The following is a 110,709-nucleotide window of genomic DNA, read 5'->3' on the forward strand; positions in this document are numbered from 1 at the left end:
GTCGGAGCCGGGGACCAGCGGCAGGCCGAGTGCGCCGGCGGTGCGCTTCGCCTCGACCTTGTCGCCCATGATGCGGATATGTTCGGGCTTCGGTCCGACGAAGGCGAGGTTATGCGCCTCCACGATTTCCGCGAACTGGGCGTTTTCCGACAGGAAGCCATAGCCGGGATGGATCGCGTCCGCGCCGGAGATTTCGGCGGCGGAGATGATCGCGGCGATGTTGAGATAGCTGTCCTTGGCGGCGGGCGGCCCAATGCAGATCGCTTCGTCGGCAAGGCGCACATGCATGGCGTCGGCGTCGGCGGTCGAGTGGACCGCCACCGTCTTGATCCCCATTTCATGGCAGGCGCGGTGGATGCGGAGCGCGATTTCGCCCCGGTTCGCGATCAGCAGCTTTTCGATGGCCATGGGCGCGCCTTATTCGATGACGATCAGCGGCTGGTCATATTCGACCGGCTGGCCGTTATCGACCAATATGGCCTTGACCGTGCCGGCATTGGGCGCGGTTATGGCGTTCATCACCTTCATCGCCTCGACGATCAGCACGGTGTCGCCCGCCTTCACGGTCGAACCGACGGCGGCATAGGGTGCGGCGCCCGGCTCGGCCGCCAGATAGGCGGTGCCGACGATGGGCGAGCGGATCGCGTTGGCGGAAATGGCGGGCGCGGCAGCTTCGGCCGGGGCAGCGGCAGCGACCGGGGCAGGCGCAGCGACCGGCGCTGCGGCAACGGGCGCGGGTGCATAGGCCACGGCGGCACCGCCGACCTTGCGCGCGACGCGGATCTTGCGATCGCCGTCCTCGACTTCGATTTCCGTCAGGTTGGTGTCATCGAGAAGGGCGGCGAGATCGCGCACCAATTGTACGTCCACTTGCATTGCGCCCTTTTCAGCCTTGTCGTTCATGTCATGTCCCTGGACGGTAATTGCGTTTCTGACGCTCGCGCCTATGCGCATTTCAGGCGAAGCGCAACTTTTGAGCGATGAGCTACAGTTCGAGCGCCGCTTCCAGCGCCAGCATGTAGGACATCGCGCCGAAGCCCGCGATGGTTCCCTTCGCCGCCATGCCGACATAGCTTTTGTGGCGGAAAGGCTCGCGCGTATGCGGGTTGGACAGGTGGATTTCGATCACCGGCACGGCGACGCCCTTGATCGCATCGTGCAGTGCGACGGAGGTGTGGGTGAGGGCGCCGGGATTGATCAGGATCGCATGGGCGCCTTCGACATGGGCTTCCTGAATCCAGTCGACCAGATGTCCTTCATGGTTGGACTGGCGGAAATCGATCTCGACATGGGCGCGATTGGCGGCGTCCTCCATGCGTTCGGCAATGTCGTCCAGCGTGTCATAGCCGTAGATTTCCGGTTCGCGGGTGCCCAGCATGTTGAGGTTGGGACCGTTCAGGACATAGATTTTGCGCGTTTCGGCCATGACGGTCCCCCTTATGGTTGCGAGCGGAGCATGGACGCCCCTATATGCGCGCTGATCTTTAGCCCTTCGTGTCGCGCCAAGTCGAGACACCTTGTTTGACAGGACAGAGCATTGAGCGTCGACGGAACCGTTTCCATCCATATCAACGGCGAGCACCGCCGCGTGCGCGCCGGGCTGACGCTGGCGGAGCTGGCGAGCGAGCTGGGCTTCGTGCCGGAAAAGGTCGCGGTGGAGCGCAATCTGGAGGTGGTGCCGCGCTCGACCCTGGCCGATGTGTGCGTCGAGGACGGCGATGAGCTGGAGATCGTGCATTTCGTGGGCGGCGGCGACTGGACGGCGGATGACGACGGCTGGACCGTCGCGGGCCAGACCTTCCGTTCGCGCCTGATCGTCGGCACCGGCAAGTACAAGGATTTCGAGCAGAATGCGGCGGCGGTCGCGGCGTCAGGGGCGGAGATCGTCACCGTCGCGGTACGGCGCGTCAACGTGTCGGACCCCAAGGCGCCGATGCTGACCGACTTCATCGACCCGAAGAAGATCACCTACCTGCCCAATACGGCGGGCTGTTATACGGGTGAGGAGGCGATCCGCACGCTGCGCCTGGCGCGCGAGGCGGGCGGCTGGGACCTCGTCAAGCTGGAAGTGCTGGGCGAGGCGCGGACGCTCTATCCCGACATGGTGGAGACGCTGCGGGCGACGGAGATCCTGGCCAAGGAAGGCTTCAAGCCGATGGTCTATTGCGTCGACGATCCGATCGCGGCGAAGCGGTTGGAGGATGCGGGCGCGGTGGCGATCATGCCGCTGGGCGCGCCGATCGGGTCGGGACTGGGCATCCAGAATCGCGTGACCATCCGCCTGATCGTCGAGGGCACGAAATTGCCCGTGCTGGTCGATGCGGGCGTGGGGACGGCGTCGGAGGCGGCGCAGGCGATGGAGCTGGGTTGCACGGGCGTGCTCATGAACACGGCGATTGCCGAGGCGAAGGACCCGGTGCTGATGGCCGCCGCGATGAAGGCGGGGGTGGAGGCGGGACGCATGGCCTATCGCGCCGGGCGCATGGGCAAGCGCATGTATGCCGATCCGTCGAGCCCGCTGGCTGGTTTGATCTGATTTTTCCAAGTCGACATGCTCCTGCCTGCGCGGGAGTCATGTTGCATTCGCTCGCCTGGGTCGCGACTTTCGCTGTCGCAGCAAATTGACCGCTTGACGGCTTCCTCCTATTCCTTGGGCGGATTCCCCGACAGGAGGACTAGCGATGGCAAACAAGCTCTATCCCGATGCTGCGAGCGCGTTGGAGGGCCTTCTCTTCGACGGGATGCAGTTGTGCGCGGGCGGTTTCGGGCTGTGCGGCATCCCTGAGCGGCTGATCGACGCGATCCGGGATTCGGGGGTCAGGGATCTGACCATCGCCTCCAACAATGCCGGGATTGACGGCGAAGGCTTGGGCAAGCTGCTGCGCACACGGCAGGTGAAGAAGATGATCTCCTCCTATGTCGGGGAGAATAAGGAGTTCGAGCGGCAATATCTGGCGGGCGAGCTGGAGGTGGAATTCTGTCCGCAGGGGACGCTGGCGGAGCGGTGCCGGGCGGGCGGCGCCGGGATTCCGGGCTTCTATACCAGGACGGGCGTCGGGACCGCCGTGGCCGAGGGCAAGGAGGTCAAGAGCTTCGACGGGCAGGATTATATATTGGAGCGCGGGATTTTCGCCGATGTGGCGATCATCAAGGGCTGGAAGGCCGATGAGAGCGGCAATCTGATTTTCCGCAAGACGGCGCGCAACTTCAACCAGCCCATGGCGACGGCGGCGAAGGTCTGCGTCGCGGAAGTCGAGCAAGTGGTGCCGACCGGAAGCCTCGATCCCGATGCCATCCACCTGCCCGGCATCTACGTCAAGCGCATGATCGTCGGCGCACCCTATGACAAGAAAATCGAATTCCGCACCGTTCGCCAGAGGGAGGCGGTTTGACGTGACATGCCCTCTCCTGACCCCTTCTGCATACGCAAGGGGAAGTGTCGGCTTGGCGGTTTTCGTGATGTTGGCAGGCTGTTCGGCTGAACGGCCCGCCGCGGTTCCGGTCGCGCCGGAGGCGCCTCCTGCCGGGATGCAATATCTTTACGGGTCGGGGGAGGCTTCGGCGCTTTCGATCCAGGCCTATCGGGCATTGCTGGCGAATGTCGCAGCGAAGGTGAAGGCGCGTCCGATGGACAGCGTCGTGCTGGCCCAGGAGACGAGTCTCGACGGTCCGCGCTTCGAACCTTGCGGGACAAAGCCCTTCGCCGCCGTCTTCGATGTCGATGAGACGGTGATGCTGAACATCGGCTATGAATATCATGCCGCGCGGACGGGGCGGGGTTTCGACGCGGCAGCCTGGGACGCGTGGGAAAAGACCGGCGAGGACGCGGTCGCGCCGGTTCCAGGCGCGGATCGGATGGTGCGGGCGTTGCGGGAGATGGGCGTGACGGTGGTCTTCAACACCAACCGCGCCGCTGCGAATGCCGGGCCGACCATCCGCGCCATCAAGGCGGCCGGGCTGGGCGAGGCGGTGCATGGGGAAACGCTGTTCCTGAGCGGCGATGACGCCATGGGTTCGCGCAAGGATGGCCGCCGGGCGGCGATCGCCGCGAAATATTGCGTCGTTGCCATGGGCGGCGACCAGCTTGGCGACTTTTCCGACCTGTTCAATGGCGGGCAGTCGGTGACGGCGCGGCGTGCCGCGACGATGCAACCGGCGATTGCGCAAATGTGGGGCAATGGCTGGTTCGTCCTGCCCAATCCGGTTTATGGAAGCGGTCTCAAGGGCGGCTTCGATGAGGTTTTTCCTGCGGACAAAAGGTGGACCGCGCCCGCCAATGGGGAGAATTGATATGCCCTGGACACGCGATGAGATGGCCGCGCGCGCGGCGAAGGAATTGCAGGACGGTTTCTATGTGAACCTGGGCATCGGCATACCGACGCTGGTGGCCAATCATATTCCGGCAGGTGTGGAGGTGACGCTCCAGTCGGAGAATGGCATGCTGGGCATCGGCCCTTTCCCCTATGAGGGGGAGGAGGATGCCGACCTTATCAACGCGGGCAAGCAGACGATCAGCGAATTGCCGCAGTCGGTCTATTTCTCCAGTGCCGACAGCTTCGCGATGATCCGGGGCGGGCATATCGACCTGACCGTTCTGGGCGCGATGGAAGTATCGGAAAATGGCGACATCGCCAACTGGATGATCCCCGGCAAGATGATCAAGGGCATGGGCGGCGCGATGGACCTGGTCGCGGGCGTCAAGAAGATCATCGTCGTGATGGAGCACACGTCCAAGGACGGCAGCCCCAAGTTCATCCCGGCCTGCACCCTGCCGCTGACCGGCAAGAATGTGGTCGACATGATCGTCACCGACCTTGCCGTCTTCCAGCGGCCCGACCATGACAGCCCGTTCAAGCTCATCGAACTCGCTCCGGGCGTGACGGCGGAGGAAGTCGCCGCTAAGACCAGTGCGCATTATCTGGCTTAAGGACGTGCGATGAGCCTCGACGGCACTTATGACGAGGGCAATGTCTTTGCCCTGATCCTTCAGGGGAAAATCCCTTCGACCAAGCTCTATGAGGACGAGCATACATATGCCTTCCTCGACATCCAGCCGCAGTCCAAGGGGCACAGCCTGGTCATTTCCAAATGGTCGAAGGCGCGCAACATCCTGGAGGCCGAGGATGAGGTGCTGGCGCAACTCATGGCGACGGTGAAGAAGGTCGCCAATGCCACGCGCAAGGCGCTGGACCCCGACGGCATCCATGTCGCGCAGTTCAACGGCGCGCCCGCCGGGCAGACCGTGTTCCACCTGCATTTCCATATCGTGCCGCGCTGGGAGGGACAGCCGCGCGGCTTCGTCGCCCATGCGCAGGGCGATTTCGCTGACCCTGCGGCCTTGCAGGCGCTGGCCGAAGAGATTCGCGCCCAGTTCTGATGCGGCCAATCCCGATGAAAGCGCTCTGACATGGCGCTCAAGCCCTTCAAGGCTCCCGGTGCGCGGCTGGCGCTGCGTTCGAAGCGGGAAAGCCGGCGCTTTGCCGGTGGCAAACGACCGGCGGAGGTCATCCTCGACATTTCGCGGCTGCTCTCGCGCAGCTTCCATGCCGCGCCGACCGGGATCGACCGGGTCGAGTTCACCTATGCCCGCGAATTGCTGGAACGGATGCCGGATCGGCTGGCCTTCGCCGCCGTGCATCCGGCGGGCGGCTATTATGGGCGGCTGAAGGATGCGGCCGTGCGCCAGTTCCTGGCCTTCACGGCGGCGCGCTGGCGCAACAAGGGGCCGGTGGATGAAAAGGAGAGCAAGGCGGCGGTGATCCGCCATCTGATCGCCTTGCGTCCTCGTCCGGTGCCGGTGGCGGAAGGGCCGCGCATCTATTTGCAGGTGTCGCCCCATCATCTGGACGATGCCGATCAGGTCAGCGCGATCCTGCGGGCCGAGGGCGCGCGTTTCGTCACGCTGGTGCATGACGTGATCCCGCTCACCCACCCCGAATTCGCCCGGCCTCAGGGGGCGGAGGAGCATTTGAAGCGGGTGCGGACGATCGACCGCTATGCCGACGGCATCATCGGCAACAGCCAGGCGACGATCGACGCGCTGGCGCCACATCTGACGCGCGGCCTGAACGGACGCGTGATCCGGGTGGCGCATTTCGGCGCCGATGCGCCGGACATGGTGGTGGAGGGCGGTCATGACGTGCCCGACCGACCCTATTTCGTCTATATCTCCACCATCGAGCCGCGGAAGAATCATCTGCTGCTGCTGAATGTCTGGCGGCGGCTGGTCGAAAGGCTGGGCGACCGGACGCCGGTGCTGGTGCTGATCGGGCGGCGCGGCTGGGAGAATGAGAATGTCGTCGACATGCTGGAGCGTGCCGAAATCCTGCGCGGCCATGTGATCGAGGCGGGCAGCGTGCCCGATAATCAGATGAACGCTCTGGTCGCGGGGGCGCGGGCGATGCTGATGCCATCCTTCGAGGAGGGCTATGGCATGCCGGTGATCGAGACTTTATCGGCAGGCGTGCCGGTGATTTGCAGCGATATCGTCGCGCATCGGGAGGTCGGCGGCGATGCGCCGGACTATCTTGATCCGTTGGATGGCCTCGGCTGGTTGCGCGCCATCGAGGCCTACAGCAGGCCGGATTCGCCGGAGCGGGCCGCGCAACTGGCGCGGATCGCGGCCTGGCGGGCGCCGACATGGGAAGCCTATTTCGACATCATAGGCGACATGCTGGAGGAATTGACGGCTTCGGCATTCGCTTGACGTCTTTTCGTTGGGTGCGCAGAAGCGTTTGTATGGATTGCGTTTTTTGGATGGTCGACGCCTCGCTCCCTGCGCGGCGGGCCTGACGGGGGCAGGAACGGCTTTGACGAATGCGCAACCTTTTCTGCGTTCTCCACCCTTTCCGGGGGTGAGGCCCGCGGCGGCAGCGATCAGCGCCTGGCGGCCGGAGGGCGAGGCGGTGGTGCCCGTACCCGACGCGCTGCTCGAAGCCGTGGCGCAGGCGCGCGTCGGCGGTACTTTCTGGGGGCATCGTCCGGATCATATCCAATTGGTCGTGCGGGAAGGCATGGCGGTTCCACAGGGGGTTCTGGATGGCCTGTCGCCGCCGGAGATCGGCGTCGTGCGCGGTAGCGAGCGGGGCTGCGTTGCCGGAACCGTCCTGCCCGATCCCACCGATCTGTGGACGGTGATCGCGGGCGCGTGGTCGGTTCATGCCACGCCGGACGATGAACTGGCGATCATCGCCGGGCTGCTCGGCGTGCCGGTCTTTGGACCGGACGGGCAAAGGATTGCGTCGGAACGATTGCGGGAGGCCGCCCGTGCGGCGATCGGCGCCGCCCGCTATCGCGACTGTTTCCATGGGGCCGAGGCCGACGCGGCGCAGGCCGTCGCCCAGCTCGCCGACTGGCGGCGGCATCTGGACGGCAATCGCGGCCTGGCGGCGGCCAGCGGCATGGCCTTCTGGAAGCGCGAGGCGATCCGCCATTTCCTCTGGGACGGGACAAGTTCGCCCCCTTTCCTGCCGCCGGAGAGGGGTTTGCGGCGGGCGAGGAAGCGGGGCGGCGCGCTGGCGGTCTGGCCTTCGCGCGTGCCCGCCGATATTCTGGCCCAGGGCGGCGGCATCATCGCCCGCGTCGAGGACGGTTTCCTGAGGTCCAGGGGGCTGGGCGCTGCGCTGCATCCGCCGGGGTCGGTGGTGGTCGACCGGTCGGGCATTTATTATGACGCGCGTTCCCCCAGCGACATGGAGACGTTGCTCGCGACCCATGTCTTTTCTCCCGAGCTGGAGGCGCGGGCTGCGCGGCTGCGCGCGGCGATCCGGGCCTCGGCCGTCACGAAATACGGCCAGGACGCCGGGCGTATGATCGACCTGCCCCAGGGCCGCCGGACGGTGCTGGCCGTGGGCCAGGTGGAGGATGATCTGTCGGTCGAATATGGCGGTGCCGGGGTGGCGGGCAATCTTGACCTGCTGAAGCGGGTGCGCGCCGCCGAACCCGATGCCTGGATCGTCTATCGTCCGCATCCCGACGTGCAGGCGGGTTTGCGCAAGGGGCATCTGAGCGATGCCGTGGTGCTGGCCCATGCCGATGGCATCGACACCGGATCGCCGCTCATGGCGCTGGTGCAGGCGGTGGACGAGGTGCATGTGCTCTCGTCACTGACCGGGTTCGAGGCGCTGATGCGCGACCGGCCGGTGACGGTGCATGGCATGCCCTTCTATGCCGGATGGGGGCTGACCAGGGATCTGGCGGAACCCAATGAGCGGCGGGGCCGTCAACTCAGCCTGGATCAGCTTGTGGCCGGGGCGTTGATTCTCTATCCACGCTATCTGGACCCGGTTACGCGCCTGCCTTGCGGACCTGAAATCATGGTGGAGCGTTTGGCAAGCGGGGCGCCGTCGCCGGTGTCATGGTTGATCCGACTGCGGACCTTACAGGGGAAGTTGCAGAGATTTATGACTTTGTCCGCCGAGTATCTTCATGGTTGACGCGCAGTCCAAGACCTTCCTTTTCCTTCAGGGACCGCACGGCCCCTATTTCGCGATGCTGGCCGATGCGCTGAGGGCGCGGGGGCACCGGGCGCTGCGCATCAACATCAACGGCGGCGACAAGGTCGACTGGCCGGGCGAGGGGGCGACCGACTATCGCGGGACCTTCCGCAACTGGCCGATCTTCTTCGACGATCATATCGTCAACCATGGCGTCACCGACCTGATCCTCTACGGCGACTGCCGCCCCTATCATGCGTCCGCCCACAAGATGGCGCGCTTGCGCGGCCTGCGCGTCCATGTGGTGGAGGAAGGCTATATCCGCCCGGATTTCCTGACGTTGCAGGAAGACGGGGTGAACGGCAATTCCACCCTGCCGCTGGACCCCGAATGGTATCTGGAACAGGCGAAGGAATTGCCGCCCGAGGAGAATGGGCGGGAACCGCAAATCCCCTCCACCTTCCGCCGGCGCGCCTTCAACACCGGGCGCAACGGCATGGCGTCGGCGCTGATGCGGCCGGCCTTTCCCTTCTACAAGACGCACCGGCCCAACAGCTTCCTGTGGGAGACGGTGGGCTGGTTCAAGAAGCTGAACCTGCGCCAAGCCGAGCGCCGCAAGTCCCGCGCGGAATGGGAACAGGTCGCGGACCGGCCCTATTTCACTTTGCCGCTTCAGCTCGATTCCGATTATCAGATCCGCGTCCATTCGCCGTTCGGCACGATGCGGGCGGCGCTGCGTTTCGTGATCAAGAGCTTTGCCTCGCACGCCCCGGCCAACACCGCGCTGGTGGTGAAGCGGCATCCGCTCGATCCGGGGCTGGTCGCCTGGGGGCGGCTGACACGGCGGCTGGCGGCGCATTATGGTGTGGGTGACCGGGTCTTCTACCTTGCGGATTGGGACATTGCCGAGCTGGTCGGCAAGTCGTTGGGGGTGGTGACGGTCAACAGCACCGTGGGTACGCTGGCGCTCAATGCGGGCAAGCCCGTCGTCGTGCTGGGCCATGCGGTCTACAAGGTGCCGGGCGTGGTGCACAAAAGGTCGCTCGACGAATTCTGGCCGGCGCCGGGGGCGCCGGACATGGCGCTTTATTCGGCCTTCCGCCGGGTACTTATCGACCGCTGCCTGATCCGGGGCGGGCTGCTCAGCGAAGAGGGGCTGGCGATGCTGGTCGAAAATGCGGTCGAGCGGTTGACGCGCAGACCGCCCGCCCGGGCGCCGCTCCGGCGCGAGGCGGTGGTCCATGACCTCCATTCCGTGCGAACCGCCGCGCGCTGAGGGTGCGGTCGATCCTTTCCGAATTTCTGGAAGACAATCTTTCGGTTCTGGCATCGGGCGCCAGCGCGCGGGTCTATCGCGCGGCCGAACGCCATGTCGTCAAGATCTTCCACGCCGCCGTGTCGGAGGAGATGATCGACCGCGAATTCGCCGCGGCGACGCTGGCGGCGGATTGCGGGATCGCGGTCGCGCGGCCGGTCGAGCAACTGCGGCTGCGGGCCGGGCGGGCGATCCTCTATCCGGAGATCGAGGGGCCGACGATGATGCGGCGGATGCGCATGCGTCCCTTGCGCAGCGGCGCATTGTTGCGCGACATGGCGGCATTCCACCGGCGGATTCACGACTGTCCGGCGCCGGGGCTGCGATCGCTGCGGGAGGTGTTGCGGACGGATATCCTCCATGGTCCCGCCGATCCGGCCGTCCAGCAGGCGGCGCTCGGCCTGCTGGACGGCTTGTCCGACGGTGACCGGCTGCTGCATGGCGATTTCCATATCCGCAACATCCTGATGGCGCGGATCGGGCCGGTCGCCATCGACTGGTCGAAGGCTGCGCGGGGGCCAGCCACGCCGGACATCATGCGGACCGAGATGCTGATGCGCTTTGGCGAGGGGCCGCAGGACTGGCTGACCAACCGGGCGCGGGACTGGGCGGCGCGCCAATATGTGGAGCATTATCGCCGCATCATGCCCGGCCATTTCGTCCAGGTGGCGGAGTGGCGGGCGGTGGTGGCGCTGGCCTGGCTGCGTGCGCGGGCGCCCGTGCGGCGGAAGGCCTTCCTTGCCTATCTCGATGGTGCGCTGGCGAAGGTGGGCCTGCCGCTCATAATGGGATGATCCGGTCGGCCAGCCGCTCGACCTCCGCGCGGTCGTGGCTGACATAGAGGATCGGCATGGCAAGGTCGTGCTTCATCCGTTCGATGACAGAGAGGATGTCCTCGCGCCGCGACGGATCGAGCGAGGAGAGCGGTTCGTCCATCAGCAGGAAATTCGGGCCCGACAGCAACGCCCGGCCGATCGCCACGCGCTGCGCCTCGCCACCGGACAGCGTCGCGGGCCAGCGGTCGAGCAGATGGCCGATGCCGAGGAATTCGAGCACGGACTCGAACGGCATGGGCGGTTCGCCATGGCGGCCGTAGAGCAGGTTGGCGCGGACGCGCATATGTGGAAACAGGCGTCCGTCCTGGAAGATATAGCCTGCGCGGCGGCGCTCCGGGGGCAGGTCGATGCCCGCTTCGCTGTCGAACAGCGTCTCGCCCGCGACGGCGATCCGGCCCCGGTCGGGAGTGATTATGCCCGCCACCATGTTGAGGATGCTGGTCTTGCCCGCGCCCGACGGAGCGTAGAGCGCGACCAGGCCCGCGTCGCTGCGGCATTGGAGCATGATCCGGCGATCGCCGATGCGATGGTCCAGATCGATGTCAAAGGACATGGTTGGTGCGGCCCCCTGCGGCGCGGCGGGCCAGCATTTCCGATGCCACCAGCGCGGCCAGCGACAGGATGACCGACAAGATGGCAAGCCGCGTCACGGCGGTTTCGGCGCCTGGCATCTGCAACGCGGAATAGATGGCGATCGGCAGGGTGCGGGTTTCGCCCGGTACGTCGGAAACGAAGGTGATGGTCGCGCCGAATTCCCCGATCGAGCGGGCGAAGCCCAACACCAGGCCCGCCAATAGGCCGGGCAGCGCCAGCGGCAGGGAAATGGTGAGGAAGACGCGCCAGCGCCCGGCGCCGAGAGTGCGGGCGGCGAGTTCCAGCCTGTGATCGATGCCCTCGATCGACAGCCGCATGGCACGCACCATCAGCGGCATCGCCATGATCGCGGCGGCCAGCGCGGCGCCGGTCCAGCGGAACATGAGGCTGATCCCCAATGTCCGCTCGAGCAACCCGCCAATCGGCCCGTTGGCGCCGAAGAGCAGCAGCAGCAGCCAACCGGTGACGACCGGCGGCACCACCAGCGGCAGGTGCACCAGCGCATCGATCAGCAGCTTGCCGGGGAAGCGGGCGCGGGCCAGCAGCCAGGCGAGGGCGAAGGCGACGGGCAGCATCAGACCGACCGCGACCAGGCTGACCCGAAGCGACAACAGGATGATACCCCATTCTTCGGAGGACAGGATCATGGCCCTTCTTTCGGACAGGATGAAGGAAAAGACCAGCCTTCGTGATGAGCGTTGCATTGCGCCGACGCACAGGGCAAAGCCACGACCTTCCGATAGTGAGCCGCTCCACATGAAAGAATTGATCGCCTTCGACCTCGACGGCACCCTGGCCGAGAGCAAGCAGCCCCTGGGCGAAGCGATGGGCCAAGCGTTGGCCGGCCTGTTGCATGTCGCGCATGTCGCGGTGATTTCGGGGGGCGACTGGCCGCAATTCGACAAGCAGGTGGCGAGCCGCCTGCCGGAACGGGCGGACCGTTCGCGACTGTGGCTGATGCCGACCACGGGGACGAAGCTTTACACCCATCGCGACGGGCAATGGGCGCCGGTCTATGCCGAACTGTTCGACGATGCGCAGAAGCAGGCGATCTTCACGGCGTTCGACGCCTCGCTGGAAGCGACCGGCTTCGTGCCCGAAGAGGTGTGGGGCGAGCGGATCGAGGACCGGGGAAGCCAGATCACCTTTTCCGCCCTTGGCCAGCAGGCGCCGATCCACGCCAAGGAGGTCTGGGACCCCGACTTCGCCAAGCGCAGGGTGATCCAGGCCGATTTACGCCAACGCCTGCCGGGCCTGTCGATCAACATGGGCGGGGCGACCTCCATCGACATCACGCGCGAGGGGGTGGACAAGGCCTATGGCCTCAAAAAACTGCGCGATGCGAGTGGAATCGCGCTGGAGGCGATGCTGTTCATCGGCGATGCGATCTTTCCCGGCGGCAATGACTATCCGGCAAAGGAGCTGGGGCTGGACACGGTGCGGGTGCGCGATCCGCAGGAAACGCTGTCGGTGATCGACGCCATCATCGCCTGTCAGAAGTAATGGGAGGCCTCAGGGCCGGCTGAAACCGTAGCGGGCGAGAATGTTCTGCCCGGCATGGGACAGCAGGAAGCGGCGGAAGCCTTCCGCGTCGGGATTCGGGCTCTTGGCGAGTCGCGCGACGGGATAGCGGATCGGTTCGTGGCTGCCGGGTGGAAAGCTTCCCGCCACCACCACATCCTTCGACGCCCGGGCATCGGTCGCATAGACGATGCCCAGCCGCGCCTCGCCGCGTTCCACCAGCGCCAGGGCCGAACGGACATTGTCGCCCAGCGCCAGCCGGTTCGCGACCGAGGGCCAGATGCCGAGCGCGGTCAGCGCCGCCTTGCCATATTTCCCCGCGGGCACGCTGTCGGGATTGGCCATGGCGAGGCGCGACGTGCCCAGCATGCGGGCAAGCGGCATGGCGCGGCCGACGTGCAGCCGCACCGGCATCCGCGCGGGCGCGATCAGCACCAGCCGGTTGCCCGCGAGATCGGCGCGGGTGCCGCGCTGAATGAACCCGGCCTTTTCCACATCGTCCATCCAATCCTCGTCGGCGGAGACGAACAGGTCGGCCGGGGCGCCGCTCCTGATCTGGCGGGCGAGAGCGGAGGAGGCGGCAAAGGACAGCACCGGGCGGGCATGGTGCTGCGCCGCCCAGGCGTCTGCGGCGGCGTTCATCGCCTCCTGCATGCTGGCGGCGGCGAGGACGAGCAGCCCGCGCTGCTGCGCCATGGCGGGCGATGTCGATATATGAAGGAATATAGCGAACAGCGCGAGGGCACGGAGAATCACTTTCGGCATCCGTCCTTCTTGCCAGTTCGCCGGCCCTTTGTCTTGGGTCGCCGTCGCGCAGCCGGGTTCGCATTTTTTTGGGCCCGTCTGCTGTTTCCAGCCGACGCGAAAATGCTCTAAGCCGAAGCCATGATTTTCTGCCCGACCCTGCCGGCGGCCTGATCGCATCGTGCCGGTCATTCGTTCGCTTTGCGGCCAGTGCGGCCTGGGATGCGGTATCCGCGCCGTGACCGGCGAGGGGCGGCAGGTCACGGTCGAGGGCGATCCGGTGCATCCGGCCAATGGCGGATTGTTGTGCGAGAAAAGCGCGGCGCTAAGCGACCTGCTGCCGCTGGACGACCGGCTGTTGCGGCCGATGGTCGACGGCCGGGCGGCCGGGTGGGAGCGGGCGCTGGGCCAGGCCGCCCGCCGGCTGGGCGAGGTCATTGCCCGTCATGGACCAGGCAGTGTGGCGATGCATGTGCCGGGCACGCTGCTGACCGAGGATTATTATGTCGCCAACAAGCTGATGAAGGGTTTCATCGGTTCCGCCCATATCGACGCGCCCTGGAGTGAGGCCGGCGGCGTGGCGGCAGCGCATCGCGCGGCCTTGGGCGAGGATGTGATGCCCGCCGCCGGCGAGGATGTGGGGCGGGCGGAGTTGCTGTTGCTGGTGGGCGGCGCGACCCTTCGCCGCCATCCGCTGTTGCGGGACCGGATCGAAGCGGCGCGGGCCGATCAGGGGACCCGGCTGATCCTGATCGCACGGGGGGATGAGGGGCAGGAGATTGAGGCCGATCTGCGGCTGACCGTCGCACCCGGCAGCGAGGCGGCGCTGCTTTCGTCCCTGCTGCTGCATTGCCATGATCGTGGCGGTCTGGATGAGGGCTTTCTGGCGCGTCATGTCCTGGTGCCGCCCGCCTTCTGGGCCGGGTTGCGGAAGGGGCATGACCTTTGGTCGGTGGCCCGCATCTGCGGCCTTGAGCCGGGTGAGGTGCGGGGCTTTTACGATGCGGTCGCGGGCGCGTCGCGGCTCGTGACGCTGTTCAGCCCATCGGGCGAGGGCGCGGAGGCGCGGCGCCTGTCGGCCGCCGTGCTCAATCTTCATCTGGCGACCGGGCGGATCGGCAAGCCGGGCGCGGCGCCCTTTGCCGTGACCAGCGCGGCCAACGGCATGGGCGGGCGCGAAGTGGGTTGCCGTGCGGGCGAACTGGCGGCGCATCGGGATTTCTCGCCTCAGGCTCTGGCGCAGGTTGGGCGTTTCTGGGGCGCGACGGCCATGGCGGAACGGGCGGGGCTGTGCGGCGCCGAACTGGCCGGCGCGGTCGAGGAAGGGGGGATCAAGGCGCTGCTGATGCTGGGCGGCTTGCCTGCGGCGGGGCATCCGATCCGGAGGCTGCTGGACCGGGTGCCGTTGCTTGTGCTGACGACGCCCTGGGTCGATCCGGAATTGGCGGGGCTGCGCATGATCGCGCTGCCCTCGCCTGTATGGGTGGAGAAGGACGGGACGCTGACCGGAGCGGACCGGCTGATCAGCCGGCAGCGGCGGCTCTTTCCCTTGCCCGGCGAGGCGAAGCCCGATTGGTGGATCGTTACCCAGATCGCCCGCGCCATGGGTTGGCACGATGCCTTTCATTATGAGCGTCCGGCCGAAATCTATCGCGAGCATGCGCGGCTGACCGCCTATCGCAATGAGGGCGAGCGGCTGCTGAACCTCAAGCGGCATGCGCCGATCTCCAACCCGGCCTATGACGAGCTGACGCCATGGCGCTGGGGAGAGGTGCCGTTCGACGAGGGGCGTTTCCCGGCGTCCGACGGGAAGGCGCGGCTGGTGCCGGCTTGGGATCAGTCAGGCTGACCCGCGATCGTGCGGAGATGTTCCAGCAGCGCGTCGCCATTGGCGGCCCAGGTGAAGCGCAACGCGGTTTCGCGCACGGCTTCGCGCTCGGGAGGGTTGTAGAGAATCGCGTTGATGGCGGCGGCGATCGCGTCGGGTTCCCGCGCGACGATCTGGCCCGCTTCGGGGCGGTCGAGCAGTTCGCGCGCGCCGCCGACATCGCTGATGACGATCGGCGTGCCGCAGGCCAGCGCCTCGACCCAGGCATTGGCAAGGCCTTCAGAGGAGGAGGGCAGTGCCATGACGTCGGCGGCGGCGTAGATGCGCGGCAGCCGGTCGTGCGGCACGGAGCCGAGAAAGCCGATGCGCCGGTCGACGCCCAGTTCCTGCGCCAGATTTTCCAGGGACCGGCGATATTGCCCTTGCCCCGCGAACAGCAGCGTCACGCCATGCAGTTGCGGCAGCGCTTGCACCAGCAGTTCCTGCCCCTTGCGCGGGATCAGCGCGCCGACGCACAGCACCACCGGTCCTTCGAAACCCAGCGCTTCCTTCGCGGCGGCGCGGTCGATGATCTCGAAGCGGTCGAGGTCGACGCCGGTATAATGGACGCGGATCTTGTCGGCATCGATGCCCATGCGCGTCATCGACCGGCGCATCGCGTCCGAGACGGCGAGCAGCCCGGCGGCATCCTCGGCGGCGCGTTTCACCATCTTGCGGGTGCCCTTGCGCGTGCCCCAATAATGGATGTCCGCGCCGCGCGCCTTGACCGAATAGGGTATGCCGAGCGCGCGGGACAGGCGCTGCGCCACCGGGCCGTCGGGGAAGAAGAAGCTGGCGTCGATCACGTCGAAGGGCTGCTGGGCGTGCAGATGCCTGACCAGCGGCAGGATCGCGCGGGTCATGCCGTGGACGTTCAGCCGTCCGCCGAATTTGGGGATGATCCGGAAAGTGGGGCGATAGACCGTCAGGTCCTTCCACCGTTCCTTGGCGGGCAGCGCGGCGAGCGCGGCATAGCGTTTCGACCGGGAGAGGGGCCAGGGCGGGAGGCCGAGCGGCGCGACGACCGTGACCTTGACGCCGTCTCGGCTCGCCAGTTCCCGCGCCTGGCGTTCGACGAAGACGCCGAAATTGGGACGGCTCATGTCCGGAAACAGGGTCGAGAGCGTCAGGACGTTCAGCGTCATGGCATCCTTCCTACCATTACCATGGTTGAGACCGGGTTAAGGACGAAGTGCCGCCTTGGCTACAGCCGTCTTACCAGTTGAACCGCGACGGCGCCCCAAGGTGGGTCAGTGATCACCTGCTGGCGGGAACCGCTGCCGAGCGGCAATATCTGGAGCCGGTCGTCCTCCCGCCCGATCAGCCGTCCGAACAGGAATCGCCCGGCATGGCGCGGCAACAGCAGGTCGCGGTTGAGGACGCTGGCGAATTCGTCCGGCAGGATGCGGCGGCACCAGATTTCATCACCGCTCCGGTAATCGCCGATGCTGCCGGACACTTGCACGCCGATCATCGCATCGGCGGGCGCCGGCGGGGGAAGCGAGAGCGGACGGGTCGGCGCGCGGGCGCCGTCCGGGCCGAGCAGGGCGGCGACTGGCACCACGCTTTGCCCCGGCAGGGCGACCAGTTCGGAAGAGGACACACCCAGCGCCGTGGCTATGCGGTTCAGCCAGTTGACCGATACGGTTCGGGTGCCGGTTTCCAATCGGCCGATGGTCTGGGCGGTGGTCGGAGGATCGCACAGCGCACCGACTTGCTCCAGCGTCAATCCCTTTGCCTTGCGCACTTCCCGGATGCGGGTGATCATAATGGGTCCTATTTTACCTATTTGGTTTTTATTCTTTCCTACAAAGGCGTCTGCATGGCAAGCCCCCTTGCATCCGATTCCAGCGAGGAGACAGGCCGTGGCGGCGCATCATGTCGAGCAGATCATCGAAGACCCGTTTGGCCAGGCGCGCAAGGTGGCCGTTAATATCGGGGAATCGCCGCTCGCCTGGCTGCATGCGCGGGGGCATTTGAGCGAGCGCCATTATGTCGCAGGCGACATGCTGCGCGCGGATTGGGAAAAGGTCGGGCTAGGGCCGCGTGTCACGATGCGCTGGGATGCGGCGCCACCGCAGGGGCGTACCGGGCGCAGGGTCGAGCCGACAGTGGCGCAACTGTCCGCGCGGGAGCGGTTCGACGGCGCGATCCGGGCGGCGGGGCCGGGGCTGGCGGATGTGCTCTGGCGGGTGGCTTGCGCGGGCGAGGGCCTGGGGGCGGCGGAAAAGGCGCTCGGTTGGCCAAGCAGGGCTGGCAAGCTGGTGCTGACGCTGGCGCTGGATCGGGTGGCTGGGTGGTATCGGGTGAGGTGATGTTGGCCAATAGGAGATATTCCCTCCCGCAGGCGGGAGGGGGAATGACTGGAAACCACCCTCAGCCGACCATCCCCGATCCCAGCAGCAACAGCAGTTTCACGTCGATGGCAAAGCCCTCGGCGCGCCAGGCGGCGATCTGTTCCGCAATGCCGGCAAGCGCTACGCGGTGGACCCGGATATCCTCGCCGTCGACGCCGCCGCCTTCGCCGGTCTTGACCAGATCATGGGCGCGAAAGAGCGTGAAGCTTTCCGATACCATGCCCGGCGAACTGAAAAATTCGCCCAGCACCTCCATCCGGCCGGGGCGATAGCCGGTTTCCTCCTCCAGCTCGCGGGTCGCAGCGAGCATGGCTTCCTCGCCCTCGTCATGGTCACCGACCAGTCCCGCCGGCAATTCGATGCAGCGGCGGCCGAGCGGCACGCGATATTGGTCGACCAGCAGCACATGGCGCCCGTCCGCGGCCTCTTCCACGGCCAGGATGACAGCGGCCTTGATGCCCCTCGCCCGGCCGACATATTCCCATTTGCCCCGCCGCTTGGCGGTGATGAAGCGGCCCTCCCACATGATCTCTTCGGGGGAGGCCATATCCTGTTCACTCATAACTCGATCAACCTGTCGGGCAGTTCATTGGGATTGTCGCCGGTTGCCGGGAAATGGCGGGCCAGCACCAAACCGACCTGCCGCACCGCTTCCGCCATGCCGTGGGCGGCGTCGCCGTCTCGCACGCCGTCGATCAGCGCGGCCATGGCATCGCCCCAGATTTCCGGCGCGACCTTTTCATTGATGGCGGCATCCGCGACCAGTTCCGCGCGATGTTCGTCCAGCGACAGGTAGATGAGAACGCCGGTCCGCCCGCGCGTGCGGCCCTGGGCCACGGCGCGGAACAGGGTGATGGCGCGGCGGCGCACGCGGCGGGCCTTGGTGGCCCTGGGGGTCAAGGCCAGGCGCAGCGGCATCCACGCCAGCGCATAGCGGACGATCAGGAATTTGACGATCAGCAGGCCCAGCAGGACCGTCAGCAGCTTCCAGTCCTCGATCTCATGTTCCCAGCTTTGCAGCAGCCAGGAGCAGAGCGCGCGGAACTGTTGCGGGAAGGCGGCAGCCACCGAGAGGGCGAGGAACACCACGCCGATCGCCCAATGCAGCCCGGCGTCATGATAGGAGTCCGATCGGCGGGCGACGATGGTGACGATCTCGCCATCCGTGGCCTTTTCCGCTTGCGCGACCGCGGCGGTCACGCGGTCGTGGTCGGCTTCGTTCAAATGCAGGTGCATCACCAATCCCCCGAAGCGCCGCCGCCGCCGAAGCTGCCGCCGCCGCCCGAAAAGCCACCGCCATCGCCGCCACCCCAGCCACCGCCGCCCCAGCCCGATCCGCCGCCGCCCCAGCCGGAATCGCCCGGTCCCCAGAGGATCACCGGGCCCGATCCGCCCCGGTAACGCCGTCCCTTGCCGCGGCTGGAAAACATGGAGATGACGATGATCGCGACGACGATCAACCAGAAGACGACCATGAAGCCGCCGCCATCGTCGGATGCGTTGCGCGCATTGGCCGCCGCCTGCGCCGCCAGGGCCTTCGCCTCTTCGGGCGGGAGGGTCAGCAGCTTGCCGATCGCGTCCACGCCCGCATCGATGCCGCCGGGCATGTCGCCGGCCTTGAAATGCGGGGTGATGTCGTTGCGGATGATCTGGGACGACAGCGCATCGGTCATGATGCCTTCCAGGCCGTAGCCGGCCTCGATCCGCACCTTGCGTTCGTTGGGCGCGACGATCAGCAGCGCGCCGTTGTTCTTTTCCTTGTCGCCGATCCCCCAGGCGCGGCCGAGCTGATAGCCGTAATCGGAAATATCATAGCCCTGGAGGTCGGGCAGCGTGGCGACCACCAGTTGCCGGCCGCTCTGTCGTTCCAGCGCGGCGAGCTTGTCGGTCAGCGCCTGTTCCTGTTGCGGGGAGAGCAGGGCGGCGTCATCCACCACCCGCCCGGTCAGCTTGGGAAAGGTCTGGGCCCCTGCTGCCGGAATGGACAGCAGCAGCGCGAGGATCAGGAACAGGCGGCGAAGCATGTCCCGCTCAGTTGCCGAAGTCGACCTTCGGCGCTTCTTCCGCGCCGGGCGTGGTGGCCTGGAACGGGGTCATCGGCTTGGCGCCATGGATGATCTTGGCGCCGATCGCATCGGGGAAGGTGCGGATGCGGGTATTATAGGCGCGCACCGCCTCATTATAGTCGCGGATGGCGACGGCGATGCGGTTTTCCGTCCCCTCGAGCTGCGATTGCAGGTCGAGGAAATTCTGGTTGGTCTTGAGGTCCGGATAGGCCTCCACCGAGGCGAGCAGGCGGCCGAGTCCCTGCGACAGTTGCGCCTGGGCCTGCTGGAACTGCTGCACCTTGGCGGGATCGGAGAGGTCATTGGCGCTGACCTGTATCGAGGTCGCCTTGGCGCGGGCCTCCGTCACCTTGACCAGCGTGTCCTGCTCCTGCTTGCCGGCGGCCTTCACCGTGGCGACGAGATTACCGATCAGGTTGGAACGGCGCTGATATTGGGCCTGGACGTCGGCCCATTTGGCCTTCGCGACCTCCTCGGCGGCGGGGACGCTGTTGATGCCGCAGGCGGTGAGCGCGAAGGCGCCCAGCAACGGCAGCAGGAAAAGACGCAGGTGGCGCAGGATCGTCATGGAACATCCTCGACATTGTTTCGTGTGTGGAAATAGGCGGTTGTCGAACCCTTCGCAACGGCCCATGCTCTGTTTATCAAAGTCCAACAAGGGGTTTACCATGGGACTGATCACCGAATTCAAGACGTTCATCAACCGCGGCAACGTCATGGACCTGGCCGTCGGCGTGATCATCGGCGGCGCCTTCGCCACCATCACCAAGTCGCTGACCGACGACCTGATCATGCCGGTCGTCGGCTATCTGTTCGGCGGTGCGGATTTTTCCGGTTATTTCATCCGGCTGGGGGACCTGCCCGCCGGGTTCAAGGGCAATCCGGAAAGCTATGCGGACCTGAAGGCGGCCGGCGTCGCCATGTTCGGCTGGGGCGAATTCCTGACCGTGTTCGTCAATTTCCTGATTCTCGCCTTCGTCATCTTCCTGCTGGTCAAGGCGGTGAACAAGCTGATGCCCAAGCCCGAAGACGGCCCGGCCGTCACGCCGGAAGAGGTCGTCCTGCTCCGCGAAATCCGGGACAGCCTGAAAAAATAAGTCGTTTCTGCGACGGAAGGAGCTTGCGGCGGGAACCATCCTGCGCGCGACCGGTTGATCGCCGTCAGGGTTCCGGACAGCCGGTCCCGCGCCGAACGACGTCAGCCCAAAGGGGTGCAACAGGAGAAAACGCCGTGAAAACCTTCGTATCAGTCCTTGGCCTTGCCAGCCTGATCGCGCTTGCCGCATGCGATTCCAAGCAGGAGAACAAGGTCGAGAACGCATATGAGAATCAGGCGGACGCCATCGACAACCAGGCGGACAATATGGAAGCGCTGGCTGACAATCTGAGCGGCAATGCCGAAAATGCGGCAGAAAATGCCGCCGATGCGCTGGAGAACAAGGCCGACGCCACCCGCGAGGCAGGCGAAAAGGCAGGCGAGGCGGTCGAGAAGACTGAAAAGCGCTAAAATTCGAAGGCTTCCACCTGAGCCGCAAGAGGGTGTCGCGACAAGTGGTCGCGGCGCCCTTTTTTGTCGGCATTCCACCTCTTTAACGGGGATTTAACCACGCTTGCTCCATGGTCCGCACCCTATCCATGAGGCGCGGGAATGGACGAGTTACTTCAGGAATTCATATCCGAAACGCAGGAAACGCTGGAGGCGCTGGCCGGAGAGGTCGTGGCCTGGGAAGCGGACCCGGCGGACCGCGACCGGCTGGATGCCATTTTCCGCTTCTTCCATACGGTGAAGGGAAGCTGCGGTTTTCTCAATCTTCCGCGTTTCGAGCGGCTGAGCCATGCTGCCGAGGATGTGCTGGCCGAGATTCGTGCCGACAGGCGTAGCGCCGATCCCGCCACCGTCAGTGCCGTGCTGGGCATCATGGACCGCATCGCCGAACTGGCGGAGGCGGTCTCCCTGGGCACCGCGCTGCCGCACGAGAATGACGATTATCTGATCGCCGCGCTGAGCGAGAAGGAAGAGGATGAGTCCGTCCTGCCGGAAGCGGAAAGCGCGCCCGTCGCCGTCGCCCGCCAGCAGGGCAATGGACAAGCCGCGCCGCGCACCATCCGCCTGCCGCTGTCGCTGATCGACCAGTTGATGAACGGCGTGTCGGACATGGTGCTGGCCCGCAACGAACTGTCCCGCAAGCTGCGCGAGCGGACCGGCGATCCGGAACTGGAAAGCGCCTTCGAGCGGCTGTCGACCTGCGTCGCGGACATGCGCGACGCCATTTCCAAGACGCGGATGCAGCGCGTCGACCGGCTGTTCACGGCGATCCCGCGCATGGTCCGCGATCTGGGCCGGGAACTGGGGAAGCGCATCGACCTGCTCCTGGAGGGCGGCGATGTCGAGATGGACCGCGAGATGGTCGAGATGGTGGTCGATCCGTTGACCCATATCGTCCGCAACAGCATCGATCATGGTATCGAGACGCCGGAAAAGCGCCGCGCGCTGGGCAAGTCCGAGGCCGGCAGGCTGAAGCTGGAGGCGCGCCAGTCGGGCAACCAGATCGTCATCGAGATTTCCGACGACGGGCAGGGCATCGATACCGGACGGCTGGTCGGCAAGGCGATCGCGGCGGGGAGGCTGACGCCGGAATCGGCCGCGCGCATGAGCGAGGCGGAAAAGCTGGACCTGATCTTCCATCCCGGCCTGTCGACGGCCGATCAGGTCACGGCCATTTCCGGGCGCGGCGTCGGCATGGACGTGGTCCGCGCCAATGTGGAGCGGATCGGCGGGGTCATATCGCTCGACAACCGGCCGGGGCGCGGCCTCACCATCATGCTGCGCGTGCCGCTGACGCTGACCATCATTCCGGGGTTGATCGTGCGGGCGGGCGGGCTGCATTTCGCCATTCCGCGGGCCGCTGTGGTCGAAATCCTGCACGACAATAATGAGACGTTGCACATCGCGGAAGTGGGCGGTGCCAAGATCGCCACCATCCGGTCGATCCGCCATTCGATGATCGACCTGGAAGATGTGCTGGGCATGGAAAAGCCGGCGCAGACCGGGCCGCGCGCCGTCATGGTGGTGCGATCGGCGACCGGCGTTCCCTTTGCGATGGGCGTGTCCGCGGTCGACAATCATGAGGAACTGGTGATCCGCCCGGCCTCGCCGCTGGTGATGGCGACGGGGGTTTATGCGGGCATGACGCTGCCCGACAATGGCAAGCCGATGCTGCTGCTGGACGCGGCGGGCCTCGCCAATGCGGCGCGCCTGCCCAACATCCTCGACGACCGTGCCGCGCGCGAGGCCGAAGAGGCGGTGGACGTGCAGGGCGTGGAGATGGTGCCGGCGCTGCGATTCGAGGAATATTCGGGCGAACGGCGCCTGCTCAAGCTGTCGCTGATCGAGCGGGTGGAGGATGTCGATGCGCACCTGTTCGGGCGCTCCGGCGGCCGTGCCTATGTGCGGCTGGACGACCGGCTGGTGCCGGTGGCGAACGGGCATCACAGCTTTGTTGGTGAGAAGGTCGCCGCGCTGCGCCTGCGCGACGGCACGCGGGATGCCTGCTATCCGGTCGCGGCGGTGCTCGACATCGTGGACATGCCCGCCGTGCCGGACATGATCGCGATGCATGGCACGCTGAGCGGCGTGGTGGTGATCGACGGCGAGCATCTGGAGGTCGTCAATCCCTTCGCCCTGTTCGCCGCATTGCCCGATGAACCGATCCGGGAAAAGGGGCGTGGCCGCTGCCTGCTGGCGGACAGCGAGGATGGCTGGACACGCGAGATCTTGGCGCCGCTGCTGCGGCAGGCGGGGCATGAGGTGGTGCTGGGCCTGCCCGCCGATGCGCCGGTCGATCCGCAGGATGTGGTGCTGTTCAGTGGCGCCGATCTGTCGCAGGCAAGCGAATTGCTGGGGTGCCGCGTGGTGCATCTGCGCGCCTCGCCGCGGCCCAGCAGCCCGCAGGACGGCAGCATCTACCGCTATGACCAGGATGCGCTGATGGCGGCCCTGGCCGGATCGCGCGGGTAAAAGGGGGAAGGCGCATGAACAAGCTCTATCTGCTCGCCCTGCTGGCCGGCACGCGGGTCGCCATCGAAACCAGCGAGGTCGAGGCGGTGGTGAAGCTCACCGACATTTCCCCGGTGCCGGGGATGGGCGCGCATGTCGCGGGCCTGTCCGCGCTGCGCAGCCGGGTGCTGACGGTGATCGATGTCGCCGCACTGATCCGGGGAGAGCCGACGCCCTCCGATCGGCGGGGCTTTGCCGTCATCGCCGACATTGCGGGCCACAGCTATGGTCTGATGGTCGATGCGGTCTACGACATCTGTCAGGTCTCCGAGGGGGAATTGCCGCTGCGCGGCCAGCTCGATCCGGCCTGGCTGCCCCATGCGCGCGGACTGGTCGAGCATGAGGGGCAACCCCATCTGCTCGTGTCGCTGGCCGGCTTCATCGAGGCTGGCGCGTTGGCGCACGCAGCATGATCAATTTTTCGGACGTTTACCAATTGCTTGGCTTTGCCATTTAAGTCTCGTCCAAACGGGAAGCAAAACAAGGGACGCTTTATGAAAAACTGCCTGGTCGTCGATGATTCGAAAGTCATAAGAAAGGTGGCGCGCCACATATTGGAATCGTTGGACCTGTCGGTCAGCGAAGCGGTCGACGGCCGCGATGCCCTGACCCAGTGCGAAGCATCCGCGCCCGACGTCGTGCTGCTCGACTGGAACATGCCGGTGATGAGCGGGATGGAATTCCTCCAGGCCCTGCCCGGCGCCGGACTGGCGGCGCGGCCCAAGATCATCTTCTGCACCACCGAAAACGGCATCAGCCATATCAAGGCCGCCGTCGAGGCGGGCGCGGACGAATATGTGATGAAGCCGTTCGATCGTGAAACGCTGGAAAGCAAGTTGGCCATCGTGGGAGTGATCTGAAGTTTCCGACACCGCCTTTCCCGGCTGGTCGCAGGCAAGCCGGCCGCCGGGAAATGCCTCGTCTGCCGATGAACTGACCGCTCCTTTTCCTCCTTTTCTTTTCCTTCAGGAAAGTTGTCCCTTCAATGACCGTCCACGTGCCGATCATGGCCAGAAACCGGAGCGACGACAGGGTGGTACGCACCCTGATCGTCGACGATTCGGTCGTGGTCCGGACAGTGATCGAGCGGATATTGAATGCGGACCGGGGCTTTTGTGTCACGCACAAGACCAATAGCGCCGAACAGGCCCTATATTATCTGAACGAGCATGAAGTCGATCTGGTGCTGCTCGACATAGAGTTGCCGGGTCAGAGCGGCCTGACGGCGCTGCCTGCGATCCTGCGGACGCAGCCCCACGCCAAGGTCGTGATCCTGTCGGGCAATTGCGAGGAGGGCAGCGCCGCCGCCATAGAAGCGCTGGCGCTGGGGGCGAGCGACATTTTCGCCAAGCCGGGCAGCGGCAGTTTCGGCGAACATTTCCCCCAGTCGCTGATCGAGCGCCTGTCACGCCTGTTCAGCGGTGGGCAGCCGCCGGTTCTCGCCCGTCCTGCCGCGCCGGTCGAGGCGGGGCAGGTGGCGCAGCCGCTCGCCTGTCTGGGCATCGGCGCGTCGACCGGTGGCATCCATGCGCTGGGGCAACTGTTCGCCGGGCTGGCGGAACCGCTGGGCGTGCCGATCCTGCTGACCCAACATCTGCCCGCCAGCTTCACTTATTATTTCGCCCAGCAATTGGGGCGTATGACCAGCCTGAAGGTCAAGGTGCCCGAGCAGGGGGAACTGTTGTCCCCCGACATCGTCTATGTCGCGCCGGGCGATGCCAATCTCCAGTTGCGGCGGGGCTTGCACGGACGGGTGTCCGTCATGCTCGATCCACAGCGCACCCCGACGGGCAATCTGCCCGGCGTCGACCCGATGTTCTCCAGCATGGCGCAGGCCTATGGCGCGGGGGCGGCGGGGATCGTGCTGACCGGAATGGGCCGCGACGGCACGATCGGCGCGCGCGACATCGTCGCGGCGGGCGGCTGGATCGTCGCGCAGGATGAGGCGAGCAGCGTGGTCTGGGGAATGCCCGGATCGATCGCGGGCGAGGGCCTGAACTGCGCGCTGTTGGAACCGCATGCGATCATGGATTTCGTGGCACGGCGAGGAAAGAACAGAAACTGATGGCAATGACTCCCTCGTCCGGCACTCCCTCGTCCGGCTCCGGTGCATCCGCTTCGGGCGCCTCTTCGCGCAGCGCCGCGCGAATCCTGTCCGGCCTGCTGGAGGCGCGTACCGGCCAGATATTGTCGGAAAACCGTGCCTGGCGAATGGAAACGGCGTTGAAGCCGGTGCTGCGCACCCATGGGCTGGCGGATATGGATGCCCTGGCCGCCCGGCTGCTGATCCGCAAGGACCCCGCGCTGGAAAATGCCGTGGTCAATGCGCTGCTGAACAATGAGAGCAGCTTTTTCCGCGATCTCCAGATTTTCGACATGATCCATCGCCAGATCCTGCCGCAGATCCATGCGCAGCGGTCGGACCGGACCCTGCGCATCTGGAGCGCGGGCTGTTCGACCGGGCAGGAAGCCTATTCGATCGCGATCCAGATCTCCAACGCCATGGCGCGCTGGCGCGGCTGGCGCATAGAGATTTTGGCCACCGACATTTCCACCGCCGCGATCGACCAGGCAAAGGCGGGCATCTTCACCCAGATGGACGTGCAGCGCGGGCTGGCGGTAGGCGACCTCATCAAATGGTTCGAACCTTCGGGCGACGATTGGTGCGCCAATCCCGCGCTGCGGCAGATGATCGATTTCCGCACCGACAATCTGTTCGATGCCCGGGCACCGATGGGCGAATATGATCTGCTGCTCTGCCGCAACGTGCTGCTCTATTTCACGCCGGAGCGCCGCCAGGACGTGTTCCGTCTGCTGGCGCGGCACAGCCATGCGCGATCTGTCCTGTTGCTGGGCGCGGGCGAAACGGTGATCGGCCATAGCGAGGATTTCGTACCCCATCCCGAATTTCGCGGTGGCTATGGGCGCCGGATCGAGGCGTCTTCGCTGGCGCAGGCCTCGGTTCATCGGGCGCTCTGATCCGCCTCGTCATTTGCCCATCATGATTTTTGCGGGGCCGCCCGCTTGATTGGCCGGCCGCTGTCGGCCATGGTCGGTCCATGGTAATGGCGGCGGATGATGGACAAGTGACGGGCCCTTCGCGATGACCGACTTTCCGATGATCGACACGCCGTCGCCCAATTTCGACGAGCGCAGCCTGCCCGTATCGATGCTGGTGTTGCACTATACCGGGATGGTCGACGCGGCGACCGCGATCAACTGGCTGGTCAGCCCGGAATCCAAGGTGTCCGCCCATTATGTCGTGACCGAGGACGGGCAGGTCATCCGCATGGTGGACGAGGACAAGCGCGCCTGGCATGCCGGGCGGGCGCATTGGCGGGGCATCGACGACGTCAATTCCGCCAGTATCGGCATAGAGATCGTCAATCCGGGGCATGAATGGGGCTATCGGCCCTTCCCGGACACGCAGATGGGCTCGCTGATCCCGCTCATCCACCAGATCGTCCAGCGTCACAAGATCACCCGCGGCAATATCGTCGGGCATAGCGACGTCGCCCCGGCCCGCAAGCAGGACCCCGGCGAGCTTTTCCCCTGGGGACAGTTGGCGCGGCTGCGGCTGGCCCTGCCGCGCCCGACCAAGAACCTCATGGACCCGCATTGGAGCGATGGCGGCTTCATGCTGGCGCTGGAGCGTTTCGGTTATGACATTGCCGAGCCGCAGGCGGCGGTGGTGGCGTTCCAGCGGCGCTTCCGGCCCGAACTGATCGACGGGATCATCGACGGCGAGTGCCGGGCGATCCTGCTGGCGTTGCTGCTGCCCAAGCCCCAGGGTGGGGACTAAGCGGCGCGATGATGGAACGGGGATGACGAGCGCGCCCGACCCGTGTATAGGCGCCCTTGCCAGAGGGCCGGGCGGCCGCGGCGTGGAGGGGTACTTCCACGGCGAGGAAAGTCCGGGCTCCACGAAATGACGGTGCCGGCTAACGGCCGGCTGGAGTGATCCAAGGGACAGTGCAACAGAAAGCAGGTCGCTACAGCTTCGGCTCAGCGAAATTGAAAGGGTGCGGTAAGAGCGCACCGCGTCTCCGGCAACGGAAGGCGGCACGGTAAACCCCACCGGGAGCAAGACCGAATAGGGGCGGCGCGCAGCTTGACTGCTAGGCTAAGTTTCGGCTGAGACCGCCCGGGTTGGTTGCTTGAGGGACGGAGCAATCCGTCCCCTAGAGGAATGGTCGCCACCCTTCGCAAGGAGGGGACAGAACCCGGCTTACAGGCCCTCTGGCATTGGAGCATCTGAAGGGATGGCGGTTTTGGTCGTGCGGGCATGAGCCCTTCGTCACCTTGGACTTGATCGGGGGAACGAGGGAGGGGGGGAACGGCTGGGATCCCTCCAAATCCGCCTTCCCACCTGACCTTTTTCCGCAACGCCATTCCGCCGTCGGACAGGTAAGCTTCTTTCAATAACTCCTTGTTACGCAGGGATCATGGCATCCCTGCGGACCAACCTGACCGAATGGCGCGCGCGGCGCGGCGACCTTGTCGCTGCGCTCGGTCTGGCCGAGGGCGGGGTGGAGGTCGACGTCTCCTGGATTTCCGGGACCTTCGTCCATATCGCCCGGCTGTGGCCGCTGATATTGCTGGGGAAACTCTGCATCACCGCCTTGCTGCACGTGCCCTTTTACGAAGCGGACAATGTCGGTCATGCGCTGGCGCTGTCGGCCATGCTGCTGGTGGACGGTGTCGCGATCGTCGCGCCGCGCGGCGCCGCGTTCCAGCGGTTGCGCCCGCATCACCAGAAATGGCTGATGCTGCCGATGGTGATGCTGTCGGGTCTGACCTTCAGTGTGATGCTGGGTTCGTCGCTCCTTACGGATGCGCCGTCGCGCAATCTGGTGGCGGAAATGGCGGTCGCGCTGATGGCGGTGTCGATCTTCGGCGACCGGCGGCTGCTGGGGGTGGGCTATTTCACCGGACTGCTGGTCGCGGCGATCGTCCATCGGGCGGATTTCACCCAGATAGGCCTGTTGATCAGTTGCATCGCGGTGATGATGGTCGCCGCCCTGCGCCAGGCGAATGCCGACATGAACCGCGCCATCCTCTTCCATCAGCGCGATCTGCGGGCGCAGCGATCCGACCGGTTGCTGCATGAATATGAGCAGTCAGGTCGCGGCTGGTTCTGGGAAACCGATCGCCACGGCTGCATCGCCTATATTTCCGACACGCTGGCGCGCACGCTGGACAGGACCAGCGAGGCGCTGATCGGCCGCCCGATCACGGAGATCATCCGGCCCGGCGACCGGCAGGACGGCGATGGCGAGCGCACGCTGGGCTTTCACCTTTCCGCCCGCACCGGCTTTGCCGAAATTCCGGTCCGTGCCGCCATGGCGAAGGACGAGCGATGGTGGTCGATTTCCGGCCAGCCTGTGTTCAACGAATATGGCCAGTTTCACGGCTTCCGCGGCAGCGGCACGGACCTGACCGAAATGCGCCGCAGCCAGGCCGAGGTGAACCGGCTGGCCCAATTTGATTCGCTGACCGGCCTCGCCAACCGCGTGCAGATGATGCGTTCGCTGGAGCAGGCGGTGGCGGGCAAGGGCGGCCGGCCCCGCGACTGCACGTTGATGATGCTCGACCTCGACCGGTTCAAGACGGTCAACGACACGCTCGGCCACCCCGCCGGCGACGCGCTGCTGCGGCAGGTCAGCCAGCGCATCCAGCGCGTCGTTGGGGACAAGGGGCTGGTCGGCCGCCAGGGCGGCGACGAATTCAAGATCCTGCTGCCCGGCCGCCCGGACAAGGTCACGCTCGATCATCTGGCGCGGGCGATCATCACCGATGTCTCCCAACCCTATACGGTGGAGGGGACGGCGGTCGTCATCGGTGTATCGGTCGGCATTTCCTTCTGCCCGCAGGATGGTGTCACCGCGGAGGAACTGATCCGCAATGCCGACCTCGCGCTCTATGCGGCGAAAGGCGATGGACGCGGCGTCTACCGCTTCTACTCGCCCGAAATGCATGCCGAGGCGGAGGACCGCCGCCAGCTGGAGGAGGATCTGCGCCGGGCCCTGGTCGAGGACGGACTGCACCTCGTCTATCAACCCGTGGTGTCGTCCAAGACTGAACGGATCACCGGCTATGAAGCGCTGCTGCGCTGGCAGCATCCGGTACGTGGCGCGATCTCGCCCACCCAGTTCGTGCCGATCGCGGAGGATAGCGGCCTGATCGGCCCGATCGGCGAATGGGTGCTGCGCACCGCCTGCCGCGATGCGGCGCAATGGGCCGACGATGTGCGGGTGGCGATCAATGTCTCGCCGATCCAGTTCGCCAATCCGGGCCTGCCCTCCGTCGTCATGAATGCACTGGCCGGATCGGGCCTGGCGCCCCAGCGGCTGGAACTGGAAATCACCGAAAGCGTGTTCCTGACCGACGGCGACGGCACGGATTCGATGTTCAGCCGCCTGAAGGGCCTGGGCGTCCGGCTGGCGCTGGACGATTTCGGCACCGGCTATTCCTCGCTCGGCTATCTGAAGAAGGCGCCGTTCGACAAGATCAAGATCGACCAGAGCTTCGTGCGCGGCGCCGCGATCAAGGGCAGCCGCAACAGCGCCATCATCAAGGCGATCGTCAGCCTGGCCGAAGCGCTGGGTATGGACACCACGGCGGAGGGGGCGGAAACGCAGGACGAGCTCGCCCTGATCCGCCAGCTCGGGTGCAGCCACATCCAGGGCTATGTTTATGGTCGGCCGGTTCCCGCGCAGGAGGTGCTGGTCCAGCAGCATCGCCATGGCGGGCACATCGCGCCGCAGGGTTTCCAGTCGAGCCGGCCCGAACGCAAGACCATGTTCCGCACCGTGACCGTGCATCATGACGGGCATGTCCATACCGGGCGCATCCGCAACATTTCCGCCACCGGCGCGCAGTTGGAGGGGGTGTGGGCTGTTCCAGAAGGCACGCTGTTCGCGATCGAACTGAGCGAAAACCAGATCGTCAACGCCGTTGCGCGCTGGTCGAAGGAAGACCGGATGGGTGTGGAATTCACCCATTCGATCAACCTGTCCGCCTTGCGCGCGGCACCCCGGTCGCTGGCGTCCTGAGGGGGGACGGAGCCAGCGGGTGATACCACCTGCTTCGAAAAAGCTCTACCGCCCGAACTTCTTCTGCACCTTGCCGTAGCGCAGCTTCCGCGTCCCCGGCTTTCCTTCGGTCGCGCGGCCCCTCGGCGCCGCCACCTGCTGATCGGCGGGCAGGCCCAGTTCCTCCGCCTCCAGCTTGCGGATTTCGTCGCGGATGCGTCCGGCTTCCTCGAACTCCAGGTCCGCCGCCGCCGCGCGCATCTTCTTTTCCAGATCCTCGATATAGGCGCGCAGATTGTGGCCCACGAGATGCGGCCGGTCCTCCAGCCCCGTCTCGACCGTCACCTGATCCTTGGACGCGACATGGGCGATGATGTCGCTGATATTCTTCTTCACCGTCTGCGGCGTGATGCCATGTTCGGCATTATATTCCATCTGCTTCTCGCGCCGACGGGACGTCTCATTGAGCGCCCGCTCCATCGACCCGGTGATCCGGTCGGCATAGAGGATCACCCGCCCCTCGACATTGCGCGCCGCACGCCCGATCGTCTGGATCAGCGAGGTTTCGGAGCGCAGGAACCCTTCCTTGTCCGCGTCCAATATCGCCACCAGCCCGCATTCGGGAATATCCAGACCCTCGCGCAGCAGGTTGATGCCGATCAGCACGTCATAGACGCCCAGCCGCAAATCCCGGATCAGTTCGATCCGCTCCAGCGTCTCGACATCCGAGTGCATGTAGCGGACCTTGATCCCCGCCTCATGCATGAATTCGGTCAGGTCCTCTGCCATCCGCTTGGTCAGCGTGGTGACGAGCGTGCGATAGCCCTGCGCGGCGACCTTGCGGCATTCGTTGATCAGGTCGTCGACCTGATCCTCGACCGGCTTGATCTCGACCGGCGGGTCGATGAGGCCGGTCGGCCTAATGACCTGTTCGGAGAAGGTGCCGCCAGTCTGGTTCATCTCCCACGGCCCCGGCGTCGCGGACACGCTCACCGTCTGCGGCCGCATCGCGTCCCACTCGTTGAAGCGCAGCGGCCGGTTGTCGATGCAGCTCGGCAGGCGGAAGCCATATTCGGCCAGCGTGATCTTGCGCCGATGGTCGCCCCGCGCCATCGCCCCGATCTGCGGCACGGTCTGGTGGCTCTCGTCCACGAACAGCAGCGCATTTTCTGGCAGATATTCGAACAGCGTCGGCGGCGGCTCGCCCGGCAGGCGTCCGGTCAGGAAGCGCGAATAATTCTCGATCCCCGCGCAGGAGCCGGTCGCCGCGATCATCTCCAGATCGAAGTTCGTCCGTTGCTCCAGCCGCTGCGCCTCCAGCAGCTTGCCCTCGCCGGTCAGTTCCTTCAGCCGCTCCGCCAGCTCGAAGCGGATCGCCTCCATCGCCTGCTTGAGCGTCGGCCCCGGCGTGACGTGGTGCGAATTGGGAAAGACCTTCACATAATCGAGGCTCGCGATCTTCTTGCCCGTCAGGGGATCGAACTCGACAATCTCCTCAATTTCATTGCCGAAGAAGCTGACCCGCCACGCCGTATCCTCATAGTGGGAGGGGAAAATCTCCAGATTATCCCCCTTCACCCGGAAATTGCCGCGCGCAAAGGCCGCATCGTTGCGCTTGTACTGGAGCGCCACCAGCTTGCGGATGATCTCGCGCTGGTCCTCGATCTGCCCCTTCTTCATCGCGAAGGTCATGGCCGAATAGGTCTCGACCGACCCGATGCCGTAAAGACAGGACACCGACGCCACGATCAGCACATCGTCCCGCTCCATCAGGGCGCGGGTGGCCGAATGGCGCATCCGGTCGATCGCCTCGTTTACGCTGGACTCCTTCTCGATATAGGTGTCCGACCGCGCCACATAGGCTTCGGGCTGATAATAATCATAGTAACTGACGAAATATTCGACCGCATTTTCGGGGAAGAAACTTTTGAACTCCCCATAAAGCTGCGCGGCGAGAATCTTGTTCGGCGCCAGCACCAGCGCGGGCCGCTGCAACGCCTCGATCACCTTCGCCATGGTGAAGGTCTTGCCGGAGCCGGTCACGCCCAGCAGCACCTGATCCTTCTCGCCCGTCAGCGCGGTTTCCACCAGTTCGGCAATGGCGGTCGGCTGGTCGCCCGACGGCTCATAATCGGAAACCAGCTTGAACGCCCGCCCGCCCTCGCTCTTTTCGGGGCGCGCGGGGCGGTGGGGGACGAAGCCTTCGCCGGTCTCCGGCTCGTCCAGCGTGGTGCGGATTTGAATTGTCATCGCGCCTTGATATGGTCCCGGCCCAAGCGGGGTGCAACAGGGAGGATGATCCATGCGCAAAACTGTACTGGGCCTGATGGGGGCGACGGCCCTGCTGGCGGCCTGCGGCGAAAAACCGTCCGGCGAGCCCCAGACCAAGGAAGAGGTGAAACAGGAGGTCCAGAAGGTCCAGCTCAAGCCGGGCCAGTGGGAGGGCACTTATGAGCTGGAAGACATCGACATGCCGAACATGCCCGGCGGCGGCGCCCAGATGAAAGAGCAGATGAAGAAGATGATGAGCCGCACCTCGATCAAATATTGCGTCTCGCCCGAAGAAGCGGCCAACCCCAGCGGCAAGATGTTCTCCGGCCAGGAGAATAAGGATTGCACGTACAAGGGCTTCGACGCCAGCGGCGGCTCCGTGAAGGGGGAAATCAGCTGCAAGTCGCAGGGCGGCACGATGAACGCCGTCATGTCCGGCGATTACGCGCCAGAAAGCTATGCAATGCACATGGACATGAAGATGACCGGCGCGCCCAACGGCATGAACATGAGCATGAAGGCCAAGACCAGCGGCAAGTGGATCGGCACGACCTGCGCGGCGAAATGAACCAGGCCCCGGCGTGCTGGCTCTGCGGCCGCGCGCTGGGGCATCGCGTCGAATGGCATCATCCGATGCCCAAAAGCAAAGGCGGGCGGGACAGGGTGCCCGTCCACCCGATCTGCCATCGCGCCATCCACGCGCACCTTGGCAATGCGGAGCTCGCCCGCGCCTATGGCGATGCCGATGCCTTGCGCGCCCATCCCGAACTGGCCCGCTTCCTGGCCTGGGTCGCCAGCAAGCCGCCCGACTTCCACGCGCCCACCTATAAGAAGCGATAGAGTATTTTGCAGTCGGCCAGCATGGCCGACGGCTCGCAAAATGCGGGAAACAGGCTCCAGCAAATTCCTCTTGCGCTTTGCGCGACTTGGCGCGAGCCTCACGCCGTTCCGCCCAAGCATTTTGAAGTCGGCAGGTACGGCCGATGGCTCGCAAAATGCGTGAACCAGCGAGAACAGGGGAGAGGATATGCAGAAAGTTGCACTGGCGGCATGGCCGCTTTTGCTCGCTCTTGGCTTGGCCGGCTGCGGTAGCAAGCCGGAACCCGCACCTGAAACCACCGAAGCACCGGTCCTGATGAAGGCCGGCGAATGGACGCTGACGCGCAAGACCACGGGCTACAATACGCCCACCGTCACCCCGGCCGAATATCAGGCCGCCCTGAAGCAGACGAGCGAGGACAAGGCCTGCATCGCCGTCGATGCCGCTGGCGTGCCCGACGCCAATGCGCTTGCGGGAGCGGAGGGCAAGGCCTGCACCTACAAGGACAAGCTGGTCCGCAAGGGCCGGTTGATCGCGACGCTCGCCTGCACGTCGGGCAAGGGCACGTCGGAAATCGTGCTGGAGGGCAATTTCACCGCCGATACGCTGACCCTGGGCAGCACCATGACCCGGACGGAGGGCGGCAGCCCCGTGCTGCGTACGACCCATGACGTCACCGGCAAGCGCACGGGGGAATGTTCGAAGGCCTAAGTCGCGGATTCGCGACGGAAGATCGAAAATGCGCTGGGCTGCGATTCATGCGATGGTCCCGAACGGCATCCATCTCTTGGGAAGGGGAGTCGTTCCATGCTGTTCCATCTGTCGATCGCAGCCCGCAATCCCCGCCATGTCGCGCAGGTCCTGGCCGAATTCTGGCGGGGGGAGGCCTTTCCCTTTCCGCCGGTCGCACAGGGAAGCTGGATCGCCGTGGCTGGGGACGAGCGCGGCACGGCGATAGAAGTCTATCCGCTGGGCACAGTGCTGCGCGAGGCGGAGGGCGACGCCGACAGCTTCGGCGAGGCTACGCAGCAGAACGGCTATACCGCCACCCACGCCGCCCTTGCCACCCCGCTCAGCCAGGCGGAGGTGATGGCGATCGCGTCGCGCGAAGGCTGGCCCGCCAAATATCGCAAGCGGGGCGGCACCTTCGGCGTCATCGAACTTTGGATCGAGGGCCGGCAGATGGTCGAACTGCTGACGGAGGAGATGCAGGCCGAATATCTGGCCTCCGCGACGATCGACAATTTCCGCGCCATGATGAGGGGGATGAGCGGCGACGGATAAAGGCCTCCAATCCTTCCCATTGGCGCGCGACGGAAGATTATCATGTCCGAAATGGATGGCTTCCCCTGTTTTAAGGTCTTGGAACGCCTATCTGCCTGAGCCGACGGGGCTGGGGGCATATATGCGATTTGCGATGGCAGGTTCGGCGGCATGGGGCATGCTGATGCTGGTCGGCTGTGCGCCCCGGCAGGATGATCCGTCCAATCCGCCACGGCTGGGCCAATGGCATGACCGCACAATCCTGACCGGCGTGCGTCTCAACGACCGCGCGCTCAAGGATGAGGAAATCCCGTCTGAACTGCGCGGGGTGATCGATGGCTTCAACAAGGAAAAGAGTGTCTGCGGCGAACCGCGCCTGCGTGAGAAGTCGGAGATTCAGGCCATGCTCGATGAAAAATTCGACGACTGCGCCATGGAGACGTTCGATGCCGATGGATCCACCCTTTCAGCGCTTGCCAGATGCAGGCCGCACGACACGGGACAGGATATTCAGATGACCGTCCGCGTGGATGGCCGTACTGGTGCGGAACATTTGTTGCTCGATGTGGATGGGATCGCACGCCTAACCGAAAAGACCGGCGGCAATTATGTCGTCGTCGTTTCCGGCCGCCGCGAAATCACGCGCATCGGCGACTGCTGACGCTTATTCCAGCGCCGCGATCGCCCGCCGGTCGCAATGCTTGGTGCCACGCGGCACAGGCGCATAGCCCGGCACCAGGATCGACTGCCCGGCCCTGAGCGGTGCGAAGCGCTTCCGCTCTATCCCTTCGCAGCGCAGGGCAAGCTCCAGCATCCTGGGCGGCGTCCCCCATTTCTCGTAGGACAGGCGGAACGTTCCCCAATGGATGGGGATCGCGGTCGAGGCCCTGAGTTTCTCGAATACCTGCACAGCCTGTTCCGGCCCGATATGCGCGTCCGACTGCATCTGCCCGGGATAGAAGCGGAAGGCGCCGATCGGGATCATCGCCAGCCTGATCGGCCCCAGCCGCGCCGCTTCTTCCGGCCAGGCCATGTCGCCAGCCCCGGTATCGCCCACGAAGAAGATGTTGCCCGCCCGCGTCTCGACGACGAAACTGGACCATAAAGCCCGGCTGCGGTCCGTGTTCCAGCGGCTGCTCCAATGATGGCTGCGCAGCACATGGACGCGATAATCGGGACAATGTTCGTAATTTTCGCACTGGATCACCGTGTCATCGCCCAGGCCGCGAAGCGCCGCGCCGCTCACCGACTGGCCCCAGTCCAGCGCGGTCGACGGGATGCCGTTGGCCTTCAGGATCGCGTCATTGCCCAGGCTGGTGACGATCTTCGGCCGGTCCCGCTCCCACAGCCTTTTCAGCGTGGGAATGTCCATATGGTCATAATGATTGTGGCTGACCAGGATGAGGTCGATTTTTGGCAGATCGTCAAAGCGCACCCCCGGCTGTGCCACCCGCTTCGGCCCCAGCGGCGGGAAGGGGCCGGCATGGTCCGACCAGATCGGATCGGTCAGGATATTGAGGCCCGCCGCCTGTACCAGCACCGTCGCATGGCCCACCCATGTCGCCACCATGCCCCTGGGCGCGGCGAAGGCGGGCGGGCGCGAGGGCTTGACCGCGACAGCGTCGGGCCATGCGGGTCGGTCGTCCTGCCCCGTCAGCCAGCGCGCGACGAAGCCGCGGGGGTTGCTCCCCGGCGGCACCGGCAATCCGATCTCCCCATCGGGATTGAAGAAACGGGCACCATCATAATGGCGGCTGACCGGCCCCCGATAATAGATCTGGTCGAGAAAGAGCGGAACGATGGTCACCGCCAGACACAGCGTGACGACCGCAAACAGCAGCGTGATGCCCAGACCCTTGGCGATTTGCCCGACGATGCGGCCCATGCCGTCTCCCGCAATGATGACCGGAAGCGACATAGCGCGGATCGGAGCGCGGGCAAGAGCGGACACTTTCATGGCACGTCACCCCGGGCTTGACCTGGGGTCCCGCTTTTCTTCTGAGCGCCCACCCTGACAATGCGGGGAGCCTTTGGGTCAAGCCCACCAGGGTGACGAGGGTGACGAGGGTGACGAGCGTAACGAGGGTGGCGATGTCGGCAACAGGCCATCCATGGCCACCGGCCTCACCCCTGATCCTGATAGGCCATTTGCAGAATCCCCCAATGCCTGCCCCGCACATGGATGGAGGCGATCACCTGCTTGAGCAGGATGACATTTCCCTCCGCGGTCAGGCGACGATAGGCCTTGAGGCAGAAGGGCTGGGTGATCTTGCTCTGCTCGCGCGTATCGGGAAAATCGAAGATCACGCCTTCGCGCGAATATTCCATGTTCCAATTATCGTCGCCGGGCCGCTGGGGCAACGACCGCTCCGGCATGGCGACCGCGCCGAAACTGTTGCGATCGGTGAAGGTCATGCCGAACAGGCCCCTGAACGCGCGCGCCCTTTCCTGCTGCACCCTGGCCGCGGGGATCAGCACCGGCTGGACGGGATGGCTATATTGCGTCGGATGGGTGCCGGGAATGGGCGCATAATATTCGCTGAACAGCACGCTTTCGGTCAGCCGCCCATCGGCGAGCGCCTGCTCCAATTCCCCGCTCACCGCCTTCGCCGCGTTCAGGCAGAAGTCGATATAGGGGGAATCGGGAATCTCGACGCCGCTCTCCGCCACCAATTGCAGCAACTGGTTGGTGTCGTCGCTGGCGATGGTGATCCGCCCGGACAGCCTGTGCAGCCCGCCCGCATTGTCGGTCGAGGTGCTGGCCAGCGCCTCCAGCCCGCTGCGGATTTCGCCCGCCGATCCGACCATGGAGGCGATGCGCTGCGCCACCGCGTCGCTGTTGCTGGACAGATCCTCCATCAGATTGCCCAGCCGTTCGACCAGTTGCTCGATATTCTTGGTGTCGGACAGGGCCGTGCGCGCGGTTTCGGCGCCATGGACGATCCCTTCCAGCATCTTGCCCGCCTCGCCGGTCAACGCGCCGATCGACTGGTCGATGGTCTGGGTTGCCGTCGCTGTTTCCTGCGCCAGCTTCTTGACCTCCGCCGCCACCACGGCAAAGCCGCGTCCGGCATCGCCGGCCCGTGCCGCTTCGATAGTGGCGTTGAGGGCCAGCAAATTGGTCTGGCTGGCAATGCCGCTGATCACGCTGGTCACATGGGCCACGGTCTTGAGCGCATTGCGGAAACCGTCCAGCCGTTCATGCAGGCTGCTCACCCGCTCGATCAGGTCGACGAAATTGGCGTTGGCGTCCGATAGCTGCCGTCCGGAATCATCGATGATGCCCCGCGCCGCGATCGCCTTTTCCCGCGCGTCCTGCCCGGCCAGCGACACGCTTTCCCCGTCGCGCGACAGTTGCGCCGCCGCGCCGCCGATGGTCTCGATGGTGCGGGCCTGATGGGTGACGCGGTCCGCCAGTTCGCTGATGTCCGCCTGCAGGTCGAGCGTGCGGATGCCCAGGTCGCCAGACAGCTTGGCCACCTTCATCACCGCCTGTTCGACGTTCCGGTTTCTTGCCTGATTTTCCACGGTTTCAGGGGCTATCGGACGATGGTAAAATATCCGTTAGCGATGCGGCGGGCCGTTGCTCGCCCGCTATAATGAGCCCATCAGTGCCAGCACCACGCCGCCCGCCACCAATATCAGTCCCACGACCTCGCTGCGCCGCATCCGTTCGCCCAGGTAGAAATGGCCGAAACCCAGGGTGAAGGCGACCTCGATCTGCCCGACGATCCGCACCAGCGCGACCGGCGCCGTGGCAAAGCCAGTGAACCAGCAGGCCGATCCCAGGGAGGAGAGCAGCCCGACCTGCCCCGACACCCGCCAGTTGCGAAACACCCTCCCCATCTGCCCCGGTTCGCGCAGCAGCAGGAAACCGCCCTGCATCGCCGTCTGCATCGCCACCGTCACGGCGAGTACGATCAGCGCGGCGAGGACCGGGTCGTTCCCACCGACCTCCTGTGTTGCACGGCGGATGCCGATCGCGGTCAGAGCGAAGAAAAAGCCCGACGCGATGCCGGTCAGCGCCGCCGGCTGGCCAAGGGCCCTGGCAAAATCCATCGGTCCCATGCGCTTGCCGCCCGTGGACAGCAGCATGACCCCCATGACGCCGCAACCGATGCCTGCCCAGGCGAGCGGATGCAACCGCTCCCCCATCAGCAGGAAGGACAGGATCGCGCCTTGCACCGCCTCGGTCTTGGCATAGGCGGTGCCGACCACGAAATTGCGATAGGCAAAGGCCATGATCAGCAAATTGGTGGCAATGATCTGCGCCAGCCCCCCGCCCAGACAGAAGAGCAGGAACAAAGGATCGGGAGAGGGCAGGGGCGTGGCGAACAGCATCCGGTATCCGCCCAGCAGCAACATGGTGAAGGGCAGGCCGTAAAGATAGCGCACCAGGCCCGCGGCATTGACCGACAGCTCCTTGCTCACCCGTCGCTGGATGGCGGTCCGCCAGGCCTGCAACCCGCCAGCCATCAATGTCGCGGGCAACCAGATCGGAAAGCTCATCATGCGAGCGCGCTAGTGTGGTGGATTTGAAATACGCCTCATCATAGCGGCCAGGTGGGGAGCGTATTTCAAATCCATAAACCACACTAGAATCATATATTTGCTAGTGACCCTGACGAAGCTGAAGTTCGTTCAGCGCTGGCCCAACAATGTGACGAACTTCAGATTCGGGTCACTAGAGCATTTCGCAGAAAACAAAAGGATGGAATCCCGCCCTCAATGTTGCTGTACTGCAACAGTCGGACATAATTATACACTCGTCCGGCGAAGGCTGCTCCTCGTCACCAAGCCGCCACAATCCGGCTCTAGCGGCCGATCCGGTTCCGCCAGCAGGCCGATTGCGGCCGTCTCGGTGGAAGACGCACCAGATATTTGGGGGAAGTCATCTTGGCCAAATTCCATTTCGGGCGGTCCGCCCTGCTGCTGTCCACGGCTCTGGGCGCGCTCGCGTCGACCGGCGCAGCCCATGCACAGGATGCCGCCGCCGGCGGCGCGCTGGACGAGATCGTCGTCACCGCGGAACGCCGCTCGGAAAATCTCCAGAATGTCCCGGTATCGGTGGGTGTGGTGCAGGGGGATGCGCTGCGCAACCTGACCTCCGGCGGCGGCGACATTCTCGAACTCGCCGCCCGCGTGCCCGGCCTCTATGCCGAAACCACCACTGGCCGCATCTTCCCGCGCTTCTACATTCGCGGGCTCGGCAATATCGACTTCTATCTCGGCGCCTCGCAGCCGGTGTCGATCATCCAGGACGATGTCGTCCTTGAACATGTCGTGCTGAAGTCGAACCCGGTCTTCGACGTCAACCAGGTGGAGGTGCTGCGCGGCCCGCAGGGTTCGCTGTTCGGCCGCAACACCACGGCCGGCATCATCAAGTTCGACACGATCCGCCCGACGATGGACTGGCAGGGCCGCGCATCGGCCAGCTACGGCAGCTACAACACCGTGACCTTCGACGGCGGCATCGGCGGTCCGATCGTCGCCGACAAGCTCGCCTTCCGCGTCTCGGCACTCTACCAGCATCGCGACGACTGGGTCGACAATGTCTATAGCGGCGCCAGCGCCGACGGCACCGTCTCGCCCAAGAAGGACGCCATGGGCGGCTTCAACGAAAAGGACGTCCGCGTCCAGTTGCTGATGACGCCCAACGACACGCTGTCGATGCTCACCAGCTTCCACTATCGCGACTATGACGGCACCTCGACCATCTTCCATCGCGGTGCGCTGGTGAAGGGGTCGAACAGCGTTTCCGCCGAGCCGCGCACCAGGATCGCCCTCGACGAGGCGCACAACAATCCTCAGGCCTACAAGACCTATGGCGCGTCGGAAAACATCGCGCTGGACTTCGGCCCGGTCACGCTGACCTCGATCACCGCCTATGAGACGACGAAGGGTTACAGCCGGGGCGACACCGATGGCGGCGCGGCGGCCAATTTCCCGGTCGGCGGCGTTCCCAACGGCTTCGGCCAGAGCCAGGGCAATGTCCGCGACCTCGACCAGCTGACGCAGGAGGTCCGCCTGGCCAGCAACGGCAACAGCGCCTTCAAATGGCAGGTCGGCGGCATGGTTTTCGACAGCCGCGACGTGACCGATTTCTACCAGCGCGCCTATTTCCTGACCACCGCTGCGCATAATCCCAACAACTGGGTGCGCCTGCGCAACGTCAACACGAGCTGGGCATTCTTCGGCCAGGCAAGCTATGAGATCGTGCCCGGCCTGACGCTGACGGCGGGCGGACGCTATACGGAAGACAAGAAGTCCACCCGTCTCGTCCGCGCCACCGCCAATGCTGCGGGCCTCTCCACCTATGGGGGCCGCCGCTACGTGAAGCTGAAGGGCGACGAGCCGAGCTGGGACGTCAGCCTGCTCTACGCGCTCAGCCCCGAGGTCAGCCTCTATGTCCGTGTCGCGCGCGGTTTCCGCGGCCCGACCATCCAGGGCCGCTCGGCGGTGTTCAACAGCGACTTCACCACGGCGGATTCGGAAACGATCATGTCCTATGAAGGCGGCATCAAGACCAGCCTGCTGGACAACCGGGTCCGCTTCAACCTGACCGGCTTCGCCTGGAAGGTGAAGGACATCCAGCTCAACGGCAATGACATCAACGGCAACGGCGTCCTGTTCAACGCGAAGGCGGCGAAGGCCTATGGCCTGGAAGCCGATCTGGAAGCGCGTCCGTTCGAGAACCTGACCCTGTCGGCGGGCCTCAGCCTGCTGCACACGGAAATCGATGACGCCAATGCCGAAGCGCAGGTCTGCGCCCTCAACGGCGCGGTGGTCTGCACGGTCGAGAATTCGCTGCGCACCGTGTCGACGGCCTTCGGTCCGGTCTATCTGGCGAAGATCGACGGCAACCCGCTGCCCAACGCACCGAAATACACGGCCAATATTGCGGCCCGCTACGACCTTCCGCTCGGCAATGGCGGCAAGGCCTTCATCGCGACCGACTGGAACATCCAGGGTTATACCAATTTCGTCCTCTACAAGACCAAGGAGTTCTACTCGAAGGGCGATTTCGAAGGCGGGCTGAAGATCGGCTACACCGCGCCGGGCGGCCGATATGAGATCGCGGCCTTCGCCCGCAACATCACGAACGAGAAGAACCTCAAGGGCGTGATCGAAAATTATATGGCGGCGGTCTTCAACGAACCCCGCATCATCGGCGTGTCGCTGAGCGGCAAGCTGGAGACCCGCAAAAACCGGGTAATTTCTGGCGAAGCGGGCTGGTTTGATGACGTCGAGGCTTCGGGGCGCAAGAACGGCATCGTTCGGAGCGATTTCCACGATGCCTGGCGTTGTTTTCGCCGGTTTGGCTGGCTTGCAGACAGAGTCAGCCCCTGCATTCCCGGCGTTCGTGGAAGATCAGGCGGTTGAAGTTGTAGGCCAGGTTGCAAAGGGTCAGTTTTGCCTCAGCGCGGGCCAGGCCGATGGTGCGGATGTGTAAATAGGCGTCGAACCGGGACCCCATATCGGCGTCGAAGAGGGACCCCCTTTGGTGATGTCGGGCGGTTGTCCCGGTAGTCCATAGGAGGGACCCACGGCCGACGCCGCGCGCCTCCCCAAGCGCTGGCGGTGGCGGCCGTGGGAGGTTCCTGTGGACCCACCGGGTCAACCGCCGGGTGGGGGGTCCGGGGGGAGGGTTTTAGCTGCGGTTCCTGAGCCGCCAGCTATCGTTGCCGGTCTCGACGATGTCGCAGTGATGGGTGATGCGGTCGAGCAGCGCGGCCGTCATCTTCGGGTCGCCGAACACGGTTGGCCATTCGCCGAACGCCAGGTTGGTGGTGATGATCACCGAGGTGCGCTCGTAGAGCTTGCTAACAAGGTGGAACAGCAGTTGGCCGCCGGAGCGTGCGAACGGCAGATAGCCGAGCTCATCGAGCACGACGAGGTCGAGACGCGAGAGCTGGGCCGCGAGTGCGCCGGCCTTGCCGAGACGGCTCTCCTCCTCGAGCCGGTTCACCAGATCGACGGTGTTGAAGTAGCGGCCGCGGGCACCGGCACGCACCACGCTGGCGGTGATGGCAACCGCAAGATGGGTCTTGCCGGTCCCGGTGCCGCCGACCAGGACGATGTTGCGCTGGCCGGGCAGGAACGCGCCAGCATGGAGCGAGCGCACCAGCTCCTCGTTGATGGGCGTGCCTTCGAACACGAACGCGTCGAGGTCCTTCACCACCGGCAGCTTGGCCGCACTCATGCGATAGCGGATCGATGCCGCGTGGCGGTGAGCTGCCTCGGCACGCAGCAGATCGGTCAGGATCTCCATGGCGGTGCGCTTGCGCTGCACGCCGGTGGTGACCGCCTCATCGAACGCGCTGGCCATGCCCTTAAGACCGAGGCCGCTCATCGCGGCGATCATCTCATGCCGCTGCACGGGCGCCTCGCAGCAGGTCGTAGCGGGCGCAGTCGGCGGTCGGTGGGTGGCTGAGCGCGAGTGCGTCGGACGTGGTGATCGTCCTCGGCCGGGGCGGCTCACGCCGCCGCGCCAGGATGTTGAGGATCACATCGTCGCTGGCAGCGCCGGCAGCAAGCGCTTCGCGGATCGCAGCCTCGACCGCCTCAAGGCCGTCGGTGAGCACGGCGGACAACACGCGCACGAAGCGCCGGTCGGCTTCATCGCCAGTCCCGAGCTTGCGCCTGAGCCGTGCAAGCGCTGGCGGCAACTCCCAGCCCTGGAACGGTGCCCCGTTCCTGAGTGCGCCCGGCTTCTTGGCCAGCACTGGCAGGTAGTGCCAAGGATCGAGGATCATCCGATCCCGGCCGAAGAAGCGGGGATGCTCGGCCACGACCTCGTCGTCCAGGCGGACCACGATCCGGTCGGCGTAAGCGCGCACCTGCACCGCCCGCCGTGCCGCCTTGGCCATGACCGAGTAGCGGTTGCGGTCGAAGTTTATGAGGCAGGTGCCGGTCACCGCGTGCGGCGTCTCGTGGAAGCCGTCGAACGGCGCCAACATCGCCTGGAGCGCCGGACGTTCGGCGTCCCATGCCTGGGCGATGGTCAGCTCCTTCTGATCGGGGTGCTGGTGCAGCGCCGCCCACCGGCGGCACTCCGCCTCCAGCCACCCGTTCAGCTCCTCCAAGCTGGCGAAGCGTAGCCGGGGCTGGAAGAACCGCCCGCGCATCGTCTGCACCTGATGCTCAACCTGGCCCTTCTCCCAACCTGCTGCCGGCGAGCAGGCGGTGGGCTCGACCATGTAGTGGTCGGCCATGATCAGGAAGCGCCGGTTGAAGACCCGCTCCTTGCCAGTGAACACGGTCGTCACCGCGGTCTTCATGTTGTCGTAGATCCCGCGCGTCGGCACGCCGCCGAAGAACGCGAACGCCCGCGCATGGGCATCGAACACCATCTCCTGCGTCTCACGGGGATAGGCTCTCACGTACACAGCCCGCGACGCGCACAGCCGCATATGTGCGACCTTCACGCGCATCGGCTTGCCGGCGATCTCCACATCCTCGTGGCTCCAGTCGAACTGGTATGCCTCGCCGGGCCGGAACATCAGCGGGATGAACGCCGCAGCGCCGTCACCTGCATCCTTGCGCCGCTCGTCCAGCCAGCGCTTCGCATAACGCCGGACAGCATCGTAGGAGACCGTCAAACGCTCTCCTGAGCTTGTCGGTAGGCCCTCGCGCACCAGCAGATCGTGGATCCGCGTCATCCGCAGCCGTTCGCGCCGGGGCCGCACCTCGTTCTCGGCCAGCAGAGCGTCCAAGCGCTCCTGGAAAGGGCCGATCCGGGGAAGTGGCTGCACCGAGCGCCGATACGCGAAGCCCGCCTCAGGAGCGCGGATCGCCTTCCTCACCACTTTGCGCGACAACCGCAGATCCCGCGCGATCGCCTTGATCGACTTGCCATCGGCGTGCTCGCGCCGGATCCTTACTACCGTCTCCAAAATCAACATCCCGATCCCGCCGTCTGGTCATCACCAAACGGACGCACCTAAACCATCGAGATGGGGGTCCCTTTTAGACGCCGATCACCCCCATAACGGGGTCCTTCTTGCACGCCGATCCACAGTGCGGATGAACAGGTTGAACCGGTTCTTCTGATGCGCGAAGACATGCTCGACATGTGCACGGATCGAGGATTTGGCGGCATTGGCCCGTGCGGTTGCCTTCGACATCGGCTTGCCCATGGGTTTGCGGCGATGAATGCGGGACGTGAGCATCTGATCCGACAACCACTTCTCGTTGCGCCTGGATCGATAGGCACTGTCAGCCCATACCTCGGAACTGGTATTGTCCGTGCTGACGACCTGTCGGAGAAGACGCCCGTCCGCCGCTGACGCCGAAGTCACCGCCATGCCTCGGATGAAGCCGAAGCGTCGGTCGATGCTGATGTGAGATTTATAGCCGAAGACCGGCAGGGCGATCATGGGGAGCGGCGTCCCATCCGCCCGATACCGAACTTTCCCGCCGACCTTGAGGGTCCAGCGGGCGTCGGTATCTTTCTGTGCTGCCTTGTTCGGCTCGTCCGGCCAGATATCTCTGGCGCTCTTGCCCGACTTGATCGCTTCACGTTCGCCCTCGGTGTTCCGCTGTCTTGGTGCAGGCACCAGCGAGGCGTCCACGATCTGCCCGGACATTGGAATGTAGCCCTTCTTCTGGAGTTGCCAGTCAAAGGCCTTCATCACCCGCTTGAGCGTTCCCGTCTCGGTCAGGCGATTGCGAAAATGCCGGATCGTGTTCTCATCCGGCGTGCGATCCCCAAGCGACAGTCCCAGAAACCGTAGCCAACTCAGCCGATCGCGGATCATGAACTCCATCCGGGCGTCTGATAGATTATGCTGCGCCTGCAGGATCAGGGCCTTGAACATCATCACCGGATCGAAGGGTGGGCGTCCGCCTTTGGCTCCATCGCCATAACCAAGTCCTTCGACCAGCCACGCCCGGAAATACTCGAAATCCACCGTCTCCTGCAAAACCTCAAGCGGATCGCCCTCCTTGCTCAATGCCTCAAGGTGATCGCTCAAACTGAACAGGGACTTGGGATCCATAGCTGGCCTCCGTGATCGCGCGCCCTCAGTGAATCATTATAGCCGTCCAAACGCTACCGGTTTTTGCGGGTCTCCAGCTGTAAGGTTGGCGGGGGGGCGTCCCAACGGGCGCGCTCCCTACCGCATTCGTTCCGGCGCGGTAGAAAGGACTTTGCGGTAAAAAAGAAAAAGCGCGCTGCTCGGTTTTTGGCAGCGCGCTTTTCATGGTCCCGTCCGGTGTCGCGAAAGGGGCTTACGCCCCTTCGAGCAGATGCTCCTTCCTGATCTTCTCCTGCCACACCAGCGGGGCGAGGCGGTGGACATTCTGGCCTTCGCTGTCGACCGCGACGGTCACGGGCATGTCCTGCACCGTGAATTCGTAGATCGCTTCCATGCCCAGATCCTCGAAGCCCACGACCTTGGCTTCCTTGATCGCGCGCGCCACCAGATAGGCCGCGCCACCGACTGCCATGAGGTAAGCGCTCTTATGCTTGGCGATCGAGTCCGTCGCCGCCGGACCGCGCTCGGCCTTGCCGACGCAGGCGGCCAGGCCCTGTTCCAGCATCATGTCCATGAACTTGTCCATGCGGGTCGCGGTCGTCGGACCGGCCGGGCCGACCACCTCGTCGCGCACCGGATCGACCGGGCCGACATAATAGATGACGCGGCCCTTGAAATCGACCGGCAGTTCCTCGCCGCGGGCCAGCATGTCCTGGATGCGCTTGTGCGCGGCGTCGCGGCCGGTCAGCATCTTGCCATTGAGCAGCAGCCGGTCGCCATGCTTCCAGCTCTGCACCACTTGCGGAGTCAGCGTGTCGAGGTCGACGCGGATCGCTTCCTTGCTCGGCTTCCAGTCGACCTGCGGCCATTCGCTGATCTTCGGCGCTTCCAGATAGGCCGGACCTGACCCGTCAAGCGTGAAATGCGCGTGCCGTGTCGCCGCGCAGTTCGGGATCATCGCCACTGGCTTGCCCGCCGCATGGCAGGGATAGTCGTAGATCTTGACGTCGAGGATGGTCGAAAGCCCGCCCAGGCCCTGCGCGCCGATGCCGAGCGCATTGACCTTGTCGAAAATCTCGATCCGCAGGCGTTCAATATCGTTCTGCGGCCCGCGCGCCTTCAGCTCGCCCATGTCGATAGGCTCCATCAGCGATTCCTTGGCCAGCGCCACGGCCTTTTCCGCCGTGCCGCCGATGCCGATGCCCAGCATGCCGGGCGGGCACCAGCCCGCGCCCATTTGCGGGATCATCTCCAGCACCCAGTCGACGATGGAATCGCTGGGGTTCATCATCTTGAACTTGGTCTTGTTCTCCGACCCGCCGCCCTTGGCCGCGACGTCCACGATCACCTTGTCGCCCGGCACCAGTTCGACGTTCAGCACGCAGGGCGTGTTGTCCTTCGTATTGACGCGGCTGAACGCCGGGTCCTTCAGGATCGATGCGCGCAGGCGGTTTTCCGGGTTCAGATAGGCCTTGCGCACGCCCTCGTCGATCACGTCCTGCATGGATCGGCTGTTGTCGTCCAGGCGGCAGTCCATGCCCCATTTGACGAAGACGTTGACGATGCCGGTGTCCTGGCAGATCGGGCGATGCCCTTCGGCGCACATGCGGCTGTTGGTCAGGATCTGGGCGATGGCGTCCTTGGCCGCCGGATTGGCTTCGGCGTCATAGGCTTTGCCCAGCGCGCGGATATAATCCATCGGATGATAGTAACTGATGAACTGGAGCGCGTCGGCGACGCTCTCGATCAGATCGGCGGTCTTGATGACGGTCATCTACCCTGGTCCCTAGTCTAGTCTAAGGCCCGCCCTGCACGGCGGGTCCATGCAGGCGCGGCTATAGGCCTTTGGCCGCCTGAGTCCAGATGGTCGGCTCAACCATGGGCGTAGGGGAAGAGATGCCACCACGGCTCCTTCTCCTTGAGCACCCGCGCAAAGCTCTCCCGCGCCTCCAGCCGGTCGAGATAGGCGCCCAGCCCCGGAAAATCCTCGCGCAGCGGCACGATCCGGTCCGCGTAGAAGAGCGCAGGCGCCGCCGCGCAGTCCGCCAGCGTGAACTCCTCCCCCGCCGCCCAGCGTCGCCCGGCCATCCGCGCCTCCAGCAGCGCATAGGCCCTGCCCAGCAGCAACTTCGCCTGTTCGACCGCGTGGGGATCGCCCGCCACGCCTTCGGGCCGGATGCGGTCCCCGACGCAGGTCTGCACCGGCGTCATCACATAATTGTCGAACAGCCGGTCCATAAGCCGCACCTCCAGCGCGACATCGGCATCCGCCGGGATCGCGCGGAATGGCCCCGGACAATGCCGGCCCAGATATTCGACGATCACGCTGGTTTCCGCCACCACCCTGTCGCCATCGCGCAGCACCGGGAATTTGCCCAGCGGCCAGAGCGCCAGCCATTCCTCCGCGACCTCGGGCGCCTCCAGCATCTTCGGCACGAAGGCGGTGCCGTTTTCATACAGGGCGATCAGCACCTTCCAGCAATAGGATGAAAGCGGATGATAATAGAGAATCATATCGTCGGTCCTTTGGGTGGCGTTTCGGCACCCGCTCTTGTCCCACCACCCACATGGCGTCATTGTCCGGTCACATCCGGCCTGGGATGAATCGGTTGTTCCCCATAAATAGGTGGCAAGCCAAATTTATTTTCTGATCCAAATTGTTCCCCTTGCCTTTTCCGCACCTCAGGAAAGTCCGTGCGTCGCTGCGATGCGACGTGCCGAGCTGTCGATGAAATGAGTCGCAGCGTCGACGAACCGAGTCCCGGAACTGTCATTTACCCCCTTGCAAGCAAATGAAGCTGTGGCACTATCCCTTGTATCAGGTTAACGGGGGTTACCCTACAGATTGTGATCGCGCCGACCGGGCTGATTCCCGGGAGGGGGGTGTTTTTGCCCTTGTGATCCCGTCTGCCAGCCCCATCTCCGTGCCTGACCGGGACGAAAATGCGAGTTTCTTTCGGCCCGGCCGGCGGCGGCTTGACCGAATCGAACGGAACGAGAACATTCGGGGAGCTGGTCATGGATTTTCGAGACAGCGAACAGGTGAGTGCAAGCGACGTGGCAACCGTGATTGACGAAGTGGTCGAAACCGTGGCGGAAAAGAAGAAGGCCCCGACCCAGGTCGAGAAGGCACCCCAGGCGGATGCCGTGTCCGGTGTTGCGCCGATTTCCTCGTCCAGCGTGCTGGACCGCCGCTTCCATGTCACGACCGATGCCAGCCGCGACGCGCTGCTGACCGATTTCGGCAAGGACACGCTCCAGGACCGCTATCTGCTGCCCGGCGAAAGCTATCAGGACCTGTTCGCCCGCGTCGCCGCCGCCTATGCCGACGATGCCGATCATGCCCAGCGCGTCTATGACTATATTTCGCGCCTCTGGTTCATGCCCGCCACGCCGGTCCTGTCGAACGGCGGCACCGGTCGGGGCCTTCCCATCAGTTGCTATCTCAACAGCGTCGACGACAGCCTGGAAGGCATCGTCAACACCTGGAACGAGAATGTCTGGCTCGCCTCGCGCGGCGGCGGCATCGGCACCTATTGGGGCAATGTGCGCGGCATTGGCGAACCGGTCGGTTTGAACGGCAAGACCAGCGGCATCATCCCCTTCGTCCGCGTGATGGACTCGCTCACCCTCGCGATCAGCCAGGGCAGCCTGCGCCGCGGCTCGGCCGCCTGCTATCTCGACATCTCCCACCCGGAGATCGAGGAGTTTCTGGAAATCCGCAAGACGTCGGGCGACTTCAACCGCAAGGCGCTGAACCTGCACCATGGCGTCCTCCTCACCGACGAGTTCATGGAGGCGATGCGCGACGGCAAGGAATTTGCCCTGCGCAGCCCCAAGGACGGCTCGGTACGCGGCAGCGTCAACGCCCGCGCCCTGTTCCAGAAGCTGGTCGAGGTCCGCCTCGCCACCGGCGAGCCTTACATCGTCTTCAACGACACCGTGAACCGCACGATGCCCAAGCATCACCGCGATCTCGGGCTCAAGGTGTCGACCTCCAACCTCTGTTCCGAGATCACTTTGCCGACGGGTCGCGACCATCTCGGCAATGACCGCACGGCCGTCTGCTGTCTCTCGTCGCTCAATCTCGAAACATGGGATGAGTGGAAGGACGACAAGCAGTTTGTCGAGGATGTCATGCGTTTCCTCGACAATGTGCTGCAGGACTATATCGACCGCGCGCCGCCGGAAATGGCGCGGGCGAAATATAGTGCGAGCCGTGAACGGTCGGTGGGCCTGGGGGTCATGGGGTTCCACTCCTTCCTCCAGGCCCGCGGACTCCCCTTCGAAGGCGCGATGGCCAAGTCGTGGAACCTGCGCATCTTCAAGCATATCCGCGCCAAGGTGGACGAGGCCTCGATGCTGCTCGCTAATGAACGCGGTGCCTGCCCCGATGCCGAGGATATGGGCGTGATGGAGCGCTTCTCCTGCAAGATGGCGATCGCGCCCACCGCGTCGATCAGCATCATCTGCGGCGGCGCCTCGGCGTGCATCGAACCGATCCCGGCGAACATCTACACCCACAAGACGCTGTCCGGCAGCTTCGCGGTCAAGAACCCCTATCTGGAAAAGCTGTTGGTCGAGAAAGCCAAGGACAGCACCGCCGTCTGGAACTCGATCCTCGAAAAGGGCGGCAGCGTCCAGCATCTCGACTTCCTGACCCAGGAAGAAAAGGACACGTTCAAGACCAGCTTCGAGATCGACCAGCGCTGGCTGCTCGAACTGGCTGCCGACCGCACGCCCTATATCGACCAGGCCCAGTCGCTGAACCTGTTCATCCCGGCCGACGTGGAAAAATGGGACCTGCTCATGCTCCACTATCGGGCGTGGGAACTGGGCATCAAGTCGCTCTATTATCTCCGCTCGAAATCGGTCCAGCGCGCCGGCTTCGCAGGCGGCGTGGAGGCTGACAACACGATCGACGCCCCGAAATTCGAAATCGGCGAGACCACCGACTATGACGAGTGCCTCGCCTGCCAGTGAAGCCACCAATCCCTCTCCTTCCAGGAGAGGGAGGGAGCCGCGCAGCGGCGGAAGGGTGAGGATGATGCGCAACTATCGCGATCTTCCTTCGGGCTCGGTAGGCCGAGCCAAAACTCTCCGCCGCAACGCTACGGAGTCGGAAAAGCGCCTCTGGAACGCCCTTCGCGAAAAGCTCCCCGGAGTGAAATTCCGCCGTCAGGTTCCGCACGGCCCCTATGTAGCGGATTTCCTGAACTTCGCAGGCAAGCTCATCATCGAGGTCGACGGCGCCACCCACGCGGAACGCACCGAACAGGACGCCACCCGCACCCGCTATTTCGAAGCGCAAGGCTATCAGACCCTACGTTTCTGGAACCATGAAGTGATGGACAATCTCGAAGGCGTCCTCACCACCATTTCCCTCTCCCTGCGGGAGAGGGAAGGAGGCGCGAAGCGCCGGGAGGGTGAGGGCGACGAAGCTGTCCAGAAAACACCCTCACCCTCCCACGCCTGACGGCGCGGGCCCCTCCCTCTCCCGGCGGGAGAGGGGTATAAGAGAATATTCGGAGTAACCACCATGCCTCTTCTTCAAGCCAGCAAGGTCTACAAGCCCTTCGAATATCCCTGGGCCTATGAATTCTGGAAGCGCCAGCAGCAGCTCCATTGGCTGCCGGAGGAAGTGCCGCTGGGCGAGGATTGCCGCGACTGGGCGCAGAAGCTCAGCGACCATGAACGCAACCTCCTGACCCAGATTTTCCGCTTCTTCACCCAGGCCGACGTGGAGGTGCAGGACTGCTACCACGAAAAATATGGCCGCGTGTTCAAGCCGACCGAAATCAAGATGATGCTGACCGCCTTCAGCAACATGGAAACGGTCCATATCGCCGCCTACTCGCACCTGCTCGACACCATCGGCATGCCCGAGAGCGAATATAGCGCCTTCATGCAATATAAGGAGATGAAGGACAAACACGACTATCTCCAGCAATTCGGCGTGGACACGGACGAGGACATCGCCAAGACGCTGGCCATGTTCGGCGGCTTCACCGAGGGGCTCCAGCTCTTTGCCTCCTTCGCCATGCTGATGAACTTCCCGCGCTTCAACAAGATGAAGGGCATGGGCCAGATCGTGAGCTGGTCGGTCCGCGACGAGACGCTGCACTGCGAAGGCATCATCCGCCTGTTCCACGCCTTCGTGAAGGAACGCGACTGCCTGACCCCGTCCGTCAAGGACGACATCATGGACATGTGCCAGAAGACGGTCCGGATCGAGGACGCCTTCGTCGATCTCGTCTTCGAAATGGGTCCGGTGCCGGGCATGACGCCCAAGGACATCAAGAAATATGTCCGCTACATCGCCGACTGGCGCCTGGGACAGTTGGGCCTGAAGCCGATCTACATGATCGACGAGCATCCGCTGCCCTGGCTGACCCCGCTGCTGAACGGCGTGGAGCACGCCAACTTCTTCGAAACCCGCGCCACGGAATATTCGAAGGCGGCGACCCGCGGCCAGTGGAACGATGTGTGGGATGCGTTCGACCGCCGCTCCAAGCTCAAGGGCACCCCCGCCGCCAACGCCGACGAAACCGCCGACCCGGACATGTTCAAGGCAGCGGGCATCGCGGCGGAGTAAAAATGGCAGGTATTCACGTCGATACATGTCCCTATTGCTTCACGAAAAATGTTGCTTTCGTCGCAAGGCAAAGTTTCGTCACTAAGGCTCATGAAAAACGAGCCTTTTTCTTGTGCGGTTGCTGTGGCGAAGGCGTCATTTGGGAATATGTTTCGCCACCGGGTACTGCAGCTTCGCCTACTGATGCCAATGGCGACCTTTCGCGAGCGCATATTCTGGTAGGTAGGCGGTGGCCGGAAATGGCGACTGGTGAAGCACCGGAAAGCACGCCGGATAATGTCGCTCATTTCTTCAAGCAGGCGACTGACAGCCTGCACAACGGAAGCTTCGATGCTGCGGGCATGATGTTCCGAAAATCACTGGAGAGCGCGACCAAGGCAATTGATCCGCAAGCGTCCCATCTCACTCTTTTCAAAAGGCTCCAAAAGCTCGTCGAAAACCATCTGATTACGCCCGCCTTGGGTGAATGGGCCAATGAGATAAGATTGGGGGGCAATGAAGCGGCACATGATGATGAGATATTCTCTCGGGAAGATGCTCAGGCATTAAGGGACTTCACCGAAAATTTTCTGCGCTATGCTTTCACTCTGCCCGCAGCAGTAGCGCGGCGAGCAGCGCCGGTAGAGCATGGCTGATGCCCAAGGTCTTCGACTGGAACGGCTATCGCTTCCACTTCTATTCCAACGAAGGCGATCCGCGTGAGCCGGTGCACATCCATGTGCGAAAGGGCCGGGACAATGCGAAATTCTGGCTCTGGCCCGATGTGACGGTGGCAGAGAGTCGAGGTTTCTCCGCCCACGTGCTTACGCAGCTTTCCCATGTTATAGAGGAAAAACGCGAAGAGATAGAAAGCGCCTGGAATGACTTCTTCTCCTGAACCTCTTGCCGTCCGCTTCGATGCAGACAGTTTCTGGGTGGACCTTGACGATGGTCGCACGCTCGGTATCCCGCTCGCCTGGTTTCCTCGCCTGCTCCATGCGACGCCTGAACAGCGCGTGCAGGTCGAACTGAGCCGCGCCGGTCTCCATTGGGAAGGGATCGATGAGGATATTTCCATCGCCGGCCTGCTTGCGGGCCGTGGCGACCAGACCCGTTCGCGCAAGGCGGCGGCCTAAACAGCACACCCATGTTCGGCGTCCGCCTCTCCTCCCTCTTCACCAGCCGCTGGATGGCGCTACTTTGGGCGGTGCTGGTGCTCCTGACGGCGATCCAGTTCGTCGGCGCCTCGGACGACAGTGCAGCGCAGGCAGGGCAGGGCGCCCCGACCGACACCCTCACCGATCAGCAGAAGGCCGCGATCAACAGCGTCCTCTGACCGCCCGCCGCTCCGCCGATGGTGTCACCTATGTCACCCCGATCCCACAGCGCAGCCTGACCGCCGCATGAACGCCTCGTTTTGTTCCGTTCATGCAACGTTTAGGCGCCTTGGGTTGTTGTGCTTCGAGAAGACATTGCCAAGGGAGCCAAAGATGAAGTTCACCCTGAAAGCCGCCATCGCCGCCCTGTCGCTTGGCGCCGTCGCCTTGAGCGCAGCCCCTGCCGCCGCCGATCCGCCGCCCTGGGCGGGGCACGGCAAGCATGGCAATCCCGGCCATGGCCGCGACGACTGGAAACATGGCGGCAAGCATGACCGCGGCTACAACCGTCCCGGCCGCGTCATCTACAGCTATGACTGGAACCGCCCCGATCCGCGCTACGGCCGTTACTATCGCCCCGACCGCTATTATCGCGGCGGCTATGAACCGATCCGCGTCACCCGTGGCACGCGCATCTATCGCGGCTATGACGACCGCTATTATTGCCGCCGCTCGGACGGGACCACCGGCCTCATCGTCGGCGCGGCGCTGGGCGGCCTGATCGGCAGCCAGATCGATCGCGGCCGCTCCAACACCGCGGGCATATTGATCGGCGGCGGCGCAGGCGCGCTGCTCGGCCGGGAAATCGACCGCGGCAGCCTCAACTGCCGTTGAACGAAAAGCGGGGAAGGGGGGCACCCCTTCCCCATTTCCTAACACCAGGGCCGCCGCGCCCCATCCCATTCCCGCGCAAGCCCCTCGGCGACCAGCGCCTCGCCCAGCGATTGACCGCCCCGCGTCACCACCCGCAGAGCGCGCCCGTAACGATCCGTATCCCGATCCCCGCTCTCCAGCGAAAAAGGCCCGGCGTTCAACATTTCCTGCAAGCGCTGCGTTGCCCGCGCGCCCAGCGCGGCCTCCTCCGGACAGCGTGGCGGATGCGTCTCCGGCGCGTCTATGTCCATCACCCGCACCCGCTCCCCGCGAAACCAGAAAGTGTCGCCATCGACCACGCAGTTGGTTCCGCCGCCCGTGTGGCAAAATCCGAACTGGGCCGACAAGCTGTCGCCGGACACCGGCATCACCGCCTCCCGGCGGCTCTGGAGGCGCTGCATCAGATCGGGCCCGAACCATCCCATTCCCGCCCCGATCAGCACCCCGGCGACCACCAGCACCGCAAAGGAAGGCGCGTTCGTCCTCCGCCGCTTCAGCCGCACCACCCCCGACCGCCGCGCTTCACGACGCCATGCCGTCTCGCTGCGCTTCCTGTCCGCCCCATTTGTCCCCGATCGCCGCTTCATGACGCGGCCTTAACGAAACTTGCCCGCCCCGTCTCGCGCCAAAGCCGTCATTTTGACCCGGATCAATGACAGTCCGCTCCCATCGGCCACCCTGGAACCGCCAGCAGGAGCCAGCCATGACCACCCCTTACACCCGCATCGGCGGCGAACCGACCATCGCCGCCATCGCCAACTGTTTCTACGATCTGATCGAGCAGGACCCGGCCTATGCCGATCTGCGTGCCATCCACGCCGCGGATTTGAGTGCCGTGCGCCACGGCCTTGCCCGCTTCCTGACCGGCTGGGCGGGTGGCCCCCGCGACTGGTTCGAACGCGGCCAGTGCATCATGACGCTGCACCGCGCTTTCCCGATCACGCCCGCTCTGGCGGATCAGTGGTCCGCCGCCATGACCCGCGCCATCGACGCCCAGCCCGGCCTCGATCCCGACCTCGCATCGGCCCTGGCCAAGGCGCTCGATCACATGGCCCATGCCATGATCAACCTGTCGCTGGACCAGGACGCCGCCTAGATCGGCTGCTCCAAGTCTTTTGTTTAACGCGATTTCTTAACCGTCCGATGATGCCATCTGACTGGAAATCGCCCTAATCCTCATCCTCGGTCGGGCCGAGGCTGTCCTCCTCATCGTCCATCTGCGGCTCGCCGGCAAAGGCGTCGGTGTCGATCCGCCCCGAACGGTTCATCTCCTCCATCTTCTCGACCAGGTCGGGCGTGTCGTCGGGGATGATCTGCGCCGGATTGGGGCGGCCGCCCCGCTCGCTGTCCTCCGCCCGGTCGGTCGAGCGCAGCCGGGCATCCTCGGCCACATCCTGCGCCTGTGACCCGGCATCGGCCTGTTCGCTATTCTCCTCGTCCATATCGGGCAGGCGGTTCTTGTCGGGCTGATCCATGGCATGTCTCCTTCTGCCTGGAAACGGCCCAGCCGTCCGCCTGTTCCTCCGGCCGTGCCGCGCGCGCAAAAGCCTCTGGACAGCATCCTGCCGACCGGGCAAGAGCCGCCTCGATCCTTTTCGCTCCTTCTGCTCAAGGAACTTCCATGCCCCGCCAGCTTATTTCCTCCGGCTCGCCTTTCGAGGCGCAGGTCGGCTATTCGCGCGCCGTCGTCCAGGGCGACTGGTGCTTCGTCGCCGGCACCACCGGCACCGACCCTGAAACCAAGGCGATGCCCGAATCCGTGGTCGACCAGGGCAGGAATGCGCTGAAGGTCATCGGCAAGGCGCTGGAGGAGGCCGGCTTCTCCTTCGCCGACGTGGTCCGCGTGACCTATTATATCAGCGACCCGGCCTATTGGGACGTTCTGGGCGAAGCGACCGCGCCGGTCTTCGGGGAAATCCGCCCTGCCGCCACCTGCGTCGTCGCCGGCCTCATCAAGCCGGAGATGAAGATCGAGATCGAAGTCACCGCGTTCAAGGGATGACAGCCATGCTCACCATGTACGGCATCAAGAATTGCGACACGATCAAGAAGGCGCGCAATTTCCTCGACAATAGCGGCAAGTCCTACAGCTTCCACGATTACAAGGTGTCGGGCGTCGATGAAACCGCCCTGCGCGGCTGGGTCGAGGAACATGGGTGGGAAACCATCCTCAACCGCTCCGGCACGACCTTCAAGGCACTGGATGCCGGGGACAAGGCCCATATCGACGCGGACAAGGCGGTGCTGCTGATGATGAGCAATCCCTCGATGATCAAGCGCCCGATCCTGGACCTGGGCGGCCGCACCATCGTCGGCTTCAAGGCGACCACCTACGAGGACGCTCTGGAGGGCGTGAAGGCATGATATCGGGGAGGATGTTCCGAAGCTTCGCCATCCTCCTCCTCAGCTTCGTGACGGTGGTGCCCCTGATGGCCGAACCCTTCATCATCGCCCATCGCGGCGCCAGCGGCGAGCGGCCCGAACATACGCTCGCCGCCTATGAACGGGCGATCGACCAGGGCGCCGACTATATCGAGCCCGATCTGGTGCTGACCCGGGACGGCGTGCTCGTCGCCCGGCATGAAAATGAGATAAGCGGCACCACCGATGTCGCGGATCACCCCGAATTCGCCGCCCGCAGGACGACCAAGACCATCGACGGCCAGTCCATCACCGGCTGGTTCACGGAGGATTTCACCCTGGCCGAGCTGCGCACCCTGCGCGCCCGCGAGCGCCTGGCCGAACTTCGCCCCGCCAACAGCCGCTTCAACGATCTCTACCCGATCCCGACCTTCGAGGAGATATTGAAGCTGGTCCGCGCCAAGGAGGCGGAAACCGGCCGCCGCATCGGCCTTTATCCCGAAACCAAGCATCCCAGCTATTTCGCCGGCATCGGCTTGCCGCATCAGGCGCCGCTCCTCGCGCTGCTCAGCCGATATGGCTATCAGACGGAGGCCGATCCGGTCTTCATCCAATCCTTCGAGGTCGGCAATCTGAAGGCCCTGCGCGCCGCGTCCCGCCTGCGCCTGATCCAGCTTGTCGAGGGCGAGGGCGGCCCCGCCGACGCGCCGGGCACCACCTATGCCGACATGATGACGACGCAGGGGCTGAAGCAGATCGCGGATTATGCCGACGGCATCGGCCCCGCCACCGCGATGGTACTCGCGCCCGAAGGCCCGACGGGGCTGGTCGGGCGCGCCCATGATGCGGGACTGCAAGTCCATGTCTGGACGCTGCGCATGGAAAACAGCTTCCTGCCCACCGCCTTCCAGCGCCCCGACGATCCGCAGGGGAGGGGGGACTTTGCCGGCTATGTCCGGGCGGTCGCCGGCACGGGCGTCGACGCCCTGTTCAGCGATTTTCCGAAACAGGCGCGCCAGGCGTTGAATCCCGCGCCCTGATGACTTGTCAAATCTTCGGCGGGAGCGAATAACAGCCTTATGCTTTCGCAGAAGACCCGTTACGCCATCCGTGCCCTCCAGCATCTCGCAGACCGCTACCGGCAAGGCCCGGTGCCCCTGAACGAGATCGCCACGCGCCAGAATATTCCGTCCAAATTCCTGACGGTGATCCTGTCGGAACTGGCGCGGGAGGGGCTGGTGGCGACGCAGCGGGGACGCGACGGCGGCTATTGGCTGGCGCTGGCCCCGGTCGACATCAGCTATGGCGACATCGTCCGGCTGACCCGCGGCTCGCTCGCGCTCACGCCCTGCGCCAGCCGTTTCGCGCATGAGACCTGCACCAACTGCCTGCCCGAATCGGAATGCCGGTTGCATAGGGTGATGCTCCGCGTGCGCGACGAAACGGCCAAGGTTCTGGACGGCATCAGCCTCGCCGAACCCTTCGCGACCGAGGAATTGGGGTAAGGGGGCGGCCTTTTGGCCATCAATTGCCCCTGAGCGCGCCGTGTTCCTGCGAAGGCAGGAACGCAGTCCTGCCCTTGGCGGATCATCGCACCGTTTGAACTAGAGCATCGTGCGCAAAAGTGGGAACCGGTTTTGCGCTTAAAGCGATGCGACAACAAAAGCTGAGAGCGCGCGACTTGCGTACGATTTAACGCAGCGCGCTCCAGAGCGGATTTCGATCTGATTGAATCAGACCGGCCGCTCCAAGTCTTTTATTTGCCGCGATTTCTTAACCGTCAGATGATGCCATCCGACTGGAAATCGCTCTAGGCTCTCGCGAGCCACTCGTCTCGTTCGAGCGCCTTCGCAGGAATATGGTATGCCTGATGCAACTACCGCGACCAGAACGTCCGCTCGCCACCCGATCCCCCTTCAACCCAATCGCAAAACGGCCTGCGCCTCCCCCAAAGCCTTGCACCCGGCCCACAGCTTCGCCACATCAACGGCATGACGACTCCGCCTCTCAAAGCCGCCCTGATCCCCGTCACCCCGCTCCAGCAGAATTGCACGCTCTTCTGGTGCACGGCGACCAATCGCGGCGCTTTCGTCGATCCGGGCGGCGACCTGCCGGTGCTGAAGAAGGCGGCGGAACAGCATGGCGTCACCATCGAGAAGATCCTCGTCACCCACGGCCATATCGACCATTGCGGCCAGGCGGGCATCCTGGCCCGCGATCTTGGCGTGCCCATCGAAGGTCCGCATGAGGACGATCGCTTCTGGATCGACCGGCTGGGCGAAGACGGCGCCAAATATGGCATCAATGGCGAGAGCTTCGAACCCGACCGCTGGCTCAAGGATGGCGACCGGGTGACGGTCGGCAATCTGACGCTCGATGTCTATCATTGCCCCGGCCATACGCCGGGCCATGTCGTGTTCCATCACGCCCCCAGCAAGCTTGCCATCGTCGGCGACGTGCTGTTCCAGGGGTCGATCGGTCGCACCGACTTCCCCAGGGGCAATCATCAGCATCTGATCGACGCGATCACCGGCAAGCTCTGGCCGCTGGGCGGCGACACGGCCTTCGTCCCCGGCCACGGCCCGATGAGCAACTTCGCCCATGAACGCCGCACCAATCCCTTCGTCGGGGATGCCGCGCTGGCCTGATCCTACCGAATCATCGCCATGGCCGGCGGCGCCGGAACCTCCCGCGTCGCCCCATAAGCGAGGACGAGCGCCGCCACCGCCATGCCGACCATCACGATCCAGGTCAGCATCGCCCCGCCCCCGCGCCAGGCCGTCGGCTTTTCCGCATCCATCCCGAACGCATGGGCGATTCGCGCCAGCACCAGCACCAGCGCCGCCCCCCAGAGCCAGATCGACGCGCCGACCGCCAATTCCACCAACCCGAAGAGAATCAGCGTCACCGGCACATATTCGATGAAATTGGCATGGGCCCGCATCCGCTTGGCCAGCAATGCGCTGCCACCGTCGCCATGCAGCACCTTATCCGCCATCCGGATTCGCGCGCAGCGAATCCCCAGCCACATGTTGAGCAGCGCGCAGGCCGCGGCCAGAGTCAGCGTGATCGGCAGCAACATCGGATTTCCCCCACATTATCGTGACGCCGGCACAATAAGGCGACAGGATGCCGGGGCAAGAAGGACTTGCGCCATGTCCAAAAAACGCTATAGGCGCAGGGCTTCGCGATCATCCGGGCCGCATGGGTCTGCGGCGCCGTTGGCGTCAGCATCCATGTGGAACTGGTCAGTCGCACTAACAGATCAATTTATGGAATAAGGTGCCGACATGGCTGTCCCCAAGAGGAAAACGTCCCCGTCCCGCCGTGGCATGCGTCGCAGCCATGACTCGCTGCGCGTCGAGGCCTATCAGGAATGCTCGAACTGCGGCGAACTGAAGCGTCCGCACAACCTGTGTGATGCCTGTGGCCACTATAACGGCCGCGAAGTCGTCGCCGTCGGGGCCTGACGCTCAAGAATTTCTCCTGAAAAGGGTGCGTTAACTTGTCCAGCCAACCGCGAATCGCAATCGACGCGATGGGCGGGGATGAAGGCGTACGCGTGATGATGGCGGGCGTAGCGCTCGCCCGTCGCCGTCATGACGGGTTGCGCTTCACCCTTTTCGGAGACGAGGCGCGGATCAAGTCCGCGCTCGACCATCACCCCAATCTGCGCGCCGCGTCGGAAATCGTCCACGCGCCCGATGTCGTGGATTCGGGTGACAAGCCCAGCGTCGCCATCCGCAAGAAGACCAGTTCCATGAGCATGGCGATCGCGGCGGTGAAGGCTGGGACATGCGGCGCTGCGGTCTCTTCCGGCAATACCGGCGCGCTGATGGCGATGGCGAAGCTGGCGCTGCGCACCATGAAGGGCGTCGACCGCCCGGCGCTGGCCGCCATGTTGCCGACCCTGGGCGACAATGACGTGGTCATGCTCGACCTGGGCGCCAATACCGAATGCGACGCGCGCAACCTGGTGCAGTTCGCGGTGATGGGCGCGGCCTATGCCCGCATCGCCCTCGACCTGGAACGCCCCCGCGTCCGCCTGATGAACATCGGCACGGAAGAGATGAAGGGGACGGAGGAAATCCGCGACGCCGCCGCGATCCTGCGCGCCGCGACCAGCCTGCCGCTCTCCTTCGAAGGCTTCACCGAAGGCGACAAGATCGGCCGGGGCGACGTCGACGTCATCGTATCGGACGGCTTTTCCGGCAATGTGGCGCTCAAGACGGCGGAGGGCACGGCCCGCTTCGTCACCGACCTTTTGCGTACCGCCTTCACCAGCTCGATCCGCTCGAAGCTCGGTTTCCTGATCTCCAAGCCGGCGATGCATCTGCTGCGCCATCATCTCGACCCCAACAATCATAATGGCGCCGTCTTCCTTGGCCTCAACGGCGTGGTCGTGAAGAGCCATGGCAGCGCCAATGACAAGGGGGTCGCCAATGCCGTCCATGTTGCCGCCCGGCTGCTGGAGGAAGACATCACCCGGCGCATCGCCGCCGACATGCATGGGATCGAGGGGCTGACCGCTCCCGCATCCAGGATGGAGCTGCCCGCAAAGTGATCCGCCGATCCGTTCTCCTGGGCACGGGCTCCGCTCTGCCCGTTCGCGCCGTCAGCAACGCCGAATTGGCGCAGACCGTGGACACGAGCGACGAATGGATCGTCGAGCGCACCGGTATCCGCAACCGCTATCTGGCGGGAGAGGGCGAAACCACCGCGACGCTCGCCACCGACGCGGCCAAAGCGGCGCTGGAAGCGGCCGGCCTGTCCGCGCAGGACATCGACCTGATCGTGCTGGCGACCGCCACGCCCGACCAGACCTTCCCGGCCACCGCCACCATCGTTCAGGCCGCGCTCGGCATCGACGATTGCGTCGCCTTCGACGTGGCGGCGGTCTGTTCCGGCTTCCTCTATGCCGTCACCGTGGCCGACAGCATGATCCGCTCGGGCGCGGCGCGGAACGCCATCGTGATCGGTTCGGAAACCTTCAGCCGCATCCTCGACTGGGAAGACCGCACCACCTGCGTCCTCTTCGGGGACGGCGCGGGCGCGGTCGTGCTGGGTGCGGAGGAGAGCGAAGACGGCCAGCGCGGCATCCTCGCCTCGAAGCTCCATGCCGACGGCCGTCACAACCAGTTGCTCTATGTCGACGGCGGCCCCTCGACCACCCAGACGGTCGGCAAGCTGCGCATGAAGGGGCAGGAGGTCTTCCGCCATGCCGTCACCAACCTCGCTTCGGTGTTGACCGAGGTGATGGCCGCCGCCGACATGAGCCCGGCGGACATCGACTGGCTGGTCCCGCACCAGGCCAATGCCCGCATCCTCGACGCGACCGCGCGCAAGCTCAAACTGGCGCCGGAAAAGGTGGTGATGACGGTCGATCGTCATGCGAACACGTCCGCCGCTTCGGTTCCCCTGGCGCTCGATCTTGCGATGCGCGACGGGCGTGTCCAGCCGGGCGACCTGCTCGTCCTGGAGGCGATGGGCGGCGGCTTCACCTGGGGCGCCTGCGTTCTGCGGGTCTGACGCCTCGCGCGGAAAAGCGGCCACCGCCTTTGCCCCTGGAACGCGGCGGATTGCAAAAGACCGGCTCGTGCGTTGGGACTTTGGCCGTCGCCTCGTTTTTGCACCAGACTTCCTCCCGCGGCTTCGCGAAAAGCGTTAAGGTGGGAGGGCGTAGAGGATGATGGCGCCGGAGAATGGGAAGCTGAATGCTGCCCATTTTGGCATGCCATGCCCAAAATCCCCCTTTGGGACCCTATCTCCCCCATTTTTCACGATTTTTTAAGGCTTTTGACGGCTCCTGATCTTGCCGAATCACGCAGAATCGCGCACATTATCGAATGATCACCCGCATTTAGGCTCGACGGGTATCAGGTGGGGAAGTGCTATGAGCGGTACAGGAACTCTGACCCGCGCGGATCTCGCGGAGAGTGTCAACCGTCATATTGGCCTGTCGCGGGCTGAAGCGGCAACGATAATCGAATCCATATTGGAACATATGTCCTCCGCGCTCGAACGCGGGGAAAATGTGAAGATCTCCAGCTTCGGCACCTTCGTCCTGCGCGACAAGACGCAGCGCATGGGCCGCAACCCGAAAACGGGGGTCGAAGTGCCGATCGAACCGCGCCGGGTCCTGACCTTCCGCGCCAGCCAGACCATGCGGGATCGCGTCGCCCATATGTAAGGGGGGCTCAGGAAGGCTCCCTCAAAATTGCCATTTCCCCGGAGGTTGACCTTGGCGCCGCTAAAGGTGCAACATCGGTGCCATGGAAAAGGCTGAGGGTGCATTTCTGACGATCAGTGAGCTGGCAGGCGAACTGGGTCTTCCGCAGCATATCCTGCGCTATTGGGAGACGCGCTTCACGCAGCTCCGGCCGCTTCAGCGATCGGGCAACCGGCGCTATTATCGGCCGGCCGATGTGGTGCTGGTGCGCCGCATCAACCATCTGCTGAATGTCGAGGGCTTCACGGTGCGGGGCGCGCAGAAAGCGCTGGCGGACGGCGTGGCCACCCCGCTGGCGATGGAACCCGCGCCCGCTTCGGCCGTCAATGGCGAAGCGGTCCCCGGTGCCGATCTGCTCCCCCGGCTGGAAGCCATCCGCGCGACGCTGGCGAGGGCGATCGGCGAATAGCGGCACCTGTTCGCAATCGAGGGTCAGGTCACCGGCGCTGCGTAGATCAGGTCGCGAAACGGCACGTCGCCCACCATGAAGACGGTTTCACCCGTTTCCGCGAAGCCGTGCCGCGCATAGAAACGCTGCGCCCGTTCGTTGCCCTGATAGACGGCGAGCAGCAGCCGTTTCGCTCCACGCCGCCGTGCTTCCTCCCTCACCAGCGCCAGCAACGCAGCGCCGTTGCCCCCGCCCTGCCAACCGGAAAGCAGGTAGATGCGCTTGAGCTCCAGATCGTCCGGCCCCGTCTCGACCGGCAACTTGGGCGGTGTCAGCAGTGCATAGCCGACCGGCGCGCCTAGCGGGGTCTCGCCGATCAGGATCGTCTGCGCGGGATCGGCCAAAGCCTCAGCATAAAAGGCTTCGCCATGCGCGTCCCGGACATGGGCGATCAGCGCGTCGCCAGGATGGTCGAAGGCGAAGCTGGCGAGGAACGTCGCCCCGCCCAACAGCGAAAGCGCCGCCGCATCGCGTGCCTCCGCCCGCCGCCAGAGGATCGGCGTCACGTCCCGCTCAGCGTGACCCCGGCCCCAGCGCCGGGTCCAGGTCGCGTGGCCGGGTGAAGCTGGCAAGGGTGGCGATATTGGGCTTCGCCTCGCTCCAATGGGCGATCGGCAGGTCCATGACCGCGATCGAGGCGGTCGGGAATTTCACCTCCACATCCTCGCGCAAGGGGCTGGCCCCGTCGTCGGGCACGAGGTCGAGGATCAATTCCTCCAGCCCCGGATTATGCCCCGACATCAGCACGCTGTCGGCGCTGTCGGGCAGGTCCCGGATGACGTCGAACAGGGTGGGGGTGGAGGCGAGATAGATGCGGCGGTCCCAATGCGGATCGACCGTATCGCCATAGCTGGTGAAGAAGCTGTTCAGCGTTTCCACCACCCGCACCGCGGGGGAAGCGACCACCATGTCGAACCGGATGCCCTGTGCCCTGGCGAACTCGCCCATCACCAGCGCGGCCTTTTCGCCCCGGCGATTGAGCGGCCGGTCGAAGTCCCGCGCAACCGGATCGTCCCAGTCGGACTTGGCGTGACGGAACAGGATCAACCGCTTCATTTTTGCTCCAGGTCGGGGGTGCGGGATTCGAATTGCTGATGCCCTAACGCGGCATCGCCGCCAAGGCCAGCGCGGGAATGGCCGCTCACCGATATGATGGCTTCATCCAGCGTCAGGCGGCGGATCGGCGTGCCCGGCGGAAAGGCGCTGAGCAACCGGCTGGGCATGGCGGATGACAGGATGACGAAGCTGCCCCGGTCCTCCGCCCGCCGGATCAGCCGCCCGAAGGCCTGCGCCATCCGCGCCCGGATCAACCGGTCGTCATAGGCCGATCCTCCGCCCGCCAGCTTGCGCGCCGCATGCAGAACCGTGGGCTTGGACCAGGGCACGCCCTCCATCACCACCAGCCGCAGCGAATGGCCCGGCACGTCCACCCCGTCGCGCAGCGCATCGGTCCCCAGCAGCGAGGCGCGGGGATCGTCGCGGAAAATGTCGATCAGCGTCCCCGTATCCATCGGGTCCACATGCTGGGCGTAGAGCGGCAGTCCCGCCCGCGCCAGCCGGTCGGCGATCCGCGCATGCACCGCGCGCAGCCGCCGGATCGCGGTGAACAGGCCCAATGTTCCCCCGCCCGCCGCCTCGATCAGCCGCGCATAGGCGCCCGACAGCGCCGCAATATCGCCGCGCTTGATGTCGGTCACGATCAGCACTTCCGACCGCTCCGGATAGTCGAAGGGGCTGCTCGCCTCGAATTGCTCCGCGCCGCGCGGCAGATGCGTGGCGCCGCTCCGGCTCGCCGCATTCTCCCAATCGCCCCCCCCTTTGAGCGTGGCGGAGGTGATCAGCACGCCCTGCGCCGGTTTCAGCACCGCCTGCGCCAGCGGCCGCGTCGGGTCCAGCCAGTGGCGGTGGATGCCGATGTCGAACTCCCGCCCCTCGATCCGCTCGACCGCCAGCCAGTCGACATAATCCGCATCGGCAGGCCCGCCGATCCGTGCCAGCAGCGCCAGCCAGGCCGTCACCAGATCGCGCCGCCAGCCGAGCGAGGCGATCGCCCCCTCGACCCGCGCCCGTGCCGCGCCGTCCAGCCAGTCGGGCGCTTCCTCGATCACCGCCTCCATCCGCTTGCCCAGATGGGTGAGGGGGCGCAGCAGATTGTCCAAGGCCCGGGCCGCCTCCTGCGCCGCCTCGACCAGCGCGCCGTCCGGCTCGGCCAGTTCGGTCTCCAGCCCATAGCCCGCATCGGCCTCGCCCGTATCGGCCGCCCGCGCATAGACCGTCCCTCGCACCGCCGCGAGCAATTGCTCGACCGGCCCGAAGGGCTCGTCCGCGACGATCCGCTTCAACCATTCGTCGGCGGGCAGCGCTCGCGCCGCCTCCGCCGCCGCCCTGATCGCCTCGCCGCCCTGCTCGTCATAGCTGGCAAGGTCCGACAACCGCGCTGCCAGCCCCCGCCGTCGCCCTCTCGCATTGCCCTCCGGCCCCATCACCCAGCGGCGCAACTCGATCGCTTCCTGCCCGGACAGCGCGACGGAAAAGGTCGAATCCGCCGCATCGAACAAATGATGGCCCTCGTCGAACACGATGCGCTGGGGCGCCTGCCCCGTCTCGCGCCCCCGCGCCGCATTGATCATCACCAACGCATGATTGGCGATCACGATGTCGGCATCCGCCGAAGCCCGCGCCGACCGCTCGATGAAGCATTTCCGATAATGGGGGCAGCCCGCATAGATGCACTCGCCGCGCCGGTCGGTCAGTGCGGTCGAGCCATTGCGCCGGAACAGGGTCGGCAGCCATCCGGGCAGGTCGCCGCCGATCATGTCGCCATCCTTGGTGAAGGCCGCCCAGCGCGCCACCAGTTGCGCCAATATCGCGGCGCGCCCGGCAAAGCCCCCTTGCAGCGCATCCTCCAGATTGAGCAGGCAGAGGTAATTTTCCCGCCCCTTGCGCACCACCACGCGCTTCGCCGCCACGGCGGGATCGGGGAACAACCGCAAACTTTCCCGGTCCAACTGCCGCTGCAACGCTTTGGTATAGGTGGAAATCCACACCGTCCCCTGCGCTTCCCCGGCCCAGAGGGAAGCGGGCGCCAGATAGCCCAGCGTCTTGCCGATCCCGGTTCCGGCCTCCGCCAGCAGCATATTGGGCTGATCGCGATGCGCCTTCGGGCGGAACACCTCCGCCGCCGCCGCCGCATAGGCGCGCTGCCCCGGCCGGGCCTCGGCCCCCGTGCCGGTCAACTGCTCCAGCCGCGCCACCACCGCATCGGATTGCAGCGATACGGATCGCGGGGCGGGGCGGGGCGGGTTCTCCTCCCATTCCGGCAGCTTGGAAAAGAGCCAGCGCTCAGCTTCCTTCGGTTTGGCGATGCGCCCGGCCACCAGCGGCGCCCAGGGCCAGCGCAGCCGGTGCAGCGATTGCGCCGCCGTCCAGCCGCCCTCGCGCTCAGCCCATGAGGGCGAATCCAGCATTGCCAGCAGTGCCCCGGTCGCTGCCTGCAACAGTGCGGGAATGTCCGCCTCGCTGGCCGGACGCGGCAGGTTCAGCGCTTCGGCCAGCCCCTTGGGCGTGGGCACCAGAAAGCGCGCCGGATGGATGAAGGCCCACAGTTCCAGCAGGTCGAGGCCATTCAGATCGGGATAGCCCAGCCGCTGCCCGGTCAGCGGGGCATTCAGCAGCAGCGTCGGCGTTTCGGCCGTCCGCGCGATCGCCGTGCCCTTGGCCACCGCCTGCGTATCGCCGCCTTCCCGGAGCCAGATGCCGCCATGGCTGGCGTGAAGGGCGGGCAGGGCGGAAGGATCGATCACCCGTTTCGCTTAGGCGAACGGGAACAAAAAGGGAAACCTGAAATCAGGCGGTTCAGCCGAACCGGCGTCCGAATCCACCGGCGGGACGCATGCCCGGAATGCGCGGCTGGAAGGCCGTCGGGGTCAGCCTTGCCGCCCGCGCGATCTCCAGCCGGTCGAACAACGGCCCGTCGGTCAGTTCATAGGGGAAGCGGATGCCCATGCGGTCTTCCTCGGTCCACTGCACCGTGGCGAAGACGACATGGCCTTCATAATCGATCTGGCACTGGCTGCGCGCGGGCAGGCCGCAGCCCGCAATCTGGGCGCCGCCTTCGCTCAGATCGATGATCGTTCCTTCCAGGCTATCGAGCACCGTCGTCACGATGACGGGAATCTCGACGGCAATTCTCTGGCGGCTCCTTGGCTGCATAGACCCTCCTGAGCCCCCTAAGCTCGCGATAAATATGACTCATCAGGGTTAATCAAAGTTAAACGGGGGATGTCGTAAAGCCGCCGTTTGTCTCCACTTTGACACTGAAAATCGTTCCCTTTCGTCCGGACCGGAGGTAGGGGGGGCCCATCATGACCGTGTCCGACATCATCCGCACCGCCGCACAGGCGTCCAAGGCCTGGCCCTATGAGGAAGCCCGCAAGCTCCTGAAGCGCTATCAGAACGGCGCGCCTGAAAAGGGCTATGTCCTGTTCGAGACCGGCTATGGCCCCTCGGGCCTGCCGCATATCGGCACCTTCAACGAGGTATTGCGTACCACCATGGTCCGCAACGCCTATCATGCGCTGTCGGACATCCCGACCCGCCTGATCGCCTTCAGCGACGATATGGACGGCCTGCGCAAGGTGCCGGACAATGTGCCCAACCAGGCGATGCTGACCCAGCATCTGGGCAAGCCGTTGACCCAGGTGCCCGATCCCTTCGAAAAGTTCGAAAGCTTCGCGCATCACAACAATGCGATGCTGCGGGAATTTCTCGACCGCTTCGGCTTCGACTATGAATTCGTCTCAGCCACGGAGCGCTACAAATCGGGCGCCTTCGACGACGCGCTGAAGAATGTCCTGCGCCATTATCAGGACATCATGGACATCATGCTGCCGACGCTGCGCAAGGAACGGCAGGCGACCTATTCGCCGGTCCTGCCGATCAGCCCCAGGAGCGGCATCGTGCTTCAGGTGCCGGTCGAGGTGCTGGACGCCGAAACCGGCCTCGTCCGCTTCGAGGATGAGGGCGAGGTGATCGAACAGTCGATCTTGTCGGGCGGCGCCAAGCTGCAATGGAAGGTCGACTGGGCGATGCGCTGGGTCGCGCTCGGCGTCGACTATGAGATGGCGGGCAAGGACCTGATCGATTCCGTCACGCAAAGCTCGAAAATCTGCCGCGCGCTGGGCGCCCGCCCGCCCGAGGGCTTCAATTACGAGATGTTCCTCGACGAAAAGGGCGAGAAGATCTCCAAGTCCAAGGGCAACGGCCTCAGCCTGGAGCAATGGCTGACCTATGGCCCGCAGGAGAGCCTGGCCTTCTACGCCTATCGCGAGCCGAAAAAGGCGAAGCAGCTCCACATGGGCGTCATCCCCCGCGCGGTGGACGAATATTGGCAGTTCCGCGGCAATTATCCGAAGCAGGCGGTCGAACAGCAGCTCGGCAACCCGGTCCATCATATCCATGACGGCAAGCTGCCGGTTGGCGAACTGCCCGTGACCTTCGGCCTTTTGCTGAACCTGGTCGGCGTGATGGGCGATGCCAGCCGCGAACAGGTCTGGGGCTATCTCCAAAATTATGTCGCGGACGCCAATGCGGGGACCTATCCGGAACTCGACGCGCTGATCGGCCATGCGCTCGCCTATCACCGCGATTTCGTCGCCCCGACGCTCAAGCGCCGCGCGCCGGAACCGAACGAAGCCGCCGCGCTTCGGAAACTGGACGAGGAACTCGCCGCGCTGCCCGATCATGCCTCGGCGGAGGATATCCAGAACATCGTCTACGCCATCGGCAAGGACGAGACCTATGGCTTCGCCGAACTGCGCGACTGGTTCAGGGCGCTCTACCAGACGCTGCTGGGCGCCGATCAGGGGCCGCGCATGGGCAGCTTCATCGCGCTTTACGGCATCGAGAACAGCCGCCGCCTGATTGCCGAGGCGCTTGCCTCCTGAGGGCGGGCAACGGAACATTCAGCCGGGATAAACGTTACGGTTGATGGTCCACCCCCTTTCGGACTGATGGTGCGGTTCCCGCGCCATCGGCCGCGCCTGCCCGGAAACGAGCGGCGCGGCCAAGGGGCCTTCCCTGTGGATCAGAAGCGCCATAGCGCAAAAGGAAACGGCCCCCGAGCTATCCGGGGGCCGTTTCGTTATTGGGGAAGCAGCGGCTTACCAGAAGAAACCGCGATGCACTTCCACGACCCGGCCGGTCCTCACATTGACCAGCAGCACGTCGTTATAGTGCCTCACCCACTGCTGGTTGGCACCCGCACGGGGCAGGCGATAGCGATAGGGGTCCGAGATATAATAGCGCGAATTATAATAGTTCGGGCGCAGGCGCGATCCGACTTCCCAGCGATTGTAGCGGAAGGGCGCCCGCCAGTTGCCGCCGCGATAGACGTCGCGATGCGACTTGCGGTAATCGCGCCAATCCTCGCGCAATTCCTGCCGTGCGTCGCGTACATCCCGGCGTTCCTCGCGGACGTCATGCCGGTTGCCGTACCGCTGGGCGTCGCGCAGTTCGCGCTGTTCCTGCCGCAGGTCGCGGGCGCTATCACGCACTTCCGCGCGGGATTGCGCCATGGCGGCACCCGGAATGACGGTGGCGGCCATAAGGCCCAGAATGATCAACTTGCGCATAAGTCTTCTCCCGATGCTTGGTGGCTGAAAGCCGGTGGGGAGAGGGAAACCTTTCCCCTGTCCCGCCGGTTCCGCCGACCACGAAGACGGATATGCACCCCGGCGCCTGAACGGTCCGGGAATGAAACAGTCAGGAATCAGTCATTTATGTCGCATTGTGTATCAGCGTCCCGCCACCTCAGGGCGTCCATGGCCGTTCGCGAAACCATTTGGTGACGACATATTTGATGCCCCGTTCCACCGGACGCGCGGCGTGCAGGCTGAAGTGGTTGGGCGATCCGTCCCGCTCCATATTGTTCCACATCAGCAGCATGCCCTCGACCGGCGGCACCATGAATTCGCAATGGGGGAAATGCGTCTCGCCGCCCGCCTCCACGGGGGAGAGGTAGATCATCGCCGTCCAGCTCCGCTGTCCCCCGGTCTTCATCATCGCCGGCCAGTAATTGGCCGTCACCGGGAAATAATCGCAATGCGCCTTATATTCCTGCCCCGGCTGGTAGCGCTGTCCCTGCAACGTCTCGCCATGCGCGCTCGTCAGTCCCATCAGCGCGCAGATCCGATCGCTGACCGTGCTCACCAGCGGGTCCCAGGGGCTGAGATTGCAGCTCGCGCTCGTGCGGTAATCGGCATTGGCGCTGCCGGAAAACAGGCTGGAAGGCTGCGCGCCCGCATCGATCCGTTCCCGCAGCCCGGCGCATTCCTCCGCGCTCAGAAATTCCTGCCGCCCATGGATTTCGAGATGCGGCGTATCGATCCGGCTGACCATCGGATTGCGGTCCAGCCGCGCCCGCACCATCTCCCCGATCCGTGCCCTGACGGCCGAGGCGACGCCGCCATCGTCAACAAACTCGCTCATGCCGCCCTCCTGCCACCACGCGGTCGCTCCACGCAAATGAAAAGGGCCCGGAGTGCAACACTCCGAGCCCAGTTATGGGTGGTCGCATCGTCAACGCAAAAAACCGGTTCCCACTTTTTGCACGATGCTTCCGGGTCCTGAAGGCCAGTTCAGGAGCGCATCTCTTCCGGGCTTACCAGAAGAAATCGTAGATCACGTCGACCACATAGCCGTCGCGAATATCGACCAGCAGCGCATCGTCATAATAGCGGACCCAGCGCAGCGAGCCGTAAGCGGGCGGCAAGCGGTAGGAATAGGGATCGTCGATCCAGTAGCTGTTCGAATAGAGCAGGCTGTTCAGGAAGATCCCGATCGAATAGCGCGAATAGCCATAGCTCCACCCGCGCGGCGCATAATAGCGTCCCATGCGGTAACGGTCGCCGTAACGCGAGCGGTAGCTCGACCAGTCGTAGCGCCGGTCGTTGCGCCAGCCGCTGTCCCAGCGCCGCTGCCCTTCCCAACGGGTGCGGTCATCGAAACGGCGCCCGCCGTTCCAGTTGTTGCCGCTCCAGCCACCGCGCCGGTCATTATTGTCCCAGCGCCGGTCGTCGCGTCGATCCCGCCCGTCCCGATCCCGCGCATCATTGCCGCGCCAGCGATCATTGTCGCGGCGGTCGTCGCCCCGGCGGTCCTGCCACCCGGCGCGATTGTCGTCGCGCCGATCGTTCCAGTTGCGGTCGTTCCTGTCGCCGCCGCGCGTGCTGGTCTCGAACCGCTGCTCGCCGCGATTCCAGCGCGTCACGGTCGCCGGGCCGCGTTGTTCGCCGCGCCATTGCGGCTGGGCCTGAGTCTGGGGCTGGGGCTGAGGCTGAGGCTGGGCCTGAGTCTGCGCCGGAGCCGCGGGCCGGTCATTGCCGCGCTGTTGCCAGCGTGCATCGCCGCCGCCCTGCCACTGCCGTTGCATCTGGCCCCGGCCCTGATCGCCGCCGCCGCGCTGGCCGCCGTCGGGCCGTCCCGACCGCTCGCCACCCCGGCCGCGCCAGCCGCCATTGTCGTTTTGCTGGGCATAGGCAGGGGCGATGCCGCCAAGCATCGTCGCCGCCATCAAGCCCGCCAGCATCATTTTCCTCAACATGCCGTTCGCCTTCGTTTTCATGGGGCTGGATGCCCCTCATATGTCGCTTTTAAGACTCGGGCCATGTCATGTTGCTGAACTTGTCAGTCAGCGATTTGAAAGAATCCGGCCGACACATGAAAGGAACTGCCCATTAATGGCGGACGGAGGAGAAAAGCTGATCTAGATCAGAGCGTCGATCTATCATTGGATATACGGATGAGGCGTGAAGAAAATGCACCACGCCGGCCACGCCCGACAGGCGCTACGTCAAGCGACGATGGACAGCCATCGGCAGGTCGACGATCTGTTCTCCGGTTTTTCCCTGGACGATCGGGACGACTATGCCGCTTTCCTGAAGGCCCATGCCCGCGCGCTTGCCCCGCTGGAGGCATTGGCGCAGCCGCCGTTGCACCGCCTGCCGATGCTGGCGCGGGACCTTGCGGCGCTGGGCGAATCCCTCCCCGCGCCGCTGGCGAGGCCCCCTTCCGCTGGCGAGGCCTGGCGCTGGGGCGCACGCTATACGCTGGAGGGATCGCGCCTGGGCGGCGCGATGCTGGCGCGGCAGGTGGGTGACGGGCTGCCGCATGCCTATCTGTCCGCGATCCATGACAAGGGCGGCTGGACCGCCTTTCAGCAGGCATTGGATGCCGCGGCCGATCCGGGCGGCGCAGCGTGGATCGACGAGGCGATTCGGGGCGCGCAAGCCGCCTTCGGCCTTTTTGCCTGTGCCGCCCGCGTCGAAGCGGGCGCTGCCCGTGGCTGACGGAAGCGTGGATTTCTCGGTCGATCTCGACAATTGCGAGCGGGAGCCGATCCATGTGCTGGGCACCGTCCAGCCCTTCGGCTTCCTCATCGCGCTGACCGCCGACTGGCTGGTGTCGCGCGTCTCGGCCAACAGCGCCGATTTTACCGGCCTATCCCCCGACCAGATGCTGGGCCAGCCGATCGGCGCGATTTTCCGCCATGAAGCGATCCACAGCCTGCGCAACCGCATCACCCTGCTGCGCGGTCCCGATGCGGTCGAACGCATCTTCTCGCTCATCCTGATCGAGGGCGTCCAGCCCTTCGACGTTGCGGTGCATTTCTCCGGATCGCTGGTGGTGATCGAGGCCGAACCGGCCTGCCATGACGAGATGGAGGCAAGCAGCATGGTCCGCTCCATGGTCGCCCGCCTCGGCCAGACGGAGGGGATGACGGCCTTCCTGCGGGACGGCGCGCGGCAGGTGCGGGCCTTGACCGGTTTCGATCGGGTGATGGTCTACCGCTTTGCCGAGGGCGGCGATGGGGAGGTGGTGGCCGAGGCGCTCCGTCCCGGTATCGACAGCTTTTTCGGCCTGCATTATCCGGCCTCCGACATCCCGGCCCAGGCGCGCGCGCTCTATCTGCGCAACATCTTCCGGGTGATCGCCGATGTGCAGGCAAAGCCGGTTCCCGTCGTGCCGCAACTCGACCCTTCCGGCGCCGCGCTCGACATGTCGCTGTGCCTTACCCGCGCCGTGTCGCCGATCCACATCGAATATCTGAACAATATGGGGGTGGGGGCTTCGCTCTCCATCTCGATCGTCGTCGAGGGGCGGCTCTGGGGCCTGTTCGCCTGCCATCATTATGCGCCGCGCCTGCCCAGCTTCGCGCAGCGCAGCGCCGCCGAACTGTTCGGCCAGATCTTCTCGATGATGCTTGAAAATCGCGAGCGGAGCGAAACCGCCGCCTATGAGGGCAAGGCGCGGCAGGTGGCCGACCGGCTGATGTCGGCGGTGGCGCAGGACCATGACCTGCTGTCCAACGCGCGCTGGCTGGGCGACGTGATCTTCGACACAATTCCCGCCGACGGCGTCGGGGTCTATATCGACGGCCAGATGAGCTTTTCCGGCCTTACGCCCGACGAGCCGAGCTTCGCCGCGATCGTCGCCATGCTGAACCGGGCGGCCGCCAGCCAGGTCTTCACCACCGACCGGCTGGTGGGCCTGCTGCCCGAAGCCTCCGCCTATGCCGATCGCGCGGCGGGATTGCTCGCCATACCGCTCTCGCGCCGCCCGCGCGATTATGTGGTGCTGTTCCGGGCCGAGCAGCTTCGTTCGGTGCGTTGGGCGGGCAACCAGGAAAAGCATGTCGAATATGGTCCCAACGGCCCGCGCCTCACCCCGCGCAAGAGTTTCGAGGAGTGGTCGGAACTGGTGCGCGGTACCGCCTTGCCCTTCGCCGCCGCCGAACGGCGCGTGGCCGAGGCGCTGCGCACGGCCCTGCTCGAAGTCGTGCTGCGCCTGTCCGATTCCGCGCATGAGGAACGGCAGAAGGCGCATGAAAAGCAGGAATTGCTGATCGCGGAACTCAACCATCGCGTCCGCAACATCCTCTCGCTGATCCGGGGCCTGCTCTCCCAGACCCGCGACAATGCCCAGTCGGTCGACCAGTTCATCGACACGCTGGAAAGCCGCGTCCACGCGCTGGCCCGCGCTCATGACCAGATCACCGCCGACCGCTGGGCGCCCGCGCGCCTCTATGACCTGATCGAGGTGGAGGCGGCCGCCTATCTGGCCGAGCGTCGCGACCGGGTAAGGCTGAGCGGTCCCAATGTGTTGCTGACGCCCGCGGCCTTCACGGTCATGGCCCTGGTGATCCACGAGCTTCTGACCAATGCCGCCAAATATGGCGCGCTGTCGGACAATGGCAGCGTGGCGATCGACTGGGCGGTGGACGACGACGGCAGCCTGCTGCTCCACTGGTGCGAGAATGGCGGCCCGGCAGTGGTCGCGCCGACGCGCCGGGGCTTCGGATCGACCGTCATCGAACGCTCCATCCCCTATGATCTGGGTGGCCGGGCGGAAGTGCATTATCGCCTCTCGGGGCTGGAGGCGCATTTCTGCATTCCCTCGCCCCACGTCGCCTCCGTCCTGCCCGACGTGACCGGGACGGCGCGCCCCCGGCCCGTGCCCGCACCCACGCCGACGCTGCTCAAGGGCCGCAACGTCCTGCTGGTGGAGGATAATATGATCATCGCCATGGATGGCGAGGACGCGCTGCGCGACCTGGGCGCGGAAGTGATCACCGCCGCCAGCATCGGCCGCGCGCGGGAGGCGATCGCGATCCACGATGTCGACCTTGCCGTGCTGGACTTCAACCTCGGCAATGAAACCAGCCTGCCGGTCGCGGACCTGCTGGCGGAAAAGGGCGTCGCCTTCCTCTTCGCCACCGGCTATGGCGACGGCCTCGACCTGCCGGAACGGCATGCGGACGTGACGCTGCTCAAGAAACCCTATTCCGGTGCCACCCTGGCCCAGGCGATCGCCCCGGTGCTGGACGCGGCAGGGGCCTGAGGGTTTGGGCCCCAGGGTTCGCGGATCGGGGTTTCCTCTCGCATCATCCCGGCCTGATCCGGGACCCTTCTGGTCCTTGGGCCTTTGACGCGTCGGGCCTGCGAAACAATCCGTTTCCACCCGCCCGCTTGAACCCCGATCCGATTGCCCCGATCTAACCGGGCATGAGACAACCGACCCTCTTCATCCCCCATGGCGGCGGCCCATGCTTCTTCATGGACCCCAGCGATCCCGACCGTCCGCACAGCGACCCGATGTGGCAGCCGATGCAGGACTATCTGGCGGGCATCGTCGCCACCCTGCCCGAACGGCCCAAGGCGATCCTGCTCGTCTCGGGTCATTGGGAGGAGAGCCGTTTCACCGTCCACACAGGTGAACGTCCCGGCCTGCTGTTCGACTATTATGGCTTCCCGCCGCACACCTACACGCTGCGCTGGGATGCGCCCGGCGCGCCTGCGCTGGCCCGCCGCGCTGCGGACCTGCTGGAACGGGCCGGCTTCCCCACCGATGCGGAGGAGGAGCGGGGATGGGACCATGGCGTCTTCATTCCCATGAAGGTCGCGCTGCCCGATGCCGACATTCCTCTGGCGCAACTCTCGCTTCGCCATGATCTCGATCCCCAGGCGCATATTGCCGCGGGTCGCGCCCTGGCACCCTTGCGCGACGAGGGCGTGCTCATCATCGGTTCGGGCCTCAGCTTCCACAATCTGCGGGTTCGCGGCCCCCAGGCGATCGAGCCTTCGCAAGTCTGGGACGACGCCCTGACCGCCGCCGTGACCGATGCCGACCCGGCCCGCCGCGCTCGTCGCGTCGCCGCCTGGGCCGATCTGCCCCACGCCCGTTTCGCCCATCCGCGCGAGGAACATCTCCTTCCCCTGATGGTCGCGTTGGGCGCCGGCGGCGACGGCACCGCCACGAAAAATCATAACGGAAGCGTTATGGGTTGGGCCGTCTCCGGATACCGTTTCGATTGACGACGACGTTCATGGTTTGCGCAGCGCCGGGACCGCCTTCGCCGCTTCGTCGGGGGTGATCCCCGAAGGCGGCACGGGGTCCACCACCTCCTCGCCCCGCATCACCCGCCCCGCGCGCTGGATCGCACCCCTCAGGCGCGGATAGATGCCGCAACGGCAGATATTGGTCAGCGCGGCATCGATCTCCTCGTCGCTCGGATCGGCGGTCCGCCGCAGCAGCGCCGCCGCCGTCATGATGACGCCGGGAATGCAATAACCGCATTGCGACACATTGTCCGCCGCGAACACCTGCTGCAACGGATGGCCCCGATCGGGCGACAGGCCCTCTATGGTGGTGACGAACTTCCCCTCGGTCGCCGCGATCGTCACCTGGCAGGACCGAACGGCCTCCCCATCGATATCGACCGTGCAGGCGCCGCAGTCCCCGGTGCCGCAGCCATATTTGGTGCCCGTCAGGTTGGACGCATCCCGCAAGGCCCAGAGCAGTGGTGTCGCCGGGTCCATCCGGTACTGGACCGGCCGATCGTTGACCGTGAACTTCGTCATTCCCCGCTCTCTTCCTCCACCTGATGGTAGAGCACTTCGTTGCGGATATGAATGGTCCGCGACGCCAGCCGGATTTCCTGGATGAAGGTGCCGAAGGCCGCCGCCTGCAACACCATGGCCAGGCTGAACAGGATCGCGATCGGCGTTCCCAGATGCGATCCCAGCAGATTGGCCGCGAACAGCAGAATGACCACCAGACAGACCGCACAGGCCGATGCCACCGACAGGAAGATCGCGCCGTTGACCACGCTCATCCGCCGGTCGAGCACGCGGATCTCGCTCACCATCCGGTCATGTTCCTTGCCGCGGGATTCAAGGATCTTCTCCTCCACCTTCCGCGCCCGGTCGATGATGCGCGCCAGCCGGCCGACGCAGACATTCAGGAACGCGCCGATGCCCGCGAGCAGGAAGACCGGCGCAAGGGCCAGCTGAATGGTCTGCGCGACCTGGGAAACCTGTGGCAGTGCAATCATATGCGCGCTTTTCTCCCCATGCGCCAAAGCAGCGCAGGGCGGTATAAATGACAAGGCCCCAAATGCCATGAGCTGGAAAAAAGAAAGGGCGCCATGGCCGGTTGGCCGAAGCGCCCTCCTCATAGTCTGACCGTTTGTCGCTTGGTTCAGGCAGCGCCCTTGGCAGGCGTGTTGACGCCCATGGACTTCAGATACTGCTTGATGTTGCGCGCGGCCTGCCGCAACCGCTGCTCATTCTCGACCATGGCGATGCGGACATAGCCCTCGCCATCTTCGCCATAGCCGACCCCCGGCGCGACCGCGACCTTGGCATGGGTCAGCAGCTGCTTGGAAAATTCCAGGCTCCCCATCTCCTTGAGGGCAGGGGGCAGCGGCGCCCAGGCGAACATCGAGGCCCGGGGCGCGGGAATGTCCCACCCCGCCCGGCCAAAGGCCTCCACCATCACGTCGCGGCGCTTGTGATAAAGTTCGCGATTCTTCTGCACGATGTCCTGCGGCCCGTTCAATGCCGCGCAAGCGGCCGCCTGGATGGGTGTGAACGCGCCGTAGTCGAGATAGCTCTTCACCCGCTTCAATGCCGCGATCAGCTTCCTGTTGCCGACCGCGAAGCCGATGCGCCAGCCCGCCATCGAATAGGTCTTCGACAGCGACGTGAACTCCACCGCCACATCCTTGGCGCCCGGCACCTGAAGGATGGAGGGCGTCGGATTGCCGTCATAATAAAGTTCGGAATAGGCAAGGTCGCTCAGCACCCAGACATTATTCTCCTTCGCCCAGGCGACGAGCCGCTCGTAGAAGGCGAGGTCGACCGTTTCCGCCGTCGGGTTGCTGGGATAGCCGACGACCAGGATAGAGGGACGCGGCACGGTGAAGGCCATCGCCCGTTCCAGCGACTGCCAATAATGTTCGTCCGGCGTGGTCGGCACGGAGCGGATGGTCGCGCCCGCGATGATGAAGCCGAACATGTGGATCGGGTAGCTGGGATTGGGCGCCAGCACGACATCGCCCGGTGCGGTGATCGCGGTGGCGAGACTGGCCAGCCCCTCCTTCGACCCCATGGTCACGACGACTTCGGTTTCCGGGTCCAGATCGACGCCGAAGCGGCGGCCATAATAATTGGCCTGCGCCTTGCGCAGCCCCGGTATCCCCATGGACTGGGAATAGCCGTGCGCGCTCGGTTTCTGCGCGACTTCGCACAGCTTGGCGATCACATGGTCGGGCGGCGGCAGGTCGGGATTGCCCATGCCCAGGTCGATAATGTCCTCCCCCGCGGCGCGCGCGGCGGCCCGCATCGCATTCACTTCGGCGATGACATAGGGCGGCAGACGCTTCATGCGGTAGAATTCTTCGGACATTTTTGGGGCTTTCCTGAAAGCTCGCTGTAAGGAATAGTGCGTGACGCGCATTCGGCTTGTCACAATCCGGCTATAACCCGCCGGACTGCGACGCGCCAGTGAAAGCGGCGAACCCGACCATGCCAGGCGAAGGAAGGTGGCCATGACAGCACAGGACATCATGGAACCCCATCTACCCACGCTTGAGGAAATGCAGCAATGGACACAGGTGCTGGGCCGCGCCCAGCAATTGCTGCTGGAACAGGCGGCGGGCGCGACCGGCCGCACCTTGCCCTTCGATCCCGAGGCCGTGTCGCGTATCCAGACCAGCTTCGCCGACGAAGGGCTCGCGCTCTGGCAGCGTTTCCTCGATTCGGGCGGATTGCTGCGGGACCGGCCCGACGCACCGCCCTCCGGCAGTCCCGCAGCCGTCAAGGACCGGCGCTTTGCGGACCCGGCGTGGACCGAACATCCCTTCTACGACCTGATCCGGCAAAGCTATCTGCTGCTCTCCGACTATCTGTTGAAGCTGGCGGACGCTGTCGACGGCGTCGATCCGAAGCAGAAGGCCAAGCTGCGCTTCGCCACCACCGGCATGCTCGATGCGATGGCGCCCAGCAATTTCCCGCTGACCAATCCCATGGTCGTGCAGAAGACGATCCAGAGCGGCGGCGAAAATCTGGTGAAGGGCCTCCAGCATATGCTGGCCGATCTGGAAAAGGGTCAGCTCACCCATACCGACGGCATGGCGTTCGAACTGGGACGCAACATCGCCTCGACGCCGGGCAAGGTGATCAAGGAAACCCCGCTCTACCAGCTCATCCATTATGCGCCGACGACGGAAACGGTGCTCGAAACGCCGTTGCTGATCTTTCCGCCCTGGATCAATCGCTTCTACATTCTCGATCTCGCGCCGGAAAAAAGCTTCGTCAAATGGGCGGTCGATCAGGGGCTCAGTGTCTTCCTGATATCGTGGAAGTCTGCCGATGCCTCGATGAAGGACCTTGTCTGGGACGATTATATCCTGAACGGCCAGATCGACGCGATCGACACGGTGCGCGATCTGCTCAAGGTGCCGAGCGTCCACACCATCGGCTATTGCGTCGCGGGCACCACCCTGGCCGCCACGCTGGCGTTGCTGGCGGCGCGGGGGGAGGCGGACAAGGTCGCCAGCGCCACCTTCTTCACGGCGCAGGTCGATTTTTCCCAGGCGGGCGACCTCACCCTGTTCGTCGACGACGATCAGATGAAGATGGTGGAGCAGCTTTCCTCCGGCGGTTTCCTGGACGGGCGCTATATGGCGGCGACCTTCAACCTGCTGCGCGGGCGCGACCTCATCTGGAACTATGTGGTCAACAATTACCTGCTGGGGCAGGATTATCCGCCCTTCGACCTGCTCTACTGGAACGGCGATACCACCAATCTGCCCGCACGCTGGCACAGGGATTATCTGACCCAGCTCTATCGCGACAATCTGCTCGTGCAGCCGGGCGCGATCAACATCGCGGGGACGCCCATCGACCTGCGCCAGATCAGGACCCCCGCCTATGTGCAGGCGGGGCGGGAGGATCATATCGCCCCGCTGGAAAGCGTGTGGAAGCTGACCCAGCATCTGTCCGGCCCGGTCCGCTTCCTGCTCGCGGGTTCGGGCCATATTGCGGGCGTGGTCAATCCCCCGGCCGCCGGCAAATATCAATATTGGGCCTGCGACGAATCGCAACCGACCCTCGACGCCTTTCTTGCGCAAGCGAAGGAGACCAGGGGCAGCTGGTGGCCTGACTGGATCGACTGGATTCGCGGGCAGGGCCATGCCAGCGTGCCGGTCAGGGGCGCGCGCCAGCCGGGCAAGGGACGACTCAAGGCGATCGAGGACGCCCCGGGCCGTTACGTAAAAGCGCGCTGAATCCTTGATTCCCGGGGATTTGCGGTAGCCCGCCTTTCCTTGGCGGCGAGCCGCATATGGCAGTTTTGTTGCAGCGCACAAAAGCGCTTGCAACATGGGCGCGAACGCTATATTGTGCACTGCAACAAATGGAGGATGGTCCATGGCCGTTACCCCAAAGCCAGTGCGTAAGAAGCCCGTCGCGAAGAAGACCTCGTCGACGCTGTCCGCCACGGAGGCGTTGAAGGCCGCCGAAGCCGCGATAAAGGCGCCGGTGAAACCCGTCGCCAAGAAACCGGCCCCGGCCACACCCGCCCCGGTCAAACCGGCAACGCGTCCGGTCAAAGCGGCGCCTGTTGCCAAGGCCGATCCGGTGGCGGTGATTGCCGCGACGACCGCGGTCGATGCCGCACCGGAACCGGAACTGGTCAAGCCTGAGCCCGTCAAGGCCAGGACGCCGGAGCCGGCCCCTGTCGCTGCGGCGACCAAGGTGGAAACACCCAAGGTTGCCCCGCCCAAGATCGAACCGGCCGCGAAAGTGACGCCGCCGGAACCGAAAGAATCGAAGAGCCTGTCGTTTAAGGCCGGGCCATTAGAGCCCAAATTGCTGCCCGCCACAGAAGGAACGAAGATGATGAACGACGTGATCGAAACCGGAAAGAAATTCGCCGAGGAAACCAAGGCCAAGCTCGAAACGGTCTATGCCGACCTGAACGAGAAGGCGAAGGTCAGCGTCGAGAAGTCGACCAAGGCGATCGAGGAATTCAGCGACATCGCCAAGGGCAATGTCGAAGCGCTGGTCGAATCCGGCAAGATCGCGGCCAAGGGTTTCGAAACCCTGGGCCAGGAAGCCGTCGATTACAGCAAGAAGAGCTTCGAAAAGGCGACCGCCTCGTTCAAGAGCTTCTCGACCGTGAAGACGCCGACCGAATTCTTCCAGCTCCAGAGCCAGCTCTTCTCGAGCAGCTTCGACGAGTTCACGAAGGAAGCCGCCAAGAGCAGCGAAGCACTGATCAAGCTGGCCGGCGACGTCGCTTCGCCGCTGACCGCGCGCGTCACTGTCGTGACCGACAAGGTGAAGGCGCTGGCGGCTTGACCAGCCATGAGGTGAAGGCGCTCGTCGCCTGATCCTGCCCGCGGGCTTGCGAAATGGAAGGAACGGCTTCCGCTTTCGGGCGGGGGCCGTTTCTTTTTGACAGGCCTTTGGTTCCGGCCTTGGGATATTGATCTGAAACTGCCCATTCGATCCATCCTGAGACAAAATTTCAGGTTCAATCTCGAACACCCGGACAGAAGCATGGTTTACGGCCCGTCCGACCCCTTGCCTTGAAAGGGGGAATCGCCATATCCTTCCCCATCATGAGCAGCATTTCGACATCGGCATATCCCGCGATGATGGCGGGCAAGGATCAGGACGACCAGGGCGACGGCTCCGGTGGCCCCAATGTCGGCATTGCCACGCGCACCCGCGCCCGGACGAAAAAGCCCTCGCTCTACAAGGTGCTGATGCTCAACGACGATTACACGCCGATGGAATTCGTCGTCCATGTCCTCCAGCAATTCTTCCGCATGGACATGGAGGAGGCGACCCGCGTGATGCTGCATGTCCACCAGCGCGGCGTCGGGGTCTGCGGCATCTTCAGCTATGAGGTGGCGGAGACCAAGGTGAACCAGGTGATGGACTTCGCCCGGCAGAACCAGCATCCGTTGCAATGCACGCTGGAAAAGGCCTGAGCGCGGCACGCGCGCCTGCCCCTTCATCCGACAGCCGGCCTTCCTGATCCCTTGTTCCCTGCCGAACCTGGTTCGGCATGACGGTTCCGCAAATGCGAAAAGCACGATAGGCTCTCACCCGTGACCAGGGAGACAGAGCCTGCCCCCTATGATCTCGCCATCATCGGCGGCGGGATCAACGGTTGTGGCATCGCCCGCGACGCGGCGGGCCGCGGCGCCCGGGTGCTGCTGCTGGAGCGCGGCGACCTGGCGCAGGGTACGTCCTCCGCCTCGACCAAGCTGATCCATGGCGGACTGCGCTATCTGGAGCATTATGAATTCGCGCTCGTGCGGGAATCCCTGTCCGAGCGCGAACGGCTCTGGGCAATCGCGCCCCACATCATCCAACCGATGCGCTTCGTGCTGCCCTGGGTGCCGGGCCTGCGTCCGCGCTGGCTGCTGCGGCTGGGGCTCCTTCTCTACGATCATATCGGGGGCCGCCGTGCCCTGCCACCGACCGAGGCGGTCGACTTGCGCCATCATCCGGCGGGCCAGCCGCTCAAGCGCGGTTTTCGCAAGGCCTACATCTATTCGGACGGCTGCGTCGATGACGCCCGGCTGGTCATCCTGAATGCGCGCGATGCGGCGGACCGGGGGGCCGATATCCGTCCCCGGACGGAGGCGCTTCGGCTGGAAAGGGCGGACGGTCTCTGGACGATCCGGACACCGCACGCGCATTTCCGGGCACGCGCGGTGGTCAACGCGGCGGGGCCGTCAGTGCTGGACCTGCTGCACCGCGCGCAGGAGGGCAGCGACCGGCGCATGCGTCTGGTACGGGGCTCGCATATCGTCGTGCGGCGGCTGTTCGACCATGGTTTCGCTTATTTCTTCCAGTTGCCCGACGGCCGTATCTTCTTTGCCATTCCCTATCAGCGCGACTTCACGCTGATCGGCACGACCGACCGCGATCATGACGGTCCGGTCGATCGACCGCAGCCGGACGAGGAGGAGATTGCCTATCTCTGCGAAGGCGCGAACCGCTATTTCGCGCGGTCGATCGGACCGGAGGATGTGCTCTGGTCCTATGCCGGGATACGTCCGCTGGTCGATGACGGCTCCGGCCGGCCGGAGGCGGCGACGCGCGGCTATCGGCTCGAACTGGAGGGTGGGGAGGGGGAGGCGCCGCTGCTCAGCGTCTTCGGTGGCAAGATCACCACCTATCGTCATCTCGCGGCCGAGGCAGTGGAGATGCTGAAATCCCATCTGCCGGGCCTGTCGGGCGGCGACTGGACGGCGGACGCCCCCTTGCCCGGCGGTGATTTCCCGATGAAGGGGCTGGATCAACTGATCGCCGATCTGGGCTGCGACTATCCCTTTCTCGACTATGCATCGCTTCAGCGGATTGCCTGCGCCTATGGCACGCGGGCGCGGGACTGGCTGGGGGATGCGCAGGACATGGCGGCATTGGGCGTCCATTTCGGCCATGGGCTGACCCAGGCCGAAATCCGTTATCTGAAGACCCGTGAATGGGCGGCCAGCGCCGAGGATATCTTGTGGCGTCGCACGAAACTGGGCCTGCGCCTTGACGCGGTACAGAAAGCACGGCTGGAAAACTGGCTGGAGGAGGGGGGATGAACGACCGGCTGATCCTGGTGCTGGATGAGGGCACCACCTCGACGCGGGCCATGCTCTATGCCCCGGACGGCGGACGGCTGGGCGTGGCGCAGGCGGAGATCACGCAATATTATCCGCAGCCCGGCTGGGTCGAGCATGATGCCATCGAAATCTGGAACCGGACGCTGGACTGCGCGCGGCGGATGGTCGAACAGGCCGGCGGGCCGGATCGCATCGCCGCCATCGGTATCACCAACCAGCGCGAGACGGTGGTCGCCTGGGACCGGCGAACGGGCGCTCCGCTGGCCCGCGCCATCGTCTGGCAGGATCGCCGCACCGCCGACCATTGCACGGCGCTGCGGGAGGCCGGGCATGAGGCGACGGTCCAGCGGCGCACCGGGCTGGTGATCGATCCCTATTTCTCCGCCACCAAGATGCGCTGGCTGCTGGATCATGAACCCGCGCTGAGGGCGGCGGGCGCTTCGCTGGCCTTCGGCACGATGGAAAGCTGGCTGGTGTGGAAGCTGACCGGCGGGCTGCACATCAGCGACGCCAGCAATGCCAGCCGCACCCAGCTCATGGCGCTGGCCGGCGAAGGTTGGGACGCGGAATTGTGCGATCTCTTCGGCGTGCCCCGCCAGGCCCTGCCGGAGATAAGCGACAATGCGGGGCCCTTTGGCGAGACGCTGGCGGAATGGTTCGGGCTGCCTATCCCGATCCGGGGCCTCGCGGGCGACCAGCAGGCGGCGACCATCGGCCAGGCCTGCCTGACGCCCGGCGATGCCAAGGCGACGCTGGGCACCGGGGCCTTCATCCTCGCCAATCGGGGAGGCGTGGTTCCGGTGTCGCACAACCGGCTGCTCGGGACCCTGCTCTACCGGTTGTCGGGGGAACGCGTCTATGCGCTGGAAGGATCGGTGTTCGTCGCGGGCAGCCTGATCCAGTGGCTGCGCGACCAGCTCGGCCTGATCGCCAGCGCGGAGGAGACGGAGGCACTGGCGCGTTCCGTGCCCGACAATGGCGGGGTCATGATGCTGCCCGCGCTGGCGGGACTGGGCGCGCCGCATTGGCGGCCGGATGCGACAGGGGTCATCAGCGGGCTGATGCAGGGGACCGGCCGGGCGCATATCGTGCGGGCGGCGCTTGAATCCCTGTCGCATCAGCTGTGCGATCTGGCCGGTGCCTTCGCGGCCGATGGGGCAGGGTGGCGCATGCTGCGGATCGACGGCGGGATGAGCGCGAACGACTGGATCGCGCAGGATCTGGCGGACATGCTCGACCTGGCCGTCGACCGCCCTGCCGATGTCGAGACCACCGCCAAGGGAGCAGCGATGCTCGCGGCGGTGGGTTGCGGCCTGCACCCCTCGCTGGAAAGGGCGGCGCCGGCGATGGGGACCGTCATGACCCGTTTCACGCCTGCCATGGCCGTGGGCAGGCGGACGGAAAGGCTGGCCCGATGGGATGCACTGATCGCGCGCCAATTGGCCGGATAAGGCCTGTCCATGACCGGAACGGCAGGACGTGCATCCGCGCGCCCAGCCGCTATCGGTCATTTGTAAGATCATCATCGTGAGTATATTTTAACGATAAGCCTGTAGGGCGGGGGAACATGCAAACGACTCTTCGTCATTCCTATTCCAGCCTTACGCCGGCGTTGCTGGGTTGCGCTTATTTCGTGCTGGCGATGCTCGCCCTCGGCCATTCGCGATTCGAGGGGGGCCTTGCCTTCATCTGGGGCGCCAATGCGCTGTTGATGGCGGTCTTGCTGACTTCGCGGATCAATGATTGGCCCGCCCTGCTGATCGCTGCCGGGGTCGCCAGCGCGGCCGCGACGAGCCTGTGGGGCATGGGGCCGCTGGCGGCCGTGCCGATGGCGATCATCAACCTGGCGGAGGCGCTGATCGTCGCGCTCGTCTGCCGCCGGTTCGCGCCGGGCCGGAAATTCGCCGGATCGATGCGGCCTCTGCTCATCTTCACCCTGGCTCTGTGCGGGCCGGCGAACATGCTGGCGGGCGTCGCGGCCGCGTGGGTCGCGTCCCTCCTGACCCCGGTGTCCTTCGGCGCATCCTGGCTGCAATGGTATACGGGGCATGTACTGGGCGGCCTGACCTGCACCCCGATCCTGATGATGCTGTTGCAGGGGGAGGCGCGTCGCTGGTTCCGCCATACGCTGCGTCGGGAAAAATGGGAGGCGGGGGGTCTGCTGTTCTTCTTCGCCCTGGCGACGGCCTATGTCTTTTACGTCGCGCGCTATCCGATGCTGTTCGCCCTTTTGCTGCCGATGGTGGTCATCGTCTTTCGCGTCGGCAATCTGGGGGCCTCGGCATCGGTGCTGATCCTAGCGGCGATCGGCGGTGTGGCCACGATGACCGGGCATGGGCCGTTGCACATGATCCCCGGCACAATGGGTGAGCGGATACAATATTTCCAGTTCTTCCTCGCCTCGACCTTCCTGCTGTCCATGCCGGTCGCGGCGGAGCTGAACAGCCGCCGTCGCCTGTTCCAGATGTTGCAGGAAAGCGAAGCGCGCTATCGCGCCATCGCCGAACATAGCGGCGATGTGGTACTCAACATCAGCGTGGGCGGGCTGATCGAATATGCCTCGCCTGCCGCCGCCGAGCAGATCGGCTGCGCGCCGGAACTGCTGATCGGGCAGGATGCCGCCAATCTGGTCGATCCGGAGGACCGCGCCCATGTGAGCGCCGCCATCGGCCGGGCCTTGGCGCAGCCGGGCGACGTGCAGACGGTCGAATTCCGTCCCTTCGTCTCGACCCGCGGGCTGGAATGGTGCGAGATGGTCGCGCGGGCGGTGGTGGACGAACATGGGCTGCCCACCGGCATCGTCAGCACCATCCGCGACATGTCCCGGCACAAGGCACGGCAGCGTGCACTGCAACAGGTGGCGGCGCTCGATTCGCTGACCGGGGCGGATACGCGGCGGGCTTTTCTGGAAAAGCTGGATGATGAGATCGGCCGTGTCCGGCGGGGCGGCCGGGCCTGCCTGCTGCTGATCGACATCGATCATTTCAAGGCGGTGAACGACCGTTACGGCCATGGCACGGGCGACCGGGTGTTGGCCGGTTTCGTCGAATGGTTGCGGCCGGGATTGCGCAGCATCGACAGCATCGGACGACTCGGCGGCGAGGAATTCGCCATCCTGCTGAGCGGCACTGATGTGGAGAGGGCCAGCATGATCTGCGAGCGGCTGCGCGAAATGGTCGCGGCCAACCCGGTACGGATCGATTCGGGCGAGGCGATCCGTGTGACGTTCAGCGCAGGCTTGGTGGGGCTGGACGCGCTCGTCGGGCGTGATTCGATCCTGGAGGCGGCGGACAAGGCCCTTTATCGCGCCAAGCATAGCGGGCGTAACTGCCTGCGACTGGCGGCCTAGAGTGATTTCAAGCGAGATGGAACATCTCGCGACTCGGACATCACGGCAAACAAAGAAGACCGCAGCATTCTCCGTCTCGATCCGATCGGAAGATGGTCCGGGTAGGCCGAACGCAGACGCCTCGCCGGCAAAAGAATCAGGTGATGATATGTTGTAACTTTCGCCTGCCTCGATTATATCGCTGCCACCATGCCGATCAGCCTCCGACAGCATCTGCTCAATGGTCGTATCGACCGTGTCGCGATCGCGCTGTCGGGAATGTGCGTCGCCCATTGCTTCATCACCGCGGTCCTGCTGGGATTATTGGCATCGGCGGGTGGGATTTTCGAAAATCCGATCTTCCATGAAGTGGGGCTGGTGCTCGCGATCATATTGGGCGCGGTGGCGCTGGGCCATGGTGCGGTTGCCCACGGTTACATGATGCCGGCGGCGATCGGATCGCTGGGTCTTGGCATCATGGCGGGTGCCATGACCATGGATCATGGCTTGCAGGAAAGCGCCTATACCCTGCTGGGCGTGGCGATCCTGGCGCTGGGTCACGATCTGAACCACCGCGCGGGCCGCTAAGGCTCTATATCCTGCCGATGGCGTGAAGAAAGGGCCCGTTCATGGGCCCTTTTTTACCCCGCTGGGCGGATTCAGAGCGGCTTGCGGTCGATCCGGTGCTCGCCCTTCACCCAGCGGACGGTGCCCGTACTGGCGCGCATCACCACGCTGTCGGTGGTCAGCTTGCCGCCCGGCAGCCGCTTGACCCCGTCCAGCAGCGATCCGTCGGTCACGCCGGTCGCGGCGAAGATGCAGTCCCCCTTGGCCAGTTCCTTGAGGTCATAGACCTTGTCGAGATCGGTGATGCCCCATTTGCGCGCGCGGGCGCGCTCGTCATCGTTGCGGAACAGCAACTTGCCCTTGAACTGCCCGCCGACGCAGCGCAGCGCCGCACAAGCCAGCACGCCCTCCGGGGCGCCGCCCGAACCCATATAGATGTCGATATTGGTTTCGGGATTGGTGGTCGCGATCACGCCCGCGACGTCGCCGTCGGGGATCAGCATGATGCCGCAACCGATGGCGCGCAGCTCCGCGATAAGCTTTTCATGACGCGGACGGTCCAGCACGCAGACGATGATCTCATGCGGGTCGACGCCCTTCGCCCTGGCGACGGCCTCGACATTGTCCTTCACCGGCCTGTTCATGTCGATGATGCCGTCGGGATAGCCGGGACCCACGGCCAGCTTCTCCATATAGACGTCGGGGGCGTTAAGCAGCCCGCCTTCCTCCGAAATGGCCAGCACGGCGAGCGCGTTGGGGCCTGCCTTGGCGGTGATGGTCGTGCCTTCCAGCGGATCGAGCGCGATGTCGATCTTCGGCCCGCTGCCGATCGCATTGCCGACCTTTTCGCCGATATAGAGCATCGGGGCCTCGTCGCGCTCCCCCTCGCCGATGACGACGGTGCCGTCCATATAGAGGTCGTTGAAGGCCAGGCGCATCGCTTCGACCGCGGCCGCGTCGGCGGCCTTTTCATCGCCCCGGCCGATCAGCTTCGACGCGGCGATCGCGGCGGCTTCGGTCACGCGCACCATTTCCAGCACCAGCACGCGATCGAGTATCGAGCTTGCCTGCACCATCTTCTTTCCTCTCCAACGCCGTTTGCGGAGCGCGATAGGATGTTGGCCGATCCTTGTCGAGGGTGCGCTTTTCATAGGCTTAATGCAACGGAAGGGCGTTTGCCGCGTTGGCCCGGAAAGAATCGGAAGGGCCGCGATGATGATCCTGCTGTTGATGGCCGCCAGCCTTGCCGCCCAGTCCGAAGGCGTGCCGCATCGCATCGCCAGGGTTCGCCCGGCGCCCTGCCAGGCCGTGCCCTCGCTTTGCATCACGGGCGGCGAGATGGAAGGGCCGCGTCTCGTCAGCGACACGTCTCCCACAAGCGATGGCAAGATGAACGCCTATCGTTTCGACGCGCGACCCTGCCGGATCATCGGCAACCTGGATTGCCCCAAGCGCGCCAACCGTCAGATCTTCCGGCTGGGCGAACCCATCGAACGGACGCTGGCGCGCAGCTTCGGGGCCGACTGATCAGTCGAGAATGTGGATGACCATGGGCGTCTGGAGCAGGCTGTCCGATCCGGCCAGCCGCTCCAGCGTCTCGCGCACGCAGCGCTCCTCGCCCGCATGGGTGACGATCGCCACCAGAACCCCGTCCGCCTGATTCGCGCCGCGCTGGATCATGCTCTCGATCGAGACGCCCGCGTCGCGGGTGGCGGCGGCGATTTCCGCCAGCACGCCGGGGCGATCCTGGACCTTGAAGCGCAGATAGGCGCGGCCGACACGCTTGCCGGCATCGGCGGGCTTCTGCTGGGCGAGGGCGGCGACCGGCATGGCGAGCGCATCGCCATATTCGTCGCGCGCCACGTCGATCAGGTCCGCCACCACGGCCGAAGCGGTGGGGCCATCGCCCGCGCCGCGTCCCTGGAAGAACAGGCGGCCGACGAAATTGCCTTCGGCCACCACGGCGTTCAGCGACCCATCGACATGGGCGAGCGGATGGTCGAGCGGCACCAGCATCGGATGGACACGCTGGAACAGGCCGTCTGGGCCGTTCTCCGCCATGCCGACCAGGCGGATGCGATAGCCCAGCGCGGCGGCTTCGGCGATATCGGCGGCGATGACATGGCGAATGCCGGTGATCGCGACCGCATCGAAATCCAGCTCCGTGCCGAAGGCGAGGCTGGCGAGGATCGTCAGCTTGTGCGCGGCATCGACGCCATCGATGTCGAAACTGGGGTCGGCCTCGGCATAGCCCAGTTCCTGCGCTTCCTTCAGCACCTCGTCGAACCCGCGGGGGTTTCCGGATTCCTTGGCCTTCTCCATGGTGGTGAGGATGTAGTTGCAGGTGCCGTTGAGGATGCCGTAGACGCGGCTGATCTCGTTCGCTGCCGCGCCCTCGCGCATGCCCTTGATGACCGGGATGCCGCCTGCCACCGCCGCTTCATATTTGAGCGCCACGCCCGCCTTTTCCGCCAGGGCGGCAAGGTCGAGGCCATGATGTGCCAGCATCGCCTTGTTCGCGGTGACGAAGGGCTTGCCCGCGCTCAGGCATTGGCGGGCAAGGGTGAGGGCGGGGCCGTCCGCTCCGCCGATCAGTTCGACCACCACGTCGATGTCGTCACGGGTCGCGAGCGTCGTCATGTCGTCCACCCATTCATAGGGTGACAGGTCGACGCCGCGATCCTTGTTCCGGTCGCGGGCGGAAATGGCGACGATCTGGATCGGGCAACCGGCGCGGCGCGCGATCAGGGCGGCATTCGTCTGAAGCAGCCGAATGACGCCCCCGCCCACCGTGCCGAGGCCGACGAGCGCGACGCGCAACGGGGCATGGCGGTGCAGATTGGTCATGGCTTCCTCTTGTCCTTCCGTCAGGCGTGAAGCGGCGCTGATAGCCGCCTGCGCGTATCTGTCCAAGGAAAAGCAGGATTCGCCATGTCGATCATTTCGCTGCCCGCGTGCGCCCGCAAGGGCCGAGTGCATCCAGTACGAATCGGTAATCGGCACGAGCCGCCTCCGCATCCGGTCCCGAAAGGGCGCGGACCGATCTGGCGGGCAGTTCGGCGGGCAAACCGCAGGCAAGGCGATACCAGAGCAGGCTGCCACGCACCGGCGGCCTGGCAGCTTCATCGACGATCTCGCCCAGTGCCACCGCCCAGCGCGGTTCCTGCCCGGGTCGACGCAGGATCGACAAGGACACCGGCTGGCCGCTTTCAGTGCGCAGGAAGATTTGCGTCTCACCCTCGCCCGCGATCGTGCCCGCAACATGGAAGGCGTCGCCCAGGGCGGTGATGCGCGGCGGCGCGTCGTTGGCGATCAGATCGGCCAGAATCGTCTTCACCCGATCCAGTTCGGCGGGAGAGGCGGCGATCTGGGCATCGCGTGCGACGAGCTGTATTTCACCCGGCCGGCCACCCGGCCGCGCGAACAGGATGACCTGCGCCTTCTTGAGCTTTGGCATCTTCCCCCGTCCATCGAGCGGGGCGTCATAGAGGTAGCGGACCGTGGGACTGATTCCCCCTTCGCCGCGAATCAGCGTCATAACATTCGCCTCGATAAAGACCCTCTGATGGCCGGCCGGGACAGTTCCCGCCTGCTCGGGACGCAATTTTATGATGTTGCCAATCCGCGCCTGTGCAACCAGCGGGGCGGCATCCGCGAGGTCGACCACGTCCGCATAAGACAGTCCGACGGCCCGTTCGTATGGTTGCGCTACCAATAGGCTGGATGGCGTCTGAGCCACGGAAATCTGCGATTGTGCGGCGGAAATGAGGCAGAGGAAGGCGAGCTTCCGCAAGGCTATGGTGGATTTCTGTTTCATCTTCGTCCTAATGATGGCAGTCCGTGACATGTTTGTCACATGCAAGTCTTTCTGGTGTGTAATGGCGGTCGCAAATGATCATATCGATAAAGCGTTTGCGTGCCACGATGCGCCGCGATAGGAGTTCGCACGGTAGCAAATGGACGGATAGGGGCCAAGATGACCAGGGAGACCTGGCCAGCTCGGGCCGTTTTTGGCTTATTTGCCGATAATCAACTAGTAAGCTGAGTTAAGGAGTGTCGTTGCCGAATGGCCTATGCTGACCACTCGCAAGGATCGAGTCGCACAGTCTCGATCATTATCGTCGCCCTGATTCACGCTGTTCTGGGTTATGCCTTCGTCACCGGTCTTGGCATGAAATATGTCAAAAAGGCGGCGGAACAGCTGAACGTGATCGACGTGAAGGAGGAACCGCCACCACCGGACGAGGAGCCGCCGCCGCCGCCGCCAGATCAGCCGATCGAACCGCCGCCGGTCGTCGCACCGCCGCCGATCGTGCAGACCCCGGTTCAGGCGCCGCCGATCCAGACGGTTCGCACGCCCCCGCCGGTGTTCAATCCGGTTCCGGTCGCCGCACCGCCGCCGCCGGCTCCGCCGCCGCCGGAAGTGCCCGCATCCCGTGCGTCTCCGCGCAGCAGCCCCGGCAGCTGGCTCAGCGACGCCGACTATCCGAGCCGTGCGCAGCGTGAAGAACGCTCGGGTACGGCTGGGTTCCGGCTCGAAATCGGTCCGGATGGTCGCGTGACCAACTGCACCATCACCTCTTCGACCGGCCATGCCGATCTCGACGAGGCGACGTGCCGCCTGTTGCCCAAGCGTGCGAGATTCAAGCCCGCTGTCGCAGCCGGGGGTGGGCCGATGTCGGACACGTACAACGGCCGCATCACCTGGCGTCTACCGGAATGATTTGAAGGGCAGGCGGGCAGGCCAGGAACGATCCGGCCGCCGCCTTCCCCAGTTATTGATCCTTTGAGAGGGAAGTCTTGAACATGTTGATCTCTATCGCAGCGGCCGCCGCTCCCAAGTCGGCCAATCCTTACGGCCTCGCGGAGGCGCTCCAGCAGGGCGGCCTCATCGCCCAGACCGTCTTCGGCATCCTCTGCCTCATGTCGGTCGGCACCTTCTACATCCTGTTCACCAAGCTGATCGAACAGCAGAAGGTCATCAACCAGGGCAAGAAGGTTCGCGCGACCTTCTGGCGCTCGGCCAACCTCAAGGAAGCTTCGGCCAAGCTCGAAAAGAATTCGGCCTACAAGCAGATCGTCGACGACGGCATCAAGGCCCAGGACGAGCATGGCAAGCTGACCGACCCGGTCGAAGCCCATGACTGGCTGCACGGCTCGCTGGCCCGTTCGGAAGCCTCGATCAACTCCAGCCTGGGTGGCGGCCTCGCCTTCCTCGCGACCGTTGGTTCGACCTCGCCGTTCATCGGTCTGTTCGGTACGGTTATCGGTATCTACCGCGCTCTGATCAAGATCGGCGCCGCCGGTCAGGCCTCGATCGACGCCGTCGCCGGCCCGGTCGGTGAAGCTCTGATCATGACCGCTCTGGGTCTGGCCGTGGCCGTTCCCGCGGTGCTGGCCTACAACTTCCTGCAGCGCCGCAACAAGTCGATCGCCGAACAGCTGAACGGCTTCACCGTCGACCTGCTGGCCTATCTGGTGTCGAACGGCGCCGTGAAGCCGTCGGTCGCCGCTGCTCCGGCCGCCGCCGCTGCCAAGCCGGCCGCTGCTCCGACCAAGGCCTGATAGGCTGAGATGCCGGCAGGACCGGGCGGCGGCTGCGACCGCCCGGTTCTCTGCCGGACGTGGGCCCCGGAACGCCGGGGCGCCATCGACAAGCATGTTAGGAAATAATCAATGGCAATGAGTGTTGGCTCTGACGGCGGTGAAGAAAAGCCGATGTCCGACATCAACACGACGCCGCTCGTCGACGTCATGCTGGTGTTGCTCATCATCTTCCTCATCGCGGTCCCGGTCGTCGTCCAGACGGTTCAGCTACAGCTCCCCAAGGTCGCGTTCGAGCCGACGACGACGAAGCCGGAAAATGTCTCCCTGTCGGTTACGCAGGGGTCTGACGGCAGCTGTGCGGTCTACTGGAACCTGACCAAGGTGTCTTCGGACGAACTGCTCGACCGTGCGGTCGCGAAGCTCGAAGCGGACATCAAGAAGGCGGGCGGCGTTGAAAATCTGACGCCCGAGGATCTGCCTGAAGTGCATATCCGCGGCGACATCAACGTTCCCTATCGGTGCATCGGTGGCACCATCTATACGATGCAGCGCGCCGGTTTCCCGAAGGTCGGTTTCATCTCCGAGCCCGAACCGGGCACGACGACGCACCGGCTTTAAGTTTTAGGAGTATCGCCCCATGGCAATGAGTGCCGGAAGTGAAGATGGCGAACCGATGGTGGAAATGAACACGACGCCGTTGATCGACGTCATGCTCGTTCTCCTCATCATGTTCATCATCACCATTCCGATCCAGACCCACGCGGTCAAGATCGACCTGCCGCAGAACGCGCCGCCGACCGCCAGTGTCGTCGACCCGGTCAAGAACAAGGTCGCGATCGATGCCGGCGGCATCATCACCTGGAACGGTTCGGCCATCGACCTGCTGACCCTGCGTCAGTATCTGCAGCAGTCGCTGCGGTTGCCGGTCGAACCCGAGCTGCAGTTCCAGCCGGATGCGCAGACCCGCTATGTCGTCGTTGACGAGGTGCTGGCGGAGATCAAGCGCGCCGGCGTGACCAAGCTGGGCTTCGTCGGCAACGAACAGTACGGCAAGTTCTAAATCAGAGCGGAACCGGTTTCTGGCAGCGCCAGGACCCGGTTCACGACAGACAAGGGCGTTTGAGGACCGGATACGCCGCCGCCGTCTGGCCGGGAATGTTTGACTTCCCGTTTCCGGGCGCGGGCAGGGGTGACGCAATCGGCCTTATCGCGCTGACTTTGATGGGGGCTGCTTCGGCGGCCCCTTATTTTATCTGCCTTATTTAATGCGCGCGACCCGCGGGGACTTAAATCTTCCTTTACCCTGATGGGGGATGATGCGGATGGTCAAATCGGCATTGGATCATGGGCGCCAAACTTCAAACCGAACTCAGCAGGGGCAATAGCCGTCTGGCGGACCGCCGGTCGGTGCTCATCACCGTTCGGGTGCGCAGACCGGGCGAAACCTGGTTCAAGAGCCAGATTGCGGACGCCACGACCACCGGATTCCGCCTCAAGAGCTTCATGAAGCTGACAGCCGGGGATGATCTGTGGATCATGCTGCCCGGCTTCGAAGGCCGCCGTGCGCGGGTGCAATGGAGCCGGGCGCACGAATCGGGCTGCGTGTTCGATCGTCCGCTACACCCGGCCATTCTCGATCACATCATCAAGATCAGCCAATAGCCGTTCCAGTTCTGCCGGTCAGACAGGCTTGGGCGGCTGTCGGCCGGTGCAAGACATGGCCATCCCCATCACCGCGGAACTGATTGGGTCCCGCTTTCCTCCGAAACCGCACCTGGCCCGAGGCAGCATCACCCCGGCTGAAGTTCCGGACGAAGAGTGGGAAATGGTGGAACTCCACCCACAACCGATGAACCTTCAGCCCGCCGGAACATCCTGAAATTGCAGATTGGCCAGCCGCGCATAGAGCCCTTGCCGGGCCATCAGCGTGGCATGATTACCCTGTTCGACCAGCCGCCCTTCATCGAGCACCAATATCCGGTCCGCGGCGCGCACCGTTGCGAGCCGGTGGGCGATGACGATCGTCGTGCGACCCTGCATGAGCCGGGCGAGCGCGTCCTGCACCAGCCGCTCCGATTCCGCGTCGAGCGCGGAGGTCGCCTCATCGAGCAGCAGGATCGGCGCATCGCGCAGCAAGGCCCGGGCGATCGACAGGCGCTGGCGCTGCCCGCCCGATAAGCGTGCACCGCCTTCGCCGAGATAGCTGTCCAAACCCTCCGGCAGGGCGCGCAGGAAGCGTTCCGCATTGGCGGCGCGAGCGGCCGCCCAAATCTCCTCGTCGCTCGCATCCCATTTGCCATAACGCAGATTGTCGCGGGCGGACGCGGCGAAGATGATGCTTTCCTGCGGCACCATCGCCATCATCGCGCGTACCGCGGCCGGGTCGGCTTGCGTCAGCGGCACGCCGTTCAGGCGGATATCGCCCGAATCGGGATCGTAGAAGCGCAGCGCCAACTGGATCAGCGTGGACTTGCCCGCGCCGGAAGGCCCGACGATCGCCACCGTTTCGCCCGGCGCTATATCGATGGAAATGCCGTGCAGCGCGGCCTGATCGGGGCGGGTCGGATAGCGGAAATGCACGTCTTCGAACTGAAGACGTGCCCCATGGGCCGCGCCCGGCACCGGCACCGGCCGCGGTGGGACCGCGATCTGCGGCACGGCGATCATCAATTCATGCAACCGCCCGGCCGCACCCGCGCCGCGCAGCAGGTCGCCCCAGGTTTCCGACAGCGCGCCAAACGCCCCCGCGACCAGCCCGCCGGTCAACACGAAGGCTGCGATGCTGCCGCCCGACAGGCGCCCGGCTGCGACGTCCAGCGCGCCCTGCCACATGACGGCGGTGATCGATCCGAACACCAGCGCGATGACGATGGCGGTCATCGCCGCGCGCAGGGCAATGCGGCGGCGGGCGGTGGCGAAACCCATCTCGACCGTCGCGTCGAAGCGGGCGGCCTCCCGGCCTTCCTGGCCGAAGGCCTGGACGATCTTCATCGCGCCCAATGTCTCGGAAGTGACGCTGCCGACCTCGGCCAGCCGGTCCTGACTGGCGCGCGAAAGCTTGCGCACGCGCCGGCCGAGGCCGATGATCGCGACCAGAATGACGGGAATGCCCAGCAGCAGCAGCCCTGCCAGCTTGGGCGCCAGCGCGAACAGGTAGATCAGGCCGCCAATGCCCGTCACCACGTTGCGCAGGGCGATGGACACGGTCGATCCCACCACCTGGTCGATGATCGCAGTGTCGGCAGTCATGCGGGATGCGATTTCGGACGGCCTGTTTTCCTCGAAGAAGCGGGGCTCCTGCCGCAGCAGATTGGCCTGGGTGGCGGACCGGATATCGGCGACGACCCGTTCCCCTAGCCAGGATACGCAATAAAAGCGCGCGGCGGTCGCAGCGGCCAGGACCACGACGATGATGAACAGATATTCGAACCAGCGGCTGATATCGCCACCACCCATGAATCCCCGGTCGATCACCAGCTTGAAGCCGCTGGGAATCGCCAGTGTCGCGGCGGAGGAGATGAACAGCGCGGTGAGCGCGCCGGCAATGCGGCCGGGATAGCGGCTGGCGAAACGCCAGATCATGCCCAGGCTGCCTAGGGCGGGGCGCGTTTTGTCGCGCGACGGCTTGTCCAGTTCCTCCATGCGCGTGCGCTGTAGCAGCCTGCCGCGCACTGTAAAAGGGGATCAGAGAACGGGCGCGATCTCCGCCGCCAGCGTCATGATGCGGCCCGCCGTCGCCCGTCCCGTCAAGGCATAGGCCATGTCGCCCGCCTCCCAATAGGCGATGACGTCGTCAGCCCGTCGGGCCAGCAGCGGGCGGGACTCTGCCGGTGTTTCGGCGCGGTCGGCGAAGAAGGAGAGCTGCTCGCCGTCCGGGGTGGTGATCGACACGGCCAGGGCGGGACTGCCGGATGTGGGATAGAGCTGGACATCGTCGATCCGCCACCGCGCGGGCAGCGGCGGCAGGGTGATGCCGGTCGAGCGCCGGATTTCCCCCGGATTGAGCGTCGCGCTTTCCACCTGCGAAGCCATGCTCTGGCGCAACAGTCCCGTGCGGTGCGATGCGGCGGCTTCGTCCAGAAAGGTGCTGGCTTCCGCGCTTTGCGGAAACTCGCCCATTTCCCCGCGCGCGATCCAGCCGGTGGCGATCAGCGCGGCGATCCCGGCGGCGCGGGCGATATGCCGCCAGGCCCGGCCCCGTTCATTGTCGTTGGCGACGGGGATCGACGTGTCGCGGCGGCGTCCGACCAACGTGCCCTTGGTGCCGTCATGTCTCAACTGGAAGTCGATATGCGGCCAGCGCTTGCGCCAGCGCCGGGCGACCAGCCGCTCACCGGGGCGGGCCGCATCGTCGAGCAGCACGACGGCGCCCGGAGAGAGGCGCGCGAACAGGCTGTCCGCCGCGCCGCGCACCAGCGGATGCACCGCCCAGGGCGGCCCGTCGATGATCAGCATGTCGATGCTGTCGGGCAGGCTGTCGATATCATACCAGCGCCCCGGCCAGTCCCGGCTCTCCGCGACAAGGGGCGCATGACGCAGATCGGCATGCAGGCCATGATCGGAAAGCCAGTCGCGCGTCGCCCGCACGAAGCCGTCATGCTGGTCGAAGCTGGTCAGCCGCCCCCCGCCATGCTGGGCAAGCGCGCGCGCCGCGATCAGCGTCGAGGCACCCGCGCCCAGCTCGACCACATTGGCCGGCCGCGCCCGCGCGATCTCGCGGACGATATGCCGCAGGAAACCGACATCCGCCTTCCAGCTCCCCAGATGCGGCAGCGCGTCATGGGGCAGGCCGAGTTCATCGAGCAAGGCCCGCTTGTCCGCCTTGCGCCCGCCCGACAGGCTGGCCAGCAGCCAGGGCCAGGTGATCGCGCCGAAGCCGATGCGCCAGGCCCAGTCGCCAAGGGCGCGCGGCCGGCGCCGGGCCGCCAGCGCGTCGGCATCGCCGAGGGGCAGCAGGCCGGTCAATTCTCTGGATGTCACGGGTGCGCCTATCCTTTATCTGCGGGTCGAGAGGGGTTATGCGGCGGGGATAGCCGGTTCGCTCAGGCCCCACCATATTCAGCACAGGGAACGCCGATGACACGCCTCCTATCCGCGACTGTTGAACGCTGGCCGGTCGCGGGGGCCTTCATCATCAGCCGGGGGGCCAAGACATCGGTGGACGTCGTCGTCTGCACTGTGGCCGATGGCGCGCATGTCGGGCGGGGCGAGGGTACGGCGATCTATTATGAAGGCGAGACGGCGGAAGGCTGCGCCGCGGCGATCAACGCCTATGCCGGACCGCTGGAGCGGGAGGCATTGTTGGAGGCGATGCCGCGAGGCGCCGCCCGCAATGCGCTGGATTGCGCGCTCTGGGATCTGGAGGCGAAGCGTGCCGGAATGCCGGTGTGGCGGCTTGCCGGTCTGGACCAACCCAGGCCCTTGCCGACCGCCTTCACCATCAGCCTGGGCGAGCCGGAGAAGATGGAGGCGGATGCGCGGGCTGCGGCGAGACGCGGCTTCGGCCTGCTCAAATGCAAGCTCACGGGCGAAGGCGACCGCGCGCGGATCGCGGCCGTGCGGGCGGGCGCGCCGGATGTGCGGCTGATTGTCGATGCCAATGAAAGCTGGCATGAACGCGACATCGTGGCCGAGGCAGGGGCGCTGGCGGAACTGGGCGTCGAGATGGTCGAGCAGCCGGTTTTCCACGGCAGGGAGGAGCGGCTGACCGGGATCAGGGCGCCCTTGCCCCTGTGCGCGGATGAAAGTTGCCATAGCCGCGCCGATCTCGACCGGCTGGGCGGTTTCGACGCGGTGAACATCAAGCTGGACAAGGCGGGCGGCCTGACCGAGGCGCTCGCCCTGTCGCGCGAGGCGAGGGCGCGGGGTTTCCGCGTGATGGTCGGCTGCATGCTGGGCACGTCGCTGGGCATCGCGCCCGCCGCGCTGGTCGCGCAGGGGGCGGACTGGATCGATCTGGACGGCGCGCTGCTGCTGGCGAAGGACCGCGATGGCGGGCTGGAGATGCGCGACGGGCTACTTCATCCCGGCACTTTGTGGGGCTTGGATTGATTCTGTGCTCCTGCCCGCGCAGGAGCAGCAGGAACGCGATCAATAACCCAGCGTCAGACCCACCGCATAATATTTCGGCCCGACATTGGCCTTGGCGCGCAGCTTGGGGATCAGCGGCATGGCCAGCGTGGCATAGGGGCGTATATTGTCGCCGCTGAAGCGCACGCCCGCGCCGATAGTGGCGGAAGCGGGCAGGGTATAGCTCGCCTCGACCCGCCCATAGAGCTTCGTATCGCCGTCGCGCAGATACACGCCGCCGCCCGGTGTCAGGCGGAAGCCGCCCATGCCCATCGCATAGCCTGCGCCGATTTCCGTTCCCCAATGACCGTCGGCGCGACCATAGTTGAGTTCGGCGCCGATCCCCTCGGCATGGGCTGCTGGCGCAAGGGCGAGGGCGGCGATGGCAGCCACCAGATAGATCGGTTTCATGGGCATCCGGAATGTCTGTTCATGGTCGGCTCCGGCCTGACTCCCGACGCCGTCTCAGGCAAGGGGGAGCAGGCCGGGCCGAGTCCGATATGCGATCAGGCGAGCCGATCCTGGGCCTCCCCGCCCTTCTGGTCGACCCGCACCACCGGCTGCACATCCGGATAGGGCATGACGGCATGTCCATCCGGGGCGGCCGTGAAACTCGTCTGCGTCGGATAGGCGAACTCGATCCCCGCCGCCCTGAAGCGCTTCCAGATGGCGAGGCCGACCTGGTGCCGCGAGGCGAAATAATCGTGGGTATCGGGATCGGGCACGTCGAAATTGAGCTGATAATCGAGCGAACTCGCGCCGAAACTGACCAGCCCCGCATTGACGAAGATATGCCCCTGCGCCTCGACGATCTCCTTCAACATCGCGGGGATCGCATCGGCCTTGTCCTCCGGCGTCTGGTAGATGATGCCGATGGCGAAGGTCACGCGCCGCTGGGCGAGCATCTGGAGGCTGGTGATCTCCTTCTGCAGCAGATTGGCGTTGGAAATCACCTTCTTCTCACCGCTCATCGCGCGCAGATGCGTGCTTTTCAGGCCGATATGCTCGACCCGGGCGGTGGTCTGGTCATAGGTGATGACCTCGCCCTGGCGGAAGGGCTTGTCGAAGATGATCGACAGCGCGGCGAACAGGTCGGAGAATATGCCCTGCGCGGCGAGGCCGATGGCAATGCCGCCGATGCCCAGACCCGCGACCAGGCCGGTGACGTTCACACCCAGATTGTCCAGCACCACGATCAGAGCGATCGCGAACAGTGCGAACGTCACGAGCACGCGGATCAGCCCCATGGCATTGGCCAGGCTCTGGCTTTCGTCCGCCGAGGTGCGCCGTTCGACCAGCCCCAATATGATCTCCCGCGCCCAGATGGCGCATTGGAAGACGGCTGCGATGGTGAAGAGGAAGGCGACGGTCTTCAGCACCATCTGCGGTGGATTGGCATAGCTCACCACCAGCCGCGCCGCGACCATGGCCATGAAGAAATGAGTGGTCCGGGCGAAGGACCGGCCCGCGACATTGACGAAACCCAGCGTGTCGCCGGGTGCCCCCTTCAGCCGCCCGCCGATGCTGCGCAGTGCGGTCAGCAGGGTATAGATCACCACCGCCGCGCCGATCGCGATCAGGATCTGCCAATAATGGAGCGAGAACCAGTGAACCGTCGAATGCCACATCTCGGTCAGGTTGGGGGGGCGCACGTCAATCTCGGGAAGGGCGACGGGATCTTTCTGGGCCATGGAAATCCTTGGAACCGTGGGTACGGGTCAGGCCGCCCGCCGGAAAGCGCAAGCCATGTCCAGGCTTTCCAGCAGGGCGATCAGTCCTCGTTCGTAGCGGGACAGATAGCGGGTTGCGCGCGGCAGGCGAAGCCCCTCGCGCCATTCATCCTGTCCGTTGCGGCAAAGTTCCATCAACGCGGGATGAATATAGCTTTTGCGGCTGATTGCCGGGGTGTTGCCCAGCGCCTCCGCCACCGGCGCGATCATCTGCTTCAGGGAAATGCTGCCCGTCGCCAGCGCTTCGAAGGCGATGACGGATGCACCCCAGGTGCGGAAATGCTTGGCGGTGAAGTCGCCCCTCATGGCCTGCGCGATATAGGCGTTGACGTCGCTGGAGGTGATGGGCCGGGCGACGCCCTCCTCATCCAGATATTGGAACAGATGCTGCCCCGGCAGGTCCTGCACCGCCCGCACGAAGCGCACAAGCCGGCGGTCGGTGATCGTCAGTTCATGCTCCCGTCCCGACTTGGCGCGGTAGCGCAGGCGCAGCGCCTGCCCCCGCAGGTCGACATGGCGGCGGCGCAGGGTCGTGGCGCCGAAGCTCTTGTTCGCGGCGACATATTGCTCGTTGCCGACGCGCACCTTGGCGAGGTCGAGCAGGCGCACGACCGCGGCGAGCGTCTTTTCCTTGGCAAGGCCGAGCCGCGACAGATCGGCCTCGATACGTGCGCGCAGCTTCGGCAGGGCATGGCCGAAGGCGGCGCATCCGGCATATTTCTCCGCTTCGCGCGCGGCGCGGAACGCGGTGTGATAACGATATTGCTTGCGTCCCCGGTCGTCATAGCCGGTCGCCTGGATATGGCCGTCCGGGTGTGGGCAAAACCAGCAATCGCGATAGGCGGGCGGCATGGCGATGGCGTTCAGCCGGTCGATCTCCTCCCGGTCGGTGATCCGCGTACCGCCGGCGTCGAAATAGGCCCATCCCCGTTTCAGCGCCCGGCGCGTGATACCGGGCATGCCGTCATTGGCGTGGATGATGCGGGGCGTAGCGGGCATGATCGTCTCACGCCATCAAACCCGCCATGCCTTGCTTCGTTCCACGTCAGCCAAGACCCCCCGGGCGCGGGAGCACGCGGCGCATGCCGCTCGGCAGCCGCCAGTGCAGCGGGTGGCGCCGCATCACCGACAGATGGGCAAAGGTCAGCGTCAGGCAAAGGGTCGCGGCCGGTATCGCCACGCCCTGCGCCATCGGCACCAGCAGGGCGACCGCCAGCGCGCCGACCGCGCCGCCCAGCGCGGCGAGGGTCGCGCCCGCCTCCCCATCGGGTCCGCGCAGCCAGAAGACGCAGCCACTGATGCCCAGCGCAAAGGCCATGGCGAAGCGCGCCGCCTGACCCGGTCCGGCAAGGCCGCAGCCGATCAGCAGCAACAGCATCGCCCCCGCCAGACCCAGGCGCGGCAAGCGGCCGAGCAGATGCGCGATGACGGGATAGACCAGCAATTCGCCCATGACGACGGCGATCAGGATCGCGGCGGCGAGCCGGGCCTGCTCCGGCCCGGCAATCGCCGCGACGACCGCCGTCCCCGCCCATGGCACCAGCCGCAGCGGCGCCATGCGGATATGGCTGATCCAGCCACGCAGGCCCGCCCGCGTTTCCCAGCGCCGGTCGGCCAGCCGCAACTGGAAGGCGGCGATGATGAACAGCGCTTCGGCGCCCCAGGGCAGCAACGACGGCGCGACCAGCGGCGAGGCGAGCACCAGCCCCAGCAGCAGCCCGTGGGCCAGGCCCAAAATCTTCAACTCGCCCTTCATGCGGCGCTCCCCTGCGCGACTGGTGATGCGGGAAATAACGGCTGGCGCGCGGCGGCCTTGCGTTTCCGGGTCAAATAAGTGTCGAGGCCGATCTGGAGCGAGAGCATCATGAAGATGAACGGCTGATAGGCGATGCCCACGAACAGCGATCCTACCATGTAGATGACGTGCCCCTGTTGCAGGGCAAGGGCGAAGGGCGCGATCCAGGCTTCCTCACCCTCGCGCTTTCGGTACATCCGCCGGATCGCTTCGGTCCGGATGAAGCAGGTCAGGTGCAGCAGCGCCCAGAGGAAGAAGCCGAAATAGCCCTGCTCGCCCAGCATCTCGAAATAGGCGCTGTGATAGGCGCGGCCATGATCGGTGACGATGCGCTTCTCCATGCGCGAACCGGCGGCGTCGACGACCCGCTCCTGCATGACATAGGTGAATTTGTTCTGGAGATAATTGTCGAAGCCCCCGCCGGCCGGATGCTCCTTCACATAGCCCAGCGTCCATTTCCACACTTCCAGCCGCGTGGAGGCGCTTTCGTCGCTCTGGTGATTCTCGATGGTCGACATGCGCTGGGTGAAGCTGGCGGGCAGGAAGGGGATGGCCGCCAGGGCCGCCAGCGCCATCAACGGGCCATAGACGAAGCGCCGCTTCGACCGCATCAGCATGAGGCCGGCGAGGATGGCGATGCACACCAGCCCCGTACGCGCCTCCGTCCCGATCGGCATCAGCAGGCAGGCGAAGCAGAGCGCATAGGCGAACAGCTTCACCCGCCAGTCGGGCGGAAAGATGGTGCCATGCTGCGCCAGCCACAGGATCAGCGGGATCAGCGAAATGGCGACGGTCGAAATGATGCTGCCTTCATAAAGGCCGCTATTATTGTCGACCATCAGGTTCAGCACGCCATAGCCGCCGCCCGACAGCGCCGTCTTCATGCCGCCATTGATGATGATCGTGCTGGCGCAGAGCACCATGAACAGGGCCAGCGCCTCGATCCGCAGCCGTGTGCGCAGCGTGACGGGCAGGAAGACGGCGAACACCATCGCCTTCCACACCCAGCCCCATTTGGTGGCCGCGTTGATCGGGAAGTCCGCCGTCGCCGTCGTGTAGCCGCACCAGGCCAGCAGCAGCAGCAGGATCACCTGCCGCATCGAGAAGCGGCAATCCTTCTTGTCGTCGACCAGCGCCCAGGCCCCCACCGTTGCCACGAAGGCGATGAAGGAGATGGGGATGCTGTTCAGCAGAAAATAGGAAAGCCGCTGGGGCGAAACGATGTCGATATAGGCATAGACCGCGACCAGCAGGAACGGTCGCCTGAGGCCCGCCAGGAAGAAGGCGCCGAGAAAGGCGACGAAGAAAAGGTCACGCATCGCCGCTGCTCTCCGTTTCGAGGGCAGAGGGGGGATCGCGATCCAGGTCGGGGCGCGAGAGCAGTCGCCATGCCGCCAGCAAGATGACGCCATGGCTGATGAGGAGGGAGAGAGCGTCGATCATCGAGTGACTTGGGTAATCCGTCAGTTCCATCGTGCCGAAGCCCGAACCTGGGATGCTTTACCCCAACAGAGTTGACGGCCCGTTAAACCTTTTCCGGCAAGACTCGGCGCCATGACACGGATTCTCCCCCGTATTCTCCCCCGTATTCTCCATGTGCTGGACCACAGCCTGCCGATGCATAGCGGATACACCTTCCGCACCCGCGCGATCCTGCGGGCGCAGATGGCCAAGGGCTGGGAGGTGCGCGGGATCACCGGCTATCGTCACGGCGTGCCGGGGCAACTGGAAGAGATTGTCGACGGCCTCCATTTCCATCGCACGCCGGGCGAATCGACCGGCGGCAATCCGCTGCTGCGCGAGTGGCGGGACATTTCCGCCCATGCCGAAGCGATCGAGTCGCTGGTGCGCCAATGGCGGCCCGACATCATCCACGCCCATTCGCCGGTGCTGAACGCCATCGCCGCGCAGAAGGTGGCGAAGCGTCACCACATTCCCTTGATCTACGAAATCCGCGCCTTCTGGGAGGATGCGGCGGTCGGCAACGGCACCGGGACGGAGGGCAGCCCGCGTTACTGGCTGACCCGCCAGCTCGAAACCCATGCCGTGCGCGGCGCCGATGCGGTGGCAGTGATCTGCGAAGGGTTGCGCGAAGACCTGGTCGCGCGCGGCATCGACGGGGCCAAGATCATCGTCTCGCCCAATGGCGTCGACATGGACCAGTTCGGCACGCCGGTCCCCCGCGATCCGGCGCTGACCCGGCGATTGGGATTGGAAGGCGCCGATGTCGTCGGCTTCATCGGCAGCTTCTACGATTATGAGGGGCTGGACGACCTGATCGCCGCCTTGCCCAAATTGGTGCGCGCCCGCCCGAAGGCGAAGCTGCTGCTGGTCGGCGGCGGCCCGCGCGAACAGGCGCTGCGCGATCAGGCCATGGCCTCGCCCTTTGCCGACCATATCGTCTTTGTCGGCCGTGTGCCGCACACCCAGGTCGAGGATTATTATGCGCAGGTCGACATCCTCGCCTATCCGCGCAAGGCGATGCGGCTCACCGATCTGGTGACGCCGCTGAAGCCATTGGAAGCGATGGCGCAGGGCCGCCTGGTCGCCGCCTCCAGCGTCGGCGGCCATCGCGAGCTGATCGAACATGGTGTCACCGGCACGCTGTTCGCGCCCAACGATCCGCCCGCCATCGCCGCCGCTCTCGCGGGAATGTTCGCGGATCGCGGCTTCTGGGACGAGCGGCGGGCGGTCGCACGGGCCTTCGTCGAGCGCGAGCGTAACTGGTCGTCAAACATTCTTCGCTACGAACCCGTCTACCGGCAGTTGCTGGCGCGCCCGCAGCGGGTGCGGGCGGCGGCCTGAGCAAGATGGGCAGGTGGGCAAAGGCGCTGCTGGGCGCGCTGGCGGCCGGGCTGCTCCTCTTCTCGATACCGGTCGGGCTGGTCGAAACCATGGTGGCGTCGAGCGGCCTCAGCGAAGCCGTCCCCGCCGCCGCCCCGCCGCTGGGGATGACGGCCCGGCTGATGATGGCGGCGTTCGGCGCCATGATGGTGCTGGGCCTGATCGGAGTAAGGCAGAGGGAAACGCGCGTCGCGTTGTTGACGCATGAAAGGAAAGGGCGCGGGAAAAGCGCCGCAGGAGTGAGCAAAATGGGTTTTGCCTTGTCCAAGCTGAGCTGGCTGTCACGTGACCGGAACAAGTCCGGGCCGACGTTGCGCCGCGCCGATGCCCATCCCGACGCGCCCGCGCGGCCGCCGATCTTCGCCAGCCGCGACTTTGGCGGGCTGGACATATTCGCCCGCACCGCGCCGGGACGCGGCGAGGTGGAGGTGCAGGCCGAAGCGGAAGCGGAAGAGAGGGTGCCAGCCGCTGGCCTCTCCATCCCCGGTACGCCGGGGGAAATGACGGAAGAAAGCGCCTTCGCCCGCCTCCGGCGCGCCTTTTCCGCCGAAACCGTCGATGCCGATTATGAGGAGATTGCACAGCCTGACCAAGCTCAGGCCGAGCGTCAGGCCGCTCCGGCGCCTGCCCCGATCACAAATCTTTCCCTGTCGGAACTGGCCGAAAGGCTGGAACGAGGCCTTGCCCAGCGCAAGCGAATGGGACGTCCGGTCTCCGTTTTGGCCGACATGCCCGTCGAGGCGGCCGTACCGGTCCGCGACCATGTGGAACAGGGCGTGGACGATGCCCTGCGTGCCGCGCTCGGTACGTTGCGTACCATGGCGGGCCGCGCCCGTTGAACTGATGGACGGGAGCGCGCCGCCGCCGTGCGCGCTCCGGCAAGGCAACCTCACCAATCTTCGATGGTGAGCGCCGACAGTTCGATCCATTCGCCGCCTGGCATCGGATAGCTGTCATCGATGCTGAGATCGGCGACGAAATGGCCGGTCAGGCTCCATTCCGCCTCCTCGATCTCGGCGACGAACGCCGCCCGCCGCGCTGCCGCATCGGGTCCGGCGAGGCTCAGCGTGATGACATGGCGTCGTCCCTGGAACAGGGCGCTGGCCCAGGGGCGGCTGGCGGCGCGTTCGACCGTGACGGGCGTGCCCGCCCGCGCCGTCAATTGCCCCAGCAGCCGGGGGAGGGGGTCCCGGCCCTTGGTCCCGGTTTCGCCATTTCGGAGCAGGTTGGCGGAGGCGACAGACATGCCGATGCTTGTCATTGACCAACACTCCTGCGATATGTGTTCATGAAATGTTCTACGCGTCTCCTCATTCGGGCGCCCGGTTCGCGTCCCCTGCGCAAGTCGAAGACCAGGCGCGGATCGCGCACGCTTTCGCGGCCGAACCGCGTCGCCGGGATACCATTTTCTCGCAGAAATTTTTCGACGGCTCGCAACAGCATTCTTCTGCTTCTCCTCTATCGACTCGATTCGCCCGATGCGAATGCGCAAGAGAATTTCCATCTGTTACCCTATTTCCTACTTGTCTAGGAAAATTCCTATCATTATGGATGAAACATGGTCGGTAATGGAGAAGATCCGCGTATCGTGCTGGAGCGTTTGATCGCTGAGCGGGGGGACAGCTATTCCGACCTCTCGCGCCTGCTGAACCGCAATCCGGCCTATATTCAGCAGTTCATCAAACGCGGCTCCCCCCGCAAGCTGGACGAGGAGGACCGGCGAATATTGGCCCGCTATTTCGGCGTGGCGGAGCAGATGCTGGGCGGTTCGACCGTGCGACCGGAAACCCCGACCAAGATGCGGTCGCTGCCCGCCGTGATCACCGTGCCGCGCCTGTCCCTGGGGGCTTCGGCCGGGCCGGGGTCGCTGGACGAGGATGAGCGGACGGCGGGCGTGATGGCGTTCGACGCCAACTGGCTGCGCCATCTGGGCGTCCGCCCGCAAAAAATATCGATCATCCGCGTCGACGGCGAATCCATGGCGCCGACATTGAGCGACGGCGATGAGATCATGGTCGATCATGATGATGATGCGATCCGATTGCGCGACGGCGTCTATGTCCTCCGGCTCGACGGCGTGCTGATGGTGAAACGGGTGGCCATGGGACCGCGGCGGGGGCTGTTTTCCGTTCTCAGCGACAATCCCCATTATCCCGACTGGATCGACATCGACCCGGCGCTGGTTATGATCGTGGGACGGGTGGTCTGGACGGGACGACGGCTGGTTTGAAAGGGATGGATTGGGAGGCAGGATTTTGAATGATAATGGCGCGGTGATCCGCAAGGCCATGGAATGGAGCGGCGCCCCGCTGGCGCTGGCGACCGTGGTATCGACCTGGGGCTCCGCGCCGCGACCGCGGGGCAGCCATATGATCGTGCATGAGGATGGCCGCTTCGAAGGCAGCATCTCCGGGGGCTGCGTCGAAACCGACGTGCTTCAGCGCACGGCCGAAGTGATCGCGGGGCGTCCGGCGCATCTGGAGATTTACGGCGTGGCCGATGGGGACGCCTGGGCGGTCGGCCTGCCTTGCGGCGGGGAGATCAACGTGCTGGTGCAGCCGGTCGGCCCCGACGGCTTCGACCCCGCGCTGTTCGACCGGATCGCGGTGGAAAGCGGGCAGGGCAGGGCGCTCATCCTGTCGACCGATCTGGAAACTGGCCGGACGCGGGAAGGCGCATGGGAAGGACAATTCCACAACCGCTATGATCCGCCGCGCCGGGTGCTGATCGTGGGCGCGGTGCAGATCGCGCAGTCGTTGGGCGCGCTCGCACGGGCGATCGGCGTCACGCCGGTCATCATCGACCCGCGCGGCCGGTTTCTGACGGAGGAACGTTTCCCCGGCATCGAACGGGACGACCGCTGGCCCGATGAAGCCATTGCTGCCCGCTCGCCCGGCGAATCGACGGCGGTGGTGACGCTCAGCCATGATATCAAGATCGACGATCCGGCATTGGCCGCCGCGCTGTGTGCGCCGACGGGCTATATCGCCGCGCTGGGTTCCCGCAGGAGCCATGCGGCCCGGCTGGACCGGCTGGCCGCCATGGGCTTTTCGCCCGACGATCTGGCGCGCATCGACGGCCCCGCCGGTCTCGACATAGGCGCAGTGGGCGCCGCCGAAATCGCCCTCTCCATCGCCGCAGGCATGATCGACAGCTTCAACATGCCACGCTGAAAATCTTCCCCATCGAGGATGGGGAGGGGGACCATTTCAAGACAAATGGTGGAAGGGGAATTGCACGACGCTTCCGCGGCTTCTGTGCTGTCGAGGTGGAAAATCTCTGCTTACGAAGGCGGAAGCATGTCGCACCTCCATCCGATCCGGACGAATTCTAGAGCGCGCTGCGTTAAATCGTACGCAAGTCGCGCGCTCTCAGCTTTTGTTGTCGCATCGCTTTAAGCGCAAAATCGGTTCCCACTTTTGCGCACGATGCTCTAACAGCATTTTCCGCCATTCTTGCCCCCATAACGCGCTTCCTGCCGCTCCCGGAAAAAGGCGGTCCGATCCATGGGCGCGCGCTCGGGATGGCATTCCCGCATGTGCCGCAAATAGACGTCATAGTCCGGCACCCCGACCATCATGCGCGCCATCTGCCGCAAGCGATGGAGAAAGACGCTCATTCCGCTGGCACCAGTTGCGCCGGGATTTCACGCGCGGTCGGCGCGCCCACTTTTCGCGCCGCCAGACAGGTCCGCACCGTAAACAGCAATATGGCCAGCACCACGAACAGGAAGATCGCGACCAGGCCGGCATCGACCCGGTCATTGAAGATGATCGCTTCCATCTCCGCCATCGACTGGGCGGGCGCCAGTATCTCTCCCTTGTCCGCCGCCGCGCTGAACTTCGCGGCATGCGCCAGGAAGCCGACCTTGGCATCCGCCGAAAACAGCTTCAGGAACCCCGCCGACAGGGTGCAGATCAGCAGCCATGCGGCCGGGACCATCGTCACCCAGGCGAACCTGTCCCGCTTCATCCGGAACAGCACCGCCGTCCCCAGCATCAGCGCGATCGCCGCCAACATCTGGTTGGAGATGCCGAACACCGGCCAGAGCGTATTCACCCCGCCCAGCGGATCGGTCACACCCTGATAGAGGAAAAAACCCCAGGCCGCGACGGTCAACCCCGTGGCGACGATCCCCGGCGCCATGCTCTTCGTCTCCTTGAAGCCGGGGACCGCCAGGGCGATGAGGTCTTGCAACATGAAACGCCCGGCGCGTGTCCCCGCATCCACGGCGGTCAGGATGAACAGCGCCTCGAACAATATCGCGAAATGATACCAGAAGGCCTTCATCGCCGGCCCGCCCACGACATGGGAGAATATCTCCGCCATCGCCACGGCCAGCGTCGGCGCGCCCCCCGCGCGGGAGATGATGCTATGCTCGCCCACATCCTTCGCCGTCTGGAGGATGAGGTCGGGCGTAATCGGAAAGCCCATGGCCGTCACCGCCGCTGCCGCGCTCGCCGCATCCTTGCCGATCGCGGCGGCGGGGCTGTTCATCGTGAAATAAATGCCCGGATCGAGGATCGACGCCCCCACCAGCGCCATGATCGCC

Annotated in this window: 117 protein-coding genes and 1 other RNA gene (2 of these 118 only partly in view); 69 read left to right on the forward strand and 49 right to left on the reverse strand. The window is 65.0% G+C overall.

Annotated features, from left to right (window positions below; all coding sequences use genetic code 11):
• The 3 genes from accC to aroQ all read right to left on the reverse strand — a co-directional run.
• Positions 1-408, reverse strand: partial view of an acetyl-CoA carboxylase biotin carboxylase subunit gene (gene accC, locus CAF53_RS10840; RefSeq protein ID WP_046761618.1) — the beginning only. 945 nt of this gene lie to the left of the window's left edge; the window shows 408 of its 1,353 coding nt (coding positions 1-408); it begins with the start codon at positions 406-408; the stop codon falls past the left edge of the window.
• A 9-nt stretch (positions 409-417) separates the two neighbouring features.
• Positions 418-903 (reverse strand): acetyl-CoA carboxylase biotin carboxyl carrier protein, encoded by a 486-nt coding sequence (accB, locus tag CAF53_RS10845; RefSeq protein ID WP_100238053.1) that lies wholly within the window; start codon positions 901-903, stop codon positions 418-420.
• Between the two features lie 82 nt (positions 904-985).
• Complete coding sequence (gene aroQ, locus CAF53_RS10850) at positions 986-1,426, reverse strand: type II 3-dehydroquinate dehydratase (protein ID WP_046761616.1); 441 nt, start codon at positions 1,424-1,426, stop codon at positions 986-988.
• A gap of 111 nt (positions 1,427-1,537) precedes the next feature.
• On the opposite strand from aroQ, the gene thiS reads away from it, so the two are divergent.
• From thiS to CAF53_RS10895, 9 genes are all read left to right on the forward strand, one after another.
• On the forward strand, positions 1,538-2,536 hold the full coding sequence (thiS, locus tag CAF53_RS10855) for a sulfur carrier protein ThiS (RefSeq protein ID WP_084732988.1): 999 nt from the start codon (positions 1,538-1,540) through the stop codon (positions 2,534-2,536).
• Positions 2,537-2,681: 145 nt separating this feature from the next.
• Positions 2,682-3,392: a CoA transferase subunit A gene (locus tag CAF53_RS10860; RefSeq protein WP_100238054.1), complete on the forward strand. Its 711-nt coding sequence runs from the start codon at positions 2,682-2,684 to the stop codon at positions 3,390-3,392.
• 67 nt (positions 3,393-3,459) lie between these two features.
• Positions 3,460-4,290, forward strand: coding sequence for an HAD family acid phosphatase (locus tag CAF53_RS10865; protein WP_100238767.1), 831 nt, complete (start codon positions 3,460-3,462; stop codon positions 4,288-4,290).
• 1 nt (position 4,291) lies between these two features.
• Positions 4,292-4,927: a CoA transferase subunit B gene (locus tag CAF53_RS10870; RefSeq protein WP_046761614.1), complete on the forward strand. Its 636-nt coding sequence runs from the start codon at positions 4,292-4,294 to the stop codon at positions 4,925-4,927.
• Positions 4,928-4,936: 9 nt separating this feature from the next.
• Entirely contained in the window at positions 4,937-5,377 is a 441-nt protein-coding gene (locus CAF53_RS10875) for an HIT family protein (protein ID WP_046761613.1), read from the forward strand.
• Positions 5,378-5,407: 30 nt separating this feature from the next.
• Positions 5,408-6,706, forward strand: coding sequence for a glycosyltransferase family 1 protein (locus tag CAF53_RS10880; RefSeq protein WP_100238055.1), 1,299 nt, complete (start codon positions 5,408-5,410; stop codon positions 6,704-6,706).
• Between the two features lie 103 nt (positions 6,707-6,809).
• Positions 6,810-8,435, forward strand: a complete 1,626-nt coding sequence (locus CAF53_RS10885; RefSeq protein WP_100238056.1) for a beta-3-deoxy-D-manno-oct-2-ulosonic acid transferase — start codon at positions 6,810-6,812, stop codon at positions 8,433-8,435.
• On the forward strand, positions 8,428-9,711 hold the full coding sequence (locus tag CAF53_RS10890) for a capsular biosynthesis protein (protein WP_046761610.1): 1,284 nt from the start codon (positions 8,428-8,430) through the stop codon (positions 9,709-9,711). Before CAF53_RS10885 ends, CAF53_RS10890 begins: the two co-directional genes overlap by 8 nt.
• Before the next feature lie 2 nt (positions 9,712-9,713).
• Positions 9,714-10,544: an aminoglycoside phosphotransferase family protein gene (locus CAF53_RS10895; protein WP_242443418.1), complete on the forward strand. Its 831-nt coding sequence runs from the start codon at positions 9,714-9,716 to the stop codon at positions 10,542-10,544.
• On the opposite strand, the gene CAF53_RS10900 is transcribed toward CAF53_RS10895, so the two are convergent.
• Together CAF53_RS10900 and modB are read right to left on the reverse strand one after the other, a co-directional pair.
• On the reverse strand, positions 10,531-11,139 hold the full coding sequence (locus CAF53_RS10900) for an ATP-binding cassette domain-containing protein (RefSeq protein WP_100238057.1): 609 nt from the start codon (positions 11,137-11,139) through the stop codon (positions 10,531-10,533). The genes CAF53_RS10895 and CAF53_RS10900 overlap by 14 nt on opposite strands.
• Positions 11,129-11,827: a molybdate ABC transporter permease subunit gene (gene modB / locus CAF53_RS10905; RefSeq protein WP_100238058.1), complete on the reverse strand. Its 699-nt coding sequence runs from the start codon at positions 11,825-11,827 to the stop codon at positions 11,129-11,131. The genes CAF53_RS10900 and modB overlap by 11 nt, the downstream gene beginning before the upstream one ends.
• Before the next feature lie 109 nt (positions 11,828-11,936).
• Here modB and CAF53_RS10910 point away from each other — a divergent pair, with 109 nt between their 5' ends.
• Complete coding sequence (locus CAF53_RS10910; protein ID WP_100238059.1) at positions 11,937-12,683, forward strand: HAD-IIB family hydrolase; 747 nt, start codon at positions 11,937-11,939, stop codon at positions 12,681-12,683.
• 9 nt (positions 12,684-12,692) lie between these two features.
• On the opposite strand, the gene modA is transcribed toward CAF53_RS10910, so the two are convergent.
• Positions 12,693-13,466, reverse strand: a complete 774-nt coding sequence (modA, locus tag CAF53_RS10915) for a molybdate ABC transporter substrate-binding protein (RefSeq protein ID WP_100238769.1) — start codon at positions 13,464-13,466, stop codon at positions 12,693-12,695.
• Between the two features lie 160 nt (positions 13,467-13,626).
• Between modA and CAF53_RS10920 the strand changes: the two genes are divergently transcribed.
• On the forward strand, positions 13,627-15,294 hold the full coding sequence (locus CAF53_RS10920) for a molybdopterin-dependent oxidoreductase (RefSeq protein WP_100238060.1): 1,668 nt from the start codon (positions 13,627-13,629) through the stop codon (positions 15,292-15,294).
• Here the strand turns inward: CAF53_RS10920 and CAF53_RS10925 are convergent.
• A complete protein-coding gene (locus tag CAF53_RS10925) occupies positions 15,282-16,457 on the reverse strand; it encodes a glycosyltransferase (RefSeq protein ID WP_046763653.1) in 1,176 nt (391 codons plus the stop codon). The genes CAF53_RS10920 and CAF53_RS10925 overlap by 13 nt on opposite strands.
• A gap of 59 nt (positions 16,458-16,516) precedes the next feature.
• A complete protein-coding gene (locus tag CAF53_RS10930) occupies positions 16,517-17,080 on the reverse strand; it encodes a helix-turn-helix transcriptional regulator (protein ID WP_046763652.1) in 564 nt (187 codons plus the stop codon).
• A 97-nt stretch (positions 17,081-17,177) separates the two neighbouring features.
• Between CAF53_RS10930 and CAF53_RS10935 the strand changes: the two genes are divergently transcribed.
• Positions 17,178-17,627, forward strand: a complete 450-nt coding sequence (locus tag CAF53_RS10935) for a DUF6456 domain-containing protein (protein ID WP_100238061.1) — start codon at positions 17,178-17,180, stop codon at positions 17,625-17,627.
• A 61-nt stretch (positions 17,628-17,688) separates the two neighbouring features.
• Here the strand turns inward: CAF53_RS10935 and CAF53_RS10940 are convergent, their stop codons facing one another.
• Genes CAF53_RS10940 through CAF53_RS10955 form a run of 4 tightly spaced genes read right to left on the reverse strand, consistent with a single transcriptional unit; the run spans position 17,689 to position 20,303 of the window.
• Complete coding sequence (locus tag CAF53_RS10940; RefSeq protein WP_100238062.1) at positions 17,689-18,231, reverse strand: NUDIX hydrolase; 543 nt, start codon at positions 18,229-18,231, stop codon at positions 17,689-17,691.
• Entirely contained in the window at positions 18,228-18,905 is a 678-nt protein-coding gene (locus CAF53_RS10945) for a hypothetical protein (RefSeq protein WP_100238063.1), read from the reverse strand. Before CAF53_RS10945 ends, CAF53_RS10940 begins: the two co-directional genes overlap by 4 nt.
• On the reverse strand, positions 18,905-19,693 hold the full coding sequence (locus tag CAF53_RS10950) for a TPM domain-containing protein (RefSeq protein ID WP_100238064.1): 789 nt from the start codon (positions 19,691-19,693) through the stop codon (positions 18,905-18,907). Before CAF53_RS10950 ends, CAF53_RS10945 begins: the two co-directional genes overlap by 1 nt.
• 7 nt (positions 19,694-19,700) lie before the next feature.
• Positions 19,701-20,303, reverse strand: a complete 603-nt coding sequence (locus tag CAF53_RS10955; protein WP_046763647.1) for a LemA family protein — start codon at positions 20,301-20,303, stop codon at positions 19,701-19,703.
• A 100-nt stretch (positions 20,304-20,403) separates the two neighbouring features.
• On the opposite strand from CAF53_RS10955, the gene mscL reads away from it, so the two are divergent.
• The 10 genes from mscL to CAF53_RS11005 all read left to right on the forward strand — a co-directional run bounded on the left by mscL (position 20,404) and on the right by CAF53_RS11005 (position 30,847).
• The gene (gene mscL / locus CAF53_RS10960) at positions 20,404-20,832 is read left to right on the forward strand and encodes a large conductance mechanosensitive channel protein MscL (protein ID WP_046763646.1); all 429 of its coding nucleotides are present in this window, start codon (positions 20,404-20,406) and stop codon (positions 20,830-20,832) included.
• Between the two features lie 134 nt (positions 20,833-20,966).
• Complete coding sequence (locus tag CAF53_RS10965; protein WP_046763645.1) at positions 20,967-21,242, forward strand: hypothetical protein; 276 nt, start codon at positions 20,967-20,969, stop codon at positions 21,240-21,242.
• A 141-nt stretch (positions 21,243-21,383) separates the two neighbouring features.
• On the forward strand, positions 21,384-23,753 hold the full coding sequence (locus tag CAF53_RS10970) for a chemotaxis protein CheA (protein ID WP_100238065.1): 2,370 nt from the start codon (positions 21,384-21,386) through the stop codon (positions 23,751-23,753).
• Positions 23,754-23,767: 14 nt separating this feature from the next.
• Positions 23,768-24,205: a chemotaxis protein CheW gene (locus CAF53_RS10975; RefSeq protein ID WP_100238066.1), complete on the forward strand. Its 438-nt coding sequence runs from the start codon at positions 23,768-23,770 to the stop codon at positions 24,203-24,205.
• Between the two features lie 81 nt (positions 24,206-24,286).
• On the forward strand, positions 24,287-24,652 hold the full coding sequence (locus tag CAF53_RS10980; protein ID WP_046763642.1) for a response regulator: 366 nt from the start codon (positions 24,287-24,289) through the stop codon (positions 24,650-24,652).
• Positions 24,653-24,777: 125 nt separating this feature from the next.
• Entirely contained in the window at positions 24,778-25,857 is a 1,080-nt protein-coding gene (locus CAF53_RS10985) for a chemotaxis protein CheB (RefSeq protein ID WP_046763641.1), read from the forward strand.
• Positions 25,857-26,771: a protein-glutamate O-methyltransferase CheR gene (locus CAF53_RS10990; RefSeq protein ID WP_100238067.1), complete on the forward strand. Its 915-nt coding sequence runs from the start codon at positions 25,857-25,859 to the stop codon at positions 26,769-26,771. The genes CAF53_RS10985 and CAF53_RS10990 overlap by 1 nt, the downstream gene beginning before the upstream one ends.
• A 124-nt stretch (positions 26,772-26,895) precedes the next feature.
• Positions 26,896-27,594 (forward strand): N-acetylmuramoyl-L-alanine amidase, encoded by a 699-nt coding sequence (locus CAF53_RS10995; protein ID WP_100238068.1) that lies wholly within the window; start codon positions 26,896-26,898, stop codon positions 27,592-27,594.
• A 59-nt stretch (positions 27,595-27,653) separates the two neighbouring features.
• Positions 27,654-28,039, forward strand: an RNA gene (gene rnpB, locus CAF53_RS11000) — RNase P RNA component class A.
• A 198-nt stretch (positions 28,040-28,237) separates the two neighbouring features.
• Positions 28,238-30,847, forward strand: a complete 2,610-nt coding sequence (locus CAF53_RS11005) for an EAL domain-containing protein (RefSeq protein ID WP_100238069.1) — start codon at positions 28,238-28,240, stop codon at positions 30,845-30,847.
• Positions 30,848-30,892: 45 nt separating this feature from the next.
• Here the strand turns inward: CAF53_RS11005 and uvrB are convergent, their stop codons facing one another.
• Positions 30,893-33,076: an excinuclease ABC subunit UvrB gene (gene uvrB, locus CAF53_RS11010; protein WP_100238070.1), complete on the reverse strand. Its 2,184-nt coding sequence runs from the start codon at positions 33,074-33,076 to the stop codon at positions 30,893-30,895.
• Positions 33,077-33,128: 52 nt separating this feature from the next.
• Here uvrB and CAF53_RS11015 point away from each other — a divergent pair, with 52 nt between their 5' ends.
• The 5 genes from CAF53_RS11015 to CAF53_RS11035 all read left to right on the forward strand — a co-directional run bounded on the left by CAF53_RS11015 (position 33,129) and on the right by CAF53_RS11035 (position 35,841).
• Positions 33,129-33,665: a DUF3617 domain-containing protein gene (locus tag CAF53_RS11015; RefSeq protein ID WP_100238071.1), complete on the forward strand. Its 537-nt coding sequence runs from the start codon at positions 33,129-33,131 to the stop codon at positions 33,663-33,665.
• The gene (locus tag CAF53_RS11020; RefSeq protein WP_100238770.1) at positions 33,662-33,937 is read left to right on the forward strand and encodes an HNH endonuclease; all 276 of its coding nucleotides are present in this window, start codon (positions 33,662-33,664) and stop codon (positions 33,935-33,937) included. The genes CAF53_RS11015 and CAF53_RS11020 overlap by 4 nt, the downstream gene beginning before the upstream one ends.
• A gap of 187 nt (positions 33,938-34,124) precedes the next feature.
• Positions 34,125-34,628, forward strand: a complete 504-nt coding sequence (locus tag CAF53_RS11025; RefSeq protein WP_046763634.1) for a DUF3617 domain-containing protein — start codon at positions 34,125-34,127, stop codon at positions 34,626-34,628.
• Positions 34,629-34,724: 96 nt separating this feature from the next.
• On the forward strand, positions 34,725-35,201 hold the full coding sequence (locus tag CAF53_RS11030) for a hypothetical protein (RefSeq protein WP_100238072.1): 477 nt from the start codon (positions 34,725-34,727) through the stop codon (positions 35,199-35,201).
• A 133-nt stretch (positions 35,202-35,334) separates the two neighbouring features.
• Positions 35,335-35,841: a DUF3617 family protein gene (locus CAF53_RS11035; RefSeq protein WP_100238073.1), complete on the forward strand. Its 507-nt coding sequence runs from the start codon at positions 35,335-35,337 to the stop codon at positions 35,839-35,841.
• Between the two features lie 3 nt (positions 35,842-35,844).
• Here CAF53_RS11035 and CAF53_RS11040 read toward each other — a convergent pair whose 3' ends face one another.
• The 3 genes from CAF53_RS11040 to CAF53_RS11050 form a co-directional block, all read right to left on the reverse strand.
• Entirely contained in the window at positions 35,845-37,065 is a 1,221-nt protein-coding gene (locus tag CAF53_RS11040; protein ID WP_100238771.1) for an MBL fold metallo-hydrolase, read from the reverse strand.
• Between the two features lie 239 nt (positions 37,066-37,304).
• On the reverse strand, positions 37,305-38,666 hold the full coding sequence (locus tag CAF53_RS11045; protein ID WP_100238074.1) for a methyl-accepting chemotaxis protein: 1,362 nt from the start codon (positions 38,664-38,666) through the stop codon (positions 37,305-37,307).
• Between the two features lie 108 nt (positions 38,667-38,774).
• Positions 38,775-39,692 carry a DMT family transporter gene (locus tag CAF53_RS11050; protein ID WP_100238075.1) on the reverse strand — a complete coding sequence of 306 codons (918 nt, stop codon included), beginning with the start codon at positions 39,690-39,692 and terminating at the stop codon, positions 38,775-38,777.
• A 384-nt stretch (positions 39,693-40,076) separates the two neighbouring features.
• Between CAF53_RS11050 and CAF53_RS11055 the strand changes: the two genes are divergently transcribed.
• Positions 40,077-42,563, forward strand: coding sequence for a TonB-dependent receptor (locus CAF53_RS11055; RefSeq protein WP_242443419.1), 2,487 nt, complete (start codon positions 40,077-40,079; stop codon positions 42,561-42,563).
• Positions 42,564-42,831: 268 nt separating this feature from the next.
• Here the strand turns inward: CAF53_RS11055 and istB are convergent, their stop codons facing one another.
• The 5 genes from istB to CAF53_RS11080 form a co-directional block, all read right to left on the reverse strand.
• A complete protein-coding gene (istB, locus tag CAF53_RS11060; protein ID WP_066698823.1) occupies positions 42,832-43,560 on the reverse strand; it encodes an IS21-like element helper ATPase IstB in 729 nt (242 codons plus the stop codon).
• Positions 43,547-45,085 carry an IS21 family transposase gene (gene istA / locus CAF53_RS11065; RefSeq protein ID WP_066698826.1) on the reverse strand — a complete coding sequence of 513 codons (1,539 nt, stop codon included), beginning with the start codon at positions 45,083-45,085 and terminating at the stop codon, positions 43,547-43,549. Before istA ends, istB begins: the two co-directional genes overlap by 14 nt.
• Positions 45,086-45,160: 75 nt before the next feature.
• Positions 45,161-46,180, reverse strand: coding sequence for a transposase (locus tag CAF53_RS11070; RefSeq protein WP_100238076.1), 1,020 nt, complete (start codon positions 46,178-46,180; stop codon positions 45,161-45,163).
• A gap of 232 nt (positions 46,181-46,412) precedes the next feature.
• On the reverse strand, positions 46,413-47,933 hold the full coding sequence (locus tag CAF53_RS11075; RefSeq protein WP_100238077.1) for a fumarate hydratase: 1,521 nt from the start codon (positions 47,931-47,933) through the stop codon (positions 46,413-46,415).
• Between the two features lie 98 nt (positions 47,934-48,031).
• Entirely contained in the window at positions 48,032-48,673 is a 642-nt protein-coding gene (locus CAF53_RS11080; RefSeq protein WP_100238078.1) for a glutathione S-transferase family protein, read from the reverse strand.
• A gap of 504 nt (positions 48,674-49,177) precedes the next feature.
• Here CAF53_RS11080 and CAF53_RS11085 point away from each other — a divergent pair.
• The 8 genes from CAF53_RS11085 to CAF53_RS11120 all read left to right on the forward strand — a co-directional run bounded on the left by CAF53_RS11085 (position 49,178) and on the right by CAF53_RS11120 (position 54,724).
• Positions 49,178-51,142: a ribonucleoside-diphosphate reductase subunit alpha gene (locus tag CAF53_RS11085; protein ID WP_100238079.1), complete on the forward strand. Its 1,965-nt coding sequence runs from the start codon at positions 49,178-49,180 to the stop codon at positions 51,140-51,142.
• 61 nt (positions 51,143-51,203) lie between these two features.
• Positions 51,204-51,635: a DUF559 domain-containing protein gene (locus CAF53_RS11090; protein WP_100238080.1), complete on the forward strand. Its 432-nt coding sequence runs from the start codon at positions 51,204-51,206 to the stop codon at positions 51,633-51,635.
• Positions 51,636-51,698: 63 nt separating this feature from the next.
• Positions 51,699-52,754, forward strand: coding sequence for a ribonucleotide-diphosphate reductase subunit beta (locus CAF53_RS11095; protein ID WP_046763624.1), 1,056 nt, complete (start codon positions 51,699-51,701; stop codon positions 52,752-52,754).
• 2 nt (positions 52,755-52,756) lie between these two features.
• A complete protein-coding gene (locus CAF53_RS11100) occupies positions 52,757-53,389 on the forward strand; it encodes a DUF4145 domain-containing protein (RefSeq protein ID WP_100238081.1) in 633 nt (210 codons plus the stop codon).
• Positions 53,389-53,631, forward strand: coding sequence for a DUF4160 domain-containing protein (locus CAF53_RS11105; RefSeq protein WP_100238082.1), 243 nt, complete (start codon positions 53,389-53,391; stop codon positions 53,629-53,631). Before CAF53_RS11100 ends, CAF53_RS11105 begins: the two co-directional genes overlap by 1 nt.
• A complete protein-coding gene (locus CAF53_RS11110) occupies positions 53,615-53,869 on the forward strand; it encodes a DUF2442 domain-containing protein (RefSeq protein ID WP_100238083.1) in 255 nt (84 codons plus the stop codon). The genes CAF53_RS11105 and CAF53_RS11110 overlap by 17 nt, the downstream gene beginning before the upstream one ends.
• An 11-nt stretch (positions 53,870-53,880) precedes the next feature.
• Positions 53,881-54,069 carry a hypothetical protein gene (locus CAF53_RS11115; RefSeq protein ID WP_100238084.1) on the forward strand — a complete coding sequence of 63 codons (189 nt, stop codon included), beginning with the start codon at positions 53,881-53,883 and terminating at the stop codon, positions 54,067-54,069.
• A 154-nt stretch (positions 54,070-54,223) separates the two neighbouring features.
• Entirely contained in the window at positions 54,224-54,724 is a 501-nt protein-coding gene (locus CAF53_RS11120) for a glycine zipper 2TM domain-containing protein (protein ID WP_100238085.1), read from the forward strand.
• A gap of 38 nt (positions 54,725-54,762) precedes the next feature.
• Here the strand turns inward: CAF53_RS11120 and CAF53_RS11125 are convergent, their stop codons facing one another.
• Positions 54,763-55,350 (reverse strand): thermonuclease family protein, encoded by a 588-nt coding sequence (locus CAF53_RS11125; RefSeq protein ID WP_046763618.1) that lies wholly within the window; start codon positions 55,348-55,350, stop codon positions 54,763-54,765.
• A gap of 116 nt (positions 55,351-55,466) precedes the next feature.
• Between CAF53_RS11125 and CAF53_RS11130 the strand changes: the two genes are divergently transcribed.
• On the forward strand, positions 55,467-55,859 hold the full coding sequence (locus CAF53_RS11130) for a group II truncated hemoglobin (protein ID WP_100238086.1): 393 nt from the start codon (positions 55,467-55,469) through the stop codon (positions 55,857-55,859).
• A 73-nt stretch (positions 55,860-55,932) separates the two neighbouring features.
• On the opposite strand, the gene CAF53_RS11135 is transcribed toward CAF53_RS11130, so the two are convergent.
• Positions 55,933-56,238 carry a hypothetical protein gene (locus CAF53_RS11135; RefSeq protein WP_046763616.1) on the reverse strand — a complete coding sequence of 102 codons (306 nt, stop codon included), beginning with the start codon at positions 56,236-56,238 and terminating at the stop codon, positions 55,933-55,935.
• Between the two features lie 146 nt (positions 56,239-56,384).
• Here CAF53_RS11135 and CAF53_RS11140 point away from each other — a divergent pair, with 146 nt between their 5' ends.
• The 5 genes from CAF53_RS11140 to CAF53_RS11160 all read left to right on the forward strand — a co-directional run bounded on the left by CAF53_RS11140 (position 56,385) and on the right by CAF53_RS11160 (position 59,772).
• Positions 56,385-56,765: a RidA family protein gene (locus tag CAF53_RS11140; protein ID WP_046763615.1), complete on the forward strand. Its 381-nt coding sequence runs from the start codon at positions 56,385-56,387 to the stop codon at positions 56,763-56,765.
• A 5-nt stretch (positions 56,766-56,770) separates the two neighbouring features.
• Positions 56,771-57,127 (forward strand): ArsC family reductase, encoded by a 357-nt coding sequence (locus CAF53_RS11145; RefSeq protein ID WP_046763699.1) that lies wholly within the window; start codon positions 56,771-56,773, stop codon positions 57,125-57,127.
• An 11-nt stretch (positions 57,128-57,138) separates the two neighbouring features.
• Complete coding sequence (locus CAF53_RS11150) at positions 57,139-58,164, forward strand: glycerophosphodiester phosphodiesterase (RefSeq protein WP_242443420.1); 1,026 nt, start codon at positions 57,139-57,141, stop codon at positions 58,162-58,164.
• Between the two features lie 39 nt (positions 58,165-58,203).
• Positions 58,204-58,629 carry an Rrf2 family transcriptional regulator gene (locus CAF53_RS11155; protein ID WP_046763613.1) on the forward strand — a complete coding sequence of 142 codons (426 nt, stop codon included), beginning with the start codon at positions 58,204-58,206 and terminating at the stop codon, positions 58,627-58,629.
• A gap of 486 nt (positions 58,630-59,115) precedes the next feature.
• Positions 59,116-59,772 carry an MBL fold metallo-hydrolase gene (locus CAF53_RS11160; RefSeq protein WP_046763612.1) on the forward strand — a complete coding sequence of 219 codons (657 nt, stop codon included), beginning with the start codon at positions 59,116-59,118 and terminating at the stop codon, positions 59,770-59,772.
• Between the two features lie 2 nt (positions 59,773-59,774).
• Here the strand turns inward: CAF53_RS11160 and CAF53_RS11165 are convergent, their stop codons facing one another.
• Positions 59,775-60,206, reverse strand: coding sequence for an MAPEG family protein (locus CAF53_RS11165; RefSeq protein ID WP_046763611.1), 432 nt, complete (start codon positions 60,204-60,206; stop codon positions 59,775-59,777).
• Between the two features lie 208 nt (positions 60,207-60,414).
• On the opposite strand from CAF53_RS11165, the gene rpmF reads away from it, so the two are divergent.
• The 5 genes from rpmF to CAF53_RS11190 all read left to right on the forward strand — a co-directional run bounded on the left by rpmF (position 60,415) and on the right by CAF53_RS11190 (position 63,762).
• Entirely contained in the window at positions 60,415-60,594 is a 180-nt protein-coding gene (gene rpmF, locus CAF53_RS11170; RefSeq protein WP_013848214.1) for a 50S ribosomal protein L32, read from the forward strand.
• Between the two features lie 68 nt (positions 60,595-60,662).
• On the forward strand, positions 60,663-61,688 hold the full coding sequence (plsX, locus tag CAF53_RS11175) for a phosphate acyltransferase PlsX (RefSeq protein WP_046763698.1): 1,026 nt from the start codon (positions 60,663-60,665) through the stop codon (positions 61,686-61,688).
• Positions 61,685-62,653, forward strand: a complete 969-nt coding sequence (locus CAF53_RS11180; RefSeq protein ID WP_100238088.1) for a beta-ketoacyl-ACP synthase III — start codon at positions 61,685-61,687, stop codon at positions 62,651-62,653. The genes plsX and CAF53_RS11180 overlap by 4 nt, the downstream gene beginning before the upstream one ends.
• A gap of 364 nt (positions 62,654-63,017) precedes the next feature.
• Entirely contained in the window at positions 63,018-63,314 is a 297-nt protein-coding gene (ihfA, locus tag CAF53_RS11185; protein WP_100238089.1) for an integration host factor subunit alpha, read from the forward strand.
• A gap of 82 nt (positions 63,315-63,396) precedes the next feature.
• Positions 63,397-63,762, forward strand: a complete 366-nt coding sequence (locus CAF53_RS11190; protein WP_046763609.1) for a MerR family transcriptional regulator — start codon at positions 63,397-63,399, stop codon at positions 63,760-63,762.
• Positions 63,763-63,785: 23 nt separating this feature from the next.
• On the opposite strand, the gene CAF53_RS11195 is transcribed toward CAF53_RS11190, so the two are convergent.
• The 4 genes from CAF53_RS11195 to CAF53_RS11210 are packed head-to-tail and all read right to left on the reverse strand — an operon-like array spanning position 63,786 to position 68,013.
• Complete coding sequence (locus CAF53_RS11195) at positions 63,786-64,307, reverse strand: GNAT family N-acetyltransferase (RefSeq protein WP_100238090.1); 522 nt, start codon at positions 64,305-64,307, stop codon at positions 63,786-63,788.
• A 7-nt stretch (positions 64,308-64,314) separates the two neighbouring features.
• Positions 64,315-64,857, reverse strand: a complete 543-nt coding sequence (locus tag CAF53_RS11200; protein ID WP_046763607.1) for a histidine phosphatase family protein — start codon at positions 64,855-64,857, stop codon at positions 64,315-64,317.
• On the reverse strand, positions 64,854-67,604 hold the full coding sequence (locus CAF53_RS11205) for an ATP-dependent DNA helicase (protein ID WP_100238091.1): 2,751 nt from the start codon (positions 67,602-67,604) through the stop codon (positions 64,854-64,856). Before CAF53_RS11205 ends, CAF53_RS11200 begins: the two co-directional genes overlap by 4 nt.
• A 52-nt stretch (positions 67,605-67,656) precedes the next feature.
• Positions 67,657-68,013 carry a PilZ domain-containing protein gene (locus CAF53_RS11210; RefSeq protein ID WP_046763605.1) on the reverse strand — a complete coding sequence of 119 codons (357 nt, stop codon included), beginning with the start codon at positions 68,011-68,013 and terminating at the stop codon, positions 67,657-67,659.
• 152 nt (positions 68,014-68,165) lie between these two features.
• Here CAF53_RS11210 and CAF53_RS11215 point away from each other — a divergent pair, with 152 nt between their 5' ends.
• The gene (locus CAF53_RS11215) at positions 68,166-69,746 is read left to right on the forward strand and encodes a lysine--tRNA ligase (protein ID WP_100238092.1); all 1,581 of its coding nucleotides are present in this window, start codon (positions 68,166-68,168) and stop codon (positions 69,744-69,746) included.
• Between the two features lie 216 nt (positions 69,747-69,962).
• Here CAF53_RS11215 and CAF53_RS11220 read toward each other — a convergent pair whose 3' ends face one another.
• From CAF53_RS11220 to CAF53_RS11230, 3 genes are all read right to left on the reverse strand, one after another.
• Positions 69,963-70,433, reverse strand: coding sequence for an RcnB family protein (locus tag CAF53_RS11220; protein WP_046763603.1), 471 nt, complete (start codon positions 70,431-70,433; stop codon positions 69,963-69,965).
• Positions 70,434-70,611: 178 nt separating this feature from the next.
• Positions 70,612-71,289: a 2OG-Fe(II) oxygenase gene (locus CAF53_RS11225; protein ID WP_100238093.1), complete on the reverse strand. Its 678-nt coding sequence runs from the start codon at positions 71,287-71,289 to the stop codon at positions 70,612-70,614.
• A gap of 172 nt (positions 71,290-71,461) precedes the next feature.
• The gene (locus CAF53_RS11230; RefSeq protein ID WP_242443421.1) at positions 71,462-72,403 is read right to left on the reverse strand and encodes an RcnB family protein; all 942 of its coding nucleotides are present in this window, start codon (positions 72,401-72,403) and stop codon (positions 71,462-71,464) included.
• 214 nt (positions 72,404-72,617) lie between these two features.
• Here CAF53_RS11230 and CAF53_RS11235 point away from each other — a divergent pair, with 214 nt between their 5' ends.
• The 3 genes from CAF53_RS11235 to CAF53_RS11245 all read left to right on the forward strand — a co-directional run bounded on the left by CAF53_RS11235 (position 72,618) and on the right by CAF53_RS11245 (position 76,673).
• A complete protein-coding gene (locus tag CAF53_RS11235) occupies positions 72,618-73,148 on the forward strand; it encodes a biliverdin-producing heme oxygenase (RefSeq protein WP_242443479.1) in 531 nt (176 codons plus the stop codon).
• The gene (locus CAF53_RS11240; protein WP_100238773.1) at positions 73,141-75,699 is read left to right on the forward strand and encodes an HWE histidine kinase domain-containing protein; all 2,559 of its coding nucleotides are present in this window, start codon (positions 73,141-73,143) and stop codon (positions 75,697-75,699) included. The genes CAF53_RS11235 and CAF53_RS11240 overlap by 8 nt, the downstream gene beginning before the upstream one ends.
• A 164-nt stretch (positions 75,700-75,863) precedes the next feature.
• A complete protein-coding gene (locus CAF53_RS11245) occupies positions 75,864-76,673 on the forward strand; it encodes a class III extradiol ring-cleavage dioxygenase (protein ID WP_046763600.1) in 810 nt (269 codons plus the stop codon).
• A gap of 9 nt (positions 76,674-76,682) precedes the next feature.
• On the opposite strand, the gene CAF53_RS11250 is transcribed toward CAF53_RS11245, so the two are convergent.
• The 3 genes from CAF53_RS11250 to CAF53_RS11260 all read right to left on the reverse strand — a co-directional run bounded on the left by CAF53_RS11250 (position 76,683) and on the right by CAF53_RS11260 (position 79,047).
• Positions 76,683-77,219 (reverse strand): (2Fe-2S)-binding protein, encoded by a 537-nt coding sequence (locus tag CAF53_RS11250; protein WP_046763599.1) that lies wholly within the window; start codon positions 77,217-77,219, stop codon positions 76,683-76,685.
• Positions 77,216-77,692, reverse strand: a complete 477-nt coding sequence (locus CAF53_RS11255; RefSeq protein ID WP_046763598.1) for a DUF2721 domain-containing protein — start codon at positions 77,690-77,692, stop codon at positions 77,216-77,218. Before CAF53_RS11255 ends, CAF53_RS11250 begins: the two co-directional genes overlap by 4 nt.
• A 146-nt stretch (positions 77,693-77,838) precedes the next feature.
• Positions 77,839-79,047, reverse strand: a complete 1,209-nt coding sequence (locus CAF53_RS11260) for an LL-diaminopimelate aminotransferase (protein ID WP_046763597.1) — start codon at positions 79,045-79,047, stop codon at positions 77,839-77,841.
• A gap of 142 nt (positions 79,048-79,189) precedes the next feature.
• On the opposite strand from CAF53_RS11260, the gene phaC reads away from it, so the two are divergent.
• The 7 genes from phaC to CAF53_RS11295 all read left to right on the forward strand — a co-directional run bounded on the left by phaC (position 79,190) and on the right by CAF53_RS11295 (position 88,193).
• Positions 79,190-80,929, forward strand: a complete 1,740-nt coding sequence (gene phaC, locus CAF53_RS11265; protein WP_100238095.1) for a class I poly(R)-hydroxyalkanoic acid synthase — start codon at positions 79,190-79,192, stop codon at positions 80,927-80,929.
• A gap of 142 nt (positions 80,930-81,071) precedes the next feature.
• A complete protein-coding gene (locus CAF53_RS11270) occupies positions 81,072-82,004 on the forward strand; it encodes a phasin family protein (protein WP_046763595.1) in 933 nt (310 codons plus the stop codon).
• A 263-nt stretch (positions 82,005-82,267) separates the two neighbouring features.
• Positions 82,268-82,642, forward strand: coding sequence for an ATP-dependent Clp protease adapter ClpS (clpS, locus tag CAF53_RS11275; RefSeq protein ID WP_046763594.1), 375 nt, complete (start codon positions 82,268-82,270; stop codon positions 82,640-82,642).
• Between the two features lie 120 nt (positions 82,643-82,762).
• Positions 82,763-84,256 (forward strand): glycerol-3-phosphate dehydrogenase, encoded by a 1,494-nt coding sequence (locus tag CAF53_RS11280; RefSeq protein ID WP_046763593.1) that lies wholly within the window; start codon positions 82,763-82,765, stop codon positions 84,254-84,256.
• On the forward strand, positions 84,253-85,728 hold the full coding sequence (locus CAF53_RS11285; RefSeq protein ID WP_100238097.1) for a glycerol kinase: 1,476 nt from the start codon (positions 84,253-84,255) through the stop codon (positions 85,726-85,728). Before CAF53_RS11280 ends, CAF53_RS11285 begins: the two co-directional genes overlap by 4 nt.
• Positions 85,729-85,844: 116 nt before the next feature.
• On the forward strand, positions 85,845-87,626 hold the full coding sequence (locus CAF53_RS11290; RefSeq protein ID WP_100238098.1) for a diguanylate cyclase: 1,782 nt from the start codon (positions 85,845-85,847) through the stop codon (positions 87,624-87,626).
• Between the two features lie 189 nt (positions 87,627-87,815).
• Entirely contained in the window at positions 87,816-88,193 is a 378-nt protein-coding gene (locus tag CAF53_RS11295; protein ID WP_046763590.1) for a MerC domain-containing protein, read from the forward strand.
• Between the two features lie 71 nt (positions 88,194-88,264).
• On the opposite strand, the gene glpX is transcribed toward CAF53_RS11295, so the two are convergent.
• Positions 88,265-89,248, reverse strand: coding sequence for a class II fructose-bisphosphatase (gene glpX, locus CAF53_RS11300; protein ID WP_046763589.1), 984 nt, complete (start codon positions 89,246-89,248; stop codon positions 88,265-88,267).
• A gap of 136 nt (positions 89,249-89,384) precedes the next feature.
• Here glpX and CAF53_RS11305 point away from each other — a divergent pair, with 136 nt between their 5' ends.
• Positions 89,385-89,699 (forward strand): hypothetical protein, encoded by a 315-nt coding sequence (locus CAF53_RS11305; RefSeq protein WP_046763588.1) that lies wholly within the window; start codon positions 89,385-89,387, stop codon positions 89,697-89,699.
• Here the strand turns inward: CAF53_RS11305 and CAF53_RS11310 are convergent, their stop codons facing one another.
• Together CAF53_RS11310 and CAF53_RS11315 are read right to left on the reverse strand one after the other, a co-directional pair.
• The gene (locus tag CAF53_RS11310) at positions 89,700-91,019 is read right to left on the reverse strand and encodes a homoserine dehydrogenase (RefSeq protein ID WP_046763587.1); all 1,320 of its coding nucleotides are present in this window, start codon (positions 91,017-91,019) and stop codon (positions 89,700-89,702) included.
• A 91-nt stretch (positions 91,020-91,110) separates the two neighbouring features.
• Positions 91,111-91,989, reverse strand: coding sequence for a hypothetical protein (locus CAF53_RS11315; RefSeq protein WP_100238099.1), 879 nt, complete (start codon positions 91,987-91,989; stop codon positions 91,111-91,113).
• A gap of 249 nt (positions 91,990-92,238) precedes the next feature.
• Between CAF53_RS11315 and CAF53_RS11320 the strand changes: the two genes are divergently transcribed.
• The 5 genes from CAF53_RS11320 to CAF53_RS11340 all read left to right on the forward strand — a co-directional run bounded on the left by CAF53_RS11320 (position 92,239) and on the right by CAF53_RS11340 (position 95,381).
• The gene (locus CAF53_RS11320) at positions 92,239-92,895 is read left to right on the forward strand and encodes an energy transducer TonB (protein WP_046763585.1); all 657 of its coding nucleotides are present in this window, start codon (positions 92,239-92,241) and stop codon (positions 92,893-92,895) included.
• 83 nt (positions 92,896-92,978) lie between these two features.
• Positions 92,979-93,737 carry a MotA/TolQ/ExbB proton channel family protein gene (locus CAF53_RS11325; RefSeq protein ID WP_046763584.1) on the forward strand — a complete coding sequence of 253 codons (759 nt, stop codon included), beginning with the start codon at positions 92,979-92,981 and terminating at the stop codon, positions 93,735-93,737.
• Positions 93,738-93,848: 111 nt separating this feature from the next.
• Entirely contained in the window at positions 93,849-94,337 is a 489-nt protein-coding gene (locus CAF53_RS11330) for a biopolymer transporter ExbD (protein ID WP_046763583.1), read from the forward strand.
• A 19-nt stretch (positions 94,338-94,356) separates the two neighbouring features.
• The gene (locus tag CAF53_RS11335; protein WP_046763582.1) at positions 94,357-94,779 is read left to right on the forward strand and encodes a biopolymer transporter ExbD; all 423 of its coding nucleotides are present in this window, start codon (positions 94,357-94,359) and stop codon (positions 94,777-94,779) included.
• A 284-nt stretch (positions 94,780-95,063) separates the two neighbouring features.
• Entirely contained in the window at positions 95,064-95,381 is a 318-nt protein-coding gene (locus CAF53_RS11340; RefSeq protein ID WP_046763581.1) for a pilus assembly protein PilZ, read from the forward strand.
• Between the two features lie 195 nt (positions 95,382-95,576).
• On the opposite strand, the gene CAF53_RS11345 is transcribed toward CAF53_RS11340, so the two are convergent.
• Positions 95,577-97,361 (reverse strand): ABC transporter transmembrane domain-containing protein, encoded by a 1,785-nt coding sequence (locus tag CAF53_RS11345; RefSeq protein ID WP_100238774.1) that lies wholly within the window; start codon positions 97,359-97,361, stop codon positions 95,577-95,579.
• 42 nt (positions 97,362-97,403) lie between these two features.
• Positions 97,404-98,699: a class I SAM-dependent methyltransferase gene (locus tag CAF53_RS11350; protein ID WP_100238100.1), complete on the reverse strand. Its 1,296-nt coding sequence runs from the start codon at positions 98,697-98,699 to the stop codon at positions 97,404-97,406.
• Positions 98,700-98,795: 96 nt separating this feature from the next.
• Here CAF53_RS11350 and dgcA point away from each other — a divergent pair, with 96 nt between their 5' ends.
• On the forward strand, positions 98,796-99,770 hold the full coding sequence (dgcA, locus tag CAF53_RS11355) for an N-acetyl-D-Glu racemase DgcA (RefSeq protein WP_100238101.1): 975 nt from the start codon (positions 98,796-98,798) through the stop codon (positions 99,768-99,770).
• Positions 99,771-99,809: 39 nt separating this feature from the next.
• On the opposite strand, the gene CAF53_RS11360 is transcribed toward dgcA, so the two are convergent.
• The 6 genes from CAF53_RS11360 to CAF53_RS27065 form a co-directional block, all read right to left on the reverse strand.
• Complete coding sequence (locus CAF53_RS11360; RefSeq protein WP_100238775.1) at positions 99,810-100,199, reverse strand: hypothetical protein; 390 nt, start codon at positions 100,197-100,199, stop codon at positions 99,810-99,812.
• Between the two features lie 95 nt (positions 100,200-100,294).
• On the reverse strand, positions 100,295-101,479 hold the full coding sequence (locus CAF53_RS11365; RefSeq protein WP_100238102.1) for a mechanosensitive ion channel domain-containing protein: 1,185 nt from the start codon (positions 101,477-101,479) through the stop codon (positions 100,295-100,297).
• Positions 101,480-101,506: 27 nt separating this feature from the next.
• A complete protein-coding gene (locus tag CAF53_RS11370) occupies positions 101,507-102,517 on the reverse strand; it encodes a DNA topoisomerase IB (protein ID WP_100238103.1) in 1,011 nt (336 codons plus the stop codon).
• Between the two features lie 46 nt (positions 102,518-102,563).
• Positions 102,564-103,274: a hypothetical protein gene (locus CAF53_RS11375; RefSeq protein WP_100238104.1), complete on the reverse strand. Its 711-nt coding sequence runs from the start codon at positions 103,272-103,274 to the stop codon at positions 102,564-102,566.
• Positions 103,271-104,632 carry a putative O-glycosylation ligase, exosortase A system-associated gene (locus CAF53_RS11380; protein WP_046763576.1) on the reverse strand — a complete coding sequence of 454 codons (1,362 nt, stop codon included), beginning with the start codon at positions 104,630-104,632 and terminating at the stop codon, positions 103,271-103,273. Before CAF53_RS11380 ends, CAF53_RS11375 begins: the two co-directional genes overlap by 4 nt.
• Positions 104,625-104,786 carry a hypothetical protein gene (locus CAF53_RS27065; RefSeq protein WP_157801251.1) on the reverse strand — a complete coding sequence of 54 codons (162 nt, stop codon included), beginning with the start codon at positions 104,784-104,786 and terminating at the stop codon, positions 104,625-104,627. Before CAF53_RS27065 ends, CAF53_RS11380 begins: the two co-directional genes overlap by 8 nt.
• Positions 104,787-104,867: 81 nt before the next feature.
• On the opposite strand from CAF53_RS27065, the gene CAF53_RS11385 reads away from it, so the two are divergent.
• Both CAF53_RS11385 and CAF53_RS11390 read left to right on the forward strand, forming a co-directional pair.
• Positions 104,868-106,118 (forward strand): TIGR04063 family PEP-CTERM/XrtA system glycosyltransferase, encoded by a 1,251-nt coding sequence (locus tag CAF53_RS11385; protein WP_100238105.1) that lies wholly within the window; start codon positions 104,868-104,870, stop codon positions 106,116-106,118.
• A 5-nt stretch (positions 106,119-106,123) separates the two neighbouring features.
• On the forward strand, positions 106,124-106,996 hold the full coding sequence (locus tag CAF53_RS11390) for a hypothetical protein (protein WP_046763575.1): 873 nt from the start codon (positions 106,124-106,126) through the stop codon (positions 106,994-106,996).
• 50 nt (positions 106,997-107,046) lie between these two features.
• Here the strand turns inward: CAF53_RS11390 and CAF53_RS11395 are convergent, their stop codons facing one another.
• Positions 107,047-107,418 carry a hypothetical protein gene (locus tag CAF53_RS11395; RefSeq protein ID WP_100238106.1) on the reverse strand — a complete coding sequence of 124 codons (372 nt, stop codon included), beginning with the start codon at positions 107,416-107,418 and terminating at the stop codon, positions 107,047-107,049.
• Positions 107,415-107,600, reverse strand: a complete 186-nt coding sequence (locus CAF53_RS28075) for a hypothetical protein (RefSeq protein ID WP_084733104.1) — start codon at positions 107,598-107,600, stop codon at positions 107,415-107,417. The genes CAF53_RS11395 and CAF53_RS28075 overlap by 4 nt, the downstream gene beginning before the upstream one ends.
• Positions 107,601-107,715: 115 nt before the next feature.
• On the opposite strand from CAF53_RS28075, the gene CAF53_RS11405 reads away from it, so the two are divergent.
• Positions 107,716-108,387, forward strand: a complete 672-nt coding sequence (locus CAF53_RS11405; protein ID WP_100238107.1) for a S24 family peptidase — start codon at positions 107,716-107,718, stop codon at positions 108,385-108,387.
• A 25-nt stretch (positions 108,388-108,412) separates the two neighbouring features.
• Positions 108,413-109,330 (forward strand): XdhC family protein, encoded by a 918-nt coding sequence (locus tag CAF53_RS11410; protein ID WP_100238108.1) that lies wholly within the window; start codon positions 108,413-108,415, stop codon positions 109,328-109,330.
• Between the two features lie 260 nt (positions 109,331-109,590).
• Here CAF53_RS11410 and CAF53_RS11415 read toward each other — a convergent pair whose 3' ends face one another.
• Positions 109,591-109,776 (reverse strand): YbdD/YjiX family protein, encoded by a 186-nt coding sequence (locus tag CAF53_RS11415; RefSeq protein ID WP_046763572.1) that lies wholly within the window; start codon positions 109,774-109,776, stop codon positions 109,591-109,593.
• On the reverse strand, positions 109,773-110,709 hold the 3' end of the coding sequence (locus CAF53_RS11420; RefSeq protein WP_100238109.1) for a carbon starvation CstA family protein. The gene runs 1,112 nt beyond the window's last position; 937 of the gene's 2,049 nt are visible here — the last part of the coding sequence; its start codon lies off the right edge, out of view; it ends in the stop codon at positions 109,773-109,775. Before CAF53_RS11420 ends, CAF53_RS11415 begins: the two co-directional genes overlap by 4 nt.

It is taken from the genome of Sphingobium sp. LB126 (assembly GCF_002795205.1).
In the GTDB taxonomy this organism is placed as follows: domain Bacteria; phylum Pseudomonadota; class Alphaproteobacteria; order Sphingomonadales; family Sphingomonadaceae; genus Sphingobium; species Sphingobium chungbukense.

Excerpts from the sequence above, each read along its gene's own strand:
- accB (WP_100238053.1), bottom strand. The coding sequence starts at position 903 with ATGAACGACAAGGCTGAAAAGGGCGCAATGCAAGTGGACGTACAATTG.
- aroQ (WP_046761616.1), bottom strand. The coding sequence starts at position 1,426 with ATGGCCGAAACGCGCAAAATCTATGTCCTGAACGGTCCCAACCTCAAC.
- CAF53_RS10860 (WP_100238054.1), top strand. The coding sequence starts at position 2,682 with ATGGCAAACAAGCTCTATCCCGATGCTGCGAGCGCGTTGGAGGGCCTT.
- CAF53_RS10865 (WP_100238767.1), top strand. The coding sequence starts at position 3,460 with ATGTTGGCAGGCTGTTCGGCTGAACGGCCCGCCGCGGTTCCGGTCGCG.
- CAF53_RS10870 (WP_046761614.1), top strand. The coding sequence starts at position 4,292 with ATGCCCTGGACACGCGATGAGATGGCCGCGCGCGCGGCGAAGGAATTG.
- CAF53_RS10875 (WP_046761613.1), top strand. The coding sequence starts at position 4,937 with ATGAGCCTCGACGGCACTTATGACGAGGGCAATGTCTTTGCCCTGATC.
- CAF53_RS10880 (WP_100238055.1), top strand. The coding sequence starts at position 5,408 with ATGGCGCTCAAGCCCTTCAAGGCTCCCGGTGCGCGGCTGGCGCTGCGT.
- CAF53_RS10890 (WP_046761610.1), top strand. The coding sequence starts at position 8,428 with ATGGTTGACGCGCAGTCCAAGACCTTCCTTTTCCTTCAGGGACCGCAC.
- CAF53_RS10900 (WP_100238057.1), bottom strand. The coding sequence starts at position 11,139 with ATGTCCTTTGACATCGATCTGGACCATCGCATCGGCGATCGCCGGATC.
- modB (WP_100238058.1), bottom strand. The coding sequence starts at position 11,827 with ATGATCCTGTCCTCCGAAGAATGGGGTATCATCCTGTTGTCGCTTCGG.
- CAF53_RS10910 (WP_100238059.1), top strand. The coding sequence starts at position 11,937 with ATGAAAGAATTGATCGCCTTCGACCTCGACGGCACCCTGGCCGAGAGC.
- modA (WP_100238769.1), bottom strand. The coding sequence starts at position 13,466 with ATGCCGAAAGTGATTCTCCGTGCCCTCGCGCTGTTCGCTATATTCCTT.
- CAF53_RS10925 (WP_046763653.1), bottom strand. The coding sequence starts at position 16,457 with ATGACGCTGAACGTCCTGACGCTCTCGACCCTGTTTCCGGACATGAGC.
- CAF53_RS10930 (WP_046763652.1), bottom strand. The coding sequence starts at position 17,080 with ATGATCACCCGCATCCGGGAAGTGCGCAAGGCAAAGGGATTGACGCTG.
- CAF53_RS10940 (WP_100238062.1), bottom strand. The coding sequence starts at position 18,231 with ATGAGTGAACAGGATATGGCCTCCCCCGAAGAGATCATGTGGGAGGGC.
- CAF53_RS10945 (WP_100238063.1), bottom strand. The coding sequence starts at position 18,905 with ATGCACCTGCATTTGAACGAAGCCGACCACGACCGCGTGACCGCCGCG.
- CAF53_RS10950 (WP_100238064.1), bottom strand. The coding sequence starts at position 19,693 with ATGCTTCGCCGCCTGTTCCTGATCCTCGCGCTGCTGCTGTCCATTCCG.
- CAF53_RS10955 (WP_046763647.1), bottom strand. The coding sequence starts at position 20,303 with ATGACGATCCTGCGCCACCTGCGTCTTTTCCTGCTGCCGTTGCTGGGC.
- mscL (WP_046763646.1), top strand. The coding sequence starts at position 20,404 with ATGGGACTGATCACCGAATTCAAGACGTTCATCAACCGCGGCAACGTC.
- CAF53_RS10970 (WP_100238065.1), top strand. The coding sequence starts at position 21,384 with ATGGACGAGTTACTTCAGGAATTCATATCCGAAACGCAGGAAACGCTG.
- CAF53_RS10975 (WP_100238066.1), top strand. The coding sequence starts at position 23,768 with ATGAACAAGCTCTATCTGCTCGCCCTGCTGGCCGGCACGCGGGTCGCC.
- CAF53_RS10980 (WP_046763642.1), top strand. The coding sequence starts at position 24,287 with ATGAAAAACTGCCTGGTCGTCGATGATTCGAAAGTCATAAGAAAGGTG.
- CAF53_RS10985 (WP_046763641.1), top strand. The coding sequence starts at position 24,778 with ATGACCGTCCACGTGCCGATCATGGCCAGAAACCGGAGCGACGACAGG.
- CAF53_RS10990 (WP_100238067.1), top strand. The coding sequence starts at position 25,857 with ATGGCAATGACTCCCTCGTCCGGCACTCCCTCGTCCGGCTCCGGTGCA.
- CAF53_RS10995 (WP_100238068.1), top strand. The coding sequence starts at position 26,896 with ATGACCGACTTTCCGATGATCGACACGCCGTCGCCCAATTTCGACGAG.
- CAF53_RS11005 (WP_100238069.1), top strand. The coding sequence starts at position 28,238 with ATGGCATCCCTGCGGACCAACCTGACCGAATGGCGCGCGCGGCGCGGC.
- uvrB (WP_100238070.1), bottom strand. The coding sequence starts at position 33,076 with ATGACAATTCAAATCCGCACCACGCTGGACGAGCCGGAGACCGGCGAA.
- CAF53_RS11015 (WP_100238071.1), top strand. The coding sequence starts at position 33,129 with ATGCGCAAAACTGTACTGGGCCTGATGGGGGCGACGGCCCTGCTGGCG.
- CAF53_RS11020 (WP_100238770.1), top strand. The coding sequence starts at position 33,662 with ATGAACCAGGCCCCGGCGTGCTGGCTCTGCGGCCGCGCGCTGGGGCAT.
- CAF53_RS11025 (WP_046763634.1), top strand. The coding sequence starts at position 34,125 with ATGCAGAAAGTTGCACTGGCGGCATGGCCGCTTTTGCTCGCTCTTGGC.
- CAF53_RS11030 (WP_100238072.1), top strand. The coding sequence starts at position 34,725 with ATGCTGTTCCATCTGTCGATCGCAGCCCGCAATCCCCGCCATGTCGCG.
- CAF53_RS11035 (WP_100238073.1), top strand. The coding sequence starts at position 35,335 with ATGGCAGGTTCGGCGGCATGGGGCATGCTGATGCTGGTCGGCTGTGCG.
- CAF53_RS11040 (WP_100238771.1), bottom strand. The coding sequence starts at position 37,065 with ATGGGCCGCATCGTCGGGCAAATCGCCAAGGGTCTGGGCATCACGCTG.
- CAF53_RS11045 (WP_100238074.1), bottom strand. The coding sequence starts at position 38,666 with ATGAAGGTGGCCAAGCTGTCTGGCGACCTGGGCATCCGCACGCTCGAC.
- CAF53_RS11050 (WP_100238075.1), bottom strand. The coding sequence starts at position 39,692 with ATGATGAGCTTTCCGATCTGGTTGCCCGCGACATTGATGGCTGGCGGG.
- istA (WP_066698826.1), bottom strand. The coding sequence starts at position 45,085 with ATGTTGATTTTGGAGACGGTAGTAAGGATCCGGCGCGAGCACGCCGAT.
- CAF53_RS11070 (WP_100238076.1), bottom strand. The coding sequence starts at position 46,180 with ATGGATCCCAAGTCCCTGTTCAGTTTGAGCGATCACCTTGAGGCATTG.
- CAF53_RS11075 (WP_100238077.1), bottom strand. The coding sequence starts at position 47,933 with ATGACCGTCATCAAGACCGCCGATCTGATCGAGAGCGTCGCCGACGCG.
- CAF53_RS11080 (WP_100238078.1), bottom strand. The coding sequence starts at position 48,673 with ATGATTCTCTATTATCATCCGCTTTCATCCTATTGCTGGAAGGTGCTG.
- CAF53_RS11085 (WP_100238079.1), top strand. The coding sequence starts at position 49,178 with ATGGATTTTCGAGACAGCGAACAGGTGAGTGCAAGCGACGTGGCAACC.
- CAF53_RS11090 (WP_100238080.1), top strand. The coding sequence starts at position 51,204 with ATGATGCGCAACTATCGCGATCTTCCTTCGGGCTCGGTAGGCCGAGCC.
- CAF53_RS11095 (WP_046763624.1), top strand. The coding sequence starts at position 51,699 with ATGCCTCTTCTTCAAGCCAGCAAGGTCTACAAGCCCTTCGAATATCCC.
- CAF53_RS11100 (WP_100238081.1), top strand. The coding sequence starts at position 52,757 with ATGGCAGGTATTCACGTCGATACATGTCCCTATTGCTTCACGAAAAAT.
- CAF53_RS11105 (WP_100238082.1), top strand. The coding sequence starts at position 53,389 with ATGCCCAAGGTCTTCGACTGGAACGGCTATCGCTTCCACTTCTATTCC.
- CAF53_RS11110 (WP_100238083.1), top strand. The coding sequence starts at position 53,615 with ATGACTTCTTCTCCTGAACCTCTTGCCGTCCGCTTCGATGCAGACAGT.
- CAF53_RS11115 (WP_100238084.1), top strand. The coding sequence starts at position 53,881 with ATGTTCGGCGTCCGCCTCTCCTCCCTCTTCACCAGCCGCTGGATGGCG.
- CAF53_RS11120 (WP_100238085.1), top strand. The coding sequence starts at position 54,224 with ATGAAGTTCACCCTGAAAGCCGCCATCGCCGCCCTGTCGCTTGGCGCC.
- CAF53_RS11125 (WP_046763618.1), bottom strand. The coding sequence starts at position 55,350 with ATGAAGCGGCGATCGGGGACAAATGGGGCGGACAGGAAGCGCAGCGAG.
- CAF53_RS11130 (WP_100238086.1), top strand. The coding sequence starts at position 55,467 with ATGACCACCCCTTACACCCGCATCGGCGGCGAACCGACCATCGCCGCC.
- CAF53_RS11135 (WP_046763616.1), bottom strand. The coding sequence starts at position 56,238 with ATGGATCAGCCCGACAAGAACCGCCTGCCCGATATGGACGAGGAGAAT.
- CAF53_RS11140 (WP_046763615.1), top strand. The coding sequence starts at position 56,385 with ATGCCCCGCCAGCTTATTTCCTCCGGCTCGCCTTTCGAGGCGCAGGTC.
- CAF53_RS11145 (WP_046763699.1), top strand. The coding sequence starts at position 56,771 with ATGCTCACCATGTACGGCATCAAGAATTGCGACACGATCAAGAAGGCG.
- CAF53_RS11150 (WP_242443420.1), top strand. The coding sequence starts at position 57,139 with ATGTTCCGAAGCTTCGCCATCCTCCTCCTCAGCTTCGTGACGGTGGTG.
- CAF53_RS11155 (WP_046763613.1), top strand. The coding sequence starts at position 58,204 with ATGCTTTCGCAGAAGACCCGTTACGCCATCCGTGCCCTCCAGCATCTC.
- CAF53_RS11160 (WP_046763612.1), top strand. The coding sequence starts at position 59,116 with ATGACGACTCCGCCTCTCAAAGCCGCCCTGATCCCCGTCACCCCGCTC.
- CAF53_RS11165 (WP_046763611.1), bottom strand. The coding sequence starts at position 60,206 with ATGTTGCTGCCGATCACGCTGACTCTGGCCGCGGCCTGCGCGCTGCTC.
- rpmF (WP_013848214.1), top strand. The coding sequence starts at position 60,415 with ATGGCTGTCCCCAAGAGGAAAACGTCCCCGTCCCGCCGTGGCATGCGT.
- plsX (WP_046763698.1), top strand. The coding sequence starts at position 60,663 with ATGGGCGGGGATGAAGGCGTACGCGTGATGATGGCGGGCGTAGCGCTC.
- ihfA (WP_100238089.1), top strand. The coding sequence starts at position 63,018 with ATGAGCGGTACAGGAACTCTGACCCGCGCGGATCTCGCGGAGAGTGTC.
- CAF53_RS11190 (WP_046763609.1), top strand. The coding sequence starts at position 63,397 with ATGGAAAAGGCTGAGGGTGCATTTCTGACGATCAGTGAGCTGGCAGGC.
- CAF53_RS11200 (WP_046763607.1), bottom strand. The coding sequence starts at position 64,857 with ATGAAGCGGTTGATCCTGTTCCGTCACGCCAAGTCCGACTGGGACGAT.
- CAF53_RS11210 (WP_046763605.1), bottom strand. The coding sequence starts at position 68,013 with ATGCAGCCAAGGAGCCGCCAGAGAATTGCCGTCGAGATTCCCGTCATC.
- CAF53_RS11215 (WP_100238092.1), top strand. The coding sequence starts at position 68,166 with ATGACCGTGTCCGACATCATCCGCACCGCCGCACAGGCGTCCAAGGCC.
- CAF53_RS11220 (WP_046763603.1), bottom strand. The coding sequence starts at position 70,433 with ATGCGCAAGTTGATCATTCTGGGCCTTATGGCCGCCACCGTCATTCCG.
- CAF53_RS11225 (WP_100238093.1), bottom strand. The coding sequence starts at position 71,289 with ATGAGCGAGTTTGTTGACGATGGCGGCGTCGCCTCGGCCGTCAGGGCA.
- CAF53_RS11230 (WP_242443421.1), bottom strand. The coding sequence starts at position 72,403 with ATGTTGAGGAAAATGATGCTGGCGGGCTTGATGGCGGCGACGATGCTT.
- CAF53_RS11235 (WP_242443479.1), top strand. The coding sequence starts at position 72,618 with ATGCACCACGCCGGCCACGCCCGACAGGCGCTACGTCAAGCGACGATG.
- CAF53_RS11245 (WP_046763600.1), top strand. The coding sequence starts at position 75,864 with ATGAGACAACCGACCCTCTTCATCCCCCATGGCGGCGGCCCATGCTTC.
- CAF53_RS11250 (WP_046763599.1), bottom strand. The coding sequence starts at position 77,219 with ATGACGAAGTTCACGGTCAACGATCGGCCGGTCCAGTACCGGATGGAC.
- CAF53_RS11255 (WP_046763598.1), bottom strand. The coding sequence starts at position 77,692 with ATGATTGCACTGCCACAGGTTTCCCAGGTCGCGCAGACCATTCAGCTG.
- CAF53_RS11260 (WP_046763597.1), bottom strand. The coding sequence starts at position 79,047 with ATGTCCGAAGAATTCTACCGCATGAAGCGTCTGCCGCCCTATGTCATC.
- phaC (WP_100238095.1), top strand. The coding sequence starts at position 79,190 with ATGACAGCACAGGACATCATGGAACCCCATCTACCCACGCTTGAGGAA.
- CAF53_RS11270 (WP_046763595.1), top strand. The coding sequence starts at position 81,072 with ATGGCCGTTACCCCAAAGCCAGTGCGTAAGAAGCCCGTCGCGAAGAAG.
- clpS (WP_046763594.1), top strand. The coding sequence starts at position 82,268 with ATGAGCAGCATTTCGACATCGGCATATCCCGCGATGATGGCGGGCAAG.
- CAF53_RS11285 (WP_100238097.1), top strand. The coding sequence starts at position 84,253 with ATGAACGACCGGCTGATCCTGGTGCTGGATGAGGGCACCACCTCGACG.
- CAF53_RS11290 (WP_100238098.1), top strand. The coding sequence starts at position 85,845 with ATGCAAACGACTCTTCGTCATTCCTATTCCAGCCTTACGCCGGCGTTG.
- CAF53_RS11295 (WP_046763590.1), top strand. The coding sequence starts at position 87,816 with ATGCCGATCAGCCTCCGACAGCATCTGCTCAATGGTCGTATCGACCGT.
- glpX (WP_046763589.1), bottom strand. The coding sequence starts at position 89,248 with ATGGTGCAGGCAAGCTCGATACTCGATCGCGTGCTGGTGCTGGAAATG.
- CAF53_RS11305 (WP_046763588.1), top strand. The coding sequence starts at position 89,385 with ATGATGATCCTGCTGTTGATGGCCGCCAGCCTTGCCGCCCAGTCCGAA.
- CAF53_RS11310 (WP_046763587.1), bottom strand. The coding sequence starts at position 91,019 with ATGACCAATCTGCACCGCCATGCCCCGTTGCGCGTCGCGCTCGTCGGC.
- CAF53_RS11315 (WP_100238099.1), bottom strand. The coding sequence starts at position 91,989 with ATGAAACAGAAATCCACCATAGCCTTGCGGAAGCTCGCCTTCCTCTGC.
- CAF53_RS11320 (WP_046763585.1), top strand. The coding sequence starts at position 92,239 with ATGGCCTATGCTGACCACTCGCAAGGATCGAGTCGCACAGTCTCGATC.
- CAF53_RS11325 (WP_046763584.1), top strand. The coding sequence starts at position 92,979 with ATGTTGATCTCTATCGCAGCGGCCGCCGCTCCCAAGTCGGCCAATCCT.
- CAF53_RS11330 (WP_046763583.1), top strand. The coding sequence starts at position 93,849 with ATGGCAATGAGTGTTGGCTCTGACGGCGGTGAAGAAAAGCCGATGTCC.
- CAF53_RS11335 (WP_046763582.1), top strand. The coding sequence starts at position 94,357 with ATGGCAATGAGTGCCGGAAGTGAAGATGGCGAACCGATGGTGGAAATG.
- CAF53_RS11340 (WP_046763581.1), top strand. The coding sequence starts at position 95,064 with ATGGGCGCCAAACTTCAAACCGAACTCAGCAGGGGCAATAGCCGTCTG.
- CAF53_RS11345 (WP_100238774.1), bottom strand. The coding sequence starts at position 97,361 with ATGGAGGAACTGGACAAGCCGTCGCGCGACAAAACGCGCCCCGCCCTA.
- dgcA (WP_100238101.1), top strand. The coding sequence starts at position 98,796 with ATGACACGCCTCCTATCCGCGACTGTTGAACGCTGGCCGGTCGCGGGG.
- CAF53_RS11360 (WP_100238775.1), bottom strand. The coding sequence starts at position 100,199 with ATGAAACCGATCTATCTGGTGGCTGCCATCGCCGCCCTCGCCCTTGCG.
- CAF53_RS11365 (WP_100238102.1), bottom strand. The coding sequence starts at position 101,479 with ATGGCCCAGAAAGATCCCGTCGCCCTTCCCGAGATTGACGTGCGCCCC.
- CAF53_RS11370 (WP_100238103.1), bottom strand. The coding sequence starts at position 102,517 with ATGCCCGCTACGCCCCGCATCATCCACGCCAATGACGGCATGCCCGGT.
- CAF53_RS11375 (WP_100238104.1), bottom strand. The coding sequence starts at position 103,274 with ATGAAGGGCGAGTTGAAGATTTTGGGCCTGGCCCACGGGCTGCTGCTG.
- CAF53_RS11380 (WP_046763576.1), bottom strand. The coding sequence starts at position 104,632 with ATGCGTGACCTTTTCTTCGTCGCCTTTCTCGGCGCCTTCTTCCTGGCG.
- CAF53_RS27065 (WP_157801251.1), bottom strand. The coding sequence starts at position 104,786 with ATGGAACTGACGGATTACCCAAGTCACTCGATGATCGACGCTCTCTCC.
- CAF53_RS11385 (WP_100238105.1), top strand. The coding sequence starts at position 104,868 with ATGACACGGATTCTCCCCCGTATTCTCCCCCGTATTCTCCATGTGCTG.
- CAF53_RS11390 (WP_046763575.1), top strand. The coding sequence starts at position 106,124 with ATGGGCAGGTGGGCAAAGGCGCTGCTGGGCGCGCTGGCGGCCGGGCTG.
- CAF53_RS11395 (WP_100238106.1), bottom strand. The coding sequence starts at position 107,418 with ATGACAAGCATCGGCATGTCTGTCGCCTCCGCCAACCTGCTCCGAAAT.
- CAF53_RS28075 (WP_084733104.1), bottom strand. The coding sequence starts at position 107,600 with ATGCTGTTGCGAGCCGTCGAAAAATTTCTGCGAGAAAATGGTATCCCG.
- CAF53_RS11405 (WP_100238107.1), top strand. The coding sequence starts at position 107,716 with ATGGTCGGTAATGGAGAAGATCCGCGTATCGTGCTGGAGCGTTTGATC.
- CAF53_RS11415 (WP_046763572.1), bottom strand. The coding sequence starts at position 109,776 with ATGAGCGTCTTTCTCCATCGCTTGCGGCAGATGGCGCGCATGATGGTC.